87 protein-coding genes and 3 pseudogenes (1 of these 90 running past the window's edge) are annotated in these 115343 nt (G+C 73.1%); 53 read left to right on the plus strand and 37 right to left on the minus strand.

Annotated elements, in window-relative coordinates; all coding sequences use genetic code 11:
* Nucleotides 1–67: 67 nt before the first annotated feature.
* A complete protein-coding gene (locus tag ACFTXQ_RS16015) occupies nucleotides 68–568 on the minus strand; it encodes a hypothetical protein (protein ID WP_382641027.1) in 501 nt (166 codons plus the stop codon).
* Nucleotides 569–931: 363 nt separating this feature from the next.
* On the opposite strand from ACFTXQ_RS16015, the gene ACFTXQ_RS16020 reads away from it, so the two are divergent.
* On the plus strand, nucleotides 932–1594 hold the full coding sequence (locus tag ACFTXQ_RS16020; protein ID WP_382641030.1) for a class F sortase: 663 nt from the start codon (nucleotides 932–934) through the stop codon (nucleotides 1592–1594).
* A gap of 34 nt (nucleotides 1595–1628) precedes the next feature.
* Here the strand turns inward: ACFTXQ_RS16020 and ACFTXQ_RS16025 are convergent, their stop codons facing one another.
* The gene (locus ACFTXQ_RS16025; protein WP_382641033.1) at nucleotides 1629–2540 is read right to left on the minus strand and encodes a polysaccharide deacetylase family protein; all 912 of its coding nucleotides are present in this window, start codon (nucleotides 2538–2540) and stop codon (nucleotides 1629–1631) included.
* 91 nt (nucleotides 2541–2631) lie between these two features.
* Nucleotides 2632–5937: a bifunctional lysylphosphatidylglycerol synthetase/lysine--tRNA ligase LysX gene (lysX, locus tag ACFTXQ_RS16030; protein WP_382641036.1), complete on the minus strand. Its 3306-nt coding sequence runs from the start codon at nucleotides 5935–5937 to the stop codon at nucleotides 2632–2634.
* A gap of 60 nt (nucleotides 5938–5997) precedes the next feature.
* Here lysX and ACFTXQ_RS16035 point away from each other — a divergent pair, with 60 nt between their 5' ends.
* Nucleotides 5998–6459: a universal stress protein gene (locus ACFTXQ_RS16035; protein ID WP_382641039.1), complete on the plus strand. Its 462-nt coding sequence runs from the start codon at nucleotides 5998–6000 to the stop codon at nucleotides 6457–6459.
* Nucleotides 6460–6476: 17 nt separating this feature from the next.
* Here ACFTXQ_RS16035 and ACFTXQ_RS16040 read toward each other — a convergent pair whose 3' ends face one another.
* Nucleotides 6477–7682 (minus strand): CapA family protein, encoded by a 1206-nt coding sequence (locus ACFTXQ_RS16040; protein WP_382641042.1) that lies wholly within the window; start codon nucleotides 7680–7682, stop codon nucleotides 6477–6479.
* Between the two features lie 331 nt (nucleotides 7683–8013).
* Between ACFTXQ_RS16040 and ACFTXQ_RS16045 the strand changes: the two genes are divergently transcribed.
* Together ACFTXQ_RS16045 and ACFTXQ_RS16050 are read left to right on the plus strand one after the other, a co-directional pair.
* Nucleotides 8014–8553: a sigma-70 family RNA polymerase sigma factor gene (locus tag ACFTXQ_RS16045; RefSeq protein WP_382641045.1), complete on the plus strand. Its 540-nt coding sequence runs from the start codon at nucleotides 8014–8016 to the stop codon at nucleotides 8551–8553.
* A 191-nt stretch (nucleotides 8554–8744) separates the two neighbouring features.
* Nucleotides 8745–9245, plus strand: coding sequence for a hypothetical protein (locus ACFTXQ_RS16050; RefSeq protein WP_069922841.1), 501 nt, complete (start codon nucleotides 8745–8747; stop codon nucleotides 9243–9245).
* 11 nt (nucleotides 9246–9256) lie between these two features.
* On the opposite strand, the gene ACFTXQ_RS16055 is transcribed toward ACFTXQ_RS16050, so the two are convergent.
* From ACFTXQ_RS16055 to ACFTXQ_RS16070, 4 genes are all read right to left on the minus strand, one after another.
* Nucleotides 9257–9667 carry a hypothetical protein gene (locus ACFTXQ_RS16055; RefSeq protein WP_382641048.1) on the minus strand — a complete coding sequence of 137 codons (411 nt, stop codon included), beginning with the start codon at nucleotides 9665–9667 and terminating at the stop codon, nucleotides 9257–9259.
* A gap of 26 nt (nucleotides 9668–9693) precedes the next feature.
* Nucleotides 9694–10554: an Fpg/Nei family DNA glycosylase gene (locus ACFTXQ_RS16060; RefSeq protein ID WP_382641051.1), complete on the minus strand. Its 861-nt coding sequence runs from the start codon at nucleotides 10552–10554 to the stop codon at nucleotides 9694–9696.
* A 78-nt stretch (nucleotides 10555–10632) separates the two neighbouring features.
* Nucleotides 10633–12696 carry a SpoIIE family protein phosphatase gene (locus tag ACFTXQ_RS16065; RefSeq protein WP_382641054.1) on the minus strand — a complete coding sequence of 688 codons (2064 nt, stop codon included), beginning with the start codon at nucleotides 12694–12696 and terminating at the stop codon, nucleotides 10633–10635.
* Between the two features lie 7 nt (nucleotides 12697–12703).
* Complete coding sequence (locus tag ACFTXQ_RS16070; protein WP_382641057.1) at nucleotides 12704–13984, minus strand: DUF6777 domain-containing protein; 1281 nt, start codon at nucleotides 13982–13984, stop codon at nucleotides 12704–12706.
* A 162-nt stretch (nucleotides 13985–14146) separates the two neighbouring features.
* On the opposite strand from ACFTXQ_RS16070, the gene ACFTXQ_RS16075 reads away from it, so the two are divergent.
* From ACFTXQ_RS16075 to ACFTXQ_RS16085, 3 genes are read left to right on the plus strand one after another with little or no spacing between them, the layout of a single operon-like run.
* Nucleotides 14147–15055, plus strand: coding sequence for a YndJ family protein (locus ACFTXQ_RS16075; RefSeq protein WP_382641060.1), 909 nt, complete (start codon nucleotides 14147–14149; stop codon nucleotides 15053–15055).
* Entirely contained in the window at nucleotides 15052–15585 is a 534-nt protein-coding gene (locus tag ACFTXQ_RS16080; protein WP_382641062.1) for a DUF1990 family protein, read from the plus strand. The genes ACFTXQ_RS16075 and ACFTXQ_RS16080 overlap by 4 nt, the downstream gene beginning before the upstream one ends.
* A 20-nt stretch (nucleotides 15586–15605) precedes the next feature.
* Nucleotides 15606–17045 (plus strand): lipase maturation factor family protein, encoded by a 1440-nt coding sequence (locus ACFTXQ_RS16085; protein WP_382641064.1) that lies wholly within the window; start codon nucleotides 15606–15608, stop codon nucleotides 17043–17045.
* On the opposite strand, the gene ACFTXQ_RS16090 is transcribed toward ACFTXQ_RS16085, so the two are convergent.
* The gene (locus ACFTXQ_RS16090; RefSeq protein ID WP_382641066.1) at nucleotides 17031–18014 is read right to left on the minus strand and encodes an NAD-dependent epimerase/dehydratase family protein; all 984 of its coding nucleotides are present in this window, start codon (nucleotides 18012–18014) and stop codon (nucleotides 17031–17033) included. The two genes, ACFTXQ_RS16085 and ACFTXQ_RS16090, sit on opposite strands and share 15 nt — an antisense overlap.
* A gap of 211 nt (nucleotides 18015–18225) precedes the next feature.
* Nucleotides 18226–18399 carry a hypothetical protein gene (locus tag ACFTXQ_RS16095; RefSeq protein ID WP_382641246.1) on the minus strand — a complete coding sequence of 58 codons (174 nt, stop codon included), beginning with the start codon at nucleotides 18397–18399 and terminating at the stop codon, nucleotides 18226–18228.
* Nucleotides 18400–18739: 340 nt separating this feature from the next.
* Between ACFTXQ_RS16095 and ACFTXQ_RS16100 the strand changes: the two genes are divergently transcribed.
* Complete coding sequence (locus tag ACFTXQ_RS16100) at nucleotides 18740–19180, plus strand: hypothetical protein (RefSeq protein WP_382641069.1); 441 nt, start codon at nucleotides 18740–18742, stop codon at nucleotides 19178–19180.
* A 42-nt stretch (nucleotides 19181–19222) separates the two neighbouring features.
* On the opposite strand, the gene ACFTXQ_RS16105 is transcribed toward ACFTXQ_RS16100, so the two are convergent.
* A complete protein-coding gene (locus ACFTXQ_RS16105) occupies nucleotides 19223–20704 on the minus strand; it encodes an SDR family NAD(P)-dependent oxidoreductase (protein WP_382641071.1) in 1482 nt (493 codons plus the stop codon).
* Between the two features lie 247 nt (nucleotides 20705–20951).
* On the opposite strand from ACFTXQ_RS16105, the pseudogene ACFTXQ_RS16110 reads away from it, so the two are divergent.
* A pseudogene (locus tag ACFTXQ_RS16110) lies at nucleotides 20952–21758 on the plus strand (DMT family transporter); the annotation flags it as partial.
* Between the two features lie 27 nt (nucleotides 21759–21785).
* Here the strand turns inward: ACFTXQ_RS16110 and ACFTXQ_RS16115 are convergent.
* Nucleotides 21786–23051 carry a transglycosylase family protein gene (locus tag ACFTXQ_RS16115; protein WP_382641074.1) on the minus strand — a complete coding sequence of 422 codons (1266 nt, stop codon included), beginning with the start codon at nucleotides 23049–23051 and terminating at the stop codon, nucleotides 21786–21788.
* Between the two features lie 185 nt (nucleotides 23052–23236).
* Between ACFTXQ_RS16115 and gndA the strand changes: the two genes are divergently transcribed.
* Nucleotides 23237–24682 carry an NADP-dependent phosphogluconate dehydrogenase gene (gndA, locus tag ACFTXQ_RS16120; protein ID WP_382641076.1) on the plus strand — a complete coding sequence of 482 codons (1446 nt, stop codon included), beginning with the start codon at nucleotides 23237–23239 and terminating at the stop codon, nucleotides 24680–24682.
* Nucleotides 24683–24926: 244 nt separating this feature from the next.
* Here gndA and ACFTXQ_RS16125 read toward each other — a convergent pair whose 3' ends face one another.
* From ACFTXQ_RS16125 to panD, 3 genes are read right to left on the minus strand one after another with little or no spacing between them, the layout of a single operon-like run.
* Complete coding sequence (locus ACFTXQ_RS16125; RefSeq protein WP_382641078.1) at nucleotides 24927–25580, minus strand: aspartate/glutamate racemase family protein; 654 nt, start codon at nucleotides 25578–25580, stop codon at nucleotides 24927–24929.
* On the minus strand, nucleotides 25577–25918 hold the full coding sequence (locus tag ACFTXQ_RS16130) for a GNAT family N-acetyltransferase (RefSeq protein ID WP_382641080.1): 342 nt from the start codon (nucleotides 25916–25918) through the stop codon (nucleotides 25577–25579). Before ACFTXQ_RS16130 ends, ACFTXQ_RS16125 begins: the two co-directional genes overlap by 4 nt.
* Before the next feature lie 14 nt (nucleotides 25919–25932).
* Nucleotides 25933–26352 (minus strand): aspartate 1-decarboxylase, encoded by a 420-nt coding sequence (gene panD / locus ACFTXQ_RS16135; protein WP_214953674.1) that lies wholly within the window; start codon nucleotides 26350–26352, stop codon nucleotides 25933–25935.
* A 479-nt stretch (nucleotides 26353–26831) separates the two neighbouring features.
* On the opposite strand from panD, the gene ACFTXQ_RS16140 reads away from it, so the two are divergent.
* From ACFTXQ_RS16140 to ACFTXQ_RS16170, 7 genes are read left to right on the plus strand one after another with little or no spacing between them, the layout of a single operon-like run.
* Entirely contained in the window at nucleotides 26832–27227 is a 396-nt protein-coding gene (locus ACFTXQ_RS16140; RefSeq protein ID WP_382641084.1) for a hypothetical protein, read from the plus strand.
* Nucleotides 27228–27241: 14 nt separating this feature from the next.
* A complete protein-coding gene (locus tag ACFTXQ_RS16145) occupies nucleotides 27242–29467 on the plus strand; it encodes a hypothetical protein (protein WP_382641087.1) in 2226 nt (741 codons plus the stop codon).
* A gap of 10 nt (nucleotides 29468–29477) precedes the next feature.
* The gene (locus ACFTXQ_RS16150; RefSeq protein WP_382641089.1) at nucleotides 29478–30764 is read left to right on the plus strand and encodes a hypothetical protein; all 1287 of its coding nucleotides are present in this window, start codon (nucleotides 29478–29480) and stop codon (nucleotides 30762–30764) included.
* Nucleotides 30761–31981, plus strand: coding sequence for a serine/threonine protein phosphatase (locus ACFTXQ_RS16155; protein WP_382641092.1), 1221 nt, complete (start codon nucleotides 30761–30763; stop codon nucleotides 31979–31981). Before ACFTXQ_RS16150 ends, ACFTXQ_RS16155 begins: the two co-directional genes overlap by 4 nt.
* Nucleotides 31978–33147, plus strand: coding sequence for a protein kinase (locus tag ACFTXQ_RS16160; RefSeq protein WP_382641095.1), 1170 nt, complete (start codon nucleotides 31978–31980; stop codon nucleotides 33145–33147). The genes ACFTXQ_RS16155 and ACFTXQ_RS16160 overlap by 4 nt, the downstream gene beginning before the upstream one ends.
* Before the next feature lie 31 nt (nucleotides 33148–33178).
* On the plus strand, nucleotides 33179–33889 hold the full coding sequence (locus ACFTXQ_RS16165) for a vWA domain-containing protein (protein ID WP_382641098.1): 711 nt from the start codon (nucleotides 33179–33181) through the stop codon (nucleotides 33887–33889).
* Nucleotides 33886–34317: a hypothetical protein gene (locus tag ACFTXQ_RS16170; protein ID WP_382641100.1), complete on the plus strand. Its 432-nt coding sequence runs from the start codon at nucleotides 33886–33888 to the stop codon at nucleotides 34315–34317. Before ACFTXQ_RS16165 ends, ACFTXQ_RS16170 begins: the two co-directional genes overlap by 4 nt.
* 198 nt (nucleotides 34318–34515) lie before the next feature.
* On the opposite strand, the gene ACFTXQ_RS16175 is transcribed toward ACFTXQ_RS16170, so the two are convergent.
* Nucleotides 34516–34701, minus strand: a complete 186-nt coding sequence (locus ACFTXQ_RS16175) for a hypothetical protein (RefSeq protein ID WP_382641103.1) — start codon at nucleotides 34699–34701, stop codon at nucleotides 34516–34518.
* A gap of 235 nt (nucleotides 34702–34936) precedes the next feature.
* On the opposite strand from ACFTXQ_RS16175, the gene ACFTXQ_RS16180 reads away from it, so the two are divergent.
* Nucleotides 34937–35356, plus strand: a complete 420-nt coding sequence (locus ACFTXQ_RS16180) for a hypothetical protein (RefSeq protein ID WP_382641105.1) — start codon at nucleotides 34937–34939, stop codon at nucleotides 35354–35356.
* A 987-nt stretch (nucleotides 35357–36343) separates the two neighbouring features.
* Here the strand turns inward: ACFTXQ_RS16180 and drmC are convergent.
* Entirely contained in the window at nucleotides 36344–37123 is a 780-nt protein-coding gene (drmC, locus tag ACFTXQ_RS16185) for a DISARM system phospholipase D-like protein DrmC (RefSeq protein ID WP_382641108.1), read from the minus strand.
* On the minus strand, nucleotides 37120–38718 hold the full coding sequence (gene drmB, locus ACFTXQ_RS16190) for a DrmB family protein (protein ID WP_382641239.1): 1599 nt from the start codon (nucleotides 38716–38718) through the stop codon (nucleotides 37120–37122). The genes drmC and drmB overlap by 4 nt, the downstream gene beginning before the upstream one ends.
* Between drmB and ACFTXQ_RS16195 the strand changes: the two genes are divergently transcribed.
* On the plus strand, nucleotides 38624–38824 hold the full coding sequence (locus ACFTXQ_RS16195) for a hypothetical protein (RefSeq protein WP_382641248.1): 201 nt from the start codon (nucleotides 38624–38626) through the stop codon (nucleotides 38822–38824). The genes drmB and ACFTXQ_RS16195 overlap by 95 nt on opposite strands.
* Nucleotides 38825–38904: 80 nt before the next feature.
* Here ACFTXQ_RS16195 and ACFTXQ_RS16200 read toward each other — a convergent pair whose 3' ends face one another.
* Nucleotides 38905–40125 carry an MFS transporter gene (locus ACFTXQ_RS16200; RefSeq protein ID WP_382641111.1) on the minus strand — a complete coding sequence of 407 codons (1221 nt, stop codon included), beginning with the start codon at nucleotides 40123–40125 and terminating at the stop codon, nucleotides 38905–38907.
* Between the two features lies 1 nt (nucleotide 40126).
* Entirely contained in the window at nucleotides 40127–41491 is a 1365-nt protein-coding gene (locus tag ACFTXQ_RS16205) for an NAD(P)-binding domain-containing protein (protein WP_382641114.1), read from the minus strand.
* 177 nt (nucleotides 41492–41668) lie between these two features.
* Between ACFTXQ_RS16205 and ACFTXQ_RS16210 the strand changes: the two genes are divergently transcribed.
* The gene (locus ACFTXQ_RS16210; RefSeq protein ID WP_382641117.1) at nucleotides 41669–42037 is read left to right on the plus strand and encodes an ArsR/SmtB family transcription factor; all 369 of its coding nucleotides are present in this window, start codon (nucleotides 41669–41671) and stop codon (nucleotides 42035–42037) included.
* 134 nt (nucleotides 42038–42171) lie between these two features.
* On the opposite strand, the gene ACFTXQ_RS16215 is transcribed toward ACFTXQ_RS16210, so the two are convergent.
* Together ACFTXQ_RS16215 and ACFTXQ_RS16220 are read right to left on the minus strand one after the other, a co-directional pair.
* Complete coding sequence (locus tag ACFTXQ_RS16215) at nucleotides 42172–42954, minus strand: aquaporin (protein WP_382641119.1); 783 nt, start codon at nucleotides 42952–42954, stop codon at nucleotides 42172–42174.
* 40 nt (nucleotides 42955–42994) lie between these two features.
* A complete protein-coding gene (locus ACFTXQ_RS16220; RefSeq protein WP_382641122.1) occupies nucleotides 42995–43309 on the minus strand; it encodes an ArsR/SmtB family transcription factor in 315 nt (104 codons plus the stop codon).
* Nucleotides 43310–43385: 76 nt separating this feature from the next.
* On the opposite strand from ACFTXQ_RS16220, the gene ACFTXQ_RS16225 reads away from it, so the two are divergent.
* From ACFTXQ_RS16225 to trxB, 3 genes are read left to right on the plus strand one after another with little or no spacing between them, the layout of a single operon-like run.
* Nucleotides 43386–44033, plus strand: a complete 648-nt coding sequence (locus ACFTXQ_RS16225) for a low molecular weight phosphatase family protein (RefSeq protein ID WP_382641124.1) — start codon at nucleotides 43386–43388, stop codon at nucleotides 44031–44033.
* 47 nt (nucleotides 44034–44080) lie between these two features.
* On the plus strand, nucleotides 44081–44500 hold the full coding sequence (locus tag ACFTXQ_RS16230) for an arsenate reductase ArsC (protein ID WP_382641125.1): 420 nt from the start codon (nucleotides 44081–44083) through the stop codon (nucleotides 44498–44500).
* A gap of 10 nt (nucleotides 44501–44510) precedes the next feature.
* The gene (gene trxB / locus ACFTXQ_RS16235; RefSeq protein ID WP_382641128.1) at nucleotides 44511–45506 is read left to right on the plus strand and encodes a thioredoxin-disulfide reductase; all 996 of its coding nucleotides are present in this window, start codon (nucleotides 44511–44513) and stop codon (nucleotides 45504–45506) included.
* Between the two features lie 469 nt (nucleotides 45507–45975).
* Here the strand turns inward: trxB and ACFTXQ_RS16240 are convergent, their stop codons facing one another.
* From ACFTXQ_RS16240 to ACFTXQ_RS16250, 3 genes are all read right to left on the minus strand, one after another.
* Nucleotides 45976–46242: a GNAT family N-acetyltransferase gene (locus ACFTXQ_RS16240; RefSeq protein ID WP_382641240.1), complete on the minus strand. Its 267-nt coding sequence runs from the start codon at nucleotides 46240–46242 to the stop codon at nucleotides 45976–45978.
* Nucleotides 46127–46783 carry a VOC family protein gene (locus ACFTXQ_RS16245; protein WP_382641130.1) on the minus strand — a complete coding sequence of 219 codons (657 nt, stop codon included), beginning with the start codon at nucleotides 46781–46783 and terminating at the stop codon, nucleotides 46127–46129. Before ACFTXQ_RS16245 ends, ACFTXQ_RS16240 begins: the two co-directional genes overlap by 116 nt.
* Before the next feature lie 206 nt (nucleotides 46784–46989).
* Nucleotides 46990–47802 carry a class I SAM-dependent methyltransferase gene (locus ACFTXQ_RS16250; protein WP_382641133.1) on the minus strand — a complete coding sequence of 271 codons (813 nt, stop codon included), beginning with the start codon at nucleotides 47800–47802 and terminating at the stop codon, nucleotides 46990–46992.
* A gap of 202 nt (nucleotides 47803–48004) precedes the next feature.
* Here ACFTXQ_RS16250 and ACFTXQ_RS16255 point away from each other — a divergent pair, with 202 nt between their 5' ends.
* Together ACFTXQ_RS16255 and ACFTXQ_RS16260 are read left to right on the plus strand one after the other, a co-directional pair.
* On the plus strand, nucleotides 48005–49330 hold the full coding sequence (locus ACFTXQ_RS16255; RefSeq protein ID WP_382641135.1) for a M20/M25/M40 family metallo-hydrolase: 1326 nt from the start codon (nucleotides 48005–48007) through the stop codon (nucleotides 49328–49330).
* A gap of 13 nt (nucleotides 49331–49343) precedes the next feature.
* The gene (locus ACFTXQ_RS16260; RefSeq protein WP_382641138.1) at nucleotides 49344–50924 is read left to right on the plus strand and encodes a carboxylesterase/lipase family protein; all 1581 of its coding nucleotides are present in this window, start codon (nucleotides 49344–49346) and stop codon (nucleotides 50922–50924) included.
* Between the two features lie 36 nt (nucleotides 50925–50960).
* Here the strand turns inward: ACFTXQ_RS16260 and ACFTXQ_RS16265 are convergent, their stop codons facing one another.
* From ACFTXQ_RS16265 to ACFTXQ_RS16285, 5 genes are all read right to left on the minus strand, one after another.
* Nucleotides 50961–52199 (minus strand): hypothetical protein, encoded by a 1239-nt coding sequence (locus ACFTXQ_RS16265; protein WP_382641141.1) that lies wholly within the window; start codon nucleotides 52197–52199, stop codon nucleotides 50961–50963.
* On the minus strand, nucleotides 52196–53044 hold the full coding sequence (locus ACFTXQ_RS16270; protein ID WP_382641143.1) for a hypothetical protein: 849 nt from the start codon (nucleotides 53042–53044) through the stop codon (nucleotides 52196–52198). The genes ACFTXQ_RS16265 and ACFTXQ_RS16270 overlap by 4 nt, the downstream gene beginning before the upstream one ends.
* A 54-nt stretch (nucleotides 53045–53098) precedes the next feature.
* Nucleotides 53099–54187, minus strand: coding sequence for a serine hydrolase domain-containing protein (locus ACFTXQ_RS16275; protein ID WP_382641242.1), 1089 nt, complete (start codon nucleotides 54185–54187; stop codon nucleotides 53099–53101).
* Nucleotides 54188–54364: 177 nt separating this feature from the next.
* Nucleotides 54365–54868, minus strand: coding sequence for a winged helix-turn-helix domain-containing protein (locus ACFTXQ_RS16280; protein ID WP_382641146.1), 504 nt, complete (start codon nucleotides 54866–54868; stop codon nucleotides 54365–54367).
* A 210-nt stretch (nucleotides 54869–55078) separates the two neighbouring features.
* The gene (locus ACFTXQ_RS16285) at nucleotides 55079–55162 is read right to left on the minus strand and encodes a putative leader peptide (RefSeq protein WP_353962688.1); all 84 of its coding nucleotides are present in this window, start codon (nucleotides 55160–55162) and stop codon (nucleotides 55079–55081) included.
* A gap of 436 nt (nucleotides 55163–55598) precedes the next feature.
* On the opposite strand from ACFTXQ_RS16285, the gene ACFTXQ_RS16290 reads away from it, so the two are divergent.
* The 4 genes from ACFTXQ_RS16290 to ACFTXQ_RS16305 all read left to right on the plus strand — a co-directional run bounded on the left by ACFTXQ_RS16290 (nucleotide 55599) and on the right by ACFTXQ_RS16305 (nucleotide 59013).
* On the plus strand, nucleotides 55599–56807 hold the full coding sequence (locus tag ACFTXQ_RS16290) for an acyl-CoA dehydrogenase family protein (RefSeq protein ID WP_382641149.1): 1209 nt from the start codon (nucleotides 55599–55601) through the stop codon (nucleotides 56805–56807).
* Between the two features lie 131 nt (nucleotides 56808–56938).
* Nucleotides 56939–57397, plus strand: coding sequence for an RrF2 family transcriptional regulator (locus tag ACFTXQ_RS16295; RefSeq protein WP_382641152.1), 459 nt, complete (start codon nucleotides 56939–56941; stop codon nucleotides 57395–57397).
* A 137-nt stretch (nucleotides 57398–57534) separates the two neighbouring features.
* Nucleotides 57535–57633 carry a putative leader peptide gene (locus tag ACFTXQ_RS16300; RefSeq protein WP_382641155.1) on the plus strand — a complete coding sequence of 33 codons (99 nt, stop codon included), beginning with the start codon at nucleotides 57535–57537 and terminating at the stop codon, nucleotides 57631–57633.
* Nucleotides 57634–57903: 270 nt separating this feature from the next.
* Complete coding sequence (locus tag ACFTXQ_RS16305; RefSeq protein WP_382641158.1) at nucleotides 57904–59013, plus strand: aliphatic sulfonate ABC transporter substrate-binding protein; 1110 nt, start codon at nucleotides 57904–57906, stop codon at nucleotides 59011–59013.
* 64 nt (nucleotides 59014–59077) lie between these two features.
* Here the strand turns inward: ACFTXQ_RS16305 and ACFTXQ_RS16310 are convergent, their stop codons facing one another.
* The 5 genes from ACFTXQ_RS16310 to ACFTXQ_RS16330 form a co-directional block, all read right to left on the minus strand.
* Nucleotides 59078–59848 carry a lysophospholipid acyltransferase family protein gene (locus ACFTXQ_RS16310; protein WP_382641161.1) on the minus strand — a complete coding sequence of 257 codons (771 nt, stop codon included), beginning with the start codon at nucleotides 59846–59848 and terminating at the stop codon, nucleotides 59078–59080.
* A 146-nt stretch (nucleotides 59849–59994) separates the two neighbouring features.
* Nucleotides 59995–61347 carry a hypothetical protein gene (locus ACFTXQ_RS16315; protein WP_382641164.1) on the minus strand — a complete coding sequence of 451 codons (1353 nt, stop codon included), beginning with the start codon at nucleotides 61345–61347 and terminating at the stop codon, nucleotides 59995–59997.
* 19 nt (nucleotides 61348–61366) lie between these two features.
* Entirely contained in the window at nucleotides 61367–62821 is a 1455-nt protein-coding gene (locus ACFTXQ_RS16320) for a hypothetical protein (RefSeq protein WP_382641167.1), read from the minus strand.
* Nucleotides 62822–63061: 240 nt separating this feature from the next.
* Nucleotides 63062–63571, minus strand: coding sequence for a hypothetical protein (locus ACFTXQ_RS16325; protein WP_382641170.1), 510 nt, complete (start codon nucleotides 63569–63571; stop codon nucleotides 63062–63064).
* 101 nt (nucleotides 63572–63672) lie between these two features.
* Complete coding sequence (locus ACFTXQ_RS16330; protein WP_382641173.1) at nucleotides 63673–63873, minus strand: DUF6059 family protein; 201 nt, start codon at nucleotides 63871–63873, stop codon at nucleotides 63673–63675.
* 186 nt (nucleotides 63874–64059) lie between these two features.
* Here ACFTXQ_RS16330 and ACFTXQ_RS16335 point away from each other — a divergent pair, with 186 nt between their 5' ends.
* From ACFTXQ_RS16335 to ACFTXQ_RS16350, 4 genes are read left to right on the plus strand one after another with little or no spacing between them, the layout of a single operon-like run.
* Complete coding sequence (locus tag ACFTXQ_RS16335; protein WP_382641176.1) at nucleotides 64060–64833, plus strand: BTAD domain-containing putative transcriptional regulator; 774 nt, start codon at nucleotides 64060–64062, stop codon at nucleotides 64831–64833.
* A 1-nt stretch (nucleotide 64834) separates the two neighbouring features.
* Nucleotides 64835–65671, plus strand: a complete 837-nt coding sequence (locus tag ACFTXQ_RS16340) for a thioesterase II family protein (RefSeq protein ID WP_382641179.1) — start codon at nucleotides 64835–64837, stop codon at nucleotides 65669–65671.
* Nucleotides 65668–66522 (plus strand): metallophosphoesterase family protein, encoded by an 855-nt coding sequence (locus tag ACFTXQ_RS16345; RefSeq protein ID WP_382641181.1) that lies wholly within the window; start codon nucleotides 65668–65670, stop codon nucleotides 66520–66522. Before ACFTXQ_RS16340 ends, ACFTXQ_RS16345 begins: the two co-directional genes overlap by 4 nt.
* Nucleotides 66519–67232: a 4'-phosphopantetheinyl transferase gene (locus ACFTXQ_RS16350; RefSeq protein ID WP_382641184.1), complete on the plus strand. Its 714-nt coding sequence runs from the start codon at nucleotides 66519–66521 to the stop codon at nucleotides 67230–67232. Before ACFTXQ_RS16345 ends, ACFTXQ_RS16350 begins: the two co-directional genes overlap by 4 nt.
* Here the strand turns inward: ACFTXQ_RS16350 and ACFTXQ_RS16355 are convergent.
* A complete protein-coding gene (locus ACFTXQ_RS16355) occupies nucleotides 67169–70012 on the minus strand; it encodes an AAA family ATPase (protein ID WP_382641186.1) in 2844 nt (947 codons plus the stop codon). The two genes, ACFTXQ_RS16350 and ACFTXQ_RS16355, sit on opposite strands and share 64 nt — an antisense overlap.
* 234 nt (nucleotides 70013–70246) lie before the next feature.
* Between ACFTXQ_RS16355 and ACFTXQ_RS16360 the strand changes: the two genes are divergently transcribed.
* From ACFTXQ_RS16360 to ACFTXQ_RS16395, 8 genes are read left to right on the plus strand one after another with little or no spacing between them, the layout of a single operon-like run.
* On the plus strand, nucleotides 70247–72859 hold the full coding sequence (locus tag ACFTXQ_RS16360) for a DUF6531 domain-containing protein (RefSeq protein ID WP_382641189.1): 2613 nt from the start codon (nucleotides 70247–70249) through the stop codon (nucleotides 72857–72859).
* Between the two features lie 37 nt (nucleotides 72860–72896).
* Entirely contained in the window at nucleotides 72897–73301 is a 405-nt protein-coding gene (locus ACFTXQ_RS16365; RefSeq protein WP_382641192.1) for a hypothetical protein, read from the plus strand.
* Nucleotides 73302–73341: 40 nt separating this feature from the next.
* Complete coding sequence (locus tag ACFTXQ_RS16370; protein ID WP_382641194.1) at nucleotides 73342–74382, plus strand: 3-oxoacyl-ACP synthase III family protein; 1041 nt, start codon at nucleotides 73342–73344, stop codon at nucleotides 74380–74382.
* Nucleotides 74383–74386: 4 nt separating this feature from the next.
* Entirely contained in the window at nucleotides 74387–76270 is a 1884-nt protein-coding gene (locus tag ACFTXQ_RS16375) for an HAD-IIIC family phosphatase (protein ID WP_382641197.1), read from the plus strand.
* Nucleotides 76267–76494: a phosphopantetheine-binding protein gene (locus ACFTXQ_RS16380; protein ID WP_382641200.1), complete on the plus strand. Its 228-nt coding sequence runs from the start codon at nucleotides 76267–76269 to the stop codon at nucleotides 76492–76494. The genes ACFTXQ_RS16375 and ACFTXQ_RS16380 overlap by 4 nt, the downstream gene beginning before the upstream one ends.
* Nucleotides 76491–77255 (plus strand): 2-oxo acid dehydrogenase subunit E2, encoded by a 765-nt coding sequence (locus ACFTXQ_RS16385; RefSeq protein ID WP_382641202.1) that lies wholly within the window; start codon nucleotides 76491–76493, stop codon nucleotides 77253–77255. Before ACFTXQ_RS16380 ends, ACFTXQ_RS16385 begins: the two co-directional genes overlap by 4 nt.
* Nucleotides 77252–78337 carry an alpha/beta hydrolase gene (locus ACFTXQ_RS16390; protein ID WP_382641205.1) on the plus strand — a complete coding sequence of 362 codons (1086 nt, stop codon included), beginning with the start codon at nucleotides 77252–77254 and terminating at the stop codon, nucleotides 78335–78337. The genes ACFTXQ_RS16385 and ACFTXQ_RS16390 overlap by 4 nt, the downstream gene beginning before the upstream one ends.
* Nucleotides 78334–78834, plus strand: coding sequence for a flavin reductase family protein (locus tag ACFTXQ_RS16395; RefSeq protein WP_382641208.1), 501 nt, complete (start codon nucleotides 78334–78336; stop codon nucleotides 78832–78834). Before ACFTXQ_RS16390 ends, ACFTXQ_RS16395 begins: the two co-directional genes overlap by 4 nt.
* Here ACFTXQ_RS16395 and ACFTXQ_RS16400 read toward each other — a convergent pair.
* Nucleotides 78824–79522: a TetR/AcrR family transcriptional regulator gene (locus ACFTXQ_RS16400; RefSeq protein ID WP_382641211.1), complete on the minus strand. Its 699-nt coding sequence runs from the start codon at nucleotides 79520–79522 to the stop codon at nucleotides 78824–78826. The two genes, ACFTXQ_RS16395 and ACFTXQ_RS16400, sit on opposite strands and share 11 nt — an antisense overlap.
* A 79-nt stretch (nucleotides 79523–79601) precedes the next feature.
* On the opposite strand from ACFTXQ_RS16400, the gene ACFTXQ_RS16405 reads away from it, so the two are divergent.
* The 12 genes and pseudogenes from ACFTXQ_RS16405 to ACFTXQ_RS16460 all read left to right on the plus strand — a co-directional run.
* Entirely contained in the window at nucleotides 79602–81059 is a 1458-nt protein-coding gene (locus ACFTXQ_RS16405; RefSeq protein WP_382641214.1) for a DHA2 family efflux MFS transporter permease subunit, read from the plus strand.
* A 96-nt stretch (nucleotides 81060–81155) separates the two neighbouring features.
* Nucleotides 81156–82205 carry an LLM class flavin-dependent oxidoreductase gene (locus ACFTXQ_RS16410; protein ID WP_382641216.1) on the plus strand — a complete coding sequence of 350 codons (1050 nt, stop codon included), beginning with the start codon at nucleotides 81156–81158 and terminating at the stop codon, nucleotides 82203–82205.
* Between the two features lie 56 nt (nucleotides 82206–82261).
* Complete coding sequence (locus ACFTXQ_RS16415; RefSeq protein ID WP_382641219.1) at nucleotides 82262–83914, plus strand: ABC transporter substrate-binding protein; 1653 nt, start codon at nucleotides 82262–82264, stop codon at nucleotides 83912–83914.
* Entirely contained in the window at nucleotides 83914–84864 is a 951-nt protein-coding gene (locus ACFTXQ_RS16420; RefSeq protein WP_382641222.1) for an ABC transporter permease, read from the plus strand. Before ACFTXQ_RS16415 ends, ACFTXQ_RS16420 begins: the two co-directional genes overlap by 1 nt.
* Complete coding sequence (locus tag ACFTXQ_RS16425; protein ID WP_382641226.1) at nucleotides 84861–85691, plus strand: ABC transporter permease; 831 nt, start codon at nucleotides 84861–84863, stop codon at nucleotides 85689–85691. The genes ACFTXQ_RS16420 and ACFTXQ_RS16425 overlap by 4 nt, the downstream gene beginning before the upstream one ends.
* Nucleotides 85688–87316: pseudogene (locus tag ACFTXQ_RS16430) on the plus strand (dipeptide ABC transporter ATP-binding protein); the annotation flags it as partial. The gene ACFTXQ_RS16425 and the pseudogene ACFTXQ_RS16430, both read left to right, overlap by 4 nt.
* 488 nt (nucleotides 87317–87804) lie before the next feature.
* Entirely contained in the window at nucleotides 87805–88977 is a 1173-nt protein-coding gene (locus ACFTXQ_RS16435) for an acyltransferase family protein (RefSeq protein WP_382641229.1), read from the plus strand.
* The gene (locus ACFTXQ_RS16440; RefSeq protein ID WP_382641231.1) at nucleotides 88974–90197 is read left to right on the plus strand and encodes a cytochrome P450; all 1224 of its coding nucleotides are present in this window, start codon (nucleotides 88974–88976) and stop codon (nucleotides 90195–90197) included. The genes ACFTXQ_RS16435 and ACFTXQ_RS16440 overlap by 4 nt, the downstream gene beginning before the upstream one ends.
* 47 nt (nucleotides 90198–90244) lie before the next feature.
* On the plus strand, nucleotides 90245–90439 hold the full coding sequence (locus ACFTXQ_RS16445) for a ferredoxin (RefSeq protein WP_382641233.1): 195 nt from the start codon (nucleotides 90245–90247) through the stop codon (nucleotides 90437–90439).
* 2 nt (nucleotides 90440–90441) lie between these two features.
* Nucleotides 90442–91362, plus strand: a complete 921-nt coding sequence (locus ACFTXQ_RS16450; RefSeq protein ID WP_382641235.1) for an alpha/beta hydrolase — start codon at nucleotides 90442–90444, stop codon at nucleotides 91360–91362.
* A gap of 79 nt (nucleotides 91363–91441) precedes the next feature.
* Nucleotides 91442–110084, plus strand: a pseudogene (locus ACFTXQ_RS16455) (SDR family NAD(P)-dependent oxidoreductase).
* Between the two features lie 67 nt (nucleotides 110085–110151).
* Nucleotides 110152–115343, plus strand: the 5' portion of a protein-coding gene (locus tag ACFTXQ_RS16460) for an SDR family NAD(P)-dependent oxidoreductase (RefSeq protein ID WP_382641244.1). 6274 nt of this gene lie beyond the right edge of the window; 5192 of the gene's 11466 nt are visible here — the first part of the coding sequence; it begins with the start codon at nucleotides 110152–110154; its stop codon lies off the right edge, out of view.

Here is a 115343-nt window from a genome sequence, read left to right on the forward strand (position 1 = left end):
CCCCGAGTCCTGGCCAGGACTCGGGGCGACCGGCGGTTTTCCTTGCCTGACCGGGGAGGTCTGCCGGTCAGGCGCGGCCGCGGATCGGACGGCGGCGGCGCATCACGTGGGCGCCCGCGCCGAGGGCGGCGGCGCCGACGAGGCCCGCGCCGATGGCGGTCTCGGCGGTGGACGGGCCGAAGGAGCCGCCGATGCCGCCCTGAGAGGGGTTGCCTTCGAGGATCCGGAAGCGGTGGGTGGCGACCAGGCTGTTGTCGTTGCACTTGACCGACAGCGTGTGCGTGCCCGGAGAGGCGTGGTTGAAGATCCGGACGGTGGCGAAGCCGATCGACCCGGCCGACAGGTTGGCCGGCGGAAAGTTGCCCGGCGACGCGACCGTACCGCCGTGACCGCAGCCCGACGCGCTCACCTGCATCGTGGATCCCTGGTGTACGGCGTACGGGTTGACCGAGATGTTGCTGGGACCGCCGCCCCCGCCCAACGGGGCGTTCGCGGAGGCGAAGGGGACACTGAGGCCGATCGCGGCGCAGGCTGCCGCCGTCACGGTGAGAGCGCGGAAAACACGCATGGTGGAACCTCCAGCGGGAAGCGCCCCGGAGCGTCGGCCCCGGATGATCGACGAGAACGCCTCCCACGTTGAACCCTCGGGCCGGCCCGCAAGCTCCGCATTTTCGCCTTTGGGCCGCCCGGTTGAGCGACACGCCGAAGCGCGGACGACGCAGCTGACGGATCCGCAGGTCACGACCCGTCAGGCATTTATGTGACGATTACCTGGATGGGCGCACCTCTTCCGGCCCCTTCCCGGCCCCGCCACCCGTTCGCCCCTCCCCTCTCGCCGTCCTGCCTAGGCAGCCTTAGCGTGCGTGAAGTAGGGCGTACAGGGGTGGGACAGGAACGCGGGTCGGGACCCCCGCGTCGGGAAGGGAGAACGATGGGCGAGGACGAGACCTGGCCGTCGCGCAGACGCTCACCGTGGGGCGTGCTCGCCCTGGTCATGCTCACCGGCCTCGCGATGGTGCGCAACGGTGTGGACATCGACGACGGGCCGCCCCAGCCCACCGCGGCCTCGCGCGTCGCGGTGACGGCCGACCAGCTGCCGGCGGATCCGCCGACGCCGCCCTCGGACATGGAGGTGCTGGAGCACTCGTCGGTGCAGCGCATCCGGATCCCCACGATCAACGTGGACGCTCCGGTGATGACGGTCGGGCTGGACGCGGAGGGATGGATCGACGCCCCGCCGCCGCAGGACCGCAATCTGGCCGGCTGGTACCTCAACGGCATCTCGCCGGGCCAGCGGGGCTCCGCGGTGATCGTGGGCCACGTGGACAACGCCCAGGGCCCGGCGGTCTTCTACGGCCTGGGCTCGGTGAAGCCGGGCAACCAGATCGAGGTGGAGCGGTACGACGGGCGCACGGCGGTGTTCGAGGTGTACGGCGTGGAGGTGTTCTCGAAGGACGCCTTCCCCGGAGCCCGGGTGTACGGGGACACCGGGCACCCGGAACTCCGGGTGATCACCTGCGGCGGCGGGTACTCGAAGGCCCGCGGCTACGACGGCAACGTGGTCGTCTTCGCCCGGATGGTGGAGGCCCGCTGAGCCGGGCCGCGGGCCGGCCCTCCGGCCGCCCGGATCAGCGGGGCGGTAGCGGCGGGAGGGTCATCCGGTAGCCGCGGGCGAGGAGTTGGGGCAGGTAGGAGGAGATGGCCCGGACGCTCTGGGAGCGGTCGCCGCCGGCGTCGTGCGACAGTACGATCACGCCCGACCCGGCGCCCGCGAGGACCCTGGAGACGATCGTTCCGGTCCCGGGCTCCTTCCAGTCCAGGGTGTCCACGGTCCAGGCGAGCGGCTCCATACCCAGCTCCGCCCCGATCTCGAAGGCGGCCCGGTTCCACGCCCCGTACGGCGCCCGGAACCACACCGGGGCCTCGCCCACGGTCTGCTGTACGACCTCGCTGGTGCGGCCGATCTCGGAGGCGATGCCCGGCCGACTGAGCGTGGGGATCAGCGGATGGGTCCAGGTGTGGTTGCCGATGACGTGGCCCTCGGCGGCCATCCGGCGCAGCAGGTCACGGTTCTCGGTGGCCATCTCCCCGCACACGAAGAACACGGCGCGCACCCCGTGGCGGGCGAGGGTGTCGAGGATCCCGGGGGTGTAGCGGGGGTCGGGGCCGTCGTCGAAGGTGAGGACCATGGAGCCGGCCGCGGACGCGTCGGCCGGGAGCTCCAGGATGGGGCGGGTCCGCACGGCGGGCTTCGCGGCGCGCTGGCGGCCGGGGGTCTCGGCGGTCATCGGCCGCAGCCGGTATGACTTCTCGGCGGCCAGCTCGTGGATCCTGCCGGGGGCTCCCGCCGCGGGGTTCGGTCCGGGGGCGCCGGCCGGGCCACCGGCGGGCGCGCCGCCGGGGGCGCCCGGCGCGCCGGGGCGGCCCGCCACCCCGCCCTCGCCGCCCGCGTTGATCAGTCCGGCGGCGGCCGCGACTCCGAGGAAGACGGCGGTACGCAGGAGCACGCGTCGCCCTACTGTCGGCTCGTCATTTTTCATTATTACTACGTATCAACGACATCGGCGGAGATGTCGAGAGGCGCGGACGCACCCCCTCCCCGTCACCCGCTCGGACCAGGCGGGGGACCGCTCAGCCGCGTCGCACCAGCGGGAACGGGAGCGTCTCGCGGATCGTCAGGCCCGTGAGGAACATGACGAGACGGTCCACGCCGATGCCCAGGCCGCCCGTCGGCGGCATCGCGTACTCCAGCGCGTCCAGGAAGTCGTTGTCGAGTTCCATCGCCTCCGGGTCGCCGCCCGCCGCGAGCAGCGACTGCGCGGTGAGCCGGCGCCGCTGCTCGACCGGGTCGGTCAGCTCCGAGTAGGCGGTACCCAGTTCGGTGCCGAAGGCCACCAGGTCCCAGCGTTCGGCGAGCCTCGGGTCCTTGCGGTGCTGCCGGGTGAGCGGGGAGACGTCGGTCGGGAAGTCCTTGTAGAAGGTGGGCAGCTTGGTGCGCTCCTCGACGAGGCGCTCGTACATCTCCAGGACCACGTCGCCGCGGGTGTCCTCGGGGGCGTGCGGGACCGAGGCCCGGTCGCACAGCCGCCGCAGCACGTGCTCCTCGGTGTCGGCGTCGACCTCCTCGCCGAGGGCCTCGCTGATCGCCCCGTACATCGTCTTGACCGGCCAGGGCCCCGAGATGTCGTGGACGACGAGCTTGCCGTCCGGGCCCGCCTTGTGCGCGACCGGCGTGCCGAACGCGGCCGTCGCCGCGCCCTGGATCAGCTCGCGGGTGAGGTCGAGCATCACGTCGTAGTCGGCGAAGGCCTGGTAGGCCTCCAGCATCGTGAACTCGGGGTTGTGCTTGTAGGAGACGCCTTCGTTGCGGAAGGTGCGGCCCATCTCGAAGACCTTCTCCATGCCGCCGACGCACAGCCGCTTGAGGTACAGCTCGGGCGCGATGCGCAGGTACAGGTCGAGGTCGTAGGCGTTGATGTGGGTGCGGAACGGCCGGGCGTTGGCGCCGCCGTGGATCTGCTGGAGCATCGGGGTCTCGACCTCCAGGTACCCGCGGTCCAGCAGCCCCTGGCGCAGGGCCTGCACCGCGCTGGAGCGGGCCCGTACGACCTCACGGGCCTCGGGGCTCGCGACGAGGTCGAGGTAGCGGCGCCGGACGCGGGCCTCCGGGTCGGCGAGGCCCTTGCGCTTGTCGGGGAGGGGGCGCAGGCACTTGCCGGTGAGCTGCCAGGCCCGTACGACCAGGGAGAGCTCGCCGCTCTTGCTGGCGCCGACCTCGCCGCTCGCGACGACGTGGTCGCCGAAGTCGACCTGGGAGGTGAAGGAGTCCATGGCGTCGGCGCCGGTCTCGTCGCGGGTGAGCATCAGCTGTATGTCCCCGGACCAGTCGCGCAGGACGGCGAAGAGCACGCCGCCGAGGTCGCGTACGAGCATGACGCGCCCGGCGAGGGTGGCCTCCTCGCCGGAGCGGGCGCCGGCCGGGTGGTCGGGGTGCGCGGCCTTCAGCTGCGCCACGGTGTGGGTCCGCTGCCGGATGCCGACCGGGTACGGGTCGGTGCCGCGGGCCCGGATGCGCTCCAGCTTGTCGTGGCGGACGCGCACCTGTTCGGGCAGCCGTTCGGCGCGGGCGGCGGCCTCGGCCTCCTCCCCGACGCTCTCCAGGCCCAGGGAGTCGATGGAGGGCAGCCCCTCTGTGGTGGCGGGGTTGGTGAGGCCCTTGGGATGGCCGTTGCCCCACAGGGTGCGCAGTCTGGGTACGGAGACGAAGCCCTCGGCGATGCCGGAGGCGAGGCTGACCCGGGCGAGCGAGCCGGCGTCCTGGTAGCAGAGGAACCGCGGGTACCACTCGGGGCCGTACTTGACGTTCGAGCGGTAGAGCGCCTCCAGCTGCCACCAGCGGGAGAAGAAGAGCAGCAGCTTGCGCCACAGCTTCAGGACGGGGCCGGCGCCGATCCGGCCGCCTTCCTCGAAGGCGGAGCGGAAGACGGCGAAGTTGAGGGAGATGCGGCGTACGCCCAGGCCGGGGGAGGCGGCGCAGAGCTGGGCGACCATGAACTCCATGACCCCGTTGGGGGCGGCGCGGTCGCGGCGCATCAGGTCGAGGGAGATGCCGTCCTTGCCCCAGGGGACGAAGGAGAGCAGGGCGATCAGCTCGCCCTGGGCGTCGAAGGCCTCGACGAGCAGGCAGTCCCCGTCGGCCCGGTCGCCGAGCCGGTCCAGGGCCATGGAGAAGCCGCGTTCGGTCTCGGTGTCGCGCCATGTGTCGGCCCGGTCCACGATCATCTGCATCTCGTCCTCGGAGAGGGCGGAGTGGCGGCGGATGACGGTGGTGGCTCCGGTGCGCTTGACCCGGTTGACGGCCTGGCGGGTGACGCGCATGTCGCGGCCGTCGAGGTCGAAGTGGGCCACGTGCAGGATGGCCTCGTCGCCGAGCTGGAGGGCGCTGAGTCCGGAGCGGGCGTAGGCGGTGGCGCCGTCCTCGGAGGCGCCCATGACGGCGGGCTGCCAGCCGTAGCGGCGGGCGACGGTGAGCCAGGCGTCGATGGCGGGGGTCCAGGCGCCGGGGTCGCCGACCGGGTCGCCGCTGGCGAGGCAGACGCCCGCTTCGACGCGGTAGGTGACGGCGGCCTTGCCGTTGGGCGCGAAGACGACGGCCTTGTCGCGGCGGGTGGCGAAGTAGCCGAGGGAGTCGCTCCGTCCGTAGGCGCCGAGGAGGGCCCGGATCCGGGGCTCCTCGTCGCCGTGCAGGGCGGCGGTCAGGCGCTGGGAGCGGAAGAGGGTGGCGGCGGCGTTCAGCAGGGCGACGGCGCCGAACAGGCCGAGCAGGAAGTAGAGCGGTCGGGGCGGGCGGCCGTCGAACTGCCGGGCGGAGAAGAGGCCGCCGAAGACCTGCTTGGCGGCCCAGTCCAGCCACTGGCCCCTGGGCAGGGTGCCGGGGAACAGGGCGATGAACCCCCAGCCGAGGAGGACGGCGACGAGCAGGCCGGTGCCGAGCACGAACATGGCCCGCCAGAGGGCTCCGGGCCGGGAGGCGGCGTAGAACTCGGCGCGGGCGGCGATCAGTACGGCCATGGCGGCCACGGCGACGGCCATGGAGGGGACGCCGACCCAGTAGTCGCCGTCGGCCATGGTCAGTACGTCGACGAGGATCAGCAGGGCCAAATAGGTGACGACGATCCACCAGGCGACCTTCTTGCGGGTGCCGAGGGCGGCGGCGAGGAGGAAGAGGAAGACCGCGTAGGCGAGGTTGGCGCTGACCGGGACGACGATGAGGTCCAGGAAGCGCACGACGTGCCGCAGCAGTCTGCGCAGCGTCGGGGAGAGCGACAGCAGGGCGCACAGCAGGCCGAGCGCTCCGAAGAACGCCCCGAATCCGTCGGGAACCCGGTTCAGGAAGCGGTTACGGGTTCCGCGCGTCTCCTCCACGGTGGCACTCATGGTTCGCACTGTAGGGAGGGCGGCGGCCGTCCGCGCGCCGAGCGGGATAGCCTCGGAAGGGTGACGGAGCACGTGAACACGGGATTCGAACGCGGTACGGACGGCCCGAAGGTGATCCTGGCCGGGGTCGACGGGTCGGAGTCCTCGCTGCGGGCCGCGGCCTACGCGGCGGGGCTGGCCCGGCGGCAGAACGCCCTGCTGGCGCTGGTGTACGTCCAGCCGGTGATGCCGGCGGGGGCCTCGCTGGGCGCGCCGGTGGCCGACACCACCGGGGAGATCGCCGAGGGCCTGGTGGCGGAGATCCGTGAGGCGGCGGAACGCCTCAAGGGCATCTACGCGGTCCGCTGGCAGTTCCACACCTTCCGCGGCGACCCTTACGCGGGCCTGGTGAGCGCGGCGGAGGAACTGACGGCGGACGCGGTGGTGGTCGGCGCCTCCGAGCAGGCCGGCCACCGCATCGTGGGCTCGGTGGCGATCCGCCTGGTCAAGGCGGGCCGCTGGCCGGTCACCGTCGTGCCCTAGGGCCGCGAGCGGCCCGGCTACCTGGCCATGGTGAGGCCGTCCTTGGCGGCGCCGCGGCTGAGGACGGCCTCGCTGATGGCGTCCTGGGCGTTGTCGTAGTCGCTGCGGTCGGGGTTCTTGGCGAGGGTGTCGGGGAGGTTGACGACCCTGCCGATGGACAGGTCCATCATCTGGGGGACGAACTCGGCCTTGGTGACCTGCCAGCGCTGCCCCTCCGCCGCCGGCGGGGCGAAGGTGAAGCGGCCGATGGAGCCGTAGTTGCCGCGCATGTCGCGTGCGCCCGTGTAGTTGAACATCTCGCCCGCCACCTGGTCGCCCATGCCGTAGATGATCCAGGTCCCGTTGACCTTCTCGTAGGGCTGCGGGATGTGCGCGTGCGTGCCCAGGATCATGTCGATGTCGGGGCGGCCGCCGGTCCGGGAGGCGGTCAGGGCCCTGCCGAGGGAGAGCTGCGTCTCGTCCGGCTCGGTCTGCCACTCCGTGCCCCAGTGCACGCTGACGAGGACCACGTCCGCGCCCGCTTTCCGGGCGGCCCGCGCATCCGCGATGATCTTGTCCTGCTTCATGAGGTTGACCGCCCACGGCTGTCCCTCGGGCAGCGGGTAGCCGTTGGTGTCGTAGGTGTAGGCGAGGTGCGCGACCTTGGCGGTCCCGGCCGTGTACGTGGTCACGGCGGCCGCCTCGGCTGCCGTTCGGGCCGAACCGGCGTGCTTGAGGCCGACCTTGTCGAACCGGTCGAGCGTGCGGCGCAGCCCGTCGGCGCCGTCGTCGAGGGTGTGGTTCGAGGCCGTGGAGCAGCCGTCGTACCCGGCGTCCTTGAGGCCGTCGGCCACCTCCGGCGGAGACTTGAAGGCGGGGTAGCCGGAGAAGGGGCCGCCCTCCTCCCCGTAGATGGTCTCCATGTGGCAGATGGCCAGGTCGGCGCCGGAGACCAGGGGTTTGACGCCGGAGAACATCGGCCTGAAGTCGTAGCCGTCGCCGGGCGCGTCGTCGGCCGCCCGCTGGATGACCGAGGTGTGCGGCAGGACGTCGCCGCTCGCGACCAGGGTGAATCCCCTGGCCGAAGGGGAGCCCGCGGCGCTGGAGGGGACGGGCTTGCCGGATTCGGCGAGGCGGGCCGGCGCCGATCCCGCTCCCGGGTTCCCGGCGGCCGAACAGCCGGCGGCCGCCGACAGCAGGAGGGCCGAGAGGAGGGTGACGGCCCGTCGGGTGTGCCTGTTCATCTGCCCGGCTCTCATTAGTACGACTATCGGATCACCTGCAATCCATAGAAAGAGACGCCTCAAGTCAAGGAACGGATCCGGCCACCGGCCCCCGCACCACCCGGATGGCGGCGCCGGGACCCGCCCGGAACCGCCTCCTCGACCGCCGCCGGAGGGGCTGCCGTTCGCCGCGCCGTTCGACCGTTCACCGCCCTCCCCGGCCGCCCACCGGACGACCCGGGTGCTTGGGCGCACCACCTGGACCGGACGGTTCCCGGGCGGCTCCGTGCAGGTCAGGGTGGACGTGTCGCCCTCGGTCACCGACCCCCACGCACCCCGGAAGGAGCCCCTCGTGCCGCTCTCCCCCACCCTCATCCGTACGGACCCCGAGGCCCTGGCCGAACTCCAGCGCGACCACGGGCGGGCCCTGTTCGGTTTCCTGGTCGGGCTCACCGCCGGGGACGCGCAGCGCGCGGAGGACCTCGTACAGGAGACCCTCGTACGGGTCTGGCAGCACCCGGAGGTCCTGTCGAGCGGGCACGAGTCCATGCGGCCCTGGCTGTTCACGGTGGCCCGGCGCCTCGCGATCGACGCCCGGCGGGCCCGCCTCTCCCGGCCGCAGGAGGTGGACGCGGAGGGGCTGGAGCAGGCGGCGGCGCCCGAGGACGCGGTGGCCGGTTCGGTCACGGCCATCGACGTGCGGCGGGCCGTGGGTTCCCTGGGGCCGGAGCACCGCGAGGTGCTGGTGCAGGTCTACTTCCGCGACCGCTCGGTGGCGGAGGCCGCGGCCGAGCTCGGGATACCGGCCGGGACGGTCAAGTCCCGTACGTACTATGCCCTTCGGGCCCTGAAGAAGGATCTCCAGGGCTACGGGTACGGCCTCGGCGCCTGACCCGGCTCGCGGTAAGGGATCGGAGAACGCCCCGAAAGCGTGCGGACCGGACAGAAACCGCATGGAATGAGGCATCAGACCGTGCAAGTTGAGTAAACATCCCCCGCTCCGCGAGCCGCTGGGTGAAGGCTCGTGGCTGACGACGGGACGCTCGAAGCGCGGGAGAAGGTGGAACGGTGCAGCCCGAGGGTATGAACGGCACCAGTGACGGCGGGCTTGCGGTGCCCATGGCCTGGCTCTACGCCGAGTACATCGCAGACGAGCTGCTGCGCACGGGCCGGCTGATCCCGGTCAGCACCCTGGAGTTCCGGGCCGGGCGCGACACGCTCGCGCTGACGATCTACCTCTCGGACGCGGCCGGGGAGCTCTCCGGGATCCGGGTGGTCTCCCAGCTCGACGAGTGGCTCTCGCTGACGGCGTACGGGCACCCCTGGCGCGACTGGGTGCACACCCGGTTCCTCGCGCTGGGCGAGGAGGCCCGCGAGCGCGGCCGCGCCGAGGAGCCGGACCTGGAGCTGGCCCGCGCGGCATGGCGCTGGCTGGACCGCACCGAGCTGTTCGCCACCAACCTCGACCCGGGCCGGCACGGACACGCGGACACCCCGCCGGGGCTGGACGAGAACGCGCGGGTGTGGACGCCGGCCTGGCAACTCGGGCTGCCGCTGGGCCATTTGGCGATGCACCTCTTCTGAACGCGCCGCTGTTAGGCGGGGCGGCGGGGAGCCGGACCCGGAGCCTCGGCCGGGTCCATCACCAGGCCCGTGAAATCGGCCTCGTTGCGCTCGGCGCGGGTGACGTACCAGCGGGCGATCAGCCACATCACCGGATACACCAGCACGCCCAGCGCCGCCCACACCAGCGGCCCCGACCCGGTGCGCGGCAGCAGCAGCACCAGCGGCAGCGTCCCGACCAGCAGCGCGAGCGCGGCCAGCGCCCCCAGCGCGGCGCGCAGTTGGCTGCGCACGAGGGCCCGTACGTAGGTGGCGCCGAGGGTGGTCTGTTCGGAGATCTCGGAGCGCGCCGGGGTGTGGGCGGGCGGCCGGCGGCGGGCGCCCCGGGGGACCCCGGTGACGACTTCGCGCCGGGGCGGCGACTGCTGCTGCTCCTCGGCCATGGTGCCGAAGTCTATGCGGCGCCCGGCTATTTGAGGAGGCGGGAGAGCCGCCGGTCGGCGAGCGGCTTGCCCCCGGTCTGACAGGTCGGGCAGTACTCCAGGGAGGAGTCGGCGAAGGAGACCGAGCGGACTGTGTCCCCGCACACCGGGCACGGCTCCCCCGCCCGGCCGTGCACCCGCAGGCCGCTCTTCTTCTCGGCCTTGAGCTCCCCCGCGGCCACCCCGTGCGCCCGCTCGACGGCCTCGCCCAGGGTGTCGCGGACGGCCTCGTGGAGCCGGGTGATCTGCTCCTCGTCGAAGGAGGCGGCGAGTTTGAAGGGCGAGACCTTGGCCCGGTGCAGGATCTCGTCGCTGTACGCGTTGCCGATCCCGGCGATGACGCTCTGGTCGCGCAGTACGCCCTTGATCTGGCGCCGCTCCCCCTCCAGCAGCGCCGCGAAGGCGTCCCGGTCGAAGCCCTCGGCCAGCGGGTCGGGTCCGAGGCGGGCGATGCCGGGCACGTCCGCCGGGTCGTGGACCACGTAGACGGCGAGGCGCTTTTGGGTCCCGGCCTCGGTGAGGTCGAAGCCGCCACCGCCTTCGAGGACGACGCGCAGGGCGAGCGGGCCCTTGCCGGGGCGCGGTGGCTGCGTGGGCAACGTGTCCTGCCAGCGCAGCCAGCCCGCCCGGGCCAGGTGGGTGACGAGGTGGAGCCCGCCGATCCGCAGGGCCAGGAACTTGCCGTACCGGGTGGTGGGCCCGGCCGTCTGCCCTTCCAGGGCGGTCAGCGGCGGGTCGTAGGTCTTGAGCACGCTGACGGCCAGCGGGAGGACCCGCTCGACCACCCGCCCGGTGAGGTGGGCGTCGAGGTACTCCCGCAGGGCCTCGACCTCGGGCAACTCCGGCATGGTCCCAGCCTGCCCCGGCCCCGCGGGAAGCGCGAGCCGGCGCCGGTCCCGGCGGACGGGGCGGCGCCGGTCCCGGCACTACGCCATCACGAACTCGCACCACACGCACTTGCCGCCGCCCCGCGACTCCACGCCCCACGCGTCCGCGAGCCGGTCCACCAGCATCAGTCCGCGCCCCGAGACCCCCGATGCGCCGGCCTCGCGCCGCCGCGGGAGCGCGCTGGAGCGGTCCTCGACCTCCACGCGCAGGCGGCGTTCGGGGCCGGTCAGGACGCGCAGGGTGACGATCGCCGGGCCGTCCGTGTGCATCAGGGCGTTCACGATCAGCTCGTCGGCGACCAGCTCGATCTCGTCGGCCCTGTCCTCCGCGCCCCAGGCGCGCACCGCCGCCCCGATCATGTGGCGGGCCGCCACCAGCGCCTCCGGGTCGCCCGGCGCCACGTGCTGCTGGAACCGGCCGCCGCCCTGGGGCGCGGCCTGCACCTGGCGGCGCAGCAGGAGCAGCGCCATGTCGTCGTCCCCGCCCCGCTCGTCGACGATCCCGCAGAGCCGGTCCGCGAGGTCCTGGAGGTCGGCCGGTCCGCTGCGGATCAGCGAGGTGAGGAAGCGGATCCCGTCGTCGAGGTCGGCGCCGGGCTGTTCGACGAGGCCGTCCGTGCACAGCAGGACCGTTTCCCCTGGGTCGAGTTCCACCGTGGTCACCGGGTATTCGAGGCGGCCGAACTCGGCGGAGAGGCCCAGCGGCATCCCGCCCGCCACCGGGATCCGCCGGCAGCCCCCGTCCCGGGTGCGCAGCAGCGGGTCGATGTGGCCGGCCCGGACCAGTTGGAGGACCCCCGTCGTGAGGTCGGCCTCCACGTACGTGCAGGTCGCGAAGCGGTCGGTGTCCAGCTCGTGCAGGAAGACGGAGGCCCGGGCCATGACGGTGCCCGGCGAGTGGCCCTCGGCCGCGTAGGCGCGCAGCACGATGCGCAGCTGGCCCATGACCGCCGCCGCGTGGGTGTCGTGGCCCTGGACGTCGCCGATGACCGCGCCGACCCGGCCGCCGGGCAGCGGGATCACGTCGTACCAGTCGCCGCCGATGTCCTGGCCCATCCGGGCGGACCGGTACCGCACGGCGATGTCCGCGCCGGGCACGGAGGGGATCCGCCTCGGCAGCATGGCCTGCTGGAGGCCCTCGGCCAGGTCGTGCTCCTGCTCCAGCAGCATGGCCCGCTGGAGGCTCTGGGCGATGCTGCTGCCGAGTGCGACGAGGAGGTTCCGCTCGTCCTGGGTGAAGCCGTCCTTGTCCTGGTAGAGCAGGCCGATCGCGCCGATGGGGCGGGCCTGGGCGATCAGCGGCAGGTAGGCGGCCGCCGAGATCTTCATGTACGAGATCTTCGTCCAGAGCCCGGGGTAGTCCGTGGCGAACTCCTGCGCCGAGTCCAGGAAGCGCGGCTGGAGCGAGCGGACGACCTCGCTCATCGGGTACTGCTCGTCGATGCGGGTGTAGCGGGTGCCGGGGACGAAGCTGCCCTCGGGTCCCTCGGCGACGAGGTGGATCCGGCCGGCCTCGACGAGGCCCATCACCATGCCCATCGAACCGAGGCGCTCCAGCCCGTGGGCGTCGCCGAGCGCGTCGATGACGTCCTGCACGGTGCGGGCGTGCGCGAGGGCCGCGGTCGTGCTCTCGACCACCGAGGTCTGGCGGCGCCGTTCCTCGTCGAGGCCGAGGCGCTCGGCCGAGTGGCTGAGTTCCTCGGTCGCGTCGCGGACGATGCCGATGATCCGGTACGGACGCCCGTCGGGGCCGCGCATGACGCGGCCCTGGGTGTGGGTCCAGCGCAGCCGCCCGTCGTGGCAGCGGATGCGGAAGTAGGCGCCGTAGCTGTCCTCGCGGCTCTTGAGGGCGCTGGAGACGAGGGCGTCGAGCCGGGTGGCCTCGGCGGGAGGGACCCGCGGGGCCAGGGATTCCGGGCGCCCGTCGTACTCGTCGGGGGTCGTGTCGAAGACGTCGAGGGCCGCCGAGTCCATGTGCATGAGACCGGTGAGCAGGTCCCAGTCGAAACTGCCCATGCGGTTCAGCGCGAGCGACCGGTCCGGGTGCGCGGGCCAGTCGTCCGGCAGCGATACGGCGGTCGGCACCGATCCACCATGACACACGGGCCGGTCAGGCGCTCTCCAGTGAGTAGCCCGGGTCCGAGGGGTCGATCAGCTGGTCCGGCACGGCGAACGGGTCGGCGGGGCCGTTCGGATCGTTCGGGTCGGCGGGTGCGTACGGGTCCTCGGGCGAGAGGGGGACGCCCGGGTCGGTGGGGAACGGCGGGGGCAGGTCGGAGGGCAGGTCGGAGGGGACCTCGGCCGACGGCGGCTGCTGCTGCTGCTCGGGGGGGGTGGCGGGGTTCAGGCCGGGGTTCTGCGGTGAGCCGGTGGCATCCGGCGGGGCCGGGGTGGGCTGCGCGCCCTGCGGGCAGTCCGTGGCGCCGGGGGCCGGAACGCTCGGCGCGGCATCCGCACCCGGGCCGGTGTCGGAGGGTGCGGGCGTCGGCGGGTCGGTACGGGCCAGGCTGTTGCTGTCGGGGGTCGGGCAGGGGTCCTCGGGCGTGGTACCGGGCGGGATGGCGGGGCCGTTGGGGATGCCGTCGGCCGGGTCGTACGGGGGCACCACCTGCGGAGTGCGGTCCTGGGCGCCGTCGTCGCCCCGCTTGCGCTCGAGCCAGGTGTTGTCGGCGATGTTGACGATCACCAGGTTGTTGATCACATGGGTGGTGGGCTCGATCACGATGACCTGGTTGGGCTGGTAGCCGTCCCACGGGTCGCCCTTGGGGACGGGGGAACCCTTGGGTGCGCGCGGGGAGAGCAGCGGGTTGCCGCACGCGCAGCGGACCCTGGGCATCCCGTGTTCGTCGACGAGGACGGCGGTGCCGGCCTGGAGGACCGCCTGGTAGCTGTCGGCGCGGCCCCCGCGGAAGCCGTGGCTGGTGACGCGGGTGTCGGCGCGGAGCACCACGGGGGTCAGGCCGCGCAGGAATTCGGGGAGCTTCGCCTGTTCGATGTCGGAGGCCTCGGCGAAGGCGCGGGCCTTGGCGTCGTCGGTGGTCAGGAAGCGGACCTGCTGTTCCACGTCGCAGCTGCCGAGCCGCTCGGTGCCGCCGTAGAGGCCGGGGGTGGCCGCGTTGACGGTACGGATGCCCTGGCCGGTCCGGTTGGGCAGCGGGGGCTGCACGGGGGCGGACTCGGCGGTGGCGGTCGAGGTGGTGAAGGGGTCGGGGCCGGCGGAGGCCACGGGCTGGAGGTAGACGTCCTGGCTCTCGGCTCCGGCAGTGCCCCGGTGCTCCTCGGAGCCGCCGCAGCCCGCGGCGAACAGGCTGAGGGCGGCGAAGAGGGCGGCGCCGGCCGGTCCGTGACGGCGCGGCGCCTGACGAGGTGTCGGAGGTGTCGGTCCGTGCACGTGGATCTCCCTTTTCGCCCCGGTTGCTCCCTCTTGTCTGCACCATCCCCGCGCACGCCGCAACCGGAAGAGTTCTTGAACATGTTCAAGGGAGCCCGTAGAGTCGCGACCGCGAGTTGAACGCGTTCAAAGCGTTCGGCCGCGACCGGGAGGGGAGCCGTCGTGACGGTACTGGTGAACGTGATCGTCACCCTGGGCATGCTCTGGGTCGTCCCCGCCGGCCTGCGCCTGATCGACCCGGCCGGGCTCGGCCGGGCCGCCCGCCTCTGGCCGCTGCCGGCCGCGCTCGGGGTCCTCTGCCTGTGGCTGCCGCGCGGTGGTGCCGCCACCTCGCTCGCCGCACTCTACGCGGCGGCCTGCCTGGCCCTCGCGGCGCGGGCCCCCGCCGTACTGCTCCGGGGCCGCCCGCCCGGCCGCCCGCCACGGCCCGCCGACGTCGCGGTCGCCACCGCCCTCGTCTCGCCGTCGATCGCCGGGACGGCGCTGGTCGCCGAGCGCGCCGGGTACCGGCTCTTCGGCTTCGACCTCGACGTCCTGGCGCTCACCGTGCCCCACTTCCACTTCGCCGGATTCACCGCCGCGCTGGTCGCCGGGCTGGTGTGCCGGGCCGCCGCGCCCGGCCCGGGAGCGCGATGGGCCGCCTACAGCGTCCCCGCCGGGACCCTGCTCGTCCTCCTCGGCTACTTCGTCGGCGACTGGGCCGAGCTGGTGGGCGCGGTGGTCCTGACCGGCGGGATGTGGGCGGTGGCCCTGACGACCTGGCGCGAGATCCGGCCCGCCGGCCGCGACCGCACCACGCGGGCGCTGCTCGCCGGCTCGGCCGCGGTCCTGGTGGCCACGATGCTGCTCGCCCTGTGGTGGGCGGCCGGCGAGGCCACCGGGATCGTCCACCCGACGCTGACCTGGATGGCCGCGACCCACGGCCTCGGCAACTCCCTCGGATTCGCCCTCTGCTCGGTGCTGGCCTGGCGCCGGCTGACGGCCGACACCAGCGCCACCACTGCCACCAGCACCACCACTGCCGCCACTGCCGCCACTGCGGCTGCCGCCCGACAGGAGACCACGCCATGACCCGCCTCATCAGCACCGGCCGGGACACCCTCAGCTACCCCGACCGGGGTGCCACGGCCCGGCGGCCGCTGCCCGCCGGCTACAACCACCTGAGCCACCGCACCCGGATAGGCCGGGGCCGGGCGGCCTTCGAGGCCGCCGGAGCCGCGCTGACCACCTTCCACGCCCACCGCACCTCGGGCATGCGCGTCCGCGCGGATTCCGGGGCCGTCCGCGCCGGCGACCGCGTCGAGGTGGGGATCGGCTTCGGCCCGCTGCGGATCACCGCTCCCTGCCGGATCATCTGGACGGCGTACGAGCCCAGCCGCATCGGCTTCGCGTACGGCACGCTGACCGGCCACCCGGAATCCGGGGAGGAGTCCTTCATCGTGGACCTCGACCCGGACGGCACGGTGTGGTTCACGGTGACCGCCTTCAGCCGCCCGGCCAGCTGGTACACCCGCCTCGGCGGCCCGGTGATCCCCTTCCTCCAGCTGAACTACGCCCGCTGGCTGGGCCGCCACCTGCGCGGGCTGGCCGGTGCCGCCTGACCGGTCCGATACTGGAGTCGATGGACTGGTTCACGGCGCCCGGGTACTGGCTCGGCCGACTGGTCTTCCAGCGGGCCCTCGCCGGTGTCTACCTCTTCGCCTTCGTCGGGGCCGCCCTGCAGTTCCGGGCCCTGATCGGGGCGAACGGCATGCTGCCCGTGCCGCGCTACGTGCGGTACGTGCCGTTCCGGCGCGCCCCGAGCCTGTTCCAACTGCACTATTCCGACCGGCTCTTCGCCGGGTGCGCCTGGGCCGGCGCCGCCCTGGCCGCCGCGCTGGCCGCCGGGGCCGGGGACGAGGTGCCGCTGGGCGCCGCGATGGGGATGTGGGCCCTGTTGTGGCTGCTCTACCTCTCCATCGTGAACGTCGGCCAGACCTGGTACTCCTTCGGCTGGGAGTCGCTGCTGCTGGAGATCGGCTTCCTGGCCGTCTTCCTCGGCAACGCCCGGGCCGGGCCGCCGGTGCTGGTGCTGTGGCTGCTGCGCTGGGTTCTCTTCCGGGTGGAGTTCGGGGCCGGGCTGATCAAGATCCGCGGGGATTCCTGCTGGCGCAGGCTCACCTGCCTCTACTACCACCACGAGACGCAGCCGATGCCGGGGCCGCTGAGCTGGTTCTTCCACCACCTGCCGAAGCCGCTGCACCGGGTGGAGTGCGCCGCCAACCACGTGACGCAACTGGTGGTGCCCGTCCTGCTGTTCACTCCGCAGCCGGTGGCCTCGTACGCCGCGGGGATCATCGTGGCGACGCAGCTGTGGCTGGTGCTCTCGGGCAACTTCGCTTGGCTGAACTGGGTGACGATCACGGTGGCCCTGTCGGCGGTGGACTTCACCGGGATCGCGGGCGCTCCCCCGGCCGCGGCCTCGCGGGCGTCGCCGGTGTGGTTCGTGGTCCTGGTCTGCGCGGTGACCGTGCTGGTGCTGGTGCTGAGCCGGCATCCGGTGCGGAACATGATCTCGCGCCGCCAGGTGATGAACCGCTCCTTCGACTCGCTCCACCTGGTCAACACCTACGGGGCGTTCGGCTCGGTGGGCCGGATCCGTGACGAGGTGGTGGTGGAGGGCACCGCCGACCGGCTGCCGCACGAGGACGGCGACTGGCGGGAGTACGGCTTCAAGGGAAAGCCCGGTGAACCGCGCCGGATCCCGCGCCAGTTCGCCCCGTACCACCTGCGGCTGGACTGGCTGATGTGGTTCGCCGCGCTCTCCCCCGGCTACGCCCGGGACTGGTTCGGGCCGTTCGTGGAGCGGCTGCTGGCGGGCGACCGGGACACGCTGCGGCTGATCCGCCACAACCCCTTCCCGGACGCCCCGCCCCACTACGTCAGGGCCCGGCTGTACCGGTACCGCTTCACCACCTGGCGGGAACTGCGCGAGACGGGCGCCTGGTGGCACCGCAGGCTGGTGGGCGAGTACCTGCCGCCCACCCGCCTCGCGGAGGCTGCCTGGTCAGAGCCCGAGTAGCGCCGCCTCGCGCTCCGGCGAGAGGCCCTTGGCCGACCGGTCCGGGCGCAGCGGGGCGACTCCGCCGAGGGAGCCGAGCCAGGCCCAGGTGTCGGCCACGGTCTCCTCGACCGGGCGGCACTTCAGTCCCGCCGCGAGGGCCTTGGACACGTTCCCGCCGTGCATGTAGTCGTGCGCCTCTCCGGCGGGGATCCAGACGGGGAGTTCGGTCCAGGGTTCGACGCCGGCCTCCTCGATCACGGCCGCATCGGTCCAGCGCAGGTCGGCGCCGCCGCCGGTGACCGCGGCGCAGGCCTCCAGGAGGCTGCCCATGGTGGCGTGCCCGGACGGGGAGACCAGGTCGTAGGCGCCGCCGCGCCCGGCCTCGGCCGCGTCCAGGGTCCAGTGCGCGAGGTCGCGTACGTCGATGTACTGGATCGGCAGGTCGCGCGGGCCGGGGGCGAGCACCGGGCCGCCCCGGGCGGTGCGGCCCAGCCACCAGGGCAGCCGGCCGGTGTTCTCGTACGGGCCGAGGATCAGTCCGGCGCGCACCAGCAGGGCGCGGTCGCCGAAGGCGTCGAGGGCGGCGAGCTCGGCGCCCCGCTTGTCCTCGGCGTAGGCGACGGCGTCCGCGTCGGGCGAGCCCTCGACCACCGGGCTGTCCTCGCCGCCGCCGGGCGGGGAGGGGTAGGCGTACACCGAGCGGCTGGAGACGTAGACGTAGCGGCCGGCGCGGGCGCTGAGCAGGCGGGCCGTGTCGCGGACGGCCGTGGGGGCGGCGCTCCAGGTGTCGACGACGAGGTCCCACTCCCCCTCGGCGAGGGCGTCCAGGCCGCCGGGGGCGGTGCGGTCCCCGTGCAGGGCCGAGGTGCCCGGCGGGGGCGCGTGGTGCCCGCGGTGGAAGACGGTCACCTCCCAGCCTCGGTCGAGGGCCTCTTCGGTGATCGCGCGTCCGACGAATTCGGTTCCACCCAGCATCAGCAGCTTCATGCGGCCAGCCTGCCGGGGAGGATGCGGCCGCCGGAAGCCTTGATCGCCGACAGCGATGACGCTCAGGGCGTAGGAGGTGCGGGAACCCGCGTTCCGGAACGAGGCGTACCCGGACCGGGCGTGGGGCAGCCGGGCACGGGGCCGGGGCCGCCGGGCAGGGCAGCGCCCCCGGTGCGGTCGGCACGGGGGGCGGTGTGCACCGTCGTGCGGGCTAGTCGATGCCGGGCAGGATGTGGGACTCCGCCAGGTCGTCCTCGTAGCCGGCCAGCCGGATCGGGGCGGATCGGGCCCAGACCTCGAGACTGCCGAGCTCGTCGGTCCGCGGCTTGGACCGCGATCCCGTGCGCTCCAGCAACGACGGTTCGGGCTGCGTCATTTCAGTCACCGCGCACTCCTTTGTGTCGCGTAACCCGGCAGGCGTGCCGCGCGCCGGGCAGGGATGTAAAGGGTTTCCGGACGCGGTGGCGCCTTGGTGGAGCGAGGCCCGGATGGGGCCGTCTGATGCCCCAGAGTACACATATGAGCGGGCCTCCGCTCGATAGAAAGGCAAAATCCGCGTCGCCCTCTTCTTTTCGCCGCGAGTTCAGGAAGTCGTCGGCCCGCGGGTGCGACAAGCATGGTCCGCTCGACGCCGAATGCGCGCGGCGACGACGGAGGGAGCGGCGGTGGCGAGGTCCGGGATTCCGGGGTCCGAAGTGCCGTACGTCTCAAGCGTTTCGGAGCTGATGGATCTCCTCCACGGCTGCCGTGACGGCCTCGGACTCCAGGCAGCGGCGCTGTTGCGGCGCTCTCGGCCCTTCGACAAAGAGCTCCAGATCGCCGGTCTGCTGCAGGACCTCGGGGAGCTGCTCCGTCCGGGTGACGTGGCGGAGGCGGTGCGTCCGCTGCTGGGCGAGCGGGTGGCCCGGCTGCTACGGCTGCACGCGCGGGCCGCGGACGAGGCGGGGCTCCGCGCCCTGGCGGCGGCCGGCCCCGACGGCGAGGCGGCGGCGACGCTGCGGCAGGCGCACGACGCGGCCGGGGCGGCCGGCCTGGACGCCGGCGTGCTGGAGGACTGGCGGCCGGTGCTGGAACTGCTCGCGGCGGGCGCCTACCGGGCGGGCCGTGCCCGGAACGGGAACGACCCCCTCGGTGCGCCGAGGGGGTCGATCGCCGGGATCCCGTAGGGGACGGGCTCCCGCAGGAGGCCCGGCCCGTGGGTCCGTGTCCTACCAGTTCGCGGGGGCGTAGTCCTTCAGGAAGACCCCGAACAGGTCCTCGCCGGCCTCGCCGCGGACGATCGGGTCGTAGACGCGGGCCGCGCCGTCGACCAGGTCGAGCGGGGCGTGGAAGCCCTCCTCGGCCAGGCGCAGCTTGTCGAAGTGCGGACGCTCGTCGGTGATCCAGCCGGTGTCGATCGAGGTCATGAGGATGCGGTCCGTCTCGAACATCTCCTGGCCGCTGGTGCGCGTCACCATGTTCATCGCGGCCTTGGCGGCATTGGTGTTCGGGTGCCCCGCGCCCTTGTAGCCGCGGCTGAAGACGCCCTCCATCGCCGAGACGTTGACGACGTACGCACGTCCGCTGGCCGCCCGCCGGGCGGCCTCGGCCATGGCCGGCCGGAGCGCGCTGATCAGGATGAACGGCGACGTGTAGTTGCACAGCTGGGTCTCGAGCAGCTCCACCGGGGAGATCTGGTCGATGGTCTGCACCCAGGTGTTGGACTCGACGACGTCCGGCAGCAGGCCGCCCGCGTCGATGGCGGTGCCGGCGAGGTGCCGCTCCAGGCTGGCGTTGCCCGCGACCAGGGCGAGGTCGGCGACCTTCTGCGCCTCGAGCCCGCTCACGCCGACGGGCAGCGCCGCGAGGCCGTCGACCGCGCCGGAGTTGAAGGCGCCGATGACGTGGTGGGCGGGGAGCTCGCCGGCCGGCAGCGGGGCGCTCTCCCCCTCGACCAGAGCGGCGTAGGCGGTGGGCAGGCGCCGCACGGTCTGCGTCGCGTTGTTGATCAGGATGTCGAGCGGTCCGGCCTCGGCGACCTGTTCGGCGAGCGCCACGGCCTGGGCCGGGTCGCGCAGGTCGATGCCGACGACCTCCAGGCGGTGCATCCAGTCCGCCGAGTCGTCCATCGCCTTGAAGCGGCGGATGGCGTCCTTGGGGAATCGGGTGGTGATCGTGGTGTGGGCGCCGTCGCGCAGCAGCCGCAGCGCGATGTACATGCCGATCTTGGCCCGGCCGCCGGTGAGCAGCGCGCGCTTGCCCGTGAGGTCGGCGCTGGCCTCGCGCTTGGTGCGGTTCACGACGGCGCAGTTCGGACAGAGCTGGTGGTAGAAGTAGTCGACCTCGACGTACCGCGTCTTGCAGACGTAGCAGGAGCGCGGGCGCTGGAGTATCCCGGCGATCCGGCCGGCCTCCGTGACCGAGGAGGGCAGGATGCCCTCGGTCTCGTCGTCGATGCGCTCGGCGGAACCGGTCGCGGTCGCCTCGGTGACGGCCTTGTCGTTGGCGGTCTTGGCGGCGCGGCGCTCCTGGCGGCGGCGCTGCTTGACCGTGCGGTAGATGCCGGCGGTGGCGCGTCGTACGGCGATGGCATCGGGGTGGTCGACGTCGAGCTTGTCCAGCTCGTCGAGCACGCTGAGGCAGACGGCCATGCGCTCGGGGTCGATGCCCGGCCCGTATGCCTGGTTGTCTTCGGTCTCGGTCACCGTCATGGCCGCTGCCGTTCCTTGATCATTCGTCCGCATCCGCCTGCTGCGGAAGTCCCCAAAAGGGAAACTGTACGGATCCGACGCGCCCGGAACCAAACCCGTGGCCGCGGTCCTCACGGACCGGGAGCGTCCGGTCACGGCGCGCCTTCGTCCCGGGGGCGGCACGTACTCCCGTACTACGCCCGGAGTATGAGCCGTGACCCCCTGTGGGCGGAGGAATAGCGTAGATCGTTCCGGCATTGTGGACTTCATGAGTGCACTGGCGCTGTCGGTCCTGCTCTGTCTCGTGTCCGCCGTGGCGTACGCGGGCGGTGCGATCGTCCAGGAACGGGTCGCGGCGAGCACGCCGGACCGCCCCTACGCTCCGCTGCGCCGGGGCGGCTGGTGGGTGGCGGTCGGGCTGAACGGGCTGGGCGCGCTGCTGCACGTGCTGGCCCTCGCGTACGGGCCGCTGAGCCTGGTCCAGCCGCTGGGCGCCCTCACCATCGTCTTCGCCCTGCCCATGGCGGCCGTGTTCGTGGGCCGCAGGGCGGGCGCGGCGGCCTGGCGCGGGGCGCTGCTGGCCACGGTGGGCCTCGCCGGGCTGCTGGCGCTGACCGGTGGCGGCGGGCGCGCGCAGTCCCTGGCCGGCGGTGAGCGGAGCCTGCTGCTCTCGGTGACCGGGGCGGCGGTGGCGGTGCTGTTCGTGGCGGCGCACCGGATGCGACGGGCGGTGCTGCGCAGCGTCCTGCTGGCCGCCGCGGCCGGTACGGCCTTCGGCATGGCCTCGGTGTTCACCAAGTCGGTGGCCGAGGGCGTCACCGCGGGCCCCCTGGGCGCGCTGTGGCCGGACCTCGCGGCGATCGCCGTGCTGGCGGCCTGCGGGCTGCTGCTGTCGCAGGCGGCCTACCGGGGCGCGGGGCTGACCGCGCCGCTGGCCACGGTGACCGTGGTCAACCCCGTGGTCGCGGCGACGGTCGGCCTCTCGCTGTTCGACGAGGGCTTCCGCTACGGGACGGCGGGCACGGCGGCGGCGGTGGTCAGCGCCGTGCTGGCGGCGGCCGGCCTGGTCCTGCTCATGGCCGTGCCGCCGCACGTGCGCGGGTCAGATGCCGACGCCGTGGGCCCGGAGGTACTTCAGCGGGTCGATGTCGGAGCCGTAGCCGGGTCCCGTCCTGATCTCGAAGTGCAGGTGCGGACCGGTGGTGTTGCCGGTCGAACCGGAGCGGCCGATGCGCTGGCCGCCGGACACCTGCTGGCCGGCCTTGACGGAGAGCGCCGACAGGTGGGCGTACTGGGAGTACCGGCCGTCGGTGTGCCGGATGACGACCTGGTAGCCGTACGCACCGGCCCAGCCGGCGGAGACCACTGAGCCGGGGCCGACGGCCTTGACGGAGGTGCCGGTGGCCACCGGGAAGTCGACGCCCGTGTGGTAGCCGCTGGACCAGGAGGAACCGGCTACGTGGTAGGCGGTGCCGAGGGCCGCGTCGACGGGGGCGGTGAATCCGCCCGCGGCCGGCTCCTCCTTCGCCGAGGCGGACTGCGCCGCCGGCTTCTCGGCGGGCTTTTCGGCCGGCTTCGGTGCCGGCTTTTCGGCGGGCTTCTGGGCGGGCTTCTCCGCAGCCGGCTCCACGGGTTTCACCGGTTCCGCCGTCCGCGGCGGCTTCTCGGGGTTCTGCGCGGGCGGCGCGGCCGTGACGCGTAAGGTGAGCCGCTGTCCCGGGAAGATCAGGTTCGGATCGGCGCCCACGGTGGCCCGGTTGGTCTCGTACAGCGCCTGCCAGCCGCCCTCGACGTGCTGGTCGGTGGCGATCGCCGAGAGCGAGTCGCCGGGTGCGACCACGTAGGGGTTCGGCAGGACGGACGTCCCCGTCGGACGGGGCGTGCTGCCCTGCTGCCCGGTGGCGGCAGCGGTGGCGGCGGGCTTGGCCTGCTGCGCCGGGGGCTTCGCCGCGTGGGCCTGGGTGTTGGGCGTGCCGGCGGGGGCCGCGGCGCTGCGGCTGAGCCCGGCCTGTTTGCCGCAGTTGGGCCAGGCCTGCGGTCCCTGGCCCTTCAGGACCTTCTCCGCGACCGCTATCTGCTGGTCCTTGGTGGCCAGGTCGGCGCGGGCGGCGTACGCGGTGCCGCCGAAGGCCCGCCAGGTGCCCTGGCTGAACTGGAGCCCGCCGTAATAGCCGTTGCCGGTGTTGATGTGCCAGTTGTTCGTCGACTCGCAGGCCGCGACCTTGTTCCAGGTGTCCACGGAGGCGGCGTGTGCGGTTCCGGCTCCCATGAGGGGGAGCGCGATCCCGGCGCCGCCGGCGGTGACGGCGAGCGAGGCCCGGTTGATGCTGCTCGGCTGATACCGGCGGTGCCGGCCCCGTACACCCATGGGAGCCCCCATCGAAGACATCAGGAAACGCAAACCTAATCGTCTCGACCGGGACACGACAAGGGGCGCAACGGGGCGCGCTCCAGCGGAACTTGACATTCTATCGACGGGGTGGAGATCCGCCGCCCCGGCGGCCGATGTAGCGTCGGTGTTCCCCGCACACCGAAGCACGCAGGAGCGCACGCATGAGCACCAGCACAGCCCAGATCGGCGTCACCGGGCTCGCGGTGATGGGCAGCAACCTCGCCCGGAACTTCGCCCGCAACGGATTCACCGTGGCCGTCCACAACCGCACCGCCGCGAAGACCGAGGCGCTCGTGGCGGAGTTCGGGCACGAGGGCGCCTTCGTGGCGGCCGGCTCCGCGAAGGAGTTCGTCGACGCGCTGGAGCGCCCCCGTCGCCTCGTCATCATGGTGAAGGCCGGGGAGCCGACCGATGCCGTGATCCGCGAGTTCGCCCCGCTGCTGGAAGAGGGAGACGTCATCATCGACGGCGGGAACGCGCACTTCGAGGACACCAGGCGCCGGGAGAAGGAACTGCGCGCGCAGGGCATCCACTTCGTGGGCGTGGGCATATCGGGCGGCGAGGAGGGCGCGCTGCTCGGCCCGAGCATCATGCCCGGCGGCTCGAAGGAGTCGTACGACTCCCTCGGCCCGCTGCTGGAGAAGATCTCCGCGAAGGCCGCCGACGGCACGCCGTGCACCTCACACGTGGGCCCCGACGGCGCCGGACACTTCGTCAAGATGGTGCACAACGGCATCGAGTACGCCGACATGCAGCTCATCGCCGAGGCGTACCACCTGCTGCGCGAGGTCGCCGGCTACTCCCCCGCGAAGATCGCGGAGACCTTCCGTTCCTGGAACCGGGGGCGCCTGGACTCTTACCTGATCGAGATCACGGCGGAGGTGCTCGCGCACACGGACGCCGCGACCGGGCGCCCGTACGTGGACGTCGTGACCGACGCCGCCGAGCAGAAGGGCACCGGCCGCTGGACCGTGCAGATCGCCCTCGACCTGGGTGTTCCGGTGTCGGGCATCGCGGAGGCGGTCTTCGCCCGCGCCGTGTCGGGCCACGGGGACCTGCGGGCGGCCTCGCGCGGCCTCGCGGGCCCGACGGCCGCGCCGCTCGCCCCGGAGCAGGCGGACGCGTTCGCCGCGCAGGTGGAGCAGGCGCTGTACGCCTCGAAGATCGTCTCGTACACGCAGGGCTTCCACCAGATCCGCGCCGGCAGCGAGGAGTACGGCTGGGGCGTGGACCTGGGCGCGGTGGCCTCTCTGTGGCGCGGCGGCTGCATCATCCGGGCCGCGTTCCTGGACCGGATCCGGGCGGCGTACGACGCGCAGCCCGGCCTGCCGAGCCTGCTGGCGGACGCGCACTTCGCCGAGGAGATCGGGGCAGCCCAGGACGACTGGCGCGCGGTGCTCGCGACGGCGGTCGGCCAGGGCATTCCGGTACCGGCGTTCGCGGCCTCCCTCGCCTACTACGACGCGCTGCGCGCGGAGCGGCTGCCCGCGGCCCTCACGCAGGGGCAGCGGGACTTCTTCGGGGCGCACACCTACCGGCGCACCGACCGCGAGGGCTCGTTCCACACCCTCTGGAGCGGCGACCGCTCCGAGGTCCGGACGGACTGAGGCCGCTCGGCTCCGGTCAGCTCCAGGGCCCGGGCTGCGGGACGGGCGCGGGCCCCGGCGGCGGAGGCACCGGGTCCGGCTCCGGGAAGGGGCCGGGCACGGGCGGCACGGGGCGCGGGATCGGCCCGGGGTCGGGGAACGGGCTGGGGCCCGGGGTCGGCTCCGGTTCGGGCACCGGCGGCTGGGTCTCTTCGGCTTTTCGCACCATACGACCCATTTTCCCGCGATGACGGGAGGAATGCCCCTACGACTGGGCCACCTGCCGGGAGGCGAGGGCGGCGGCCAGGCCCAGGGCCGGGCTGGACAGGACCGGGACGCGGGTCGTGACGAGATCGGCGGCGCCGCTCATGGAGGCCTGGGCCAGCACGATGACGTCGGCGTCGGCCTCGGTGACGGCGTCGGCCGCCGAGGCCACGAGGGCGAGGTTCCCGGCGACGTCGCCCGCCTCGAAGCGCTCCCAGGCGCCGGCGACCAGGTGCCTGGTGATCGACACCGGCCGCGCGCCGGCCTCCTCGGCCAGGAGCTCGCAGGTCGGGGCGAGCGTCGACTCCACGGTGGCCAGTACGGCGATCCGCGGGCCCACGGCCACCGCGGCGGCCGCCATCGGCCGGTCCACGCGCAGCACCGGGACGCCGAGCTGCGGCGCCAGGGACTCCGCGGTCGCCCCGATCGTCGAACAGGTCACCAGTACGGGCACCCGGGCGGCCCCCGCCTCGGCGAGCTGCTCCAGCAGGGCCGGGGCCACCGCCTCCGGCCCTTCGGCGCGGGCGCGGGCCAGCAGCTGCGGCACCACCAGGTGCCGCAGCACGGCGCCCGGGTGGTGCCGGTCCCGAAGGGCGTCGAAGACGGGGACGTGCGCGGGCGAGGTGTGCAGCAGGACCAGGCCTGCTCCGGTCACCACAGGTCCGAGTCGCCGGCGAGCTGCGCCTTGGCCGCGGAGACGAGCCCGTCCGGCGCCCCGGGCGCCTGGTCGGGATGTTTGGCGGCCCAGCTCGCGGCGTACGGGCAGAGCGGCACCACCGGCACGCCCTCACCGGCGGCGATCCCGTAGAAGGTCTTCACCAGCCCCCCGGCGATGCCCCGGCCCTCGTGCCCCGGCTCGACGACGGTGTGCACGGCCACCAGGGCATGGGGCTCGGCGGCGAGCACGAAGTACGCGATGAACCCGACCACCGCCCCGCCCTCGACAGCCAGCAGCCGCCCGCCCTCGCGCTCGTCCACGTACTCGATCGCCATGCTCCCGGCTCCCCTCAGACGGCCACGGCGTGCGGGCTGCGCTCCTGGTCGGTCCCCGGCACCGGAGCGGAAGGATCCGCCCCGAGCTCGACGATCCGGTTGTCCCCGTCGACGTGCACGACCCGCGGCTTGAGCACCCGCGCCTCGGCGTCCTCGACCTGCGCGTAGCTGATGAGGATGACCAGGTCCCCGGGGTGCACCAGATGCGCGGCGGCCCCGTTGATCCCGATGACCCCCGACCCGCGCTCCCCCTCGATGACGTAGGTCTCCAGCCGCGCGCCGTTGGTGATGTCCACGATGTGGACCAACTCCCCGGGCAGCAGATCGGCCGCGTCGAGCAGATCGGCATCGACGGTCACGGACCCGACGTAGTGCAGGTCGGCCTGGGTGACGGTGGCACGGTGGATCTTGGACTTGAACATGGTGCGAAGCATGAAGAAACTCCCGGTTCGTCTGCTCCCTGCCTGCTCACTGCAGGTCAAGGGCGGTCCCCGCAGATTACAACCATTCGCATGTTCGGTCAGCTTCTCCCGGGGCTTGCAGGACTCATGCTGACCAATTGCTGACTTTCCTGACGCGTTATCAGACCACTGCGAAACCCCTCCACCACCCCGATGAAGGCCCTCAGCGAAGACACACCACCCTTCGACTATCCGGTGGCACACAGGAAGGCAGTCTGGCACTCGCACGGGTCCCGGGAGAAGGCCTGTGACCTGCACAGATGGCGCCTGGCCTACGCAAGAGCCGAGCGAGGCACCCACCTCGCGGCCGAGTATCCACGACACCCCCCTCTGCTGTCCTTATCGGCCACCGCCATGAATCAGATTCGGTCAACTGCGATGAAAAGGATCACGTCGAACTCTGCTTCCCCTAGGGTCGGAGCAGACGTCTGTCTGTAGAAATCGGAGAGAGCATGGATCCGATCACGGCTATCGCTGTAGCCGGAGTGGCTCTGGTCGTCAAGGGGGCGCTGGAGACCACGGGCCAGGAAGCGGGTCGCGCGGGCTGGGGTGGAGCTGTCCAGCTCGTCGAGCGGCTACGGGCTCGTTTCCGGGGGGACAGCGAGGCCGAAGCCGCCCTTGACCAGGTACAGGAGAGCCCCGGGGACACAGCGGCCCAGGAGGAACTCCAGCGCATGCTGCTGGCGCACATGCTCCGCGACCGGGACTTCGAGGCCGAGATCCGGCGGACCGTCGACGAGGCCGTGGCGGCACGTGGCGGCCCGGGCCACGTGAACGCTGCCGTGATCAAGAACGCCCAGATCTTCAACGCAAAGGTCGAGGTTCAGGGCGACTGGAACATCTCCTGACGGGCTGAACCCTCATGAGCAAGGAACCGCTGCCAGACGAGGCGGTACACACAACCGGTGACTCCGGCCCTGTCTCGGAGGACCCGACGCACGGGACGACCAGGTCGCCCGCAATCGACAGCACAGCGGACGAGGACGGCCCGGTAAGTGAGTCGGAGGCGTTGCGGGCGCTGGCCGCGGGTGGCGGGGAGAGCGAGGCCGAAAGAGCCGAGGCACTGCGCGCCGGGGCCATCGCGGACCGCATCGCCGAGCGACTGAACGCGGACGCGTCCGGGACAAGAATCGGGACACTGGCGCTCTTCAACGACACGGTGAGCTTCGGCGGCGGATTCAACTTCGGCGGCGGGCGCGGCCCAGCGGCCACACGCGGATCCACAGGTACGGTGCCCCTGGCTGAGGATGAGATCGCCGAGTACACGGATCTGTATGTACAGCCGGAGCGTTACGAGGAAGCGCTGGACGCGTTGTGCAAGCGGCATCTGCTGGTGCTGACCGGTTCGCCCGGTAGCGGGCGGACGGCCGCTGCCTTCAATCTGCTCGCCGAGGCGCTCACGCTGAACAGCTCCTCGGACGGCGGTTGTCACCGTCTTCTCGACGCCGTGTCGATCACCTCCCCCGCCTGGGAGCCACCGGCCGAGCGGAGCGCGTGCATCGCCGTGCTGGACGGCTGCCCCGATGGGCTTTCGGCACGCGGACTCGCGGGTGCGGCGTCGAGGCTCCGGGCTGCCGGAGCCCATCTCGTGCTCATCGGCGGCCCCGAGGTCGAAGCGGCAGTATCCGGCCCCGGCGGCGACGACCTCGCCTGGCACGCGCTGAGTCCGGTCGATCCACTCGCCGTACTGGAGCGTCGGGTACTCGGGCACAGCCCTGATCCCGAGCGCCGGGCGGAGCTGATGGCGTTGCTGGACGCCTCGGGCGCCTTGACCGCTCTGCGGGAACAGCCTCTGGCTGCCCATGCAGTGCGGCTGGCTTCGGTGGTCACGGCCGGCGGCGATCTGGCAGCGGCCGTCACCGCGTTACGTGACCCCAGCGATCAGGTCTACACGTGGTTCCGCACCCATCATGAGCCGGAGGCCATCGCCTTCGCACTCGCAGCCGCCGTGCTGGAGGGCAGCGGTTACCTCACCGTCGCCGATGCCGCGCTCCGTCTCCGCCAGGCCCTGTCGCCCGAGGACGCGGCCCCGCCGGATGTGCGTTTCCGGGAGCGTCTGGAGCAGGACCAGCCCTGGATCGAGTTGGTCTTCCCCGGACCGGGGGAGCTGCCCGGGTCCCCCCGGGTGCGTTTTCGCAGCACGCTGGTGCGCCACGTGGTGCTCACCTACGCGTGGACCACGCTGGACGGGCGCCGGGAAGCGGTGCTCCAGTGGTTAAGGCGGCTGCTCGGCCACTCCGATCTGGAGGTCAGGGCTCAGGCGGCCGTCGCGAGCGGGGTGCTGGCCCGGGCGGACTACCACTACGCGGTGCACCGCTTCGTGAAGTCCTGGGCCGGAAGCACTTCGTGGCCTGTGCGGCAGGCTGCGGCAACGGCCATCGGCGTGGCCGGGTCGACTCCCGCCACTGCCGAGCCGGTCTGGGACCTGCTGCATCAGTGGGCAGGCGGCGGCCACTCGGCGTACGAGCGGCGGCTGGCAAGCACCGCGGCCACTGCCGTCGGAGGGCTCTTCGGCCGCAACGCCCCGGATCGAGCGTTGGGCGTACTGCGCAGCGCGCTGGACCGGGGGGACGACTGGGGCACATTGACCCCAGTCGGCTGGGGCGGCGTACACCTGCTCCACCAGGGGCGCACACAGGAGGTACTCACCGCCTACCTCCACTGGTCTCAGCCGCAGGACCAGTCGCCGATGGTCCTCAAGACGCTCTCCGCGTTCGTCTTCGCCGTCTCGACGCCGTACACCTCAGCTGTGCCCGGCGGAGCGGGACCGGAGGGGGCCGTCGACGGCGTGCCGCTGCTCCTTAGTGTGCTGCCTCACCACCGCCGGGCACTGGCCGAGCTCTGGGGGCGAGCGCTGGCCCGCAAACCCGTTCAGGAGCCGGCGTTCGCGGCCCTGCGCGGCTGGGTCGACACCTACGCAGACTCATGCCCGGGGGCTCTGCCCTCCCTGCGCACCCTGGTGCTCGACATCGCGCGTCTCCCGGGCAGGCACCGGGAGCGGTTGCACTGGTGGCTGACGAAGTGGGCCGCCGACCGGGAACGTCCCTCCGCGTGTGCCGAAGACCTGGCCCGCGCCCTTGAGCTGTGAGAGGAGAGCTGTGACGGAACTGACCTACGATCCTGTGCTGGACCGCCAGCCCGTGCCGCGCTGGCGTCTCATGAACCCGCTGCGGCCCCCGGCCCCGGGGCGGGCCCTCGTCCTGGTGCCCGACAGCGGAGCCGCACTGACGATCCTGCCGGGCGAAGAGATCCCGGCGGCCCGGTTCGGTTCCTACCAGAGCGTGTACACCGTCGATCTTGCTGAGCACCGGCTGATCCTGGACATCCCGCTGCTCAGCAGGGACGCCACCTTCTCGTTCCGCAGCAGGGTCGATCTCGTCTGCCGGGTCGCCAATCCGGCCGAGGTCGTCAGGCGCGGCATCCGGGACATGAGCGGAGCGCTGTACGGGCACCTACGCAAGATGCTCCGAGAGGTGGCGCGAGAGTACGACGTCGCTGAATTCCACCAGGCAGAAAGGGCGTTGAACGCCTCGGTCAGCACCTTCACGGGAGATTCGGCCGTACTGCTACGCGGCGTTCATGTGGAACTGCTCGTCGACGAGGACGAGATCGCCACCAGCGGGCGGGAGTTCCGCGATGTCGTACGGGAGACCCGGCTCGACGGAATGCGGCGCCGGCGCCATCTGGAGCTGATGCGGGACGAGGGCGTGGAAGGCATCATCGCCGAGATCATGGAGAGGGAGGGCCCACACGCCGCACTCGCCTGGATCGAGAAGGGCCAGGCCGAGCAGCGGGAGGCACGTCTCCAGACCCTGCGCATGGTGCTGGAACGGGGAGACGCCGACCGTGAGCCGTTCGAGCAGGCGGAGCTCGAGCGAGCCGTGATCGACGGCATTCTCGGCGGCGAGGATGAGACGTTCGGCGGAGTGCGGCGAGGACGCCTGCGAGGCGCTCTCGCCTCCGGGCGGGACCCTCGGCCCTCAGGCCCCGGACCAGAGGGAGACGCGGGCCGTCCGTCGTCCGCCGTCGGCCCCAGCGGGCACACGTCGCCTGCCGCAACTCCCCGGGCGTCGGGTGGGATGCCTTTGCGGGGCGAGGTTGTGACTCCGGGATCGACGGTTCCGCCGGAGGACGAGCCGGTACCGTCCACGACACCGTCGACGCGGCCAGAAACAGGCGGAGGGGGACGGGCCCCCGGTGACCGACCGCGCTCCGGCACGGTCGGCACTGCCAAGCCCTCGCGACTGTCCGGCCCAGCGCGACCCTCCGGAGCGGAACGCCTCTACGACACAGGCACCCCAGAGGCCGAGCAGCCCAGGCGGGTGAGCCGAGTGCGGGGCACAGCAAAGCGGAAGCACGGCACGGACGGCGGCGAGCAAGGATGACTCCACCGCACCAGGGCGCAGGGGACGACTGGGCCCGCATCATCGGCCGCGGTCCGGTCGCCCTGACCTCTTCGCCGTCCCGCGAGGGGGAGCGGCCGCCGCTGCACCAGAGCGGCTCGGCACCCCTGCCGCCTTCCGGCGTACCGGCCACCGCGTCCGCACCACCACAGCCCACCGGTTCCGCCGATTCCGACGCACCGGGACCGCAGTCCGCCCGTCGGATGATCTGGGGGCACGGCATTCTCGGGCTCCACACCATCAGCGTTTGGACGGAGCGGGTGCCGGGGCGCGGCGAGGACGCCGAACCGCTCCTCGCCTACCACCTGAACGCGCAACGGGGCCTGGTCGGCGTGTTCGACGGTTCGGGAGGGTCCGGTTCCTCGCCCGCTTGGCAGGCCCCGGACGGTGAGCAGCGGACCGGCGCGTGGGTGGGGTCACGCGTCGCCCGGCTCGCCATGGACTGCTGGTTCCAGGAGGTAATCACTGCAGGAGAAGAGGCCGATCCCGAACACCTCAAGGGGTACTTGGACTTCTTCCACGAGCGAGCCCCGCAGCGACGCAGCAAGATCGTCGGCCGAATGCGGCGTCAGCTGCCGACCACACTGGCCGCGATCGAATTCCGGCTACCGCCGGGAAACCAGTTGGAAGGTCGGGCTCTGTGGGCCGGGGATTCGCGCGCTTATCTGCTGGACCCGGAAAGCGGGCTCCAGGTATTGACGCGGGACCACACCGAGGTGAGTGACGCGCTGGAACTGCTTCGTTCGGATCCGCCGATGACCAACATGGTATGTGCGGACCGGGACTTCTTCGTGCAAGAGCACCCCTTCGAGTTTCCGCTGCCCTGTGTACTGCTGACGGCCACGGACGGGTTCTTCGGGTACGTCCACACCCCGGCGGACTTCGAGAACGCCCTGCTGTCCACCCTTCAGGATGCGAGCTGCGAGACGGAGTGGGCCGAACTGGTCCGCCGGAACGTGCAGGGACATAGCGCCGATGACGCCTCGCTCGGCCTCATCGCGCTCGGCTACAAGAGCTTCGCGCATCTGCAGTCCGCGTTCGCCGCGCGCCAGGATTTCATTGCCGGGTTCTGCCGGAAGAACCGGCCCACGAGCGCGGATCCGGCGTCTGCCGTAAGGGCGTGGCAGAACGGTACCTGGCACGACTACCGCACCGGCTACGAGGCATACCTGCCAGCGCCTCAGGAGGAGCAGGCATGAAGCAGGGTGACGAGATCGCGGGATACCGCGTGGTGAGCGAGCCGACCAACGCCAACGGCGGCAAATGCATGTGGGCGTTCGCCGAGAAGGACGGCCATCAGTACTTCCTGAAGCGATTCCTCGAACCCAAGCGTCCGCGCGAGGGATCCACCGCGAGTGCCGTCAGCCGGCAGATTCGACTAGAAGTCTGCCAGGAGTTCGAGGACCGGCACCGCGGCATCATGAACCGGCTGCGCCCGGATGCCCGCGGCGGCGGCAATCTGGTGCTGGCCACAGATTTCTTCCACGAGGGCAGCACGTACTACAAGGTCACCGAGCGGATCGACACCTCCAGCCTGGAGAAACCCCAGGCATTGGAACCCCGGCAAAAGGCTGTGCTGCTGAAGACGCTGGCGCTGAGCCTTCAACTGCTCCACGACATCGACGTGGTGCATGGTGACCTCAAGCCGCTCAACGTGCTGATCCAGAAGCGTGACGGGGTCGTGTTCTACTCGGCGAAGCTGATCGACTTCGACGACTCATACGTATCGGGCAGTCCGCCGGGCCGCCAGGACGTTGCCGGGGACTCCCTGTACGGGGCACCGGAGTGGCGGCGCTACGTCCAGGAGGACGAGGCTGTCCGTCCGGAGCATCTGACGACGGCGGTGGACGTCTTCGCGCTGGGCCTGATGACGCACTACTACCTGACCGGCACGCTGCCGGGACACAGCACCCGGTACGGGTCCCCTGCCGATGCGGTCAACGCAGGTGAGGCATTGGACCTGCACCCGCGGCTCTCGGATTCCATGCAGGGGCTCATCCGGGCGATGACCGCTCCCGTGCCGAGGAACCGGCCGCGGATCACCACGTATCTCAAGGCGCTCACAGACCCGCAGGTGTGCGCCCTCGTACACCGGCGCCCGAGTGCGGCCAGTCCGGCGAGGACGGAACCCGAGGCGCCGGGCCCGGCGGGCCCGCAGCCCGGGGCGGCCGACGACACCTCCACGCGGAGCAGCCGGATCAGAACCAACCTCGGCCGCGGCACGGTACCCGCGCCCACGCCTCCGCCGTCGCCCACTCCCCCTTCACCTCCTGCCGGGACGGCGAAGGACGAAGGGCAGGCGTCGGCCGCCGGGCGGACGTCGCGGGTCCGCATCAACCTCGGCGACCGCCGCCGCACCTCGTAAGCCATCCGAGATCCTGGAGGAGACCCACCCAATGAACGGCAACAGTGACCAGTACCAGGGCAATCTGCAGTATGCGGTCGACATCGTGCTGTGCATCGACGCAACCGGCAGCATGTTTCCGGTCCTGGACACGGTGAAGACCAGCGCGCTCCAGTTCCACGACCGGCTCAACGAGGTGATGGCCAAGAAGGGCAAGGCCATCAGTCAACTTCGACTGAAGGTGATCGCGTTCCGCGACTTCGGTGACAACCCCGACGACGCCATCGAGCAGACGGGCTTTCTGGTGCTGCCCGACCAGTCGAGGGACTTCGAGACGTTCGTGCGGGGCATCGACTGCGGAGGCGGCGGCGACATTCCGGAGTCAGGTCTCGAGGCGCTCGCCCTCGCGATCAACTCGCCCTGGGAAAAGGGCCTCGACCGTCGGCGGCACGTCATCGTGATGTTCACGGACGCCCCCGCCCACCCTCTGGGGACGGTCGGCACGTCAGCTCAGACCTATCCTGCCGCCATCCCACACACCATGGACGAGCTCTTCGAGCAGTGGGGCTACGCCCGCAGCCAGACGGCGGTGATGGAGCAGTCCGCGAAGCGTCTGGTGCTCTTCGCTCCGGACGGAGCACCGTGGCAGGATCCGATCGCGGAGGAGTGGGACCTGACGCTGCACTTCGAGTCCAAGGCCGGCGCCGGGCTCGAGGAGTTCGAGATGGACGAGATCATCGAGACGATCGCGAACAGCCTGTGAAACTGGACCTCCCGGGCGCGTCGGTGCAGCTGGCCGACGGCACCTTCGCCTTCAGCTGGCACCACTTCGGTGTGCTGGACGTGTCAGTCGCACGCTGCACCTCGCTGCACACCAGGGCCCATGGCCAGCAGGGCGAAGTGCAGCTGATCTTCCAGTTCCGGCCCGAGGCGGCGGGTGAGGGCGCAAGCGGGATGGTCATGGTGCGGGTCGATGTTCCCACCCAGCACGCGGCCTCAGCCGTACGGTTCATTACGGAGGCTCGCGCCCGGTACGACATCGCCGGACCGGCGGATGATGGCAGCCAAGAAGACACCGTGAGCCGCATCCCTCGGGACGACCGGGACTGGATCACGGGGCCCACGAACGCAGACTCCGAGGAACTCTACGGGGAAATCTTCGACCGGATCAGGGCGGAACCGGCGGCCTGACAAGCTCACGACAGGTAGAGAGGGAGCAACGGTGGCCGGGGCCAACTGGCGCTGCACGGCATGCGACATCTACAACGTGTCTGCCGCGAGAGCGTGTCAGGCATGCGACACGGAACGAAGCAGGCCGCCCGTACGGAAACCGCCCCTTGCCGGGCCGTCGAGCAACTGGAACTGCACCCAGTGCGGTACGAACAACGGTCAAGACGATCTGAGCTGCATCGGCTGCGCGACCAGCTGGAGGACGGCGACGAAGGCTGCCCCCAAGAAGCCGTCACCGCGCAAGCCCGCCACGAAGAAGCCCGCCGCGTCCAAGCCCACCACCACGAAGAAGACAACGGCCCCCAGGAAGACGACCACCGGGAAGACCGCTTCGAGCCCCACCACGCCTGGGGGGACGGCCGGTTCCCGGCCCACCGTGCCGCCCAGCCGCGCGACGACGGAGGTGTTCTACCCCTCGACGTCCGGCGGCTACGCGCCCCCATATACCGCTCCCGCCCCTCCACCGCCCGCCCCGACCCCGCCGTACACCCCTCCCTACACGCCTTCGTACCGCCCTCCTTCCTACGGGCCACCGAAGCGGTCTGGTAAGGGCAAGGGCTGCACCCTGGGCTGTCTCGGGTTGTTCGTCGTGTTGTTCCTGCTGCCGATGCTGAACAGGGGCATCCAGGATCTCCTGAAGTCGGAGGGCGACGACTCCGGCTCGGGCTCCGGCAGCACGACGCCAACAGCCGCCTCCTGCCCGGGCCGGATCGCCGAGGCCATCCCTGACGGAGACAAAGCGGAGCTGGTCAAAGCGTTTCGAACGGAGAACAAGCAGATCACGCTCTGCCGGACAAGTGACGGGAGCCTGTACTACTACGGGGAGTTCAGCGACCACCGCGAGCCTGGAATCGCCATGCCCGCCGAGGAAACCACGAGCGGCTTCAAGGCACGCAACGACCCGTATAGCTACCGTATCGACGGGGACACCGTGACCGTCTACCGAGACGGCAACCGGATCGGCCGGGAGACCCTCAGCCCGGAACCGTCCCCGTCCTGAGGGTCTCCCAGAAGCCGCTACGGCGCTGCTTGCCTTCACCGGCCTGTTCGCCCGGGGTGGCGGTGCGGGCAACTGCCTCATCCTGGAGGTGGGCGGGGCTTCGTCGCCACCTGAACCACCGAGTGGCCTCATCCCTTTGCAAAGCGCGGCGATGAGGGTTTCCCGTCCGGTTGCATCAACTTTTGCCGTGACGCATGCTCTGGACTTCACCGAGAAAGACGTGCGCTGGCTGGTGCGACTGCCCCTACAGCCAGAAGGGCAAATTCTGCAAGCACTGTGTGGCGTTCGGCCTGGCCGTCCTACAGCAGGCCGAATCCGTACCGTGGCGGCGGTCCGCCGCCGCTTCACGGACCCGGCTGCTGACGGCTGGCTGGAGTCCCGCATCGGGACGGGGCTGCTTCTCCTGGTACGGCACCAGCTTGCCGATGGCCGTGACTTGCGTCGCCGCCCGGAGCTGCGCGCGGCGGTGGCCGGCGAGGACACCGGCATTGTTCGCGAGCGCATTCTGAGCCTCCTCGACGCCTACGCCTACAGGCGGCAGAGGCCGTCAGGTCGCCACCGGGCTGACGGAAGCCCATCTGGAGGCCTGCCGGACCGCCTGGCCGACTCGTTGGAGACCGCCGAGTGGCTTCCCACAGGTCAAGGGCGATCTTCGCTGATTACAGCCATTCCTATGTCCGGTCAGCTGCCGTTCGAATGTTCCAGGACTCACACTGACCGGGTGAACCGCACCCTAGCGAGATGGGCTATCGCGGCGGCCGCGAAGTAGGGGGGAACCGGATGTCGCGGGTGGTGGAGGAGGTCATCGAGGCGACTCCGGTGGGCGGGCCGCCACCCGGGCATGGCCCGGTGCCGCAGGCGCCGGGGCAGGGCGTACGGTGTAGCACTCGTTGATCCACAAGTCAGCACGACTGCGATGCGCTGCCGCTGAACACCGGAGAACTTCCAGCGGAAGTCTTCGATCGGACCGCGAGCACGGTTCCATGCTCAGCCACGAGCTTCGTGTGGCGGGAAGGGCCTCAGTATGCCGAGCCGCTGCAGTTCGACGATGTGCTCTGCCGTGCGCCGCGGTGCCTCGCCTCCGGTCACCAGTACACCCGCCTCGATGTTGCGCCGTGCAGCGGACTCGGTCAGGTTGGCACTGCCGAGCAGGAGAGTGCGCCGGTCTGCGACCGCCAGCTTGGCGTGCTGGCGCGAGCGGCCATGTTCGGCCGGGCCCCGGGCCCATGCCCACAACTGCAGCCCCGGCACAGACGCGAAGGCGTCGGCCGGTTCGCTCCCCGAGAGCAGACCGCCCGCGCCGGCCAGGGTCTCGACCACTACGTGTGTTCGCACGCCCCTGCCCGCAGCCTCCGTCAGGGCCCTGGTCAAGACGGGATACGGGCGGGCCGCATACGTCATCGCCAGCAGTTCGTGCTGCGCCTCGTTGATGACCTCGACCAGTACCTGGGCGGTGGCGCACACCGGTACCGCCGGAGTCGAGGGACCACTCCACACCGTACGAACCCGGACCGTATCTCGGGCCCGCCGCCGGGCGGCGACATAGCCACGCACGTAGGCAGCCGCCTCGACAGCTGACACCGACTCCGACTCCATGGCATCGCAGAGCGCCGCGACCGCTTCACTGACTCCTGGTATCGCCAGCTCGGTGAGTATCCGCTCCCTGCTGCGTCTCTGGGCGAGCAGTCCCGCGAGGTCCTTGCTGCGCGCGAGGCCGAGAGCCGTGACGGCGGCCTCGGCGGCGCCCTCGAAGGCCGGTCGGCTCACGGCAGCAGACCGACCGGCGTCAGCACCGGATCCTGGTCCCCGGTCAGCGGAACGAGGAATCGACGGTCCAGGAACCGGTTGCCGCGTTCACACGTGGTTTCCGACACGAACAAGCAGACATGGCATGCGGCTCCGTGGAGGAAGTCCGCCGGGTCCTGTGGCAGGCGCTCGGCGCACAGCGGGTCGGCCGAGCAGTGGCGGGCATCGGTCAGGGCACGGCGTACGATCCGGTCGAATTCCCGCTCCTCGGCCAGGGACACCAGGCCACCGAAGGTGCCCTCGGAGTCCGGGACGGCGGTGTAGATGAGGATGCCGGTCTTGGGATTCTGTTCGTCGCCCGCGTAGATCCGTTCGGCGAGCGAGGCGGAGTTGTAGCCGCATTCCAGGGCGATGGTGCGGATCAACAGGTGGGAGAGGGTGTGCAGGGCGATGTAACGCGCTCCGGGCCAGCCGTAGTAGGGGTCGAAGTCGCTGGTCTTGCGGTCCGACTTCCGGTTGGCGCGGAACCGTGCGTACGCCTGTCTGTGCGTCTCCATCTGCGGTGACTTCTCCATGCGAGCGGTCCACTCAGCCATCAGACCGTCCCGTACGCGCAGGAAGAGGCCCTCGCCCCGCACTTCACTGGCCGGTACCCAGTTCCGGATCCCGCGGGACAGCTCGACACGCGTGGCGATCTCCGGTGATTCGGGGTCGGGCGCGTCGAGCCGCGTGAACCCGATCAGCGCCCGTGCCTCGCGCAGCCGCTCGACCTGCCTGATGTCGGCGAAGAACTCACCCAAACGGTCCGGCACGGGCATCTGCCGGAGTGCGAAATCGTCGCTGGGGGTGGGCACGGGACAGGAGAGCGCGTCCCATTCCGGTCCGAAGAGGTCGGCCTGGACGTCAGGGGCGGAGGGGGCCGACCCGGTGGCTCCCTGCTTGCGGGCTGCGATCGCCGCGACCACTCCGTCGGCGTCGAACTCCTTGAGGAAAGCAAACTTGGGCATGCGCGCCATGAAGTCGAACTCCCCACGGTCCTCAACCAGTTCGAGGTCCGGCCAGTGGTCGTCCAGAAGCTTGTCGATGTCTCCGCCCTGCGCCTTGGGCAGCGCCAGGGCGCTGAGGGTGAGCGGGAACCACTGGTTGGACGCGCCCGCCACCATCAGGACCGGCTCCTGGCCGCAGCCGTTCGCCTCATAGGTGCCGAGATGCGGATGCCGTCCGCGGCACCGGGGCAGTTTGCGCCGTCCGCGTTCACCCATGGCTTCCCGGATGTTGCGCTTCACACCGCACGCGACGCATTCGATGGTGACGTTGGCCGCCTGGTTGCCGCCATGGTCCTTCATGCGCAGCTTCGGGCGCGGCGTCGTGGCGCAGTCCTGCCCTCGGTGCACGTACTGGGTGTACGGAAACTCGTCGAGATGGCCGGCGGTGCACACGAGGGTGAAACGGGCCGCCACGGCCAGCGGCTTCCCGCGCTTACAGTCGTGGACGAACTTCGCCTCGTGCGGAGTCCGTGGGTTGGCGTTGACGAAGGCGAACTCACCAGGGCGGCGGCGCGCAGCCGGCGTTCCGCGGAAGGAGCTCGACGAGGCGTTCAGCGAGCTCGACCGCAATGGTGACGAGGTCCTCAGCAGGGAGGAGATCAGCACCGCGGTCCTGGAGTACTTCACCAGCGAGGAGCCCGACGCCCCCGGCAACTGGCTTTTCGGCTCCGCCTGATCACGGCCGCTTCCCTCGACGGCGTCCGTATCCACCGTTCGGCAGGTCGCACGGACCTGTCGAACGGCTCCCCCTACCCCCTAAGCCCAGGACCGGTGCGTGCGGGCTCCAAGGGCTGTGCCGGCAGCAGTGATCGCCAGCGCGGCGAGCAGGGCGAACAGAGCGGGGTGGCCGCCGAGGGGGCCGGCCAGGACTGCGCCCGCGAAGGGGGCCAGGGCGGCCGCGGCGTGGGCTGGTGCGCCGAGGAGGCCGGAGAGCCGGCCGTAGTGGGTGGTGCCCCAGCGGTCGGTGACTGCTGTGGCCTGGAGAAGGGTGAGGTTGCCTCGGATCACCCCGGCGAGAACGGCTACCACGACGAGCAGGGCGTACGGACCGGCCACGGCCGCGAGAGCAGCGGTGGTGAGGGCACCGAGCGCGATCAGGGTGACGGTGCGGGCGGTGACACCCATGCGGCGGGCGAGCGTCGCGTACAGGGTCCGGCCGAGGGTCTGGCCGGCGCCACCGAGGCCGAGGGCCCACGCCGCTTCAGTGGTGGTGTAGCCGCGTTCGAGGAGGAGGGGGACGAGACCGATGACGACGGCGTACATCGCGAACGTGGACAAGGTGAAGGTGACGGCCAGCATCCAGAAGGCCCGGCTGCGCACGACGTGTTCGTGGCCGCCGGTCATGTGCGGCGGGCTCGGCGGAGCCGGTGGCCACGGGGCCTTCAGGGCGAGGGCGTGGGCCGGGACGGTCAGGACGGCGAGGATGCCGGCGAGCACGACGTAGGCGGCGCGCCAGGACATGCGGTCGGCGAGGACCGCGGTCAGGGGTGCGAAGACGGTGGAGGCGAGTCCGCCGGCGAGGGTGACGATGGTGAGGGCGCGTATGTGGTCGGGGGCCCACCAGCGGGTGAGGGCGGCGAAGGCGGGCTGGTAGAGGATGGCGGCCATGGCCGCTCCGGCGAGCAGCCATCCGGCGAAGAAGGTGGGCAGGTTGGGGGCTGCGGCGATCACCAGCAGGCTCAGGGCACCGAGGACGGAGCCCGCGGTCATGACCAGACGCGGGCCGCGGTGGTCCAGGACGCGGCCGACGTAGATCCCGCCGACAGCGGAGACGACGAGGGCGGCGGAGAACGCCGCGGTGGTCGCGCCCGCGCTCCAGCCTGTGTCGGCGGTGATGGCCGGGTTGAGGACGAGGAAGGCGTAGTAGACGATGCCCCAGCTGGTGATCTGGGTGAGGCAGAGGGCGGGCAGGACGGCGCGCGGCCGCGACCGGACCCCGTTCCCGGTCGCGGCCACGCCGCTGTGAAGGTCGGTCACCTCAGCAGCCGCCGGAGGAAGCGGGGGCGGCGCCGATGGTGAGGGTGGCCGGGGCCGCGCAGCAGCCGCCGTCGGTTCCTTCCGCGGCTGCGGGCTCGTCGAAGAGGCCCGCGCCGCCGCACACGCCGGTTTCGGGGAGGGTGAGTTCGACGCGCTCGGCGGCCGCGTGGTCGCCGGCGAGGTGGGCGGCGATGGAGCGGACCTGCTCGTAACCGGTCATGGCGAGGAAGGTCGGGGCGCGGCCGTAGGACTTCATGCCGACGAGGTAGACGTCCTTCTCCGGGTGGGAGAGCTCGTTCACGCCGTGCGGGTAGACGGTGCCACAGGAGTGCTGGTTCGGGTCGATCAGCGGCGCCAGCTCGACCGGAGCCTGGAGGCGCTCGTCGAGACCGAGACGCAGCTCGTCCAGGAAGGTGAGGTCGGGGCGGAAGCCGGTCAGGACGATCACCTCGTCCACCCCGTCCAGGCGGCGGCCGTCCTCCCCGACGAGGACCGCGCGGCCGTCACCGTCACGCTCGAAGGCGTCGGTACGGAAGCCGGTGACCGCGTCCGCGTACCCGCCGTCGACCGCGGCCTTCGCCGCCAGGCCCAGGGCGCCGCGGGCGGGCAGCTGGTCGGCCTCACCACCGCCGAAGGTCGAGCCCGAGATCCCGCGGCGCAGGATCCACGTGGCGTGCGTGCCCTGGCCGTCCTCGGACTTGGCCAGGTCGGCGAGGTAGGCGAGGGCCGTGAAGGCGGAGGCGCCGGAGCCGATGACCGCGGTGCGCTTGCCCGCGTAGCGGGCGCGGACGGCGGGGTCCTTCAGGTCCGGGACGCGGTAGCTGATCCGGTCGGCGGCCGTCTTCTCCCCCAGGGCCTTGAGACCGCTGCCGCCGGCGGGGCTGGGGGTGGACCAGGTCCCGGAGGCGTCGACGACCGCGCGGGCGAAGACCCTCTGCTCGCGGCCATCGGCGCTCTCGTAGCGGACGACGAAGGGCTGGGCCTCGCGGTCGGCGTCGACGATGCGGTCACGGCCCGTGCGGGAGACGCCGGTGACACGGGCGTCGTAGCGCACCTTCTCGCCGAGCACGTCGGCCAGCGGCTGGAGGTACTGCTCGGCCCAGTCCCCACCGGAGGGGTAGGTCTCCTCGGCGGGCTTGACCCAGCCGGTCGGGGCGAGGAGCTTCTCGGCGGCCGGGTCGACGACCTCACCCCAGCGGGAGAACAGCCGTACATGGGCCCACTCGCGCACGGCGGATCCGGCGGTGGTCCCAGCCTCCAGGACGAGGGGTTCCAGGCCCCGGTCGACCAGGTGGGCGGCGGCCGCAAGTCCGGCGGGGCCGGCCCCGATGACGACGACGGGCAGCTCGGTGGTGGTCTCGCTCATGACAGGTCTCCGGGTCTTCTGGTGTTTCGAAGTTTGTCTATGGCTTACGTGATCAGCATGGCACCTGTATCGATAGGTGTCAACATAGATAGACATCTAATTTATGGAGTGGTCGTGCCGCCCGGCCGGCGCGTGAGACCCCTGCCACTCTGGTTCGACATGTGTCAACATAGACGTATGTCGAATGCGAAGGTGCTGCCGCTTCTGGAGCCCGAGGCCCTCGCGGCCTGCTGCCCCCCGCTGACCGAGCGCCCCATGTCCGCGGACGAGGCAGAGGTCGCGGCGAGGATGTTCAAGGCCCTCGGCGACCCCGTGCGCCTGCGCCTGTTCTCCGCCGTCGCCTCCCACGAGGGCGGAGAAGCGTGCGTGTGCGACATCTCCGACGTCGGGGTGTCCCAGCCGACGGTCTCCCATCACCTGAAGAAGCTGAAGGAGGCCGGGCTGCTGTCCTCCGAGCGGCGCGGCACATGGGTGTACTACCGGGTCGAGCCGTCCGTGCTCGCCGCCATGGGAGCGCTGCTGGCCGGCGCCGCGAAGGCGGCGTGACGTTCCCGACCGGGCCGCGTTCGACAAGCACCCCGCCACCCGCGGAGCTGAGCGCGTCCAGCCCGCCGGGTCGGATTCCGGCCGGCCGCGGGTCGGCTCAGGGCCGCCGATCACCACCACATCCGTACGCCGCGTCATGCTGCGGGCGTCCCCGACTCGGTCTTGCCGCCCATGAAGATCACCGCCACCAAGGCCAGGCCCACGACCACGCCGATCAGTTGCATGCCGATGAAGCCGGCGACCGAGGCCGGGGCGATGCCCGCGAAGGTGTCCGTGAAGGCGCGGCCGATCGTCACGGCCGGGTTCGCGAACGACGTGGACGAGGTGAACCAGTAGGCGGCGCCGATGTACGAGGCCACGGCGACCGGAGCGAAACGGAGGCGGTCCGTACGCGCCAGGCCGAAGATCAGCAGGATCAGGCCGGCGGTCGCGACGACCTCGCCGAGGAGGAGGTTGCCGGCGGACCGGTCGTGGGTCGACCACTTCACCAGCGGCTCGCCGAACATGGCGTCCGCGAGGACCGCACCCGCGATGGCACCGGCGATCTGCGAGGGGAGGTAGACGGCGAGCTCGCGGGCGGTGACGCCGGCGCCGCCGCGGCGGGCGGCCCACCACTCGGCGAGGGTGACGGCGGGGTTGAAGTGGGCGCCGGAGACCGGGCCGAGGAGGGCGATCAGGACGCCGAGGCCGAAGACGGTGGCGGTGGAGTTGGCCAGCAGTTGGAGGGCGACGTCGTCGGTGAGCTCGGTGGCCTGGATGCCGGAGCCGACCACGATCGCGACCAGGGCGGCGGTGCCGACGAGCTCGGCGGCGGCGCGGGCGATCAGCGGGGTACGGGGCGGGGTCGCGCCGGGCGCGGGCTGCGGCGCCGTGTCGGCGGCTATGGCGTCGCTCGCGGCGGGCTCGGTGGCGGTCAAGGCAGGGTCTCCTCGGGCAGGTGAGGCAAAGCGCGGAAGGCTACGGGCAGGACCGCTTGAGGTTCGCTTCTGCGGTGGCTCGCGCGGTCCGGGCGAGGTCGGCGAACTGACCGGCGAGGGTTTCGATGACTTCCGGGCGCAGGCGGTAGTAGATGTACCTCCCGCATGGCTCCGTATCCACGACCCCTGCCTCCCGCAGCACCTTCATGTGGTTGGAGAGGTTCGTCTGCTTGGCGCCCGTCTCCTCCACCAGGTGGGTGGTGCAGAGCGTCTCGCGGGCGAGGAGGGTCACGATCTGGAGCCTGAGCGGGTCGGCCAGAGCCCGGATCAGATCAGTGTCGACTGACGTCATCATGGACTGATACTGTCACATCAGTTGGGGCTGACACCAGCCCGAGCTGATCCTATTGGCTCCTTTGAACGGGACCGCCATGCCCCCGCCTTCCGCGCCCCTCCTGCCGGACGAACGCCTGGCCGCCGGGGCCGCCCGTCTCGCCACCCGATACGCCGGCCACTTCGCGCCGGAAACCGTGCTGGGCCTGCTCGCCGACTCCTACACGCTTCTTGCCGAGCAGGCGCGGATCCGTACGCACTTGGTCGTGCCGGCGGAACGGCTGACCGCCGACCGCCTCGACGCCCTCGCCCACACCCAGGGGCTGACGAGCGGTCCGACCCGAGTACTGTTCGTGTGCAGCCACAACGCCGGCCGCTCCCAGATGGCCGCCGCTCTCCTGGCCCACCGGGCAGGCGAACGGGTTACGGTCTCCTCTGCGGGCACTAAGCCGGCCGGCGAGGTGGAGCCGCACATCGCGCAGGCCCTCACCGAGGCGCGCGTGGACCTGGCAGACGCCTACCCCAAGCCGCTGACCGAAGAGGTCGTCCAGGCGGCCGACATCGTGATCACGATGGGCTGCGGTGACGCCTGCCCCGTGGTGCCGGGCCGCCGCTACCTCGACTGGCCCGTCGCCGACCCCGACGGAGCGCCGATCGCCGTCATCCGCGACATCCGCGACATCCGCGACATCCGCGACGCCATCGACGCCCACATCACCGAGCTGCTCACCCGGCTCGCCCCATGAGCCCCCACGCATCCCCACCGAAGTCGCCTCACCCCAAGGAAGAACAGATGTCCTCCGCTCCTGCCGCCTCCGTCCTGTTCGTCTGCATCCACAACGCGGGCCGCTCCCAGATGGCAGCCGGATTCCTGCGCCACCTCGCCGGCGACCGGGTCGAGGTCCGCTCCGCCGGCTCCATGCCCGGGGACCAGATCAACCCGTCCGCCGTCGCCGCCATGGCAGAGCTGGGCATCGACATCTCCGACCAGAAGCCGAAGGTCCTCACTCCCGAGGCCGCCCAGGCCTCCGACTACATCATCACCATGGGCTGCGGCGACGCCTGCCCGTACTTCCCCGGCAAGACCTACCTCGACTGGCAGCTCGAGGACCCGGCGGGCCAGGGCGTCGAGGCCGTCCGCCCCATCCGCGACGAGATCAAGGGCCTCATCGAGGGCCTGATCGCCGAGATCGACGCCAAGTCGAAGGCCTGAGGCACCTGACGTGACCGAGACGACCCCGACCGGCGACGTCCGCGACGTCATCGTCATAGGCTCCGGCCCCGCCGGATACACCGCAGCCCTCTACACCGCCCGCGCCCAGCTGAAGCCCTTGCTCTTCGGCAGCTCCATCTTCGTCGGCGGCTCCCTCACCACGACCACCGAGGTGGAGAACTTCCCCGGCTTCCCCGACGGGATCGACGGTCCTGACCTCATGGTCAACATGCGGGCCCAGGCCGAGAAGTTCGGCGCCGAGATGATCGACGACGACATCGTCTCCGTCGACCTCACGGGCCCCGTCAAGGAAGTCACCGACTCCGAGGGCACCGTCCACCGCGCCAGGACGGTGATCATCGCGACCGGGTCCGGCTACCGCAAGCTCGGTCTGTCCCGTGAGGACGAGCTGTCCGGCCGCGGAGTGTCGTGGTGCGCGACCTGCGACGGGTTCTTCTTCCGCGACCGCGACATCGTCGTGGTCGGCGGCGGCGACACCGCCATGGAGGAAGCCACCTTCCTCACCCGCTTCGCGAAGTCCGTCACCGTCGTCCACCGACGTTCCACCCTGCGCGCCTCCAAGGTCATGCAGGACCGGGCGTTCTCCGACGACAAGATCTCCTTCGCCTTCGACAGCGAAATAGCCGAGATCAAGGAAACCGGCGGCATGCTCTCCGGGGTCGTCCTTCGCGACACCTCCACGGGAGCCACCCGCGACCTGGACGTGACCGGACTGTTCATCGCCATCGGACACGACCCCCGCACCGAACTCTTCACCGGACAGGTCGACCTCGACGACGAGGGCTACATCCAGGTCGCCTCGCCCTCGACCCGCACGAACATCCCCGGCGTCTTCGCCGCCGGCGACGTCGTCGACCACACCTACCGCCAAGCCATCACCGCGGCCGGCTCCGGCTGCGCCGCGGCCCTCGACGCCGAGCGCTACCTCGCCGCGCTCAGCGACGGGAGCAGCACAGAGGCCGAACCGGAGCCTGCCAAGGCCTGACGGGGTGGCCCCGCCTCGGGCAGGGGCCACCCCTCATCATGTGCGCGTACGACCTTCATGCACCCCTACTCCCCCACGTAGCCGGCGACGTTGGCCTGTAACGCCCGTACGAGCCGTAGGGGGTAGCAGCGGTGAAGCGAGCAGACGTGCCGAGGACTCGACAACGGACCTGGCGGGCAGCGTCGCGGCCTCGCCGAGCACTGGGCAAGCCTGGAGTACTGCCGGGCCCTGACCGGTAACGACGGCCGCTACATGGCACTTTCATCTGAGGGCCGCAACCCGCGGCGCCACTACGCTGCGCCATGCGGGCCGGCTGGGAGCTGACCGGAAAGGAGGCCGGGCGCAGCAGCCGGTCACCTGCGAGGGCACCCTGCGGCTGCCGGCGACCCCGGCCCCGAAAGCGGTTCGCCAAAGACACCGCGCTCATCGGTCGGTCACGCGCCGTGCGCCACGACGCCGTGCAACAAGGTCATCCGCTCCCCGGCGAATCCCACTCGTCACGCAACAACGAGTAGTAGATGCTGTCGCGCCACGTCCCGTCCGGGCGTGGCCAGTCACGACGAACCACGCCGTCGCGCACCGCTCCCAGACGTTCCAGTGCCTGCTGGGACCGAATGTTCTCAGGGTCCGTACGGAACAACATGACCTTGTCGCAGCCCAGCCCGGCGAAGGCATGGTCCGGCAGGAGACGCTTCGCCTCCCGGTTGATGCCGGCGCCCCACCACGCCCGCCCCAGCCACGTGGAACCGATCTCCACCTGCCTGCGGCAGTTTCGCGAAGACCTCGTCGTCACCTACGGACCACAACCCCTCAGCGTGCTCAAGGGACAGCGGTTCCAGGCGGACTCGTGGGCCGGACAGGACGGACGGGCGCAATGGAAACCCGGTGTCCACCTGATCCGCGACCGTCATCGGGACGGGGAGTTGCGCCGCCACGATGACGTTCCCGTACAGGTCCTCGAAGTGCAGGGAGCGACTGTCGGCCTCCTCCCGTTCGTCCCACACCCGCACACCGTGCGCGCGCAGGTGATCGGCGGTCTGTTGCACGTCGGCCACATACAGGACGAGCAAGGGCTGGCCACCGCACTGACGGCCGATCAGCTCACGCTCCCGGTCCGTGGTCGCGGGCATCAGCCAGAGGCCCGCCAGTGTCTGGCCGGGCACACCGATGTGCAGGTAGCGGTAGCCGTCAGCCGTCCGGTCGTGCAGGACCGCGAAGCCCAGGACGTCCCGGTAGAAGGCCAGGGCGGCTTCGGTATCCGCGACGAGCACCACCATGCGGCCGAGGGCGGAGACGACCGGGTTCCGATCGGGAGACGGAGCCATGGGGTGAAACCTCCAGGTGAGGCGGGGCGTCACACGCGATCGGGTGGGATCGGGCGCGCCGACCGCCGACTCGGCATCCGGACTCTCGTCCAGCCGCGAGCAGCACCGAGGTAACACGTGTCACGTGACATCTGTCTATCGCGACATCGCGGTGGCCGTCAAGGGCGCGCGACATGCGCGCGCGGGAGCGCCTCGGCCACCGCAGACCCGGGCTCGTCCGACCGCTCCGCGACGATCAGGAATCGGTGCGCGTGCACGTCCAGTCGTCCCGCAGAGCACATCCGGCGATGGAGGCGACGCAGGGCGGATTCATAGCGCTCGGGACTGAAGTCGGGGATCTGCCACGCGACCAGGCGCAGGTGGTAGACCACGGCGCCGATGTCGTAAAAGGTCAGCACCGGTATCTCCTCCTCCGCCCGGGTCACCCGCAGTCCCGCAGCGCGCAGGGCTTCACTTGCCGTCCGGAGGGTCCAGCCGCCTGACGGCTGAGCGTGCGGGGCGCCCAGAGCTTCATTCAGATCGGCGCAGTCTTCGCTGCCCACCTGCTGTGTCAGCAGGACGCCACCGGGGCGCAGCGTGCGCCGGACTTCGTGGGCGGCCAGGCTTCCGTGGCGATTCAGCATCACGTCGATCGACCCGTCCGGGAGCGGCAGCCGATCCCGGACGGGGGCCGGCACGACCGTAACCCCCAGCGGTTCCAGGCGATGGCGCGCAACGGCGACATTGGGCAGCCAGCCCTCGGTCGCCCACGTGTGCCGGGGCAGGGGCTGAAGCGAGGCGAGCAGCTCGCCGCCGCCCGTGTCGACATCCAGCAAGTGATCGGCAGTGGCGATGTACGCCCGGGCGATTTCCGGATATGACCACGACGGTTCCGAGCCCTCCGCCCGTCCGGTCAACCAGCCGAAGTCCCAACCTTCAATCGGAGCTGCCATCGCGGCCGCCACCAGCTCGTCGTACCCGCCATCGGTCATGCCCGGAGGCTAGAGACGCCCGCCCGGGCCGGGCAACGGAAAATCCCGGCGCGTCGCCGGGGCCGAGAGACGGGCACTGGCGCAGAGCGCAGGTCAGATGATAGATAGAACCAGAAGTCGTTACACGTGTAACACTCCCCCACTCCTCCCTGTGTGCGGTTCCAGGAACTCCGGAGCGTTGATGTTCACCCCACCCGAGCCGATGACGCTGCCCTTCTCCTGGGCCGACCAGGAACAACACCTCGTCAGCCACCTCTCGGCGCTGATCCGCCTGGACACCTCGAATCCGCCGGGCAACGAAATCGCCGTCGCACGCCATCTCTCCCGCGAACTGTCCCGCTCCGGTATCGCACACACCATCCTGGAGTCCGAGCCCGGACGGGCCAACCTCGTCGCCCGGCTGCCCGGTTCGGGCCGGAAGCCGCCGCTCATGCTGCTGAGCCACGCCGACGTGGTCGGCGCGGGGCCCGACGGGTGGAGTCATCCGCCCTTCTCGGGCGAGGTGGCCGATGGCCGCGTTTGGGGCCGCGGAGCGCTCGACATGAAGAGCCAGGTCGCCGCGAGCCTGCTCGTGATGCAACTCCTGGCCGCGCACCGGATCCGGCTGACCCGCGATGTGCTGATGGTGGTCACCGCCGACGAGGAAGCCGGCAGCCGGCTTGGCGCGTACTGGCTCTGGGAGAACCACCGCGGCCTCGTCGAGGCGGAGCTGGCGTTCAACGAGGGCGGCGGCCAGCGTTTCATGACTCCCGGCGGCCCCGTGTACACCGTGCAGGTGGCCGAGAAGGGCAGCGCCCGGATGCGGGTCACAGCTCGAGGGCCGGGCGGCCATGCCTCCGTCCCACGGGCGGAGTCCGCGGTCTTCTCGCTGGCCGAGGCCCTGCTCCGGTTGCGCGCGTTCGCTCCGGAGTCGGTGCTGCATCCCGCCTCGCGCCGCATGCTGGGCATCTTGGCGGATCTGCACCCGGGCGCTGGCGCGGTGGCCATCGAGCGGCTGTTGGAGGACCCGACCTGGGCGCGCGCGAACAGCCTGCCCATCGATCCCGTCCTGCGGGAGTTCGTCGTCGCCGGGCTGCACAACACCGCCACTCCCACCGTGCTGTCCGCGGGGCAACGGCAGAACGTGGCGCCCGTCGAGGCGAGTGTGGTGCTGGACGGTCGTCTCCTGCCCGGTGAGGTGCCCCACCGTTGGGTCGAGGAGGTTCAGCGGGCTGCCGGAGACCGTGTCGAAGTCTCGCTGCTGCACGGCAGAGCCAGCCACGCCGTCCACGACGACCCCGAGATCCTGCGCGTTCTGGACGATACGGTCGCAGCCCACGAACCGGGTGCGCGCGTCCTGCCGTACATCAATCCGGCATCCACGGATGCCCGCGCCTTCCCCGACACGAAGGTGATCGGATTCTTTCCCTCCGCGAGTGACGCGGACGTCATGCGCCTCATCCACGCGCCCGACGAGCACGCCCGGATCACCGACCTGATGTTCGGCGGGAAGTGCCTGCTCGACGCGGTCCTCAGACTCTCGTCATGAAAGGAGCCACCCCATGGGTGTTGTCATACAGACCCTGACCGGCAGGATCGAAGGCACGACGGAGAACGGGCTGTCGGTCTTCAAGGGCATCCCCTACGCCCTCCCGCCGGCCGGACCTCTGAGGTTCCAGGCGCCGGCCCCGGTCCCCGCATGGGATGGCGTCCGCCCGGCCACGTCTTTCGGTACGGCACCCCCGCAGTTGCCGCTGCGTCCCGGAATGCCCAGGGCCTGGCGGCCGGAAGACGGCCTGGACTGCCTCAACGTGAACGTGTGGACCCCAGGGGGCGCCGGTGACCGGCTGCCGGTCATGGTGTGGATCTACGGCGGGGGATGGAAGACCGGCTACTCCGGGGATCCGGGCTACGACGGCGAGGTACTGGCCCGAGGTGGCGTCGTCATGGTGACGTTCAACTACCGCGTCGGCTTCGAAGGATTCGGCTTCGTACCGGGGATGCCCGCCAACCGGGGCTTCCTCGACCAGGCCGCGGCACTCACCTGGGTACGCGAGAACATCGCGGCTTTCGGCGGCGACCCGGACAACGTGACGGTCTTCGGTGAGTCCGGCGGAGGTGCGTCCGTCGCCGCCCTCCTGTCCGCCCCCGCCGCCCGCGGTCTGTTCCGCCGCGCCATCGTCCAGAGCATGGCCGGGCGCTTCCTGCCCGAGGAGGAGGCCCGGCGGATCGCCGTGATGATGGGGGAAGCGGTCGGCGTGGGCCTCGACGGCCTGGCCTCCGTGTCACCCGAGGCGTTGCTGGCGGTACAGGACGTGGCTCTGCCCGCGATGCGGACGGATCCGGCGAACTGGACGACTCCCGAGGCGATCACCGCGTTCTCGCCCGTCATCGATGGCGTCACCGTGGTCGACAAACCGTGGCTGGCCCTGCGTTCCGGGTGCGCACGTGATGTGGACCTCATCTCCGGATACACCCATGACGAGTTCACCCTGTTCGCCATGGAACGCGGCCTGGTCAAGATCAAATTCGGCGCCATGGTCAAGGCCGTTCCCATGATGCTCGCGGCGGCACGCGCGGGATTCCGCGATCGGGCGTCGGACAAGCCGGCGCAGCCCTCGGCGAAGATTCGCGACCTCGACCTCGAAGCCGTCACCGAGGGGTTGAAGCTCGGCCGTCAGGCCGCGGCCGACTACCGCGCCGCCCACCCGGGCCTGACCGACTCCCAGTTGTACGTCACCATGTTCTCGGACGCGCTGTTCAGGATGCCCTCGACGTGGCTGGCCGAGGCACACGCCGCAGCCGGCGGACGCGCGTGGCTGTATGACTTCACGTGGAGCAGTCCGGCCTTCGGTGGGGCCCTCGGCGCCTGTCACACCGTGGACATACCCGCGACCTTCGGCCACACACGGGGGCCTCTGTCGGGCTTCCTGTTCGGGGGTAAAGCCCCGTCCCAGGACTTCACGCACCTGTCGGAACAGCTCCGTGCCTCCTGGATCTCCTTCGCCGCCTCGGGCGATCCCGGCTGGGCTCCCTTCACGACGCAGCAGCCGACGACTCGCCTCTGGGACAGAGAACCGTCGGTCGTCGAGGACCCGCTCCCGGCATCCCGACGCATCTGGCACAAGGAGTCCGGTCTCTGACGATTCCCCGGGGCGAGGGCGTGCCCGGAGCAACGGCTACCCGGGGCTCACGAGCACGCTGTGGTGGAAGCCCAGGCGTGGGTCCGCCCAGCGGGGCAGGCCCGGTACGTACTCCCTCAGCTCCGGCATGCGCACGCGCAGCCGGACCGTGTTCGCCGGGTAGTCGTAGACCGTGATGGTGTTGAGGCCGCGGTTGGCGGTGAACAGCAGGCTCTGGTCGGCGGACAGCCGGCAGGCGTAGACGGAGTCGAGCAGAGTGCCGCGGGAGACCCGCAGCGCGCCGAGGAAGTGCCGGCTGCTCGGGCCGGGTGACCCGCGGGTGAAGGCGTCGGTAACCTGGCGCACCGCCTGCCGTCCGGCCAGCAACTGCTCGGTGACGGAGGGACGTTCGTCGATGATGCGGTGGGTGGCGAAGTCGGCGAGGCCCAGCATGACGATGGTGCCGCTGCCGCCGTTGCAGTAGATCAGCTCGCGGTCGGAGACGCAGACGTCGGAGTTGATGTGGACCGGTGCGTCGCTGGGGGCGGTCCAGTGGCGCAGCACCCGGCCTTCCGCCGCGTCGATCTCGAAGGCGTACTCCTTGAGGTAGGACATGGCCCACTCGTGCCAGTCGCGGCCCTCCTGGGGCGCGACCCGGAAGGACAGGGCGTAGAAGCGGTCATCGCGCGGGTGGACGGCCACGTGCCAGCAGGTGGTCGGCAACTCCACGCGGCGGACGGTTCCGGTGTGCAGGTCGAAGACGGCGACCTCGCGGGCCTCTCCGCGGGTGGGATGGTCCATGCCGCCGTAGACGAGGTAGCGTCCGGAGGCGGTGGTCTGCATCGCATGGGGCAGTTTCAGGGCGTGCGGTCCCAGGCGTTCGGGACGCTCCAGCCGGTCGAGGTCGAAGCGCCACAGGTGCTCGCCGATCGCGGCCACCGCCTCGCGGGCGCCGAGCCAGGCGACGTGCGTACTGCCCTTGAGCGAGGAGTCCGTGGGCTCGATGCCCAGGGTGGACAGGCGGCCGAGCTCCGCGGTGTCGGCGGTGTCGTAGAACATCAGGTGCTGGCCGGTGTTGCCGAGGAAGCCCGTCCGCCCGTCCGGGCTGACGCTCACCGCGTGGCCGCCCGCGATCCCGTCGTAGTATTCGATCTTGTACGCGTACCGGCCGCTCGCCGGGTCGTACTTGAAGACGCAGACTCCGGCGCGGCCCTCCAGACCGTTGAGGCCGTTGCCGTCGAGGGCGACGTGGAAGGCGTACGGGTAGTCCGGATTCCCGGACGTGGCCGCAGTCACCTTGCGGGACCGAAGTGGCGGAAGCCGGCGGCGTCGATGCGGTGGGGGCGGGCGGGGCTGCGGGGCGGCTCCGTGCCGCGGGCGCGTGCCTCGATGGTGTCGAGCGTGTGCGTGAAGGAGCGGCGGTACGCGTCCTCGACGAGGGTGCGGCGCACCACCGGCCAGAGGGCCGGGCTGACCGCCCGCCAGAGCACGGGGAGCGCGATGCGCTGGTACGCACGGACGGTGATCAGGGTCGTGCCGCGGTCGGTGCGGGCGAAGGACACGGACCCGTCGTCCTGGAGGGCGGAACCGTTCGGGCTGTGCACCTGGCGCCAGCGCAGGACCTGCTCGTCCGGGCGGTGGTCGATGGTCTCCGCCTTGCAGACGTCCAGTACCGGGGCGCCGGAGAGGGCGAGGTAGGCGGGCTGGGCCCGGTTCACGCTGCGTTCGACCTGGCGTACGGCGCGGCCGGCCTGGTCCCGCTCGGCCACGGCGGTACGGCCGCCCAGGTAGCCGGCGGTCATGCTGATCACCTGGGCGATGTCCACGCGGGTCGTGAACTCCTCGAAGGCGACGTCCACCGTCCGTGCGCAGGAGAAGAGGACCGTCTCGTCGAGCTGGCGCCAGCGCATGCCGTCGGCGGCGGCCGGCGCGGCGTCGATCAGTCCGTCCAGCGGTGCCAAGTGCCCGGCGATCGCCTCGTACTCGGCCGGACCGACGGCTGACGGGTCGATGCCGAGCGCAGGAGGTACGGGGCCGCTCGTGCGGGGGAGGTCCAGCAGGCCCACGATGAGCCCGGCGGACCGCTCGGCCGCGGAAAGCGCCAGGCGCACCGCCTCTCCGGCCGGCGAACGATTCAGCATGATCACGCCCTACCCGTCCCGGCTGCCGCCCATGCCGGGAACGGCCCGTGCCCGTTATTTGGTCCAGATGTCCAGCAGTTGATTGGCCGCGCGGAAACTGTCGGGCGAGTCCGTGTTGCACGCGACGGTTACCGCGGTGTTGCGGTCCGGGCTCACCTTGAAGGTGCTGTGGAAGCCCTCCCAGTCGCCGCGGTGGACCAGGCTCTTGTCGGGCAGGAGGAGGATTCCGGCGCCGTAGCGGCCCTCTTCGATGCCGCGCGGACGCAGGACGTCGCCCACGCTCACCGCGCCTTCCGTGACGCCGGTGAGCAGTTGCGCTCCGCCGATGCGACCGGTGCGGTAGTTGTCGGCCCAGCGGACGAACTCGCCGGCGGTCGTTTGGACGGACCCGTCTCCGTACTGTTTCCACGGGGAGGAATTGGGAGTGAAGGAGCCGTTCTTCTCGTCGTACGACTTGGCCTTGCCCGGCACGTCCACCGCGGGGGACAACCTCATGCGCAGGTGCAGCGGGGTGAAGAACTCCTGTTGGAGGAAGGTCGGGAACGGCGTGCCGGTGACCTTCTCGACCACGTGTGCCAGGAGGACGTAGTTGGAGTTGGAGTAGGAGAAGCGCTTACCGGGCGGGTCTTGCGGCCGTGAGGCGAGGATGGCCGCGATCGCTTCCTTCTGGCCTGCCGGATCCGTCATTTTGATGCCCTTGGCCTCCAGCAGGTCCTGGTAGTCGGGGATGCCGCTGGTGTGGCGCATCAGGTCGCCCAGCGTGACGTCCCGCGTCCAGGCGGGCGGGTTGTCGAGGTAGTCGGACAGGGGGTCGCTCAGCGCGAGTTGGTGGCGTCCGGCGAGCAAGAGGAGTGCGTCCGCGGTGAATTGCTTGGAGTTGGACGCCATGTCGAAGACTGTTTTCGGGGTGATGGCGCGTCCGGTCGTCAGATCGGCCTTGCCCCTCCCGGCCTCCCAGACGACGCTTCCCCGTACGCCGACGGCTGCGGCACATCCCGGGCCGTCCGGAGACGGCACCAGCTCCTGGAGAACGTTTGCGCTGCGTTTCTCGCGGTCGTCGCCGGCCGCGTATGCCGGCGGGCACGCGACACCCGCCAGTACGACCGCGACCATGGCGCCCCCGGCGCCGCACAACGACACCATCCGTTTCACGGACACCACCTTCTTTCCGATCGCCGGTGGCCCGTGGCCGGCGCTCCGATCGGCTCAGGTGTCCTTTCGACGCTATCAGGGGGGTCGGCGACCCGCACACGGACGGAGCACTCAAGGGCCGGTCAGCGGCAGGCCGGGGTGGTGACGGCCTCGTCGGACAGCTTCCGGCTACTGGTGGTCGGGCACGTACTTGTAGCCGACACGGCGCACCGTGGAGATGCGGCCCCGGTGGGCCGGGCCGAGCTTGCGGCGCAGCCGGGCCACGTGGACGTCGACCGTACGGCCGTCGCCGACGTGTCCGTAGCCCCAGATGTCCGTGATGAGGGCGTCACGCGTGTGCACCGTGTACGGGTGGGCCACGAGGTGGGCCAGGAGATCGAACTCCAGGTAGGTGAGGTCGAGTTCGCGGCCGTCGATTTCGACCAGCCGGCGTGTCCGGTCGACCCGGATGGCGTCGGGGTACGCCGGCGGGGGCGTGGGCTCCAGGGGATGGATCTCGGGGCGCACGCCTCGCGCTTCCAGCAACGCCACCGGGTCGACGTCCGCCGGCAGGAACACGAGGTATCCGACCCGGGCGGCGCCCTCAGGGCCGTCCGGCGGGCGGTCACCGACCAGTTGGAGGCGTGGGGCGGGTTCACGGCGGGTGGCGGGTACGGGAATTGCGGTGGTCACGATGAGCCCCTTCGGCTGCTCGGAGTGAGGTGCGGACGCCGGGTGTCGGGCTACGGCAGGGCAGGGGTCTCCGTGACGGATTCGACGGGGACGACCCGTACGACGGCTCAGCGGGGCCGAGATGGTCAGGAGAAAGGCGCGACGGCGACGATGACGTCGGCGGTTCCCGGAATGTCGGTGCGCGCCGGGGAGGTGCCCTGCGAAATGGCCCTAAACGGGTCGGCAGACGGCGCTGGCGACGCGACGGAAGTCAACGTGCCTGCGGCGTACGAGCAACGGCTGCGACGGGGGCATGCCCACATCGTGCGGTGCACGGCGGGCGCGCGTCAACACTTCCCTACTGATTGTGTAGGGAATGGCCGGATGGAGCGACCCCTGGCGCCGACGCGCACGCGCCGGCGGCGAACTCGACGCGTTCTCGTGCCCCTTGACCGCCCACCACCTGCATCGTCTTTCATTCCGAGATCGGACTGTCCACGATCCGGTCACGCTCTTGCCGGTCGGTGCACTTCGGGGCGAGTATCCCTATCAATCCGATGGGAAAGCTGGGGATTCGGTGAAGTGCGGTCGACGACGAAGACGCTGACGCTGACGCGCTGAGCGAGCGCCCCCAGCAACCGGCCGACGCCACCCAACAACGTTCCGGAGTAGCCGACATGACCCATGCCATTCCCCAGGGCAGCGCTGTCCGTCCAGCCCCCGCCCCACACCACGGCACTCGGGCCTGCCGGTGACCCCCATATCGACGGCGCCGAGCCCCGCCGGCCCCCGGTCGGCCGACGAGCAGCGCCGCGCGCTGCTGCGTACCGCCCGCGATGTGGCGGAGGACCTCGCCGCGGACGCCATCGTGCGCGATCAGGCGGGCAGGCCGCCGACCGACGAGACGGCCAGGCTGCGCGAGGCCGGCCTGCCGGCGGCCCTCACCCCGCCCGGGCCCGGCCGCGGGGCGGACTGGCGTACGGCGTGCGCCGTCATACGGGAGATCGCCACCGCCGACAGCTCTGTCGGCGCCATCCTCGCCCGCCACTACGTACACGCGTGGAGCGGACGCTTCTACGCGAGTCAGCACCACGCGACCGACCTCGAAGAGGCGTCGGTGCGCGAGAGGTGGCTGTGGTCGGGCGCGGTCCACGCGCCCGCGCCCGACGACGAGACCGACGGACCGGACCTCACCCTGCGGCCGCGCGCCACCGGCTACGTGCTGAACGGACGCCGGTCCGTGCCCACGGCGGTGGCCGCCGCCGACCAGATCGTGGTGGACGCGCTCTGCGCCGCGACCGGTGACGTCCTGGTCGTACGGCTCCCGCCCACCGCACGGGGCGTGAGCGTCGAACCCGCCCGCGACCGCCTCGGGCAGCGCCTCGCCGGCGCGGGCGAGGTCCTCCTCGACCGGGTCGCGGTCACGCCCGGGCAGGTGCTGGGCCGCCGGCCGCACGACGAGGAGTCGACCACACCCTTCACCGCGCTCGCGGAGCCGGCGCTCCGGCTCGCCCTGTGCCACGTCGGCCTCGGGATCGCCGAGGGCGCCCTCGTCGAAGCACGCGACCTCAGCAGGGGCGGCCGCGCACACCGGCCGCCCGGCGGCGACCCGGACCTGCTGCTGACGTACGGGGAACTCGCCTCCGCCGCCCAGACGGCCACCGCCGTCGTCGACCGGGCGACGGAGATGATGGCGCAGGCCCTCGCCGCAGGCGCGCAGCTCGATGCCGAGGAGGCCTCGGGCGTCACCGCCCTGGTCGCCACGGCCGAGGCCGTGACGTCGAAGGCCGCCCTGCACGTGTCGGCCCGGGTGCTGGAGCTCGCCGACGCCCCCGGCCTGGACCGGTTCTGGCGCAACGCCCGGGTGCTGACGGCCCACCGCCCGGTCGCACACCGCCTGCGCTCCGTCGGCGAGCACTACCTCAACGGCTCCCACCGCGCGGTGGCGGCCTTCCGCTGACGCGGGGCGCCGCGCGGGATGCGGGTCCGGTACCAGCCGCATCCCGCCCACATCCCGCCCGCCGGGTGGGCCGGCGGCCGACGGCCCACCCGCGACGGACACCGGCCGAAACCGTACGGGATAATGTCCGCATGCGGATCTCAGCCAGGGCGGACTACGCGGTACGTGCCGCACTGCAGCTCGCCGCGTCCCACGAGGGCGGCCCACTGAAGGCCGAAGCCATCGCCGACGCCCAGGACATTCCGCACAAGTTCCTCGAAGGCATCCTGAACGACATGCGCCGAGGCGGTCTCGTGCTCAGCCAGCGCGGCGGCAACGGCGGCTACCGGCTGGCCAAGCCGGCCCGCTCCATCAGCATCGCGGATGTCATCCGCGTCGTGGACGGGCCGCTCGTCTCGGTGCGCGGGGTCCGCCCCCCTGACCTGTCCTACACCGGCCCCGCCCAGTCGCTGCTCCCCCTCTGGATCGCCCTGAGGGCCAACGTGCGGGAGATCCTCGACGGTGTGACGCTCGCCGACGTCGCGTCGTCCGAACTGCCCGCCGACGTATCGGCGCTGACCCAGACGCCCGGCGCCTGGACCAATCCCTGACCCACCTGGGTCTTCTCGCATCGCGAGATCTTCGCGTCCACCATCTGGTCAGCCCCTTGGGGTCCGTACCCCGCCTCTGCCACCATGCCTACCAACCCGGTGGGAAAACCAGGAAACAGGAAAGGGGTGAAGCGGCCGTGCGACCAGTGCACCACGCAGGCCTGCCCATGCCCCTGGCCTCCCGCCGGCACATCGACCTGGTCCGTACGTCCAGCGCCATCTGTCAGTTCTCCTGACACGGCCCACCGGCCCGGCCCACGCGCAGGCACCGCAGGCACCGCCGTGCGCTGCCCCGCCCCGCTGTCCGGCGGCCGCGCCGGCCCTCTGCCGGCCTCTGCGCCCCGCACGCCTTCGAGCGCGGGCGTGCGCACCCGTCCGCTTCCCCACCTACGACGGCGTTCCCGCCACCGACGGCCGGGAGTGGGTGACGTGCGTGCGGATGGGCCTCGCATCGCCCTTCTCCGTTCCCGTACCTCCGTGAACCCGTCCCGTGAAAGGACCCCTCCGTGTCTGCCGCAAGACCGCTCAACACCCTGCGCGCCCTCGCCGTCACAGCAGCGCTTCCCCTGCTGCTCACCGCTTGCGGCTACGGCTCCGAGGGGAAGAAGCAGAACGACACGGCCAACGTCGCGGCCACCGGCGGCAAGCCGCTGTCGGCCTCGGAGGTCCGCATCGGGTACTTCCCGAACCTGACGCACGCCACCGCGCTGGTCGGCCTCCAGGAGGGCCTGATCCAGCAGGAGTTGGGCGCCACCGCCATCAAGCCGCAGACGTTCAACGCCGGTCCGTCCGAGATCGAGGCCCTCAACGGCGGTTCCCTCGACATCGGCTTCATCGGCCCCTCGCCGTCGATCAACGGCTATGTGAAGTCCAAGGGCTCCAACCTGCGGATCATCTCCGGCTCCGCCTCCGGCGGCGTCAAGCTCGTGGTGAACCCCGCCAAGATCAAGACCCTGGACGACCTCAAGGGCAAGAAGATCGCCACCCCTCAGAAGGGGAACACGCAGGACGTGGCGTTCCTCAACTGGATCTCCGACAGGGGCTGGTCGGTCGACTCGGAGTCCGGCAAGGGCGACGTCTCCGTGGTCCGTACGGACAACAAGGTCACCCCGGACGCCTTCAAGCAGGGCTCCATCGACGGCGCCTGGGTGCCGGAGCCGACGGCCTCCAAGCTCGTCTCCGACGGCGGTGAAGTCCTCCTCGACGAGGGCAGCCTGTGGCCCGAGAACAAGTTCGTGATCACGAACGTCATCGTGTCGCAGAAGTTCCTCAAGGAGCACCCCGACGTGGTCGAGGCATTCCTCAGGGGCACGGTGAAGACCAACCAGTGGATCCGCGCCCACCAGGACAAGGCGAAGGTCTCCGCGAACGCGAAGCTCCTGGCGGACACCGGCAAGGGTCTCGAATCGAAGGTCATCGACCCGGCGTGGCCCAGCATCCGGGTCATCGACGACCCGCTGGCCGCGACGTTGAAGAAGCAGTCGGACTGGGCGGTGAAGGCCAAGCTGATCGAGCAGCCCGACCTCTCCGGCATCTACGACCTGAGGATCCTGAACAAGGTCCTCAGGGCCGCCGGCAAGCTCGAGGTCTCCGACGCCGGTCTCGGCGCCAAGTAGTCCCGAAACCCCCGGCGACCCCAGGACGTGGCGCCCCGGACCGGGCGCGGCACCGGCCGTCAGGTCAGTCGAACAGGTGCTCCCGCTCGGCCAGTTCGCGGTCGATCAGTTCCTGGACGGCGGTACGGGTGGTGTCGCTGAGCCGGCGGGCGGCGTCCCGGCGGGCGGCCAGGCCCTCGGGGCGGGCCGGGGCCGGGATCGGTTCGCCGACGGTGATCGTCCAGTTGGACGGCAGCGGGAAGGGGGTCGTGACCGGGAAGTACGGCACGCCGAGGAGCCGGGCGAGGGTCGGCACCTCGCCGAGCTTGGGGCAGGCCTCCTCCGCGCCGACGATCCCGACGGGCACCACCGGGGCGCCCGCGCGGATGGCGGCGACCGCGAAGCCGGGGCTGAAGGAGCGCAGGCGGTACCGCTCGGTGAACGGTTTCTCCAGGCCGGCGATGCCCTCCGGGTACACCCCGACGAGCCGTCCCTCGTTGAGGTGGTCGACGCCTGCCGTCGGCCCCATGGGCAGCGCGCCGTTGCGGCGCGCGTGCCGCCCCAGGATCGGGGTGCGGAAGACGAAGGGGGCCGCGAGGAAGCGGACGCGCCGGTCCAGGGCCCGGCCCAGGACCTTGTCCAGCACGAACGCGTCGAGGCCCCACGCCCCGGAGTGGTTGACGGCGATCACGGCCGGGCCCTCCACGGGGATGTTCTCCAGGCCTAGCGCGACCACCCGGAAGTAGTCGTCGACCAGCCAGTCGAGGAGGCGGTCCCACGCCACCCCGCCGGCTTCGCCGAGCAGCCTTTTGACGGAGCTGAGTTCCGCCCCGGTTGCCTTGAACACCTCAGCCACGCTGTCCTTCACGGCCGGACCTCACTCTCAGACGGGATTCCGCTGGTTCAACGGCCGTGAGGTCTGTTGATCACGGCCGATCCGGGCGGAACCGCGGGAAGTCGTCCGTTCGAGGCACGGTCGGCGGGAAGGGGTCTCGCCCGAGGTCAGTCGGACAACCGCCGTGCGGCGCGCCGGACATCGGCGGCCGCCCGCGAGCACCGGTCGGCGTGCGCGAGCAGGGTCATGCGGAACCGTTCGCCGGCCTCGCTCCCGTTCCAGCCCGTGTCGGCGGCGCAGGCGGAGAGGCTCTCGGCGTGCCGCTCCAGCCGGTCCGCGCCCGCCTGTCCCCGCGCCCCGTACCCCGGCGGGGCGGCATGCCCGTACGCCGCTGCGGCGGGGCCGTCGGACGGGGCGAGGAGTACGGGGCGCGCCTCGGCGGTGATCCCGCGGACGACCGCTCGGCCGACGAGCGCGGCGAAGCGGGCGACGGCGCAGCCGGACGGGTTCCCGCACAGCGCCGGCGCCGGGTCCGTACGCTCGCCGTCGGCGCGCCGCCCCAACAGTGCCGGGACGTAGAGGATTTCGTCGCCGGCTCCGATCCCCGGGCCGTCGGCGCCGAGCGGCGCGCGTACCGGGTAGACCACTGCGGACAGTGCGGGGTAGTGCTCCAAGGCCCGGTCCAGGGCGCGGTCCACGGCCTCCGCCACCTCCCCGGCCCCGAGCAGGGTCAGGGCCTGGAGCGCCGACGCCCCGGTGGCCGTCGACACCAGGGCCAGCGCGTGCGCGAGGGCCGGGTGCGTCTCCGGAGCGCCGCTGCCCCGGGTCGCCAGCCTGGCGGCCAGGGAGCCGGGCTCGGGGTCGGCCAGGTACGGCGCCAGCCGCCGCCGTACGGCCTCGGCCCGCGCCCCGTACGCGCGGCTGCCCGCGGCGCCCGCCGCGGCCCTGACCATCTCGCTCAGCAGGGTGTCCTCGGTGGCGCGGGCCCCCAGCACGACGTGCCGGCTCAGCCGCAGCATCTCGGCGTCCCACCGGTCGCGGTCCAGGGTGCCGTCCTCCCGCCGGGCACCGGTCACGCGAGCGAGGTGCTCGGCCACCCGGGCGGTCAGCCCGTCGAGCTCGTCCTCCGTCAGCACGTCCCACGCGCCCGCCGGCGCCGCGTGCGGCGACAGTCCGCAGCGGCGGCCGTCGGGGGCGAGACCGTAGGCGGTTCCCAGCGCGCCCGCCGCGTCGGCACGGGTCAGCAGGCTCTCGGCGTCCGCCCGGGTCAGCGGCACGACGAAGGTGCCGAAGGGGGTGCGCAGCCGTACCGGGGCCCCGTCCCGGCCGTCCCGCAGGTGCGCCATCAGGCGGCGCGTCAGCCCTTCGCGGGTCAGCGCGTCCAAACCGAGCGTGCGCGCGGGCAGGTCGGCCCACGGCATGCGCCGGGCCACCAGTGCGGCGCTGAAGAGGAGGTTCTCCAGGGGCCGGGCCGTCTCGGGCCGCGAGGCCGTCGTGGCCGGGCCGTCGGCATGGGTCATCGGTCGGTCTCCCTCGTGGTCACTTGTCGCGGAGCATGTACGGCTGGTTCCCCACGACTTCGCCGTCGTAGGCGCTGATCAGTTCGTTCACCCGGTCCCGGTGGTGCGCCATCTCCCCGCGCAGGGTGTCGGAGTAGGCCTGCGGGGCGTGGGACAGCGGGTAGTCGTAGGACTCGTCCAGCCAGGTCAGTTCGACCCAGTCGGCGGGGAGGTCATGGGGGGAGGCGGGTCCGCGCCCGTCGAGCATGGGGATCACGTCGTGCTTGTTGACCAGGCTGATGACCCGGGTGGTGTGGTCGGCCGGGCGCTTGTTGTCGATGGGCGAGCCGAGCGTGACGACGTGGGTGATCCGGTGGGTGGACGCCAGCTCCGTGTCCATCGCCAGGTTCATCGCCGTCAGCCCGCCCAGGCTGTGTCCGACGAACATCAGCTCCGCCCCGGCCGGCACCCCCGCCCGCTGCAGGAGCTTGCGCGCGGCGCGGGTGTAGGTCGTCTCGGAGCGCAGGCAGCCGTCGAAGGCGCCGATCAGGTCCTGCGGGGTGCTGTTGCTCGGCAGACCGAAGCTGGTGCCGGGCAGCAGCAGGACGTACCGGGTGCGGCCGTCGGCGCACTCGACGCGCCGCAGCAGCACCAGCCCGTGGTTGCCGAGCGCGCCGATGTCGTTGATGTAGCTGACGATGTCGTTGCGGGAGGTCTTCAGGACCTTGGCGAGGATGGAGTCGGGCTCAATGCGCTCCGCCCGTCCGGGGCCGGGGTTGAGGTAGCGCAGCAGCGAACTCGGCAGGCCGAAGAAGGGGTCCGTGTCCGGCACGCCGCCGGCGAGCGTCACCCAGGAGAAGTCGTCGTTGACCGGGTTCTCGTCGAGGAGGCCCAGCAACGCCAGCAGCTCCATGATCACGGGGCTTACGGTGGTCAGCGCGCGGGTCACGCCGAGCCGCTCGACCAGCGCGTGCAGTGCCCGCAGGGCCTCCCAGCGGTTCCCCTCCACCATGGCAGCGGTCAGCCGCCTCGCCAGTGGCGAGTCGAGGTTCGGGTGCTCGGCCGCCGCCGCCTCGATCCTCATCGCGAAGGCGTCCACGGCCATGGTCACGGCGGCCGGGCGGCGGTGGGTCACGTTCCCCGCCATCCGGGCCAGTTCCCCGACGAGCCCGCCGTTGGGTCCGAACCCCAGGCCCGAGGGGCTGGTCAGCGCCTTGGCGCATGACGCGGCCGTGGCGAGCGCCCATCCGGGACGGCGCAGGGCGGCCAGTCCGAACCGCCAACTGCTCAGCGCTCCGGTGAGTTCCGCACCGGCGTGCTTCGCGGTGAGGGCCGCGTCCGCCAGCAGTACGGACGCCGCGATCAGGAGCTCCGCGTCCGGTCCCGCCGCCGGCCCGGCGGGCGCGGAGGCCGGGACGGCGCCGACGGTGCCGGCGGGCAACCTGGTCTGCCCCGGAATGGGCTGAGCTGCTTCTTCGACCACCTGAGGCGTCATGGTCCTCCCTCTCACCGCTGTGCGGCCGTTTCGCCGTGCTGCCCCCCTTCGCCAGGCATGCTGGCATCGAAAGTGATCGACCGGGCCCGCGCGCGGGCCGTCGGCGGGCTTTCGGGGCCCGGTTCCACGGGGCGTCGGCCGGGCCGCGGCCGCCCCGGCGCATTCGCCGGCCCGGAGGATGAGCAGGCGTTCACCGTGTTGACGCGGCCCTGGCCACGGCGATGGCGCGGCGGGCGGCAGTCAGTGCCCGGTGGACGCCTTGACCACCGCGACCGCCGTGCCGATCGCCGCGTCGATGGCTCCGGCCAGCAGGGCGAACACGGTCCCTCCGCCCATGCGGATCCCGCCGTAGCAGCCCCACGCGAACAGGGTGGCGATGTTGACGCCGGCCGCCGTGAGCAGGGCCGTGTCCAGGCCCATCGCTCCCAGGGCCGAGATGCCGATCAGGAGGAGCGGGCCCACCGCGGACAGCAGCAGCGGGCTGCTGACGAAGAGCATCGCGCGCAGGTCACGTCCCCGTGCGAGCGCGCCGTGCGTGACGCGATGGGCCTGCTGATCGGCGACCAGCGCGGCCAGCCACAGGCCCAGTGAGGCGGTCGCGACCGTCGCCGCGGCTCCGGGGGCGTCCGGATGGGTGCTCCCCGCCAGCCCGATGACGACGGAGATCATGGTGATCGTCGCGTAGAGCCGCTCCTTGAGCCGGGCCGCGGCCGTCTCCGTACCCATGGCGGGCGTCGCACGTTCCGTCACGGATCCCACCGTAAGGTGCGGCCGTCCCGGGCTCCGGGAGCAACACCTGCCGTCCCGGTCCCCGGCGGCGCGGGCCCGGGGCTGCCACGTCCCCGGGGGGCTCACGGCCAGCCCGGCAGGTCCTTGCTGAGCATGAGTTCGAGTTCGGTCAGGGGGTCGGCGGGGCCGAGGCGCTCGGGGTGGCCGGGGGGCGGTTCCGTGAGGCGGGGGGTCGGGGGCGGTGGCGGGGGGATCCACATCAGGCCCGCGGCGGTGAGCCACTCCCCCAGGATTTTCAGACAGCGCAGTACGTACGACGGCATCCGCGGAGCTTCCCGGACCTCGCCAAAGCCGCTCCAAAGCCGCTGTTCACCACGCCGTCGCGAGCGAAAGATTCCAGCCAATCGGGGTACGTACGTACTTTCCCCGATGCGTGGACAGGGCCACTCCTCGGAGAGTGGGCCCGGCGGGACACGAAAGCGTGTTCCCACTACTTCACGGGGTGTCCGATGCGCTACGAACTGCTTGGTCCGCTGCTCGTCTCGAACGGCGCGGCCAACCATTCCCTCAGTGCTCCCAAGATGGAGATGACGCTGGCCACGCTCCTCATCGCGGCCGGACGCGTCACCACCAAGGAGCAACTGGTCTCCGAGCTGTGGAGCACGGCTCCGCCGCGGCGGGCATCGGCCGCCGTCCACGTCTACCTGTCCCAGCTGCGCAAGTTCCTCGTCTCCGCCGGGGACCACGCGGGCAAGGCCATCGTGACCAAGCCGTCCGGCTACGTGCTGCGCCTGGACGGCGCCGGCTACGACGTCGACGACTTCCAGGAGCTGATGCGCACCGGCCGTGCCCGCCAGCACGCGGGCCAGTACGAGGCGGCGCTGGAGGCCTTCGAGCGTGCGCTGCTGCTCGTGCGCGGGCCGGTGCTGGACGGGATCGCCGAGGGGCCCGTGCTCTCGGCGTTCGCCACGTGGGTGGAGGAGGAGCGGCTGGACTGCCTGGAGCTGTCCGTCGAGGCGCGCACGGCGCTGGGCCGGCACCGGGAGGTGATCAGCCTCCTGAACGGGCTGATCGCCCAGTACCCGCTGCGCGAGTCCTTCTACCGCCAGCTGATGCTCGTCCTGTACCGCTCCGAGCGGCAGGCCGAGGCCCTGCGCGTCTACCGCTCGGCCCAGCAGGTGCTGCGGGCCGAACTGGGCCTGGAGCCCTGCAGGTCGCTGCGCCGTCTGCACCAGGCGATCCTCACCTCGGACCGGCTCCTCGACCTTCCGCTGGCGGGCTGACGTGGCGAAGGAGGTGGCGAAGGAGGACCCCGAGAGCTGGCTGCGGCGGTTCCAGCCGTCCCCCGGGGCCACGGCCGAACTCGTCTGCTTCCCGCACGCCGGCGGGTCGGCCGCCTACTGGTTCGCGCTGTCCCGGCTGCTCACACCCGCCGTGGAGGTGCTGGCCGTCCAGTACCCGGGCCGGCAGGAACGCCACCGCGAGGAACCGGCCGACGATCTCCACGCGCTGGCCGACCGGATCACCTCGGCGCTGCAGCCCCGGCAGGGCGGACGCAGCCCGCGGCCCCGGCTGTTCCTGGGGCACAGCATGGGCGCCTCGCTCGCCTACGAGGTGGCCGTGCGCCTCGCGGGCGGCGCCGGCGGCGGCCCGGCCGCGCTGCTGCTCTCCGGACGCCGGGCGCCGTCACGGCCCCGGCCCGGTGCGGACCGGCTGGGCGACGACCGGGCGCTGCTGGCCAAGGTCCGCTCGCTGGGCGGCACCGGCTCCGGACTGCTGGACGACCAGGAGATGCTGGGCCTCGTACTGCCGGTGCTGCGCGCCGACTACCGGGCGCTGGCCTCGTACGAGCCGACCGGGGGCACCCCGCTGTCCTGCCCGGTGGTCGGGCTGGCCGGCGACCGGGACCCGGAGGCCTCGCCGGAGGATGTGGGGGCCTGGGGCGCGCACACCAGCGGGCCGTTCGACCTGCGGGTCTTCCCCGGCGGGCACTTCTTCCTCACCGACCACATGGCGGCCGTGGCCGATCTGGTGTCCGGCCGGGTCGCCGCCCCGGCCTCCGGCGCGTCCTCCCGCCGCGGATCCGGCACCCCGCCGGTCCTGCCGGGCCTGCGCGCATGAGCGGCAGCCTGCTCGCCATCAGCGATCTGCACGTGGCCTACGAGGAGAACGGCGCGGCGCTCGACGCCCTGCGGCCCCGCCACGAGGACGACTGGCTGCTGGTCGCGGGCGACGTCGGGGAGATCCTCTCCGACGTCGAGGCGGCGCTGCGGCTGCTGAGCGAGCGCTTCGCGAAGGTGGTGTGGGTGCCCGGCAACCACGAACTGTGGTCGCACCCCCGGGATCCCGTACCGCTGCGGGGCGTGGCCCGCTACCGGGAACTGGTGGCCCGCTGCCGCGCGTTGGGGGTGGTGACCCCCGAGGACCCCTTCCCGGTGTGGGAGGGACCGCGGGGTCCGGTGACCGTGGCGCCGCTCTTCCTGCTGTACGACTACTCGTTCCGCCGGCCGGGAGTACGCGATGTGCGGGAGGCGCTGGAACTGGCCGCCGCGAACGGGGTGGTGTGCGCCGACGAGGCCCTGATCCACCCCGAGCCGTACGCCGGGGCGGGCGAGTGGTGCCGGGCGCGGCTGGAGCTGACGGAGCGCCGGCTGGCCGCTCTCGGACCGGAGGTGCGCACCGTGCTGGTCAACCACTTCCCGCTGGTGCGCGAACCGACCCGGGTGCTGCGCCATCCCGACTTCGCCCTGTGGTGCGGGACCGAGGCGACCGCCGACTGGCACGTGCGGTTCCGCGCCACGGCCGTGGTCTACGGCCATCTGCACATCCCCCGGACGACCTGGCACGACGGCGTCCGCTTCGAGGAGGTGTCGATGGGCTACCCCCGTGAATGGCGCCGCCGCGGCGAGCGGCCCGCCGGGCCCCGCCTGATCCTGTCCGGCCACCGCGATTCCTCCAGGGAGTGCACGTGATAGGGGAGTTACTGCCGTCGTGGGCGGTGTCGGCCGAGGCGTACGGGGACCCGCCCCAGGCCCGGCTGCACCCGGCCGAGGAGGCGGTGATCGCGCGGGCCGTCCCCTCGCGGCGCCGCGAGTTCACGACCGTACGCCACTGCGCCTCCCTCGCCCTCGGTGAACTGGGGGTGCCCTACGTGCCGTTGGTGCCGGGCGAGCGCGGGGCGCCGAGTTGGCCGGCCGGGGTCGTGGGCAGCATGACGCACTGCCGCGGCTACCGGGCGGCCGTGGTGGCCAGGCGGGGCGACGCCCTGGCGCTGGGCGTGGATGCCGAGCCCGACGAGCCGCTCCCGCGCGGCATGCTGGAGTCGGTCTCGCTGCCCCGGGAGCGGGAGCGGCTCCACGCCCTGCGGGCCCTGCGCGCGGACCTGTGCTGGGACCGGCTGCTGTTCAGCGCCAAGGAGGCCGTGTACAAGGCGTGGTTCCCGCTGACCGGGCGGCTGCTGGACTTCCACGAGGCAGACGTGCTGTTCGACCCGGTGCGGTACGGCTTCCGGGCGACCCTGCTGGTGCCCGGCCCGCTGGTCGGCGGGCGGGAGCTGCGGGCCTTCGAGGGCCGGTGGACGGCGCGGCGCGGCCTGCTGGCGACCGCGGTCGCGCTCGCTCAGCCCGCCAAGGCGACGATCCGGGCCAGCTCGGCGCGCGAGGTCACCCCCAACTTGCTGTAGATCCGGGTGAGGTGGGCCTCGACGGTGCGGTGGCTGACGGTGAGCCGCACCGCGATCTCCTTGCTCTTGCAGCCTTCTCCGGCGAGCGCCGCCACCTCCTTCTCCCGCAGGGTGAGTTCCGCGAGCACGCCCTCGACCCTGGCGTCCGGCTCGGCTCCCGGGCCGCCGGACGCGGACCGGGCGGCGCGGGCCGATTCCCGGGCGAGTTCCCGGCCCAGTTCCCGGGCCCGCGCGCCGGCCGGGCTGTCCGGGCCCAGCAGTTCGAACGCCTCCTCGTAAGCCTGGGCCGCCTCGGCGGTCCGCCGCCGGCTCAGCAGGGCGTGCCCGCGGGCCATGAGGGCGTGGCCACTCTGTTCGGCGATCCCGACGTGCGCCGCGGCGTCCGCCGAGTGGGCCGCCCATGCGGCGATGCCCTCCGGCTCCATGCCCACCTTCTCCAGGCCCACCGTGACGGCGGCCGCCGCCAGCAGCTCGTAGCCGCGGGCGGCCAGGACCGCGACCGGCTCGGAGACGCGCCAGGCCTCCCGGCGCGGCAGCAGCAGGGCGAACGCGGCTTCGCCGTCGCCGGCCGCGAGGTACGCCTCGGCCTGGAGCAGCGCGTTGAGCGGGGTGCGCGGCGAGGCCATCGGGTCCCCCGCGGGCGGCCGGGCCGTGCGCGTCGGCGGCCTCCCGCGGCCCAGCTGCGCCCAGGCGGCGGCCGTGATCGCGTCCGAGAGCCCGACGTGGTCGCTGCGGCCCGCCGCCTTCGCCACCTCCCGGCATTCCTGCGCGGCGGCCAGCGCGTCCGGCATCCGGCCGGACTGGTAGTGGACGTAGCCCAGCGTGTCCAGGAGCGGTGCGAGCAGGTGCGCGTCGCCCCTGGCCCGTACGGCGGCCAGCGCGCGCTCCGCGTGGCCGTGCGCGGGGCCGTACCAGCCCATGAGGGCCTCGGCCCAGCTCAGCAGGAGCAGCAGGGTGCTCTCCTGCTCGTCGGCGGTGCCGCCGTCGTCGAGTTCGTCGATGGTCTGGGCGGCGGACAGCAGGGCCCACTCGGCGGAGCAGGTGTCGCCGGCGACGACGGCGCACAGGCCGCGCAGGGCGAGGGCGCCGGCGGCGACGACGGGGGCGGCGCCGCCCGTGGCCCGGACCAGCGCCTCGACGTCGGCGCGGGCGGGCACCTGGCCGGCGAGGACCTTGGCCACCTGCTGGCGGACCTGGAGCAGGGCCACCGCCTCCGGGTCCAGGCCCGTCTCGGCGGAGAGGGCGGCGGCGATCAGGCCCTGGGCCTCCTCGTCGCGGCCGAGGGCGGCCAGGACGGCGGAGAGGTACGCCACCTCGCCGGGCCGGGCAGCCGCCCCCGCGCCGGGCGCGGCGGCCGGGGTGATCGGTCCGGCCGGGCCGGCGAGGACCTCCCGTACGAGCCGGGAGACCCGTTCGGCGTCGCCGGCCGCGGCGAGGTGCTGGATGACGGCCTGCCACAGCTCGGCGGACACCGGCTCGGCGGTCGGCGGCTGCGCGGCGCGGTCGAGGCGGATCGCCACGGTCAGCCAGTGCGCCGCCGTGGCCGGCCGGCCCAGGTGGAGGGCGGTGCGGGCGGCGGTGACGAGGTCCTGCCGGTCGCCGTCGAGCGTGCCGGCCCCGGCGCGTTCGATGTGCGGGGCCAGTTCGGTGGCGGGGGCGCCCTGCGCGCGCAGGCAGGTCAGGGCCCGCCGGTGGGCGCCGGCGCGCCAGCAGGCGTCCATCTCCTCGTACAGGCCCCGGCGCAGCAGCGGGTGCCGGAAGGCCAGCAGTCCGGGTGAGGCGGCGGTCCGCACCAGGTCGCGGCGGCGCAGCCGGCCCAGGATCGCGCAGCACTCGGCGCGGGTGACGCCGGCGACCTCGGCGACGGCGTCGACGGTGAAGGTGTCGCCGAGCACCGCGGCGGCGTGGACGACGGTCAGGGACACCGCGTCGAGGGGGGCCAGCTCGGCGTGCAGCCGTACGGCGAGGCCGCCCGCGGCCGGGGGCCGGCTGTCGGGGCCCCCGGCGGCCTCCCGCGCGGCGTCGGCGAGGGCCAGCAGGTACAGGGGGATTCCGGCGGCGCGTTCCAGCAGGTCGGCGACGCCGGGCCCGTCGGGGGCGGATCCGCCGGCGGAGCGCATCAGGGCGGCGCCCTGTTCGAAGTCCAGTGCGGGCAGTTCGACGAGGTCGACGAGGCCCTGTTCGGCGCCCTCGTGGAGGGTCGCCCGTACGCCGGCGGGGATCTGCCGCGGGCGGTGCGCCACGACCACGGCCAGGCCGCCGGTCACCGGCCAGTGGATCAGCGTCTGGAGGAGTTCGGCGGTGCCGGGGTCGGCCCAGTGGTAGTCGTCGAGGACGAGCAGCGCTCCGCCGGGGACGGTGTCGAGGCAGGCGGCGATCAGGGTGCGCAGCTCGGCGTAGAACCGGCAGCGGGTGCTGAAGTCCGCGTTCTCCCGGTCCGGTCCCTGCGCGAGGGCCCGGATCAGCGCGGCGGCCTGGGGCAGCGGCGAACCGGCGCCGTCCGTGGCCTGCCAGGTGGTGAGGGCCTGGATGAACGGGTGGTACGCGACGGTCGATTCGGCCTCAGAGCAGCGGCCGCGCAGGACCTTCATGCCGCGGTGCTCGGCCTGTGCGGCGAGGGCGGTCAGCAGGCGGGACTTGCCGGTGCCCGGGTCTCCGGCCAGTTCCGCCGCCGTGGAACGTCCTTGTCCGGCGGCGTCCAGAGTCCGTGCGAGGCGCTTCAGTTCGACCGTGCGGACGGTGGCGGATTTCGGTTCTCCGACAGTCGTGATGGTGGCCACGGCACGTCTCCTTCCGTCCTTTCCGGCGGGGCCGGGATGCGTCGCCCCGTTGACACCCTACGAGACGGCTTCGGCCGCCAAGTGGCCTGTAACAGAAGGTTCATGGGGTTCATTCCGGCCGCACGGCCCCGGCCTTAGGCGAGCTTTAGAGCCGGGAGTGAGCCTGGCGTCCCGCCGGACGGTGCCCTGCCCCGGTGGTTTTCCGGACACGTTCCCCGCCCTGAGGAGTTGCCAGTGCCCACGCTTCGGGACACCCCTGAAGGCCGCGCCGTGCGGCGCGTACCGATCGGGGACAGGACGGAACTGCTCGTCGATCCGGCCTCCGGGGAGCCGGTGCTGCGCCGCCTCGACCTGGTGGTCGCCGGGACCGGACGGCATCTGCGGCTGCTGCGCGAGTACCGGGGCGGCTCGCGCGGCGACGAGGGCTTCGGTCCGGGCTGGTCCCTGTCCGCCGGTGAGGGCAACACGATCGACCGGGGCGGCGAGCCGGTGACCGTCACCGACGGGCAGGGCCGGGTCACCACCCTGCACCGGGACGGCGAGGGCCGCATCACCAAACTCCTCGACCCCTCGGGTGCCCAGGCGGCCGCGTTCGCATACGACGCGGCGGGCCTGCTGGTGCGCGAGTGGGACGCCACCGGCGCCGTCACCGACTTCGGCTGGGACGAGCAGGGCCGGCTGGTGCGGATCACCCCGCCGCACGACGGGCCCGTGGAGCTGGCCTACGGCGAGGGCTCCGCGGTGGTCTCGGTGGGCTGGTCGGGCCCGGACGGGCCGGTGCGCATCGGCTTCGCGTACGAGGAGGGGCGCACCACCGTCACCGGGCCGACGGGCCGGCGCACCACGCACGCCTTCGACGCGGCCGGGCGGCAGGTCGCGGTGACCGACGCGCTGGGCCACACGGCCCGGCAGGAGTGGGACGCCCAGGGGCGGCCCACCCGGTCGACCGACGCCGCGGGCGGCACGCTGCTGCGCGAGTACGACGGGGAGGGCCGGCCGCTGTCGCTGCGGCTGCCGACCTCCGGGGTGTTCTCGGCGGCGTACGCGGATCCGGCGCACCCGGGGCTGCCGAGCTCCCTGCGGGACCCGGCCGGCCACGAGCTGCTGCTGGAGCGCGACGGGGCCGGCCGGGTCGTGCGCACCGGCGTCGCCGGCCGGGAGGAGCCCCTGGACACCCGGGCCTACGATCCCGGGCACGGCCGGATCACGGAGCTCACGGACGGCAACGGGTCTACCACCGCCTTCCGTTACGACGCGACGGGCAATCTCACCCGGGTGGTTCCGCCCGCCCCGCTCGGCACGACCGTGTTCCGCTACGACGCCCTGTCCCGCATCACGTCGGTGACGGCCGGCGACGGCCGCACCACGGGCCACCGGTACGACGACGCGGGCCGGCCCACCGAGGTCACCGACGAGGACACCGGCGGAACGCTGGTCTCGCTGGCCTACGACGGGCTCGGCCGGCCCGTCCGCAAATCGGGACCCGGCTGGTCCTACTCCTTCGCGTGGGCCCGTACCGCCGCCGGCGACCGGCTGACGGCGGCCGTGCGCACCGACGACGCCGGGTCGCAGGAGATCCGGGCCGGCTACGACGCCGAGGGGCTGCTCACCTCGCTGGACACACCCGGCGGACCGGTCCTCTACGGATACGACGCCGCCGGCCGCCCGGCCTCCGTCACCACCCCGGCCGGCAGCACGGCCCTGTTCGCGCACGACGCGGCGGGCCGGCTGACCTCGGTGGACTTCGGCCCGGCCGTCCAGGAGATCGCCTACGACGCCTCGGGCCGCCGGACCGCGCTGACCGTGCGGAACACGGCCGGGGAGGTGCTGCTCTCGGTCGAGTACGGCTACAACACGGGCGGCGGCGCGGACTGCGACGTGCTGCGCCACACCGTCGTCGACGGCGAGTTCACCGGCTACGGGTACGACTCGCTCAAGCGGCTGGTGCGGGCGGGCGAGGTGGAGTACGCGTACGACGCGGCGAACCACCTGGTGCGCCTGGGCGAGGTCCGGTTCACCCTCAACGGGGCGGGCCAGGTCTCCCGGTTCGGCGAGACCACCTTCGCCTACGACGGGGCCGGGAACTTCACCGAGGAGGAGAACCCGACCGGTTCGTTCACCTACAGCCCCACCCGGCAGACCCTGACCGGGGTCTTCGGGGGCGTGCAGGTCGTCGACATCGCCTACGACGGCGTCGGGCACGAGACGCCGCGCCGGATCACCGAGACCACCGTGGACGGGCGCACGGTCACCCACGTCCTGACCCACAGCCACCTGGGCGTGGTGCGGGTCACCGACGACGGTGTGCCCGCCGACTTCGTACGGGCCCCGGACGGCGCCCTGCTGGCGGTGCTGACCGCCGACGGACGGCACCACTGGGCCGTGACGGACCAGCACGGCTCGGTGCTCGCGCTGCTCGACGAGCAGGGCGCCGTCGCCGCCCGCTACGCCTACACCCCGCACGGCGCGGTGACGGCGACGGGACCGGCGGCCGCGCTCAACCCCTTCCGCTTCCGGGGCGCGTACCAGCTGCTGCGCAGCGCGCACGTCCTGGACCACCACCTGTACAACGGGTTCTGGGGGCGCTTCACCCAGCCCGATCCGACCGGCCGCCAGTACGCCCCCTACACCTTCTCGGACAACGACCCGCTGAACAGCGGGACGTGGACGCGCGGCAGTTTCTGGGCGGTGCTGACCCGGGCCGGGCACGAGCCCGTCACCGACGTCTTCTTCCCCTCGCCGGCAGCGGCCGGCAGCGCCGCCGGCCACGACCCCTTCACCGGGCCGGGCACCAGCCCGGACCGGCCGCCGCTGGTCGCCGGCGACCTGCCGTCCCGGACCGTGTGACACCCCTTTCCCCTCTCACAGACAAGGAATCCAGCCCATGGCAGACCAGATCGTGATCCGCGTGCCCAAGGAGGTCGTCGTCAAGGTGGTCGACGACGTGGACGTGGCGGATCCGCAGATCGGCCAGACCGGCACCTTCGACGACGAGCTGTTCGACGAGTCGGGCAAGCTCATCGGGACCTCGCACGGCTCCTTCCGCATCACCTACGAGCGCCCGGGTGACGGCGGCCTGCTGACCTACTACACCGAGGACATCACCCTCGACGACGGCACGATCCACGCCGAGGGCTGGGCCGACTTCAACGACGTGCGGACCAGCGAGTGGGTGTACTACCCCGCCACCGGTACGAGCGGCCGCTACGAGGGGCTGACCGGCTTCCGGAAGTGGCGGATGACCGGCGTCCGGGCGTCCGCCGAGGCCCGGATCCTGCTGTCCGACTGACGTCACGACGCAAGGCAACGCCCATGAGGAGAGAGCACTGATGACCGGTCGGGACGTACACATCCTCTCGGCGGCCTCCGCGCTGCCCGGGCCCGCGGTGGACAACGCCGCGCTGGCCCGGCGGTTCGGCATGGATCCGCTGTGGGAACAGTGGGTCGAGGCCTTCATCGGCACCCGGTCCCGCCACCTGGCGCTGGACCTGGAGTCGGGGGAGATCACGAGTTCGCTGGCGGACCTCGCCGAGGAGGCGGGGCGCCGGGCGCTGGACGCGGCCGGGCTCACGGCGCGGGACGTGGACGCGGTGGTGCTGGGCACGGCGACCCCCGACCGGCTGATGCCGGCGACGGTGAACATCGTCGCGGACCGGCTCGGCATCGACGGGGTGCGCACCTTCCAGCTGCAGTCGGGGTGTTCGGGCGCCGTGCAGGCCCTCGACGTCGCGCGGCAGATCCTGCTGAGCGGCAGCGGCCGCCGGGTGCTGGTGCTCGGCGGCGACGTGATCGCCCGCTTCTACGACGTGACGGCCGACCTGCGCAAGGCGGCCCCCGCCGAGCTGGTCAACTATGTGCTCTTCGGGGACGCGGCCGGGGCGGCGGTGCTCTCCACCGATCCCGGGCCCGGCTCCGGATCGGCGCGGGTGCGGGGGCTGTTCACCCGGCTGGTCGGGCTCGGCCGGGAGCCGGGCGCGGTCCTGGAGTGGTTCGGCCCGGCCGACCGGGACAGCGACCGGCCCGCGGCGAGCGAGGACTACAAGGCCATCGAGGAGCACGTGCCGGCCATGTCCGAGGAGGTGCTGGCCGAGCTGCTCGACGAGGCGGGCTGGAAGCCCGGGGACGTCGATCTGCTGCTGCCCCCGCAGCTGTCGGGCCGGATGACCGGGCTGATCTCCAAGCGGCTGGCGCTGCCGAACGCCGAGGACGTCACCGTGGTGGACGAAGCCGGCAACAGCGGCAACGCGATCGTCTTCCTGCAGCTGGAGCGCGCCCTCGCCGGAGCCCTCGGGCCGGGCCGCAAGGCCGTCGGCATCTCCATCGAGTCCAGCAAGTGGATCAAGGCCGGCTTCGCACTGGAAGGGAACTGAGACCGTGGCGGATTCACTGGCCGCTCTGCACCGCGCGGGACGACTGGCCGAGCAGTACCCGGCCGTCCGGGGGTTGTTGGCCGAAGCGGCCGACGAGGATCTGATCCGCCACGGCCGGCTGCTCGCCCGGCTCGACCCGGAGGAGGTGCTGGCCGCGCACCCGGCCCTGCCGGCGCCGCTCGTCGCGGTCACCGGGCACGGCACCCTCTCGGCGCTGGTACCGGCGCTGACCATCGAGTTCGCCCGGCACGGGCTGCTCGCCCGGGTGCGGCTCTCGGAGTTCGACAGCTGGGTCTTCGACCTGGCCGATCCGGACAGCGCCCTGTACGCGGCGCGGCCCTCCCTCGCGCTGCTGGTGCTGGACCCGGCGGTCGTCACCGACGAACTGCCGGCGCCCTGGCGGGTGGAGGACGTGGAGGCGGCCCTCGACGCGAAGCTCTCGCTGATCGAGCGGGCCGCCGCCGTCTTCGCGACCGCCACCACCGGCGCCACCCTGGTCCTCAACACCCTTCCCCTCCCCCGCGAGCTGACCGCGCAGGTCCTCGACCTGGGGTCCCGGGCCCGGCTCGGCGCGCTGTGGCGGGAGGCGAACGTACGCCTGCTGCGGCTGTCCGAACAGCGGTCCGAGGTGGTCACCGTGGACCTCGATCCGCTGCTCGCCGAGGGCGTGCCCGCACGCGACGTCCGGCAGAGCGTGTACGCCAGGGCGCACCTGTCGGACGCCCTGCTCTCCGGATACGCGCGCGAGGTCGGGCACCTGGCCCGGCAGTCGGCCGGCGGCGGCAAGAAGGTGCTGGCCCTCGACCTGGACAACACGGTGTGGGGCGGGGTGCTGGGCGAGGTCGGGCCGGAGGGCATCGAGACCGAGGGCGGCTACCGGGGGCAGGCCTTCCGGCGGTTCCAGCAGGTGGCCAGGCAGCTGGGCTCGCAGGGCGTGCTGCTCGCGGCGGTCAGCAAGAACGACCAGGATCCCGTGGTCAAGACCCTGGGCGAGCACCCCGGCCTGGTGCTGCGCGAGGAGGACTTCGTACGGATCCGGGCCAACTGGCGGCCCAAGCACGACAACCTGACCGAGCTGGCCCGGGAGCTCAACGTCGGCGTCGACAGCATCGTGTTCGTCGACGACAGCGCCTTCGAATGCGGCCTGGTCCGGCGGGAGCTGCCGGGGGTGGCCGTGGTGCAGGTGGGGGAGGAGCCCGCGCTGCACCCCCAACGGCTGCTGGTCGACGGCTGGTTCGACGTACGCCGGCTCACGGCCGAGGACCTCGCGCGGCCCGCGCGCTACCGGGAGGAACAGGCCCGGCAGGACTTCCTGGACACCTTCGACTCGCTGGAGGGGTACCTGCGCGAGCTGGACGTCTCGGTGACCCTGGCCCCCGCGGAGCCCGGCCAGTACGCCCGCGTCTCCCAGCTGACGCTGCGCACCAACCAGTTCAACCTCACCACGCACCGGCTCCAGCCCGCCCAGGTCCAGGCGCTCGCCGAGGACCCGGCGGGATCGGTGCTCACCATCTCCTCCGCCGACCGGTTCGGGGACAACGGCCTCGTCGGCGCGGTGCTGCTGCACCGCGAGGGCGACACCGTGCACATCGACAACTTCCTGCTCAGCTGCCGGGTCTTCTCGCGGGGCATCGAAACGACGGTGCTGGCGGCCCTCCTGCACCGCGCGCGGGAGGAGGGCGCCCGGCAGGTGCTCGCGGACTACCGGCGGACCGCGAAGAACGGCAAGGTCGCGGACTTCTATCCGCGGTCCGGCTTCGCCACCGTGACCTCCGACGAGGCCTCCGCGGCGTACCGGCACGACCTGGAGCCGCTGCCCCGGCCCGCGGACCACATCCGTCTGACCGCGCGGTTCGAGACCGCGCTCCTGGAAGGGAACGCCTCGTGAAGACCGTGGAGGACTTCGTCCTGCTGCTGCAGGACGAACTCGCCCTGTCCGTGAGCGCCGAGGACCTCGGCGAGAGCCTGGACACCGTCGAGTCCTGGGACTCCGTGCACCTGCTGGCGCTGTGCACGGCCCTCGAACGGGAGACCGGCCGGGCGCTGTCCCTGGCCGACGTCCTGGAGGCGCCGAGCCTGGAGGCACTCTACCGGCTGGCGGTGGCGCCGTGACGGAAACCCCCGGCGGGCCGCTCCCCCGCCAGCGCCGGCACACGCTGTTCTTCCTGGAGGTGATCCGGGAGTTCTCGCCCGTGTTCCTGGACACCGAGGTGGACATGACCGGGGTGCTGGCCCATCGTGCCGCCGCCCTGGAGAGCGAGGGGGTGCGGTACGCGACGACCGCGTACGTGCTGCGGGCGGCGGGCCGGGTACTGGCCGGGCACCCGGACGCCAACGCGGCGGTCCGGGGCGGCCCCGGCCGGCCGCGGATCGCGCACTACCCGTTCGTCAACGGAAAGCTGGCCCTGGACCGGACCCTGGACGGCCGGCGGGTGGTGCTGGGCAGCGTCGTACGGGATCTGCAGGATGCCGAACTGCCCGCCATCCAGGCGCACCTGGACCGGATCCGGGACGGGGACCCGGACCTGCTGGAGGACTTCGACGGCATCCGGAAGCTGCACCGGCTTCCGTGGCCGGAGGGGCGGCGCACCTTCCGCCAGGCCGCCGCGTCGCTGGCGCTGCGGCCGCATCTGACGGGGACCTTCTCGGTGAGCTCGCTCGGGCACCGCGCCGTGGACTCGTTCCATTCGGTGGGCGGCACGACGACCACCTTCGGGGTCGGCCGGATCCTGGACCGGCCGGTCGTGCGGAACGGGGAGCTCGCCGTGGCGCCCGTACTGCGCCTGAGTCTGACGTTCGACCACCGGGCGATCGACGGCGCGGAGGCCGCCGACGTGCTCACCGAGGTGAAGGAGGCGCTGGAGAGCGTATGAACGACATCGCCGAGCTCAAGAACTTCGTGGTGGCCCACACCCGTTCGCAGGGACTGCCGCCCGAGCACTACGACGCGCTGCTGGCCCGGATCGGCCACGACGGGGACGGGACGCCCGGTTCCTGGGTGGCCGAGTGGAGCGCCGAGGCGGCGCGGCTGGCGGACGGGGGCAGGCTGCTCGAAGCGTCCGTGCACTACAACATGGCGCGGTTCCCCTTCGTGGACGGCGCGGCCCGCGCGGCGGCCCTGGAGAGCTGTACGGCCGCGTTCGCGGGCTGGGCGGCGGACTTCCCCGCCATCCGGCGCCTCGACGTGGAACTGCCCGCCGGCCGGATCCGGTGCTGGACCACCGGCCTGGACGCGGAGGTGCCCCGGCCGCTGCTGGTGATGACCGGCGGCATCGTGTCGATCAAGGAGCAGTGGGCGCCGGTGCTGCTCCAGCTCGGGCAGCTGGGGTTCGCCGGCGTGGTCACCGAGATGCCCGGTGTCGGAGAGAACACCCTGCCGTACGACGCCGACAGCCACCGGATGTTCAGCGCGGTCCTGGACGCCGTCGGGGACCGGGCGGACACCTCGCGCACGTTCGCCCTGGCGCTGAGCTTCAGCGGCCATCTGGCCCTGCGGGCCGCCCTGTCCGACGACCGGATCAGGGGTGTGGTCGGTGCCGGCGCGCCGCTGCACGACTTCTTCACCGACACCGAGTGGCAGCGTTCGGTGCCGCGCGTGACCACCGACACGCTGGCCCACCTGGCCCGTACCACGCCCGGCGAGGTCTACGGGGTGATCAAGGGGTGGGCGCTGGCCCCGGAGGAGCTGGCGGCGCTGCGCATCCCGGTCGCCCACGTCACCAGCCAGCGCGACGAGATCATCCCGCCGGGCGACGCGCGGCTGCTGCGCGAGCGGGTGCGCTCGGTGCGGCTGCTGGAGCACGACGACGTGCACGGCTCGCCCCGGTTCTTCGCGCAGACCCGGCTGTGGACCCTGCTGTCGGTGCTGCGGATGCGCGGCGGGTACGGGGACCAGCGGGTGGCTCTGACCCGGGAGTTCGCCCGGCTGCGCTACGGCGCGGGGGCGCGCGCGTGAGCGCGGCGGCGGCCGCCCCGGTCGGTTCCCGGTGTCTGCGCAGCGTGCTGGGGCGGTTCGCGACCGGGGTGGTGGCGGTCGCGGCGGCGGATCCGCGGACGGGCGAGCGCGCGGGGCTGGCCGCGAACTCCTTCTGTTCCGTTTCCCTGAATCCCGCGCTGGTCTCCTTCTGCATCGCGCACACGAGCTCCAGCTGGCCCCGGATCCGGGCGGGCGGCCTGCTGGGGATCACGATCCTGGGGGCGGACCAGCGCGAGGCGGCGTCCCGGCTGGCCACGCGCGGCGTGGACAGGTTCCGGGGGCTGCCGTGGACGCGGTCGCCCGGCGGGGCGCCGGTGCTGGACGGCGGGCTGGCATGGCTGGAGTGCGCGATCGAGGCGGAGCATCCCGCGGGCGACCACGTGATCGTGGTGGCCCGGGTGCTCCGCCTCGACGCGTCGCGGGAGGGCGAGCCGCTGCTGTTCTACCGCGGGGAGTTCGAGCGGATCAGCCGCTGACCCCGGTGCCGGGCGCGGTGCCGGCCTCCGGGCCGGGGGCGGCGGCGAAGGCGCGCAGGAAGGTGTCCACGCCCGCGCTGACGATGTGCCGGACCTGCTCGGGATCCAGCGGCCGGGTGCCCAGCGCGCTCATGCCGGGCAGTTCCTCGTAGACGAGCGCGATGAACTGGTTGGCGGCCCGCTCGGGGTCCTCGATCCGCAGGTGGCCGGCGTTGGCGAGGCGGGCGAGGCGGCCGGCGAGGGCATCGGTGAACTGGTTGGGGCCGCTGGCGCGGACCTCGTCGAAGAGGTCGGGGAAGCGGACCGCTTCCGCGTACAGCAGGCGGCGCACCGACTCCGACTGCTCGTCGCAGTAGCAGTCGACCAGTTTGTGGGCCACGTCCTCCAGGCCGGGCCGCAGCCCGTCCGGGTCGGTGGGGAAGTCCTCCAGCACATCGAGGGTCTTGGCGTTGGAGCGCGCCGCCGTCTCGGTCATCACGTGCCGGAAGAGGTTCTCCTTCGACCCCAGGTGGTTGTAGATCGTGGGCTTCGCGACCCCCGCCTCGGTGGCGATGAGGTCGAGGCTCGCCTGGCTGTAGCCGACGCGCGCGAAGACCCGGAGGGCCGCATCCACGATGGCCCGCCGCTTGTCCATCCGGCCCCGGTCCGCCGGGGCCGCTTTCGTTTTCGGGGTCTCGCCAACGCTCATGCAGCCATGCTACCGTCCCAACCATAAAAATTAACTACCCAGTTCAAATTGATGGGCTCAAGAGTTCAAAGGAGTTGCCGTGTCTGTAGCAAAGACGGCGGAGAGCAGCCCAGCCCGGCTCGATTCCGGGCTGCTCACGCTGCTCGGCGTGATGGTGCTCGGCGGGATGATGTCCTACCTGGACGCGACGATCGTCAACGTCGGGATCAGCACCCTGGGCGGCGAGTTCAAGGCCTCGCTCGCCACCATCGAGTGGGTCACCACGGGCTACCTGCTCGCGGTCGCCCTGGCCATCCCGCTGGCCGGCTGGGCGCTCGTCCGGTTCGGCGCGAAGCGCATGTGGCTGCTGGGCCTGACGGTCTTCCTGATCGGCTCCACGCTGTGCGCCTTCGCCTGGAACGCCGAGTCGCTGATCGCCTTCCGCGTGCTCCAGGGCCTGGGCGGCGGCATGATCGACCCGATCATGATGACGGTGGTCGCGGGCGCCGCCGGCCCCGAGCGGATCGGCCGGGTCATGGGCCTGATCTCCGTACCGATCACCCTCGGCCCGGTGGTCGGCCCGATCGTCGGCGGCCTGCTGCTGGACAACCTCGACTGGAAGTGGCTGTTCCTCGTGAACATCCCCTTCGCGCTCGCCGCGATCGTCCTCGCCGTCAAGGTGCTGCCGGCCGATCCGCCGGCCGGCGGTGACCCGGTCCCCCTCGACGTCCTCGGCGTGTTCCTGCTCTCCCCCGGCTTCGCCGCACTCGTGTACGCGCTCTCGCAGGCCGGCGCGCACGGCTTCGGCAGCACCCGGGTCGTCATCGGACTCGCCGTGGGCATCGCGCTGTTCGCCGGATACGCCGTGCACGCGCTGCGGACCGACAAGACCCCGCTGCTCGACCTGAGGCTGTTCGCCGGCAAGGGCTTCACGGCCAGCGTCACCACCATGTTCCTGCTCGGCGGCGGCCTGTTCTCACTGCTGTTCCTGCTCCCGCTGTACTACCAGCAGGTGCACGGGCACAGCGTCCTCCAGTCGGGTCTGCTGCTCGCGCCGCTCGGCCTCGGCACCCTCATCGGCATGCCGCTGGCCGGCAACCTCGCCGACCGGTTCGGGGCGCGCGTCCTGGTCCCGGCCGGCGCCCTGCTGATCGGCGCGGGCGCGCTGGTCTTCACCCAGTCCGGGCCCGACACCTCCCAGGTGGTGCTGACGGTCGCCCAGTTCGCCGCCGGCTTCGGGATGGGCCTGGTCGGCGCGCCGACCATGGGCTCGGTGTACCGGACCGTGCCGGGCGAGGCCGTCGCCGGAGCCACCGGCGCGGTGTTCATCCTGAACCAGATCGGCGCCTCGCTCGGCATCGCCGTGGTGGCGCTCATCCTCCAGGGTGGCGGCGAGCACGCCACGCCGACGGCCGGGAGCTTCGCCAACGCCTTCTGGTGGGCCGTGGCCGCCGCCGTGGTGGTCTTCCTCGCCGGCCTGCTCCTGCCGGGCCGCCCGCAGCCCGCGCCCGAGCCCGCCGCGGAGACCGCCGCCGAGCCGGTGCCCGACCACGCCTGAGACCGCCCGCCCCGCCCGCTCCGGCCGGGTGCCGCGGACCCCCGCCGCGGCCCCCGGCCGGTCACCCCGTACGCCCTTTCCCGCAAGGAGTCCCCGATGACCAGCCCCGGCCGCGTCCCGCTCTCCGTCCTCGACGTGGTGCCCGTCTTCGAGGGCGGCTCCGCCACCGGCGCCCTGCGCGACACGGTGGCCCTCGCCCCGCGCGTCGAAGCCCTCGGCTACCACCGCTACTGGGTCGCCGAGCACCACAACACCCCGAGCCTGGCCACCTCCGCGCCCGGCATCCTGATCGGCCGGCTGGCCGCCGCCACGACCACCCTGCGCGTCGGCTCCGGCGGGGTGCTGCTGCCCAACCACGCGCCCCTGGTGGTGGCCGAGCAGTTCGGCACCCTGGAGGCCCTGCACCCCGGCCGCATCGACCTGGGCCTCGGCCGCGCACCCGGCACCGACCCGGTCACCGCACGCGCCCTGCGCCGGGCCCCGGAGCGCGGCGACGGCGACTTCGGCCACCAGATCGCCGAGCTCAGCGGCTACTTCGCCCCCGGCGACCCCACCTCCGGCATCGTCGCCGTACCCGCCGCCGACGGCCGGCCGGACCTGTGGATGCTCGGCTCCAGCCCCGCGAGCGCACAGGCCGCCGGGGAACTCGGACTGCCCTACGCCTTCGCGCACCAGATCAACCCGCACGCCTCGGCCTTCGCCCTGGAGCGCTACCGCGAGTCATTCCGGCCCTCCGCCCAGCTGGACCGGCCGCGCACGCTCGTCTCCGTGCTGGTCACGGTCGCCGACACCGACGAGGCCGCGCGCGCGGTGGCCGGCCCCTACCTGCTGGGCAAGATACGGATGCGCACGGCCCGCCGCTTCGACGCCTTCCCCTCCGCCGCCACCGCGGCCGCGTACACCTACAGCCGGGCCGAACGGCAGTTCCTGGACGACCTCGTACAGCCCCAGCTGATCGGCGCCCCCGACACGGTCCGCGAGGCCCTGACCGCGCTGCTGGCGCGCACGGGGGCCGACGAGGTCATGGCGCTCACGGTGGTGCCGGGTCAGCAGGACCGGCTGCGCTCCTTCGAGCTGTTCGCCGGGGCCGCGGCCGGCGCGGGAGTCCTGGCGGGTGACGCGGCCGACGGTTCAGTCCGGCTTTAGCCCCCGTCGCGACAGTGGGCCCGGTCCCGCACCCGTCAACCGTCCCGGAGTCCGCCATGCACTCGCGCCGCCCGGCTCGCAGAGCCGCCGTCCTGTCCGCACTCGCCCTCACCACCGCCACCGCCCTCACCGCCTGCTCGGACGCCACCCCCGCGACGCAGGCGGCCGGGGCCGGCGCCAAGCCGGTCAACGGCGGCAAGCTCGTCTACGCCACGGACCAGGAGCCGGACTGCTGGGACCCGCACACCAGCGCCCAGGACGTCACCGCCTTCGTACAGCGGCCGGTCTTCGACTCCCTCGTCTACCAGACCCCGGACGGCGAACTGAAGCCCTGGCTCGCGAAGTCCTGGCGGACCGGCGAGGACGGCAGGACGTACACGTTCACACTCCGCGACGACGTCACCTTCCACGACGGGACGAAGCTGGACGCGGAGGCGGTGAAGGCGAACCTCGACCACATCACCGCCAAGGAGACCAAGTCCCAGTACGCGGCCGGCCTGCTCGGCCCGTACGAGGGCACGACGGTCAAGAGCCCGACCGAGGTGGAGGTGCGCTTCAGCCGGCCCTACGCCCCCTTCCTCCAGGCCGCCAGCACCACCTACCTGGGCATCGCCGCCCCCGCCTCGCTGAAGAACGGCGCGGACAAGCTCTGCTCCGGCAACGACGCGGTGGGCAGCGGCCCCTTCAAGGCCGGCCAGTACACCCGCGGCCAGCAGCGGGCCTACAGCAAGAACCCCGGCTACGCCTGGGCGCCCGAGGGTGCCGGGCACACCGGCCCGCCCCGGCTCGACTCCTTCACCCTCCGGTTCATCGGCGAGGACGCCACCCGCGTCGGCGCCCTGACCGCCGGCCAGGTCGACGCCGCCGGGGCCGTACCGGCCCAGCAGGTGGCGGTCGTCAAGCGCGACACCAAACTGTCGCTCGTCACCAAGGGCGTGCCGGGGGCGGTCGACGCGTTCTACCTGAACACCCAGAGCCCGCTCTTCTCGGACATCCGGGTCCGCAAGGCCTTCCAGCAGGCCCTCGACGTCGACGCCGTCGTCGCCTCGGTCTTCCAGGGCACCGGCACCCGGGCCTGGAGCGTCCTCTCCCCCACCACCCCGTACAGCTACGACAAGTCCCTCGAGAAGAGCCGGCCGCACGACTCCGCGGCGGCGGCGAAGCTGCTCGACGAGGCGGGCTGGACCGGGCGGGACGGCGAGGGCTACCGCACCAAGGACGGCAAGACCCTCACGGTCGTCGCACCCGTCTACGGCAAGCCGAGCCTCTTCGCGCAGGCCGTGCAGGGCGACTTGAAGAAGTCGGGCATCAAGCTGGACCTGGCCGCATCCACCGACGCCGCCGAGGTGTCCGGCCGCCTGGACTCGGGCCGTTACGACGTCGTCGAGACGGGCTGGGCGCGGGCCGACGGGGACATCCTCAGCCACTTCTTCCTGTCCACCGAGACCGCCGAGGGCGGCGGCCACAACTTCGCGCGCGTCGCGGACCCGCAGGTCGACGCCTGGCTCAAGGAGGCCCAGGCCGCCACCGACCCGGCCAAGCGCGCCGAGGCCTACGCGAAGGTGCAGCGCTGGACCCTGGACCAGGCGGTCGTCGTGCCCGGCTACGTCAAGCAGTCCACGGTGGGGGTCAACGGGCGGGTGCACGACCTGCGCCTGTCGATCTCGGCGTGGCCCGAGTTCTACGGCGCCTGGGTCGAGGCCCGCTGATGCCGGCGGCCGTCCGCTACCTCGCCGCCCGGCTGGGCGCCGCGGCCCTGGTCGTGTGGGGCGCGGCGACCTGCGCCTTCGTGGTGCTCCACCTGGTGCCGGGCGACCCGGTGGACGCGGTGGTCGGCACCCACGCCCTGGTCGACGCGGAGCAGCGGGCGGCGATCCGGCAGCACTACGGGCTGGACGAGCCGCTGCCCGTGCAGTACGCGGCGTACCTGGGCCGGCTCGCCCGGGGTGACTTCGGCGACTCGTACCAGTTGCAGCAGCCGGTGTCCCGGGTGCTGTCCGAGCAGCTCGGCCCGACGGTCGAACTGGCCCTGTACGCCACGCTGGTGGCACTGCTGCTGGCGGTCGCCGCGGCGGTGCTGACCTCCGGCCGGGCCCGCTGGCCCCGCCGGCTGTCGGCGCTGCTGGAGCTCGCGGTCGTGTCCACCCCGTCGTTCTGGTTCGGGATCATGCTGCTGACGGTGTTCTCCTTCCGGCTGGGCTGGTTCCCGGTCTCCGACAGCGGGGACGCGCGGTCCCTCGTACTGCCGGTGGTCACGCTGGCCCTGCCGATCGCCGCGGTGCTGGCGCAGGTGATGCGCGAGGGCATGCTGGACGCGCTGCGGCAGCCGTTCGCCCTCACCGCGCGGGCCCGCGGGCTGCGGGAGCACACCGTACGGTCGCGCCACGCGCTGCGGCACGCGGCGCTGCCGGCCCTGACCCTGGCGGGCTGGTTCACCGGCACGCTGCTGGGCGGGGCCGTGGTCGTGGAGAACGTGTTCGCCCGCTCCGGGATCGGCCGGGTCGCGCTCCAGGCGGTCGGCGGGCGGGACCTGCCGGTCGTACAGGGGGTGGTGACGCTGTCCGCGGTCGCCTTCGTGCTGGTCGGCGCCGTGGTGGAGGTGCTGTACGTGGTGGTGGATCCCCGGCTGCGCAAGGGAACCGGGGTGGCGGCCGCATGAGCGCGCTCCTCGGGAGGTTCCCGGTCCGCCCGGCGGTGCTGGTGGCGGGAGCCGTGCTGCTCCTGCTGCTGACCGCGGCGCTGGCGCCCGGGCTGTTCACGGGTGTCGGGGCCACCGACACCGATCCGCTGAACGCGCTGCGGCCGCCGGACGGTGCGCACTGGTTCGGCACCGACCAACTGGGCCGGGACGTCTTCGCGCGCGTGGTGCACGGCACCCGCTACTCCCTGGCGATCGGCGCGGCCGCGACCGGCGCGGGTGTCGCCGTCGCCGTGGTGTGGGGGCTGGCCGCGGCGCTGTCCGGCAGGTTCGGGGACGCGCTGCTGATGCGCGGGGCGGACGTGCTGCTGGCCCTGCCGGGGCTGCTGCTGGCGCTGCTGGTGGTGCTGGTCGCCGGCAAGGGGGTGGCGGGCACGACGATCGCGGTGGCCGTCGGGACGGCGCCGGGGTTCGCCCGGGTGGTGCGGGCGCAGGCGCTGGTCGTACGGCGTTCCGGGTACGTGGAGTCCGCGGTCGCCCTCGGTGTCCCGCGCCCGCTGATCGTCGTACGGCACGTGCTGCCCAACACGCTCGGGCCGCTGGTGGTGCTGGCCACGGTGACGCTCGGGGCGTCCATCTCCACCGGGGCGGCGCTGAGTTACCTGGGGCTCGGCGCGCAGCCGCCGACCCCGGAGTGGGGGGCGATGCTCACCGAGGGCCAGGGCTTCCTGGACCAGGCGTGGTGGATCGCGCTGTTCCCCGGACTGCTGCTGCTCGGCACGGTCCTCGCGGTCACGGTGGTGGGCCGCCACGCACAGACACGAGCCGAAGGACGGGCTTCCTCATGACCGACACCGGCGTCGCGGACGGCGGTCCGCTGATCGAAGTGGCCGACCTGGACGTCCGGTTCGGGACCGGTCCGGACCGGGTGCACGCCGTGCGCGGTGCCTCGCTGGCGCTGGCCGCGGGCCGCTGCCTGGCCCTGGTCGGCGAGTCGGGGTCCGGGAAGAGCGCGCTCGCGCGCAGCATGCTCGGGCTGGCCGGGCCCACCGCCACCGTCACCGCGGCGCACCTGCGGCTGTTCGGGCGCGACGCCCGCGGCTTCGGCGACCGCGAGTGGCGCACCGTACGGGGGCGGCGGATCGCCCTGGTGGCGCAGGACGCGCTGGTGGCGCTCGACCCGCTGCGGCCGGTCGGCAAGGAGATCGCCGAACCGCTGCTGACCCACCGCCTCGTGCCGAGGTCGCGGGCCGCCGGGCGGGTGGTGGAGCTGCTCGGGCGGGTCGGGGTGCCCGAACCGGCCGAGCGGGCGGCGAGTTACGTGCACCAGCTGTCCGGGGGGCTGCGCCAGCGGGCGCTGATCGCCTCGGCCCTCGCGGCGGAGCCCGGGGTGCTGATCGCGGACGAGCCGACCACCGCGCTGGACGCCTCCGTGCAGGCCCGGATCCTGGCCCTGCTCGCCGAGTTGAAGGCGGGCGGCACCGGGCTGCTGCTGATCAGCCACGACCTGGCGGTGGTCGAGGCGCTCGCCGACCGGGTGGCGGTGATGAAGGACGGCCGGATCGTGGAGTCGGGCCCCGCGGCGGAGGTGCTGGAGCAGCCGCGGCACGCGTACACGCGGGAGTTGCTGGCGGCCGTGCCGGGGAGCCGGAAGCGTGCCGTGCCGCCGCCGGCCCGGGTGTCCGGAGGGGAGCCGCTGCTGGTGGCGCGCGGGCTGGTCAAGGAGTTCAAGGGCCCGCGCGGCAGCCGGCGTACGGCCGTGGCCGACGTCTCGTTCACCCTGCGGCCGGGGGAGTCGCTGGGCCTGGTCGGCGAGTCCGGGTCGGGGAAGTCGACGCTGGCCCGGATCGTGCTGGGGCTGGCGGCGCCCGACGCCGGTGAGGTCCATCTCGCGGGCCGGCCGTGGAGCGCGGCCCGGGAACGGGAGCGGCGGGGCCGCCGGGGCACCGTGCAGCTGGTGCCGCAGGATCCGCTCAGTGCGTTCGACCCCCGGTGGAGCGTGGAGCGGATCGTCGGCGAGGCGCTGGCCGCGTCCGGGGTGCCCCGTGGGGAGCGGCGGGAGCGGACGCTGGAGCTGCTGGAGCGGGTCGGGCTGGCCGGGGAGCACCTGGCGCGCCGGCCGCTCGCCCTGTCGGGCGGGCAGCGGCAGCGGGTCGCCATCGCGCGGGCCCTGGCGCCGGGGCCGCGCCTGCTGGTGTGCGACGAGCCGGTGTCGGCGCTGGACGTGTCCGTACAGGCCCAGGTCCTGGACCTGCTGCGCGAGCTCCAGGCCTCGCTGGGCCTGGCGACGCTGTTCATCTCGCACGACCTGGCCGTGGTCCGGGAGGTGTGCGCGCGGGTGATGGTGATGAAGGACGGGCGGATCGTGGAGTCGGGCCCGGTGGAGGAGGTGTTCGCGACGCCGTCCCATCCGTACACCCGCACCCTGCTGGAGGCGGTCCCGAAACGCGCGCGGACCGCCCGGCCCGACACTGCCGCGGGCGAACGCGCGGTCACGGCGGCGGACCAGGCCGGGGGCGGGCCGGCCGGCCGAGCCGCGGGCCGGGCGGCCGACCAGACCGCCGACCAGACGGCCGGCCAAGCCGCGGGCCAGGCGGCCGACCAGAGCGCAGGCCAGACGGCCGGCCGAGCCGCGGGCCAGGCGGCCGACCAGACCGCCGACCAGACGGCCGGCCAGGCGGACGGCCAGGCGGACGGCCAGGCGGACGGCCAGGCGGACGGCCAAACCTCGGGCGGAGCGGCCGGTCGGGCCGGGCGCGGGACCGCGGGCGGGGCCGGGCGCGGGGCCGCGGGTGCGGGGAGCGGCCGCGGGGCGGCACAAGAGCGGCTTTAGATCCGGCCAACAGGCGGCTGCCAGCGTGGGGACGTCCGTCGGACCGGACCGCACGCCGGGAGCCCGGCCCGGTCCGGCGGGGCGTCCCCGCACCAGCCCGTTCCCGTCCCAGCCGGAGGTCACTGCCCATGCCCCGCCCACCAGCCCCCTCGCACGCGTCCAGACTCCCGTCCCTCACGGGACTGCGCTTCATCGCGGCGCTGCTCGTCTTCGCCTTCCACACGACCTGGCAGACCCGGTTCATCGGCGGGTCGACGGGCAAGACGCTCGGTGACCTGTTCGGCAACGCCGGTTTCTACGGGGTCAGTTTCTTCTTCGTGCTCAGCGGCTTCGTCCTGACCTGGTCGGCGCGGCCGGACGACACGGCGCCCCGGGTCTGGCGGCGGCGGCTCGCGAAGATCTACCCCAACCACCTGGTCACCTTCGCCCTCGCGGCCGTGGTGATGCTGATCGCCGCCGATCCCTTCACCGCGAAGGGCACCCTGGCCAACCTCTTCCTCGTCCAGGCGTGGTTCCCCGACATCACCGTGCCGAACACGATGAACGCGGTCAGCTGGTCCCTGTCGGTCGAGCTCTTCTTCTACCTGAGCTTCCCCTTCCTGCTGCGCGTGCTGAACCGCGTGCCGGCGGCCCGGCTGTGGCCGCTCGCCGCCACCCTCGGCGCGTTCACGGTCATCGCCCCGCTGGTCGGCCGGTACGCCGTCACCGGGACCCCGCTGCCGTTCATCGACGACGGCACCCTGTCCTTCGAGCAGATCTGGTTCGTCTACTTCTTCCCGCCGGTGCGCGCCCTGGAGTTCCTCCTCGGCATGGTCGCCGCACGGCTGGTGCTCGCGGGCGCCTGGCCCAGGATCGGGCTGGCCCCGGCCGCGCTGATCGCCGTCGGCGGGTACGCCGTCAACTCCCTGGTCCCGTACCTGTACGGGGTCGCCGGCACCGCGGCCCTGTGGCTGACCCCGCTGGTGGCGGCCGCCGCGGTGTCCGACGACACCGGGAGCCGTTCACCGCTGCGCGGGCGGGTCCTCGTACGGCTCGGTGAGCTCTCGTTCGCGTTCTACATGGTGCACGGCCTGGTAGTGACGTACGGGCACCGCTGGCTGGTCGGCGGGTCCGACCTGCCGGCGCTCGCCGGGGCCGGGCTGCTGCTCGCCGCGCTGCTGGTCAGCCTGGGGCTGGCGCACGCCCTGTTCAGCTGGGTGGAGACGCCGGCCGTACGCAGGCTCGGCGCGCCCCGCCCCACCGCGCCGGCCGCCGCCCCGGCGGCCTCGGCGCCCACCGCCACCCTGGAGGCCAAGGAATGACCGGGACGACTGCCGCAACCGCCGCGAGCGCGGGGGACCTGCCCGCGTATCCGCAGGCCCGCGGCTGCCCCTTCCAGCCGCCCGCCGGCTACGACCGCTACCGCGAGGAGGGGCCCGTCTCCCTCGTGGAGCTCTACAACGGGCGCCGGGTGTGGGCGGTCAGCGGGCACGCGGAGGCCCGCCGTGTGCTGCTGGACGCGGCCACCTTCTCCTCGGACCGGGTGCACCCGCACTATCCGGCCACCGCTCCCCGCTTCGAAGCCGCCCGCAAGGTCCGCAACTTCATCGGGATGGACCCGCCCGAGCACACCGTGCAGCGGCGCATGCTGCTGTCCACGTTCACCGTGAAGAAGGTGGCCGCGCTGCGGCCGGGCATCCAGCGCCTCGTCGACGAGCTGATCGACACCATCGAGGCGAAGGGCCCGGTCGCCGACCTGGTCCCGGACTTCGCCCTGCCCGTGCCGTCCATCGTCATCTGCGAGCTGCTGGGCGTCCCGTACGCCGACCACGCCTTCTTCGAGCACCAGTCGCGCCGGGTGGTGACCGGCACCACCACGCTGGAGGACAGTGCGGACGCGTTCGCCCAGCTGAGCAGCTACCTGGACGGTCTGATCCGGCGCAAGGAGGCGGAGCCGGGCGACGGGCTGCTCGACACGCTGATCGCCGAACAGCTCGCGCCGGGCCACCTCTCCCACCGCGACCTGGTCGACATCGCGCTGCTGCTGCTCGTCGCCGGGCACGAGACCACCGCCAGCGCGATCGCGCTGGGCGTACTGACCCTGCTGCAGAACCCGGAGCAGCTGGCGGCGCTGAAGTCGGACGCCTCCCTGCTGCCGGGCGCGGTGGAGGAGCTCCTGCGCTACATGGCCATCGCGGACGGGGTGGCCCGGTTCGCGACCACCGACACCGAGCTCGGCGGCCACCAGGTCAAGGCCGGTGACGGGGTGATCGTGGTGATCTCGACGGCCAACCGGGACGAGGACGCCTTCCCCGGCGCGGACGCCTTCGACGTGGCGCGCGGGGCGCGGCACCACATCTCCTTCGGCCACGGCGTGCACCAGTGCATCGGCCAGAACCTCGCCCGGGCCGAGATGGAGATCGCCCTGTCCACCCTGTTCCGCCGGCTGCCGGGGCTGCGCCTCGCGGTGCCGGCCGCGGCGCTGCCGCTCAAGGAGCCCGGTGGCGTGCAGGGCGTCTGGGAACTGCCCGTCACCTGGTGAAGGACCGCAACCGCGGTCGCCGGCACAGCAGAAGGGACCTGAAGAACATGCGCATCACGGCCGACAGCCACCGGTGTCTGGGCGCGGGACAGTGCGTGCTGTCCGACCCCGACCGTTTCGACCAGTCGGAGGAGGGAACGGTGCTCGTCCTGCGGGAGCGGGTGAGCGGCGCCGACGAGGAGTCGCTGGCCCGGGAGACCGTGGCCCTGTGTCCCTCGCAGGCCCTCGCGCTGGAGGCCTGAGGATGCCGGTCGAGGGACGTCTGGCGGACGCGGTGGCGGATCACCGCGGCAGGCTGCTGGGCATCGGCGAACTGCCGCCGGTGCCCGGGACCGACGTACGGGAGCTGACGGTCGCGGGCCCGGCCGGCGGTCCCGACGTCCTGGTGCGGGTCTACCGGCCGAGGGCGCGGCGGGAGCTCCTGCCCGCGGTGCTGTGGATCCACGGCGGCGGGTTCTGCCTGGGCAACGTGGACTCCGTGCACCTGGGGGCCGCGCAGGCCGCCCTGCACGCCTCCGCGGTGGTCGTCGCGGTCTCCTACCGGCTGGCGCCGGAGCATCCGTACCCGGCGGGCCTCGACGACTGCTGGGCGGCCCTGGAGTGGACCGCCGGCCACACGGAGGCGCTGGGGGCCGATCCGGCCAGGATCGCGGTGGCGGGGGCGAGTTCCGGCGGCGCGCTCGCCGCCGGGCTCACCCTGCTGGCCCGCGACCGGGGCGGTCCCGCGCTGTGCTTCCAGCACCTGAGCACACCGGTGCTGGACGACCGGCTGGCCACCGCGTCGATGGCGGCGTACACGGACACCCCGGTGTGGAACCGCCGGCTGGCCGCCGAGAGCTGGGAGCTGTACCTGGGCGGGGCCGCCGGCCGGACCCGGGACCGGGACGGGGTTTCCGAGTACGCCGCGCCCGCCAGGGCCGCGGATCTGAGGGGGCTGCCGCCCGCCTACATCTCGACCGCCGGTCTCGACCCGCTCCGCGACGAGGGCCTGCAGTACGGGCTGCGGCTGGCGCAGGCGGGCGTGCCGGTGGAGCTGCACAACTTCCCCGGCGCCTACCACGCGTTCGTGGACGGGGCGCTGCCCGAGGAGCAGCAGCGGATCGGCGTGGAGCACCTGACCGCGCTGCGGGCGGGGCTGCACCGGGGTCCGGCGGGCCGGTTTTAGAGCGGCGAAAGCCCCTCGTTAGAGCAGGTGGCGAGTCTGGTGGCGCATTCGTCCTCGACGAGGGAGTACGTGACAGACCATGGCCAAGCCCCACTCCGCACCGATCGCCGTCGTCGGCCTCGCCTGCCGCCTTCCGGGGGCCGATGGCCCCGCCGCCTTCTGGCGGCTGCTCAGCCGGGGCGGCGACGCGGTCGGGGAGCCGCCGGCGGACCGCTGGTCCGCCTCGGCTCCCGCCCGGGGCGCCTTCCTGGACGAGGTGGACCGTTTTGACGCCGCCTTCTTCGGGATCTCCCCGCGCGAGGCGGCCGCGATGGACCCGCAGCAGCGGCTGATGCTCGAACTGGGCTGGGAGGCCCTGGAGGAGGCCGGGATCGTGCCCGGCTCCCTGGCCGGGAGCCGGACCGCGGTGTACGCGAGCGCCATCTGGGACGACTACGCGGCGCTGCACCACCGGCGCGGTGAGGCGGCGGCCGGGCGGCACTCGGTCACCGGCCTCAGCCGGGGCGTCATCGCCAACCGCCTGTCGTACGTGCTCGGGCTGACCGGCCCGAGCCTGACGGTCGACGCGGCCCAGTCCTCCTCCCTGGTGGCCGTCCACCTCGCCTGCGAGGGGCTGCGCCACGGGGACGCCGATCTGGCCGTGGTCGGCGGGGTGAACCTGATCCTGTCGCCCGGGAGCAGTGCGGACAGCGCCCGGTTCGGCGCCCTGTCCCCCGACGGCCGGTGCTTCACCTTCGACTCCCGTGCGAACGGCTACGTACGGGGTGAGGGGGGCGTCGCGGTCGTCCTGAAGCCCCTCGACCGGGCTCTCGCCGACGGGGACCGGGTGCACTGCGTGATCCTGGGCAGCGCCGTCAACAACGACGGGGCCTCCGCCGGGCTGACGGTCCCGGACCGTGCCGCGCAGGAGGCCGTGCTGCGGGCCGCGCACGACCGCGCCGGTACGGGCGGGGAGTCGGTCCAGTACGTCGAACTGCACGGCACGGGAACGCCCGTGGGCGATCCCGTGGAGGCGGCGGCGCTCGGCGCCGCGCTGGGCGCGGGCCGCGCGGCGGACTCCCCGCTGCTGGTGGGCTCGGCGAAGACGAACGTGGGGCACCTGGAGGGCGCGGCCGGGCTGGTGGGCCTGCTGAAGACGGCCCTGTCGGTGTCGCGGCGGCGCATTCCGGCGAGCCTGAACTTCCGCGAGCCGAACCCGGCGATCCCGCTGGAGGAGCTGGGCCTGCGGGTGCAGACCGGGGAGAGCGCGTGGCCGGCGCCGGACCGTCCGCTGATCGCGGGCGTCAGCTCGTTCGGCATGGGCGGCACCAACTGCCATGTGGTGGTGGGCGAGGCCCCCGTGCGCGTTCCCGGCGGGAAGGCCGCCGATGGCGGGGACGGCGCTGCCGGTGCGGACGGCGGGCCGGTGGCGTGGCTGCTCTCCGGGCGTGACGCCGCGGCGCTGCGCGGCCAGGCCGCCCAGCTGCTGCGGCACGGGCAGGACACCGCGGACGACGTGGTGGACACCGCCTTCTCCCTGGCGGCGACCCGGACCCTCTTCGACGAGCGGGCCGTGGTGGTGGCCGAGGACCTGCCCGGCTTGCTCGGCGGGACGGCCGCGCTGGCGGCGGGCGAGGAGCATCCGGCGGTGGTACGGGGCCGCGCGGCCGGCCGGGCCGGTACGGCGTTCCTGTTCACCGGGCAGGGCAGCCAGCGGGCCGGCATGGGCCGCGAACTCTACGACACGTACGGGGAGTTCGCCGGTGCCTTCGATGCCGTCTGCGCGGCGCTCGACCCGCACCTGGACCGGCCCCTGAAGGAGGTCGTCTTCGACGAGGACGACACCCTCCTCAACCTCACCCAGTACACCCAGCCCGCCCTGTTCGCCCTCGAAACCGCCCTCTACCGGCTGCTGGAGACCTGGGGCGTCACCGGACCGGGTGGGCGGCCACTCCGTCGGCGAGCTGACGGCGGCGCACGTGGCGGGAGTGCTCTCACTGGACGACGCCGCCCTGCTCGTCGCATCGCGCGGCCGGCTGATGGGCGGCCTGCCCGCGGGCGGCGCCATGGCCGCGGTGGAGGCGCCGGAGGAGGACGTACTGCCCCTGCTGGGCGAGCGGGTGTCGCTCGCCGCCGTCAACGGCCCCGATTCCGTCGTGGTGTCCGGGGACGAGACCGAAGTCGACCGGGTGGCGGCCCATTTCGCCGGCCTGGGCCGGCGCACACGGCGGCTCACCGTCAGCCATGCCTTCCACTCCCCCCACATGGAGCCGGTCCTCGACGAGTTCCGGGCCGTCGCCGCGCGACTCACCTTCCACGCGCCCCGCATCCCCGTCGTCTCCAATGTGACGGGCACCTTCGCGAGCGCCGAGGAGCTGGCCTCCCCCGACTACTGGACCCGGCACATCCGCGAGGCCGTCCGCTTCCACGACGGAGTGCGGGCCCTCGACGACGCCGGTACGACCGTCTACCTCGAACTCGGCCCGGACGCGGTGCTCACCGCGATGGCCCGCCGGACCCTCCAGGACAGGGACGGCGGGCGGGCGCTGCTCGCCGGGCTGCGCCGCGGGCGGCCGGAGGCGGCGGCACTGGTCGCCGCCGTCGCCGGGGCCCACGTGCACGGCACCGGGGTGGACTGGGCCGGGCTGTCCGCGGCCCGGGGCGGGCGTCCCGTACCGCTGCCCACGTACGCGTTCCAGCGGGAGCGGCACTGGCTGGACGGGGCCCCGCCTGCGGAGGACCCGGCGGACGTCCCGGCGGGTGCCGTCGTGCCGCAAGCCTCGGATCCCGCGGCTGCGTCCACCGCGGGCGCAGCGCAGCCCGACCTGACCGAGCTGGTGCGCACCCAGATCGCCTTCGTGCTCGGCCATGTCACGGCCGCCTCCGTGGACACCGCGCGCAGCTTCAAGGACCTGGGCTTCGACTCGCTCTCCGGGGTCGAGCTGCGCGACCGGCTCCAGTCCGCCACCGGTCACCCGCTGCCCTCCGCGCTGATCTACCACCACCCGACCCCCGAGGCCGTGGTCCGCGTACTGGAGGAGCGGTACGCCGGTGCGCGGCCCACCGTCGACGATGCCACCGCCGGCACGACCACCCGGACCCCGGTGGACGACACCGACCCCGTGGTGATCGTGGGAATGGCCTGCCGCTTCCCGGGCGGCGTGGGCTCGCCCGAGGACCTGTGGCAGCTCGTCGCGAGCGGCACCGACGCCATCGGCCCGTTCCCAGCCGACCGCGGCTGGGACCTCGCCGGCCTGTACGACCCCGACCCGGACCGCCCGGGAACCACGTACGCCCGCGAGGGCGGATTCCTGGCGGGCGCCGGGGACTTCGACGCCGAGTTCTTCGGGATCAGCCCGCGCGAGGCCGCCGCGATGGACCCCCAGCAGCGGCTGCTGCTGGAGACGGCGTGGGAGGCCTTCGAGCGGGCCGGGATCTCCCCCGACGGCCTGCGCGGCTCCCGGGCCGGGGTCTTCGTCGGCGCGACGGCCATGGACTACGGGCCGCGCCTGCACGAGGCCGCCGACGGTTACGACGGCTATCTCCTCACGGGCAGCACGGCGAGCGTCGCCTCCGGCCGCCTCGCCTACACCTTCGGCCTGGAGGGGCCGGCGGTGACCGTGGACACCGCCTGCTCGTCCTCCCTGGTCGCCCTGCACCTGGCGGTTCAGGCGCTGCGCCAGGGCGAGTGCGATCTGGCACTGGCCGGCGGGGTCACCGTCATGCCCACGCCCGGCATGTTCCTGGAGTTCAGCCGGCAGCGCGGGCTGGCGCCCGACGGCCGCTGCAAGCCGTTCGCCGCGGCCGCCGACGGCACCGCATGGGCCGAAGGCGCCGGACTGCTGCTGGTGGAGCGCCTGTCGGACGCCCGGCGCAACGGGCACCGGGTGCTGGCCGTCGTACGGGGTTCGGCCGTCAACCAGGACGGCGCGAGCAACGGGCTGACCGCACCCAACGGGCCGGCGCAGGAGCGGGTCATCCGCCAGGCCCTCACCGCCGCCGGGCTCACCGCCCAGGACGTCGACGCGATGGAGGCGCACGGCACGGGCACCCGGCTCGGCGATCCGATCGAAGCGGACGCCCTGCTGGCCACCTACGGACAGGACCGGCCCGAGGGCCGCCCGCTGCTGCTGGGCTCGCTGAAGTCCAACATCGGGCACGCGCAGGCCGCGGCCGGGGTCGGCGGCATCATCAAGATGGTCGAGGCCATGCGCCACGGGGTGCTGCCCCGCACCCTGCACGTGGACGAGCCGACCCCGCACGTCGACTGGACGGCCGGCGCGGTCGAGCTGCTCACCGAGTCCCGCGAGTGGGTCGCGGACGGGCGGCCGCGGCGGGCCGCCGTGTCCTCCTTCGGCATCAGCGGCACCAACGCCCACGTGATCCTGGAGGAGGGCCCGGAGCCGGCCACGGCGGACGGGGCGCCTGAAGCGGACGCTCCGGTGCTGCTGCCGCTGTCCGCACGGGCCGCCGACGCACTGACGGCTCAGGCGGGGCGACTGCACGCGTACCTGTCCGATCGCGAGGACGCGGACATCGCGGGGGTGGCCGCCGCACTGGCCACGGGGCGGGCGGCGCTCGCCCACCGTGCGGTACTCGTCGCCGAGGACCGGGACGGCGCCCTGGCGGCCCTCGCCGCACTGGCGACAGGCGACGAACACCCGGCGATCGTCCGCGGAACCGCCTCCGGCACCGCCCGCACCGCCCGCACCGCCTTCCTGTTCACCGGACAGGGCAGCCAACGGGCCGGCATGGGACGCGAACTCTACGACACCTACGAGGAGTTCGCCGCCGCCTTCGACGCCGTCTGCACGGCCCTCGACCCGCACCTCGACCGGCCCCTGAAGGAGATCGTCTTCGACGAGGACGACACCCTCCTCAACCTCACCCAGTACACCCAGCCCGCCCTCTTCGCCCTCGAAACCGCCCTGTTCCGCCTCCTCGAACACCACGGACTGACACCCGACCACCTCATCGGACACTCCATCGGCGAGTTCACCGCCGCACACGTCGCAGGAGTCCTCTCCCTCGAAGACGCCGCCCTCCTCGTCGCCACCCGCGGCCGCCTCATGGGCACCCTCCCCACCGGCGGCGCCATGACCGCCCTCGAAGCCACCGAGGAAGAGGTACTGCCGCTCCTGGGTGAGCGGGTAGCGCTCGCCGCGGTCAACGGGCCCGAAGCCGTCGTCGTCTCGGGCGACGAGGACGAAGTCGAGCGCATAACCGCCCACTTCACCGGCCTCGGCAGGCGGACCCGGCGGCTCACCGTCAGCCACGCCTTCCACTCCCCCCACATGGACCCCGTCCTCGACGAGTTCCGGGCGATCGCCGCCCGACTCACCTTCCACGCCCCCCGCATCCCCATCGTCTCCACCCTCACCGGGGCCGTCGCCACCGCCGAGGAACTCGCCTCGCCCGACTACTGGACCCGCCACATCCGCGAAACCGTCCGCTACCACCACGCCCTCGAAACCCTCCGCGAGAGCGGGGCGGCGGGTGTGCTCGTGGAGCTGGGCCCCGACGCCGCCCTCAGTGCGGCCACCCCGGGCGCCCTCCCCCTCCTGCGCCGCCACCGGGGTGAGCGGCTCACCCTGCTCACCGCCCTCGCCGCCGCCCACGCGCACGGCGCGGTCCTCGACTGGTCCGCCCTGTACCCCGGCCGGCCCGGCCACCTGGAGGGCCTGCCCACGTACCCGTTCCGGCACCAGCGCCACTGGCTCGCCGCGCCCGCCCACTCCGGGCGGGCGGCGACCGGCCACGCCTTCCTGGGCTCCCGCATCGAGCTCGCCGAGGACGGCGGCCTGGTGCTGCCCGGGCAGCTGTCGGCCGGCGCCCACCCGTGGCTGGCGGACCACCGGATCGCGGGCCGCGTGCTCGTGCCCGGCACCCTGTTCCTCGACCTGGCGCTGGCCGCCGGTGAACAGTCCGGCACCCTGCGCGTCGAGGAACTGACCCTGGAGGCACCGCTCGTCCTGGCCGGGGACCGCCCCGTACAACTCCAGGTGTCGGTCGGTGCGGCGGGCACGGGCGGGGTGCGCACGCTGTCCGTGCACGCCCGGGCCGCGGACGCGGACGAGGCCGGCACGGACGCCGAGTGGACCCGGCACGCCACCGGTCTGCTGGCACCGGCCCGTCCCGCGCCGCCCGCCGGGACGGGGGCTGCCTGGCCGCCGCCCGGAGCCGAGCCGGTGGACCCTGACGCCCTGTACGAGGACCTCGACGCCCTCGGCTACGCGTACGGCCCCGCCTTCCGGGGCGTACGGGCCGCCTGGCGGCTGGGCGAGGAGCTCTACGCCGAGCTGGAGCTGCCGGGGCAGGAGGTGGAGGGCTTCTCCGTGCACCCGGCGCTGCTGGACGCCGCTCTGCACCTGCCGGTAGCTCGCGCCGCCGAGGACGGCGCGGGCGGGCTTCCGCTGCCCTTCTCCTGGTCGGGCGTGGAACTGCACGCGACGGGCGCGTCCGTGCTGCGGGCGCGCTGGGCGGCCGACGGCCACCTGACGGCCGGGGACCCCGAGGGGCGCCCGGTGGTCACGGCGGACGCGCTGGCCCTGCTGCCCGTGGACGCGGCCGGGCTGGGTGCGGCGGCCGACCGGCCGCGTGATCTGCACCGGGTCGTGTGGGAGGCCGTGGCGCCGGTCGCGGACTCCGCCGGACCCGTGGTGCTCGTCGGCTCGCTCGACGAACTGGACCCGCAGACTCCGGAGGTTCCGCCGGTGGTCGCCGTCCGGGTGCCGGCGGGCCGCGGAGCGGCCGGGCATGCCCTCGGGCAGGTGCGGGCCTGGCTGGCGGAGGACCGGTTCGCCGATTCCCGGCTGCTGTTCCTCACCCGGGACGCCGTCGCGGCGGCCGCCGGGGACGCGGTGGCCGACCCGTGGGCGGCCGCGGTGTGGGGGCTGCTGCGATCGGCCCAGACGGAGCATCCGGGCCGGTTCGCGCTGGCCGATGTCGACTCCGGCTTCTCCCCGCAGGACGGCGCGGCGCTCTCCGCGCTCGCTGCCGCCTCCGTTCCGGAGCCCCAACTGGCCGTCCGTGCGGGTGTTCTGAGCTCGCCCCGGCTCGTACGGGCCGAGGCAGCCGATCCGGTGTCCGCGCCCGCCGGGCTCGCGGACCGTACCGTGCTGGTGACCGGCGGGACGGGCTCCCTGGGCCGGCTGCTCGTACGGCACCTCGCGGAGCGGCACGGCGTACGTCACCTGCTGCTGCTCAGCCGGTCCGGGGCCGCGGCCGCCGGGGCCGGCGAGCTGGCGGCCGAGCTGGAGGCGGTGGGCGCCCGGGCCGAGTTCGCGGCCGTGGACTCCGCCGACCGCGAGGCGCTGGCGCGGGTGCTGGACTCCGTACCGGCGGAGCGCCCGCTGGGAGCGGTGTTCCACCTGGCCGGCGTACTGGACGACGGGACGGTCGACGGCCTGGACGGCGAGCGGCTGGACGGGGTGCTCCGTCCCAAGGCCGACGCCGCGTTCCACCTGCACGAGCTGACCCGGGGCCTGGACCTGGCGGCCTTCGTGCTGTTCTCCTCGGTCAGCGCGCTGGCCGGTACGGCCGGGCAGGCCAACTACGCGGCCGCCAACGCCGTTCTGGACGCCCTCGCCGACCACCGCCGGGCCCTGGGCCTGACCGGTGTCTCGCTGGCCTGGGGGCTGTGGGACACGGCGGACGGCATGGCGGGCGGTCTGGGCGCGGCGGAACGGGCCCGCTGGGCTCGCTCCGGCTTCGCCCCGCTGACCGGCGAGGAGGGGCTGGCCCTGCTCGACGCGGCGACGGCGGGCGGCTCGGGCGCGCTGGTGCCCGTACGGGTGGACGCCGCGGCCCTGCGCGAGCGGGCGGCGGCCGGTCCGCTGCCGGCGCCGCTGCGGCACCTGGTGCGCGCCCCGCTGCGGCGGGCCGCGGCCGGTGCGGCGGGCGGTGCCCCGGCCGCGGACGGCTCGTGGGCCGGGCGGACGGGCGCGCTGCCGGAGCCGGAGCGGAGCCGCGAGGTCGCCGAACTCGTCCGGACGACGGTGGCGACGGTGCTCGGGCACGTCACCCCGGCCTCCATCGACGTCGGCCGGGCCTTCCGCGACCTCGGGTTCGACTCGCTGACGGGCGTGGAGCTGCGCAACCGGCTCGGTGCGCTCACCGGACTGCGGATCCCCGCCACGGCCGTGTTCGACCACCCGTCCCCGGAGGCGCTCACCGCCTACCTGGTGGGTCTGCTGCCGGGTGGCGACGCGGGCGGCCGGGCCGAGCGGGGGGCGGCGGCGGCCGGTGCGGTCGCGGTCCCGCTCACCGACGATCCGGTGGTGATCGTGGGGATGGCCTGCCGCTACCCGGGCGGCGTGGGCTCGCCCGAGGACCTGTGGCAACTCGTCGCCTCCGGCACCGACGCCGTCGGCCCGTTCCCCGCCGACCGCGGCTGGGACCTGGCCGGCCTGTACGACCCGGACCCCGATCACCTGGGTACCTCGTACACCCGCGAGGGCGGATTCCTCTACGGGGCGGCCGAGTTCGACGCCGGGTTCTTCGGGATCAGCCCGCGCGAGGCGGTCGCCGTCGATCCGCAGCAGCGGCTGCTGCTGGAGACGGCGTGGGAGGCCTTCGAGCGGGCCGGCATCGACGCCGGGTCGGTGCGCGGCACGCGGACCGGTGTGTTCGCCGGCGTGATGTACAACGACTACAGCTCGCGGCTCGCCAAGACCCCGCAGGAGCTGGAGGGTTACGTCCTCACCGGCAACACGGCGAGCGTGGTCTCCGGCCGCCTCGCCTACACGTTCGGCCTGGAGGGGCCGGCGGTGACCGTGGACACCGCGTGCTCGTCGTCCCTGGTCGCCCTGCACCTCGCGGCGCAGGCGCTGCGGTCGGGTGAGTGCGATCTGGCGCTGGCGGGCGGGGTGACCGTCATGGCACGGCCTGACACGTTCGTGGAGTTCAGCCGGCAGCGCGGCCTGTCGGCCGACGGCCGCTGCAAGTCCTTCGCGGCGGCTGCGGACGGGACGGGGTGGTCGGAGGGGGTCGGACTGCTGCTGGTCGAGCGGCTGTCGGACGCCCGGCGCAACGGGCACCAGGTGCTGGCCGTCGTACGGGGCTCCGCCGTCAACCAGGACGGCGCGAGCAACGGGCTGACGGCCCCGAACGGGCCGGCGCAGGAGCGGGTCATCCGCCAGGCCCTCGCCTCCGCCGGGCTGAGCGCGCAGGACGTCGACGCCGTCGAGGCGCACGGCACGGGAACCCGGCTCGGCGACCCGATCGAGGCGCAGGCGCTGCTGGCGACGTACGGACAGGACCGGCCGGAGGACCGGCCGCTGCTGCTGGGCTCGCTGAAGTCCAACATCGGGCACGCGCAGGCCGCGGCCGGGGTGGGCGGCATCATCAAGATGGTCGAGGCCATGCGCCACGGGGTGCTGCCCCGCACCCTGCACGTGGACGAGCCGACCCCCCACGTGGACTGGTCGGCGGGCCGCGTGGAGCTGCTCACCGAGTCGGTGCCGTGGCCGGAGGGCGAAGGGCCGCGGCGGGCCGCCGTGTCCTCCTTCGGCATCAGCGGGACCAACGCGCACGTGATCCTGGAGGACGTCGCGGAGGCCCCCGCCGGGGCCGAGGACTCCGAATCCGTCGGCGGCCCGGTGCTGCTGCCGCTGTCCGCCCACTCCCCGGAGGCGCTCCGGGCCCAGGCGGGGCAGCTGGTGGCCCACCTCGACGCCCGTTCCGGCCCTGCCTCCCTGCACTCCACCGCGCGCGTACTGGCCACGGGCCGGGCGGCGCTCGCGCACCGCGCCGTGCTCGTGGCCGAGGACCGCGACAGCGCCCTGGCGGCCCTCACGGCCCTGGCGACAGGCGACGAACACCCGGCAGTCGTCCACGGAACCGCCTCCGGCACCTCCCGCACCGCCTTCCTGTTCACCGGGCAGGGCAGCCAGCGGGCCGGCATGGGCCGCGAACTCTACGACACCTACGGGGAGTTCGCCGCGGCCTTCGACACCGTCTGCGCAGCCCTCGACCCGCACCTCGACCGGCCCCTGAAGGAGATCGTCTTCGACGAGGACGACACCCTCCTCAACCTCACCCAGTACACCCAGCCCGCCCTCTTCGCCCTCGAAACCGCCCTGTTCCGCCTCCTCGAACACCACGGACTGACACCCAACCACCTCATCGGACACTCCATCGGCGAGTTCACCGCCGCACACGTCGCAGGCGTCCTCTCCCTCGAAGACGCCGCCCTCCTCGTCGCCACCCGAGGCCGCCTCATGGGCACCCTCCCCACAGCCGGCGCCATGACCGCCCTCGAAGCCACCGAGGAAGAGGTACTGCCGCTCCTGGGTGAGCGGGTGGCGCTCGCCGCGGTCAACGGGCCGGAGGCCGTCGTCGTCTCGGGCGACGAGGACGAAGTCGAGCGCGTAGCCGCCCACTTCACCGGCCTGGGCAGGCGGACCCGGCGGCTCACCGTCAGCCACGCCTTCCACTCCCCCCACATGGACCCCGTCCTCGACGAGTTCCGGGCCACCGCCGCCCGGCTCACCTTCCACGCCCCCCGCATCCCCATCGTCTCCACCCTCACCGGCACCGTCGCCACCGCCGAGGAACTCGCCTCACCCGACTACTGGACCCGCCACATCCGCGAAACCGTCCGCTACCACCACGCCCTCGAAACCCTCCGCGGCCAGGGCCCGGTCCTCGCGATCGAGGTCGGCCCCGACGCCTCGCTCACCTCGCTGACCCCCGAGGCGTCCCCGCTCCTGCGCCGCGGCCGGAGCGAGCCGTCCGTGTTCCTGACCGCCCTCGCCACCGCCCACGCGCGCGGCGCGGCCCTCGACTGGACCGTCATCGGCGGCGCCGGGTCGGGCGGTGCCCGGGACCTGCCCACGTATCCCTTCCAGCGGGAGCGGTTCTGGATGGAGGCCGCACCCGAGGCCCAGGGCGGCGGCGCGCTGCTCGGCCCGGCCGTGGAACTGGCCGACGGGCGCGGCCTGTTGTTCTCCGGCACCCTTCGTCCGGAGCTGCTGCCGTGGCTCGCGGACCACGCCGTCGGCGGGGTGCCGCTCGTGCCGGGCAGTGTCTTCGCCGAGCTGGCGCTCCAGGCGGGCGAGCACGCACGGAGCCACGTGGTGGACGACCTCACCCTGGAGGCCCCGCTGCTCCTGCCCGCGACGGGATCCGTCGCCCTCCAGCTGACGGTGGACGCCCCGGACACCGGGGGCCGGCGCCCCTTCACCGTCCATGCCCGGACCGCGGAGGACGCCCCGTGGGTGCGCCACGCCTCCGGGACCCTCGCCCCCGAAGACCACGTCCCGGCCCTCGCCCTCGCCTCCGAGGCCGACTGGCCGCCCGCCGGAGCCACCGTGATCGACGTGGAGCGGGTGTACGGGCGCCTGGCGGAGCTGGGCTACGGCTACGGGCCGACCTTCCGGAACCTGACGGCCGCCTGGCGGGACGGGGAGACCCTGCTCGCCGAGGTGCGGCTCCCCGCGGAACTCGACGCGTCCGCCGATGCGTTCGCCCTGCACCCTGCCCTCCTCGACGCGGCCCTGCACCTCCTTCCGGTCCGGGAGGAGGACGCCGCCGAGGTGGTACTGCCGTTCGCGTGGACGGGCCTTCGCCTGCACGCGACCGGTGCGACGGCGCTCCGGGTGCGGCTGGCCCCGGCCGGCCCGGGCGCGGTGTCCGTGGACCTCACGGACCCGGCCGGCGCTCCGGTGGCCGGTGCCGAGGCGCTGGTGCTGCGGCCGCTGCCCGAAGGCCTGCCCTCCTCCGCGGCCTCGCTCCCGCTGTACGCGGTGGCGTGGACGGGGGTGGCTCCGGCCCTCACGCCGGACGATGACTCGGCGGCCGCGACCGTGGCGGCGTACGTCGGGCCGCAGGAGAGCCCGGGGTCCGCGGCCCGGCACGCTCTGGGCCTCGTACAGGACTGGCTGGCACAGGAGCACCCGGCGGGTGCGCGGCTCGCGCTGGTCACGGAAGGTGCCGTCGCGACCCGTCCGGGCGAGAGCCTGCCCGCCCTGCCGGCGGCGACCGTCTGGGGGCTGGTGCGCACGGCGCAGAGCGAGCACCCGGGCCGGTTCGTCCTCGTGGACTCCGACGGGAGCGAGGCGTCCGCCGCCGCGCTCGACCGGGCCCTCGGCTCCGGCGAGCCCCAGCTCGCCCTGCGCGAGGGGGAGATCGTCGTGCCGCGCCTGACACCGGTACCGGCCGAGGACTCCGGACCGCACCGGCTGCGGGCGGGCGGTACGGTGCTGCTCACCGGCGCGACCGGCGCGCTCGGCGCCCTCGTCGCCGAACACCTCGTCACCGAACACGGCGTCACCCGCCTGCACTTGACCAGCCGCCGCGGACCCGAAGCCCCCGGCGCCCGGGAACTCACCGACCGGCTCACCGGTCTCGGCGCCCACGTCACCCTGACCGCCTGCGACACCGCCGCCCCGGAAGCCCTCGCCGCCCTGCTCGCCGGCATCCCGGACGAACACCCGTTGAGCGCCGTGGTTCACTCCGCCGGTGTACTGGACGACGGGATCCTGGAAGACCTCACGGCAGAGCGGCTGGATGCCGTGCTCCGGCCGAAGGCCGACAGTGCGTGGCTGCTGCACGAGCTGACGCGGGACCTGGACCTGGACGTCTTCGTCCTCTTCTCCTCGATCACCGGGGTGACGGGCACGGCCGGGCAGGCCAACTACGCCGCCGCCAACGCCTACTTGGACGCACTGGCCCAGCACCGGCACGCCCTCGGCCTGCCCGCCACCTCCCTCGCCTGGGGCCTGTGGGACACCGGCACCGATGCGGGCATGGGCGGACACCTCACCACCGCCGACCTCGCCCGCATCGCCCGCACCGGCATCGCCCCCCTCACCACCACCGAAGGACTCCGCCTCTTCGACGCCGCCCTCGCCGGGGCGCCGGCGGAAGGCCCGGGCCGGGCGGCCCTGGTCGCGACCCGTTTCGCGCTCCCGGCCCTGGAGGCCTCGGGCACGGAGGTACCGGCCCCGCTCCGCTCCCTGGTCCGCACCACCCGGCGGCGCGCCGCCGGCGGCTCCGCGCCGGCGTCCGCCGCGGGGTCCGGGGACCTCGTCGCCCGGCTGTCCGGGCTCGCCCGGGCGGACGCGGAGCGGGAGCTGCTGGACCTCGTACGGGCTGCTGCCGCGACCGTGCTCGGGCACGCCGGCGGCGACTCCGTGGCGGCCGGGCGGGCCTTCACCGACCTGGGATTCGACTCCCTCGCCGCGGTGGACCTGCGCAACCGGCTGGGTGCGGCGACCGGCCTGCGGCTGCCCACCACGCTGGTCTTCGACCACCCCACGCCGGCCGCGCTGGCCGCGCAACTGCTGGCGGAACTCCTGGGCTCCGGGGCCGCGGCCGGGACCGGGGAGCTGCCGGCCGTCGTCTCCGGTGCGTCGCGCACCGGTGACGACGCCGAGGACGCGATCGCCATCGTCGCGATGGCCTGCCGCTTCCCGGGCGGGGTGACCTCGCCGGAGGAGCTGTGGCGGCTGGTCGCGGAGGGCACGGACGCGGTGTCCGGCTTCCCCGCCGACCGGGGCTGGGACCTGGCCGGGCTGTACGACCCGGACGGCTCGCGCCCGGGCACCTCGTACGCCCGCGAGGGCGGCTTCCTGTACGGGGCTGCCGACTTCGACCCGGAGTTCTTCGGGATGAGCCCGCGCGAGGCGCTGACCACCGACCCCCAGCAGCGGCTGCTGCTGGAGACGGCGTGGGAGGCGTTCGAGCGCGCCGGGATCGACCCGGCGGGGCTGCGCGGCAGCCGGACCGGCGTCTTCGCCGGCGTGATGTACAACGATTACGGGGCCAGGCTGCACCAGGCCGGGCAGGCCCCGGAGGGCTTCGAGGGGTACCTGGTCAGCGGCAGCGCGGGCAGTGTGGCCTCCGGCCGGGTGTCGTACACCTTCGGCCTGGAGGGACCTGCCGTCACCGTCGACACCGCCTGCTCCTCGTCGCTGGTGGCCCTGCACCTGGCGGCTCAGGCGCTGCGGTCGGGCGAGTGCGACCTCGCGCTCGCCGGCGGGGTGACCGTCATGGCGAGCCCGGCGACGTTCGTCGAGTTCAGCCGGCAGCGCGGGCTGTCGCCGGACGGGCGCTGCAAGCCGTTCGCCGCGGCCGCCGACGGTACGGGCTGGGCGGAGGGCGCGGGTCTGCTGCTGGTCGAGCGGCTGTCCGACGCCCGCCGCAACGGGCACCGGGTGCTGGCGCTGGTCCGCGGTACGGCCGTCAACCAGGACGGTGCGAGCAACGGCCTGACGGCGCCCAACGGCCCGTCCCAGCAGCGGGTGATCCGCCAGGCGCTGGCCGCCGCAGGTCTCACCGCGGGGGACGTCGACGCCGTCGAGGCGCACGGCACGGGGACCCGGCTCGGCGACCCGATCGAGGCGCAGGCCCTGCTGGCCACGTACGGGCAGGACCGACCGGAGGGCGACCCGCTGTTCCTCGGTTCGGTGAAGTCGAACATCGGGCACACGCAGGCCGCCGCCGGGGTCGCCGGGGTGATCAAGTCGGTGATGTCGATGCGGCACGGCGTACTGCCCAGGAGCCTGCACATCGACGAGCCGTCCCCCCACGTCGACTGGTCGGCGGGCGCGGTGGAGCTGCTCACCGAGTCCGTCGACTGGCCCGAACGCGGACGGCCCCGGCGGGCCGCCGTGTCCTCCTTCGGGATCAGCGGCACCAACGCCCACGTGGTCCTGGAGCACGTCCCCGACCCGGCCCCCGAACCGGCCCCCGAACCGGCTCCGGCCCCTGTGCCGCTGCCGTGGCTGCTGTCCGCGCGCACTCCCGAGGCGCTGCGCGCCCAGGCTGAGCGGCTGTCCGCGTACGCCGGGACGCGCACGGAGGGCGAGCTGGCCGACGCCGTCCGGGCACTGGCCACGGGCCGCGGCGCCCTCGAACACCGTGCGGCGTTCGTCGCGGGTGACCGCGAGGACGCGCAGGGCGTGCTGCGGCTCCTCGCCGCGGGCGACCCCTCGCGGGCCACGGTGCGCGAGGTGCCGGCCGATCCGCCGCGCACGGCCTTCCTGTTCACCGGGCAGGGCAGCCAGCGGGCGGGCATGGGCCGTGAACTGTACGAGCGGTACGAGGTGTTCGCCCGGGCCTTCGATGCCGCGTGCGCCGCACTGGATCCGCTGCTGGGCGGGTCGCTGCGGGAGATCGTGTTCCGCGAGGACGACGACACCCCGCTGAACCGGACCGAGTTCACGCAGCCCGCGCTCTTCGCCCTCGAAACCGCGCTCTACCGGCTGCTGGAGGCCTGGGGCGTCACCCCGGGGCTGGTGGCCGGGCATTCCATCGGGTCGGTCGCGGCCGCCCACGTGGCGGGAGTCCTGACCCTGGCGGACGCGGCGACGCTGATCGCCGCGCGCGGCCGGCTGATGCAGGCCCTGCCGCCGGGCGGCGCCATGGTGGCGCTCTCGCTGGACGAGGACGCGGCGCGGGCCCTGCTGGCCGGGCACGAGGCCTCGGCCGGTATCGCGGCCGTCAACGGCCCGCGCGCCACGGTCGTCTCCGGCACCGAGGAGGCCGTACGGGAGATCACCGCCCGGGCCGGCGAAGCGGGCGCGAAGACGCGCCGCCTGACGGTCAGTCATGCCTTCCACTCGCCGCTGATGGAGCCGATGCTGGCCGCGTTCCGGGAGGTCGTGACCGGCCTCGCCTTCCACGCGCCGGCGATCCCGCTGGTATCGGACCTGACCGGCCGGCTCGCGAGCGCCGAGGAACTCGCCTCCCCCGACTACTGGACCCGGCACATCCGCGAGACGGTGCGCTTCGCCGATGCGCTGCGCACCCTGCGGGACGAGGGCGCCGGAGTGTTCGTCGAGCTCGGCCCGGACGCCGTGCTGACGACGATGGCCGCCGACACGCTGCCCGATGCCGTACTCCTGCCCGTCCTGCGCCGCGACCGGGCGGAGAGCGCCGCGCTGCCCGAGGCCCTCGGCGGGCTGTGGGCGGCCGGGGCGCCGGTGGACTGGGCGGCGTACTTCGGCGGGCGTCTCGCGCCGCCGGCGGCGCTGCCCACCTACCCCTTCCGGCGCGACCGGTACTGGCTGGACGCGCCCGCCGGGAACCGTACCGATGTCGGCGGGGCGGGGCTGGGGGTCGCGGACCATCCGCTGCTCGGGGCCGCCGTCGAACTCGCCGACGGCTCCGGGGTGGTGCACACCGGGCGGATCTCGCTGCGCAGCCACCCCTGGCTGGCCGACCACGCCCTGCTGGGCACGGCCGTGCTGCCGGGGGCCGCACTGCTGGACCTGGCCCTGTACGCGGGACGGGCCGCCGGCGCGCCCGAGGTGGCCGAGCTGACGCTCACCGCCCCGCTGCCGGTGCCCGAGGACGGTGCGGTGCAGGTGCAGCTGACCGTGGGCGCGGCCGACGCCGCCGGACGGCGGTCCGTGAGCGTCCACGCCCGGGAGGACGGGACGCAGGACCCGTGGACGGAACACGCCTCGGGTCTCCTGGCCCCGGAGACGGAGGCCGGCGCGGTCACCGACGCGCCCGCCGCCTGGCCGCCGGCCGGCGCGGAGCCCGTGGACGTATCGGCCGCGTACGAGGACCTGGCGGGGCTCGGCTACGCCTACGGGCCCGCGTTCCGGGGGCTGCGGGCGGCCTGGCGCCGGGCGGACGGCACGTGGTTCGCCGAGCTCGCGCCGGCCGCGACGGGCGGCGCCGACGACGCGCGCCGGGGGTTCCCGGTCCATTCCGCACTGCTCGATTCGGCACTGCATCCGCTCGCCCTCGAAGGGCCCGGGGAGACGGGGGGCCTGCGGGTTCCGTTCTCCTGGGCCGGGGTGCGGGCGCACGGCGGGGTGGCCTCGGACGTCCTGCGGGTCACCCTGACACCGGCGGGCTCCGACCGGACGGGGCTCCTCGTCACGGACGAGTCCGGGCACCCGGTGCTGTCCGCCGAGGCGCTGACCGTACGGGAGGCCGATCCGGCGCGGCTCCGGGCGGGCCGGGGGACGGGGAGCACCCTGCACCGGGTGGACTGGGTCCCGTACGACCGTGCCGAACCGGCCGAACCGGATGCAGCCGGCAGCCCGTACGTGGTGCTGGCGGCGGAGCCGGAGGCGTCACCGTACGGCGTGCTGGAGGCGCTGCGCGGCTGGCTGGAGGACGAGCGTTCCGCCGACGCGCGGCTCGCCGTCGTCACCCGGGGCGCGAGTGCCGTACGCGCGGACGAGCCCGTCGCCGGGCTGGAGCAGGCTCCCCTGTGGGGGCTGGTCCGGACGGCGCAGAGCGAGCACCCGGGCCGGTTCGTCCTCGTGGACACCGACGGGAGCGAGGCCTCGGAGGCGGCGCTGGGCCGGGCCCTGGCCTCGGCGGAGCCGCAACTCGCGCTGCGGGAGGGCCGGTTGTTCGTCCCACGGCTGGCGGTGCTGCCGCAGCCGGAGCCCCGCTCCTGCCTGCTGCGGGCGGGCGGTACGGTGCTGCTCACCGGCGCGACCGGCGCGCTCGGCGCCCTCGTCGCCGAACACCTCGTCACCGAACACGGCGTCACCCACCTGCACTTGACCAGCCGCCGCGGGCCCGAAGCCCCCGGCGCCCGGGAACTCACCGACCGGCTCACCGGGCTCGGCGCCCACGTCACCCTGACCGCCTGCGACACCGCCGACCGGGACGCCCTGACCGCCCTGCTCGCCGGTATCCCCGACGAGCACCCGTTGAGCGCCGTGGTCCACGCCGCCGGCATCACCCGGGACGGCACGCTCGGCTCCCTCACGGAGACGGACCTCACCGAGGTGCTGCGGCCGAAGGTGGACGCGGCCAGGCTGCTGCACGAGCTCACGCGGGGCATGGACCTGGACGCCTTCGTCCTCTTCTCCTCCGTCGCGGGCATCACGGGCAATCCCGGGCAGGCCAACTACGCCGCCGCCAACACCTACTTGGACGCACTGGCCCAGCACCGGCACGCCCTCGGCCTGCCCGCCACCTCCCTCGCCTGGGGCCTGTGGGACACCGGCACCGAGGCGGGCATGGCCGGACACCTCACCACCGCCGACCTCGCCCGCATCGCCCGCACCGGCATCGCCCCCCTCACCACCACCGAAGGACTCCACCTCTTCGACGCCGCCCTCGCCGGCGGCCTGCCGGTCCTCGTGCCGGCCCGGGTGGACACGGCGGCGCTGCGCCGGGCCGCCGACCCGGCGCGGATCCCTGTACTGCTGCGGGACCTGGTCCCGCTGCCCGAGCCGAGGCCGGCCGCATCCCGTACCACGGGTGAGGCCACCCGGTCCGGGGCGGAGGAGGGGACTCCGCCGTGGGTGCGCAAGCTCGCCGAGGCGGCCTCCGCCGACCGGGCCCGGATCGCCCTGGATCTCGTACGGGCGACCGTCGCCGATGTGCTCGGCATCCCGCCGAACCGGCCCGTACCCGTCGACCGCGGGCTGCTCGACCTGGGCTTCGACTCGCTGACCGCGGTCGAGTTCCGCAACCGGATCGGCGCCGAGACGGGCCTGCGCCTGCCCACGACCCTGCTCTTCGACCAGCCGACGGTCAGCGCGCTCGCCCCGCACCTGCTGCGCGAGCTCGCTCCCCGACTGCCGGGCGGCGCCGCGACGGCCCTGGCCCGCATCGACGAACTGGAAGCCGCCTTCGACGAAGGCGACCTGAGCGCCGAGGCACACGAACGCATCGCCGACCGCCTGGCGGCGGTCCTGGCCCGGCTCCGCCCCGGCGGCGCCGCGGCCGGCGAGGACACGACCACCACCGCACTTCTCGACCAGGCCTCCGACGACGAGCTCTTCCAGCTCATCGACGGCAGCCTCGGCTCCGAGTGACCAGCACCAAGAGGAGAGTTGACGTCGCATGACGAACGAGGACAAGCTCCGCGACTACCTCAAGCGCGTGACCGCCGATCTGCTGCAGACGCGGGAACAGCTGAGCCAGGTGGAGGCCGAGCGCCACGAGCCGATCGCCATCGTCGGCATGGCCTGCCGCTACCCGGGGGGTGTCCGCTCCCCGGAGGACCTGTGGCGCGTCGTCGCCTCCGGTACGGACGCCATTTCACCCTTCCCCGAGAACCGCGGCTGGGACACGGCCGCCCTGTTCGACCCGGACCCGGAACGGACCGGCAAGACGTACGCGCGTGAGGGCGGATTCCTGCACGACGCCGACCAGTTCGACCCGGCGTTCTTCGGGATCAGCCCCCGCGAGGCCCTCGCCATCGACCCGCAGCAGCGGCTGCTGCTGGAGACGGCGTGGGAGACCTTCGAGCGCGCCGGAATCGACGCCCGTACGCTGCGCGGCTCCCGTACGGGCGTGTTCGCGGGGGTGATGTACGGGGACTACGGCGGTCGCATCCGCAAGGCCCCCGACGGCCTGGAGGGGTACATCGGCACGGGCAGCGCTGGCTCGATCGCCTCGGGCCGGCTCTCGTACACCTTCGGCCTGGAGGGCCCGGCGGTCACGGTGGACACGGCGTGCTCTTCCTCGCTGGTCGCGCTGCACCTGGCCGTGCAGGCGCTGCGCAACGGCGAGTGCGACCTGGCACTGGCGGGCGGTGCGACGGTGATCGCGACGCCGGGCCTGTTCGTGGAGTTCAGCCGGCAGCGCGGACTGTCCGCCGACGGCCGGTGCAAGGCCTTCGCGGCGGCCGCCGACGGCACGGGCTGGGGCGAGGGCGTCGGTCTGCTGCTGGTGGAGCGGCTTTCGGACGCACGGCGCAACGGGCACCAGGTGCTGGCCGTCGTACGGGGCTCCGCCGTCAACCAGGACGGTACGAGCGGCCAGTTGTCCGCGCCGAACGGGCCCTCGCAGCAGCGGGTGATCCGCCAGGCCCTCGCCGACGCGGGCCTGGGCACGGGCGATGTGGACGCGGTCGAGGCGCACGGCACGGGGACGCGGCTGGGCGACCCGATCGAGGCGCAGGCCCTGCTGGCCACGTACGGGCAGGACCGGCCGGAGGGCCGGCCCCTGTGGCTGGGCTCGCTGAAGTCGAACATCGGTCACACGCAGGCGGCGGCCGGGGTCGGCGGGATCATCAAGATGGTCGAGGCCATGAAGCACGGGGTGCTCCCGCGGACCCTGCACGTGGACGAGCCCTCCCCGCACGTCGACTGGACGGCCGGCGCGGTCGAACTGCTCGCCGACGAGGTGGCCTGGCCCGAGCACGAGCGGCCGCGCCGCGCGGCGGTCTCCTCCTTCGGCATCAGCGGGACCAACGCCCACGTCATCCTCGAGCAGCCCGGCGAGGCGGCCGAACCCGCGGGCGTGGCGCCCGGTGGGACGGCGGCGCCGTGGCTGCTCTCGGGACACGGCGAGGCCGCGTTGAAGGAGCAGGCCGAGCGGTTGCACGCCTACCTGGAGACCCACCCCGAGACCGAACTCGACGCCGTGGCACACGTCCTGGCCACCGGGCGCGCCCACCAGGACCACCGCGCGGTCATCACCCACACCGACCGGGAGACGCTCGGCGAGACCCTCGAAGCACTGGTCGAGGGCGCACCGCATCCGGGCCTGGTCCAGAACGTGGTGGGGCCGCTGGGCAAGACGGTGTTCGTGTTCCCGGGTCAGGGTTCGCAGTGGGAGGGCATGGCCCGTGAACTCCTCGCCACCTCACCCGTCTTCGCCGAACACCTCACCGCAGCCTCCCACGCCATCCAGGAACACGTCGGCTGGAACCTCCTCGACGTCCTCAACGGCCACGACAACACACCACCCATCGACCGCGTCGACGTCATCCAACCCGCCCTCTTCGCCGTCATGACCAGCCTCGCCAAACTCTGGCAACACCACGGCATCCACCCCGACGCCGTCATCGGCCACTCACAAGGCGAAATAGCCGCCGCCTACACCGCCGGCGCCCTCACCCTCCACGACGCCACCAAAATCGTCACCCTCCGCTCCCAAACCATCCACCACCTCGCCGGCACCGGAGGCATGGCCCACATCCCCCTGTCCGCCGAACACACCACCACCCACCTCACCCCCTACAACGACCTCCACATCGCCGCACACAACGGCCCCCACTCCACCGTCATCGCAGGCAACCCCCACCAACTCCACCAACTCGTCACCCAACTCAACGAAAACGACATCCGCGCCCGCACCATCGACGTCGACTACGCCTCCCACACCCCCCACGTCCACACCCTCCACCACCAACTCCTCGAACTCCTCACAGACATCAAACCCACCACCAGCACCACCGCCTTCTACTCCACCCTCACCGGCACACTCACCGACACCAACACCCTCGACGCCGAGTACTGGTACCAAAACCTCGCCAACCCCGTCCTCTTCCAACCCACCCTCCAAGCCCTCATCGACACCGGCCACACCACCTACATCGAAACCAGCCCCCACCCCACCCTCACCACCGCAATCCAAGACACCACCGACCTCCTCGAACTCCCCACCATCCCCCTCATCACCGGCACCCTCCGCCGGGACCAGGGCACCCTCACCCAGTTCCACCACAACCTCGCCCACCACCACACCCACGGCACCCCCACCACCTGGCACACCCACCCCACCACCACACCCCCCACCAACCTCCCCACCTACCCCTTCCAACACCACCGCTACTGGCTCGAAGACGCGGCGACCGGCGGCGACCCCGAGAGCCTCGGCCTGCACACGACCCAGCACCCCCTCCTCACCGCCGCGACCACGCTCGCCGACGGCGACGCCCTCCTGCTCACCGGGCGGATCTCCGCCCACGCCCACCCCTGGCTCACCGACCGGACCCTCAACGGCACCGTTCCGTTCGAGCTCGCGCTCCAGGCGGGCCGCGTGCTCGGCGGGCTCGGCGTGGCGCGGCTCGGCCTCGGCGAGGCCGTCGCCCTGCCCGCGGCGGGCGGGGTCGACGTACAGCTGACGGTGGCCGCTCCCGGTGAGGACGGCGGCCGCGAGTTCACCCTGCACGCCCGGCCGTACGAGGACGGCGCCGACGACGACTCGCTGCACCGCCCGTGGACCGGCCTGGCCTCCGGGCGGCTGTCGGTCCCGATCGCCTCTCCGCACTCCTCCTCCTCCGAGGACGTCTGGCCGCCCGCCCAGGGCCCGGACGGGGTTCCGGCGCACGCCGAGGTCTCCCTGCCCGAGGACACGGCCGACGGGCCGGCCCGCTACGGCCTTCACCCCGCCCTGCTCGACGCCGCCCTTCAGGCCGCGCTCACCACCCTCGACGAGGACGTGGTCCCGGCCGACTGGGAGGACGTGGCCCTGCACGCGGTGGGCGCCGGGACGCTGCGGGTCCAGCTCACCGCCCAAGGCGACGGGTACGGGCTGCGCGTCACCGATGCCACGGGCGCGCCCGTGGCCACCATCGGGTCCCTCGCCCTGCGCCCGCTGCCCCCGACGGCGGGGGCGCGCCACGACTGGCTGCTGGGGCTCGGCTGGCTCCCCGTCGAACCGGCCCGCGAGCCGGCGGGCGACTTCGGGACCTGGGCCCTGGAGGGTCCCGAGGTCCCGGGCCTCGAGCTCTCGCTCGGTTCCGCGCCGGTCGCCCCCTACGACCCCGAGGCGCCGGACGGGGCCCCCGCCACCGTCCTGCTCACCGCGCCCGACGCGGCCGGTCTGCTGCCCCGGCTCCAGCGGCTGCTGGCCGCGCCTTCGGCGGCGGACAGCCGGCTCGTCGTACTGACCCGGCATGCGGTGGCCACGCACGCGGAGGACGTGCAGGACCTGGCACCGGCCGCCGTGTGGGGTCTGGTACGGGCCGTGCAGTCGGAGCAGCCGGACCGGATCACTCTGGTGGACCTCGACGGAACGGACTCCTCGCTCGCCGCCCTGCCCGTGGCGCTGGCCTCCGGGGAGCCCCAACTGTCCCTGCGGGACGGTGTGGTGCGCGTGCCGCGGCTGGAGCGCAGCACGCCCGACGAGTTCGGTGACGTGCCCGCCCCGGCGCCCGGAGGGTCCGTGATCGTCTCCGGTGACGGCGATCTCGCGCAGGCCGCCGCCCGTCACTTCGTGGAGGTGCACGGGGTCCGCAGTCTGCTGCTGCTCGGCTCGGAGACCGGCTGGGCGGCGGAGTTCGCGGACCGGGGGGTCGACGTACGCGTCGCCGGCGGCACGGCGGCGGACCGGGACGCGCTCGCCGCGGCCCTCACCCTGCTGCCCGACGGTCACGCGCCGACCGCCGTCGTGCACGTCGCCGGGCCGGCCGCCGGCACGGTGCTGCTGTCCACCGACCCGGAGGCCTTCGCCGCCGATCTGGAAGCCGGGACCGGCGCGGCCTGGAACCTGCACGAGCTGACGCTGGGTACCGAGTTGACCTCGTTCACCCTGCTCGCGCCGGACGCCTCCGCCGTGCTCGGCGGGACCGGCCGGGCCGCCGGCGCGGCGCTGGGCGCCCACCTGGACGCGCTCGCCCACCACCGCCGTACGCTCGGCCTGCCGGGTACCTCGATCGCCTGGGGGCCGCGCGAGTCCGTCGGGGAGAGCGGCGGCTCCGGCGGGCTGGTCCCCTTCGGGGCGGCCCAGGTCGGCGACCTGCTCCGGCTGACGTACGGCGCCGAGCGGCGGTCCGCGCTCGTCGCGGCCCGGCTGAGCCGGTCCGCGCTGGTGGAGCGGGCCGGGGCGGGACTGCTGCCGCCGGTGCTCGGCTCCCTCGTCCACGTCGTGCGCAGTGCGGCGGCGGGTCCCGTCGCGGCGGCCGGTTCGCTCGCCTCCTCACTCGCCGGGCTGTCGGCGGCCGAGCAACTGCGCACGCTGCTCGATCTGGTGAAGGGGCAGGTGTCGAGCGTGCTGGGCCATGCGCCGCGGGACACCGTGGACGCCTCGCGCGCTTTCAAGGACCTCGGGTTCGACTCGCTCACCGCGGTCGAGCTGCGCAACCGTCTGAACGCGGCGACCGGGCTGCGGCTCCCCAGCACCCTCGTCTTCGACCACCCGTCCCCCGGCTCGCTCGCGGCACATCTGCGGGAGGAGCTGCTCGGCGGGGCGGTCAACGCGGCCGGGAACTCCCGTACTTCGCACGTGGCGTACGACGGTGAGCCGATCGCGATCGTGGCGATGGCCTGCCGCTACCCGGGGGGCATCCGCACCCCGGAGGACCTGTGGCAGGTGGTCGCCTCCGAGAGCGACGTGATCTC

It is taken from the genome of Streptomyces sp. NPDC057010 (assembly GCF_042673805.1).
Taxonomy (GTDB): domain Bacteria; phylum Actinomycetota; class Actinomycetes; order Streptomycetales; family Streptomycetaceae; genus Streptomyces.

Bases quoted from the DNA above. Each gene is read 5' to 3' on its own strand.
- ACFTXQ_RS16085 (WP_382641064.1), top strand. From the start codon at position 15,606: ATGGACTGGTTCACGGCGCCCGGGTACTGGCTCGGCCGACTGGTCTTC.
- ACFTXQ_RS16050 (WP_069922841.1), top strand. From the start codon at position 8,745: ATGAACGGCACCAGTGACGGCGGGCTTGCGGTGCCCATGGCCTGGCTC.
- gndA (WP_382641076.1), top strand. From the start codon at position 23,237: ATGAGCACCAGCACAGCCCAGATCGGCGTCACCGGGCTCGCGGTGATG.
- ACFTXQ_RS16260 (WP_382641138.1), top strand. From the start codon at position 49,344: ATGGGTGTTGTCATACAGACCCTGACCGGCAGGATCGAAGGCACGACG.
- ACFTXQ_RS16400 (WP_382641211.1), bottom strand. From the start codon at position 79,522: ATGAGCGTTGGCGAGACCCCGAAAACGAAAGCGGCCCCGGCGGACCGG.
- ACFTXQ_RS16145 (WP_382641087.1), top strand. From the start codon at position 27,242: ATGAGCAAGGAACCGCTGCCAGACGAGGCGGTACACACAACCGGTGAC.
- lysX (WP_382641036.1), bottom strand. From the start codon at position 5,937: ATGAGTGCCACCGTGGAGGAGACGCGCGGAACCCGTAACCGCTTCCTG.
- ACFTXQ_RS16450 (WP_382641235.1), top strand. From the start codon at position 90,442: ATGCCGGTCGAGGGACGTCTGGCGGACGCGGTGGCGGATCACCGCGGC.
- ACFTXQ_RS16025 (WP_382641033.1), bottom strand. From the start codon at position 2,540: ATGAAAAATGACGAGCCGACAGTAGGGCGACGCGTGCTCCTGCGTACC.
- ACFTXQ_RS16090 (WP_382641066.1), bottom strand. From the start codon at position 18,014: ATGAAGCTGCTGATGCTGGGTGGAACCGAATTCGTCGGACGCGCGATC.
- ACFTXQ_RS16270 (WP_382641143.1), bottom strand. From the start codon at position 53,044: ATGCTGAATCGTTCGCCGGCCGGAGAGGCGGTGCGCCTGGCGCTTTCC.
- ACFTXQ_RS16205 (WP_382641114.1), bottom strand. From the start codon at position 41,491: ATGAGCGAGACCACCACCGAGCTGCCCGTCGTCGTCATCGGGGCCGGC.
- ACFTXQ_RS16415 (WP_382641219.1), top strand. From the start codon at position 82,262: ATGCACTCGCGCCGCCCGGCTCGCAGAGCCGCCGTCCTGTCCGCACTC.
- ACFTXQ_RS16040 (WP_382641042.1), bottom strand. From the start codon at position 7,682: ATGAACAGGCACACCCGACGGGCCGTCACCCTCCTCTCGGCCCTCCTG.
- ACFTXQ_RS16445 (WP_382641233.1), top strand. From the start codon at position 90,245: ATGCGCATCACGGCCGACAGCCACCGGTGTCTGGGCGCGGGACAGTGC.
- ACFTXQ_RS16275 (WP_382641242.1), bottom strand. From the start codon at position 54,187: ATGGTGTCGTTGTGCGGCGCCGGGGGCGCCATGGTCGCGGTCGTACTG.
- ACFTXQ_RS16115 (WP_382641074.1), bottom strand. From the start codon at position 23,051: ATGGGTGTACGGGGCCGGCACCGCCGGTATCAGCCGAGCAGCATCAAC.
- ACFTXQ_RS16370 (WP_382641194.1), top strand. From the start codon at position 73,342: ATGACCGGTCGGGACGTACACATCCTCTCGGCGGCCTCCGCGCTGCCC.
- ACFTXQ_RS16020 (WP_382641030.1), top strand. From the start codon at position 932: ATGGGCGAGGACGAGACCTGGCCGTCGCGCAGACGCTCACCGTGGGGC.
- ACFTXQ_RS16440 (WP_382641231.1), top strand. From the start codon at position 88,974: ATGACCGGGACGACTGCCGCAACCGCCGCGAGCGCGGGGGACCTGCCC.
- ACFTXQ_RS16255 (WP_382641135.1), top strand. From the start codon at position 48,005: ATGACGCTGCCCTTCTCCTGGGCCGACCAGGAACAACACCTCGTCAGC.
- panD (WP_214953674.1), bottom strand. From the start codon at position 26,352: ATGCTTCGCACCATGTTCAAGTCCAAGATCCACCGTGCCACCGTCACC.
- ACFTXQ_RS16250 (WP_382641133.1), bottom strand. From the start codon at position 47,802: ATGACCGATGGCGGGTACGACGAGCTGGTGGCGGCCGCGATGGCAGCT.
- ACFTXQ_RS16055 (WP_382641048.1), bottom strand. From the start codon at position 9,667: ATGGCCGAGGAGCAGCAGCAGTCGCCGCCCCGGCGCGAAGTCGTCACC.
- ACFTXQ_RS16230 (WP_382641125.1), top strand. From the start codon at position 44,081: ATGTCCTCCGCTCCTGCCGCCTCCGTCCTGTTCGTCTGCATCCACAAC.
- ACFTXQ_RS16080 (WP_382641062.1), top strand. From the start codon at position 15,052: ATGACCCGCCTCATCAGCACCGGCCGGGACACCCTCAGCTACCCCGAC.
- ACFTXQ_RS16100 (WP_382641069.1), top strand. From the start codon at position 18,740: ATGGATCTCCTCCACGGCTGCCGTGACGGCCTCGGACTCCAGGCAGCG.
- ACFTXQ_RS16245 (WP_382641130.1), bottom strand. From the start codon at position 46,783: ATGGTGGTGCTCGTCGCGGATACCGAAGCCGCCCTGGCCTTCTACCGG.
- ACFTXQ_RS16225 (WP_382641124.1), top strand. From the start codon at position 43,386: ATGCCCCCGCCTTCCGCGCCCCTCCTGCCGGACGAACGCCTGGCCGCC.
- ACFTXQ_RS16425 (WP_382641226.1), top strand. From the start codon at position 84,861: ATGAGCGCGCTCCTCGGGAGGTTCCCGGTCCGCCCGGCGGTGCTGGTG.
- ACFTXQ_RS16390 (WP_382641205.1), top strand. From the start codon at position 77,252: ATGAACGACATCGCCGAGCTCAAGAACTTCGTGGTGGCCCACACCCGT.
- ACFTXQ_RS16160 (WP_382641095.1), top strand. From the start codon at position 31,978: ATGAAGCAGGGTGACGAGATCGCGGGATACCGCGTGGTGAGCGAGCCG.
- ACFTXQ_RS16365 (WP_382641192.1), top strand. From the start codon at position 72,897: ATGGCAGACCAGATCGTGATCCGCGTGCCCAAGGAGGTCGTCGTCAAG.
- ACFTXQ_RS16285 (WP_353962688.1), bottom strand. From the start codon at position 55,162: ATGCCCCCGTCGCAGCCGTTGCTCGTACGCCGCAGGCACGTTGACTTC.
- ACFTXQ_RS16320 (WP_382641167.1), bottom strand. From the start codon at position 62,821: ATGACGCCTCAGGTGGTCGAAGAAGCAGCTCAGCCCATTCCGGGGCAG.
- ACFTXQ_RS16105 (WP_382641071.1), bottom strand. From the start codon at position 20,704: ATGACGGTGACCGAGACCGAAGACAACCAGGCATACGGGCCGGGCATC.
- ACFTXQ_RS16435 (WP_382641229.1), top strand. From the start codon at position 87,805: ATGCCCCGCCCACCAGCCCCCTCGCACGCGTCCAGACTCCCGTCCCTC.
- ACFTXQ_RS16330 (WP_382641173.1), bottom strand. From the start codon at position 63,873: ATGCCGTCGTACGTACTGCGCTGTCTGAAAATCCTGGGGGAGTGGCTC.
- ACFTXQ_RS16165 (WP_382641098.1), top strand. From the start codon at position 33,179: ATGAACGGCAACAGTGACCAGTACCAGGGCAATCTGCAGTATGCGGTC.
- ACFTXQ_RS16155 (WP_382641092.1), top strand. From the start codon at position 30,761: ATGACTCCACCGCACCAGGGCGCAGGGGACGACTGGGCCCGCATCATC.
- ACFTXQ_RS16335 (WP_382641176.1), top strand. From the start codon at position 64,060: ATGCGCTACGAACTGCTTGGTCCGCTGCTCGTCTCGAACGGCGCGGCC.
- ACFTXQ_RS16220 (WP_382641122.1), bottom strand. From the start codon at position 43,309: ATGATGACGTCAGTCGACACTGATCTGATCCGGGCTCTGGCCGACCCG.
- ACFTXQ_RS16140 (WP_382641084.1), top strand. From the start codon at position 26,832: ATGGATCCGATCACGGCTATCGCTGTAGCCGGAGTGGCTCTGGTCGTC.
- ACFTXQ_RS16130 (WP_382641080.1), bottom strand. From the start codon at position 25,918: ATGGCGATCGAGTACGTGGACGAGCGCGAGGGCGGGCGGCTGCTGGCT.
- ACFTXQ_RS16345 (WP_382641181.1), top strand. From the start codon at position 65,668: ATGAGCGGCAGCCTGCTCGCCATCAGCGATCTGCACGTGGCCTACGAG.
- ACFTXQ_RS16295 (WP_382641152.1), top strand. From the start codon at position 56,939: ATGCGGATCTCAGCCAGGGCGGACTACGCGGTACGTGCCGCACTGCAG.
- ACFTXQ_RS16315 (WP_382641164.1), bottom strand. From the start codon at position 61,347: ATGACCCATGCCGACGGCCCGGCCACGACGGCCTCGCGGCCCGAGACG.
- ACFTXQ_RS16420 (WP_382641222.1), top strand. From the start codon at position 83,914: ATGCCGGCGGCCGTCCGCTACCTCGCCGCCCGGCTGGGCGCCGCGGCC.
- ACFTXQ_RS16060 (WP_382641051.1), bottom strand. From the start codon at position 10,554: ATGCCGGAGTTGCCCGAGGTCGAGGCCCTGCGGGAGTACCTCGACGCC.
- ACFTXQ_RS16410 (WP_382641216.1), top strand. From the start codon at position 81,156: ATGACCAGCCCCGGCCGCGTCCCGCTCTCCGTCCTCGACGTGGTGCCC.
- ACFTXQ_RS16210 (WP_382641117.1), top strand. From the start codon at position 41,669: ATGTCGAATGCGAAGGTGCTGCCGCTTCTGGAGCCCGAGGCCCTCGCG.
- ACFTXQ_RS16015 (WP_382641027.1), bottom strand. From the start codon at position 568: ATGCGTGTTTTCCGCGCTCTCACCGTGACGGCGGCAGCCTGCGCCGCG.